Consider the following 115,343-nt stretch of genomic DNA (forward strand, 5'->3'; position numbering starts at 1 on the left):
AAATAAACTGTAAAATCAACTCGTTTTGAACTGTTGAATAAGTAATAAAACAAACATAACAATCTGGTTACATTTCTGATAAAAATGTTCCCTTAAGCTTATTTTGATGAAAATCCTATTATTTGCAGAGCCATATATATGTGAAAACTCTTTAAACACAAAAAACCGCCCGATTTCTCGAGCGGTTTTAATAGAAATTTGCTTTATTTTTTAGATGGCTTTAAAACTCAACTTCATCCTGATTGGTTACGACTAATAAAGTTTTTCCTTTATCCAATTCTTCTTCTAGCTGTTCAGCCTTAGATGCATCAAATCCAATCTCTTTCATCTTGGACCGTAATTTATCACCTTTGCCACGGAACACGTTTTTCATAGCTGTACCCATACCAGTCACCTTAACCCCAATCTTATTGGCATCTGTTTCTTTTCGAGCGCGTCTGTCATGGTCATTATCGTGAGCCAGAATATAAATATCTTCGTCACGAATCCCGTTGTTCCTTAGTTTATCAATGGATTCGCTCAACTGCTCATCGTTATGAAAAACTTTAAATTTCGGTGCAGCCATTCTAATCGCCTCCTTGAAAATGTGGTTACCCTGTTTGAAAATAACTTAAACAGATCAAGTTGGACTGCTACTGTGGATATGAGCATACAAGCTTAATTCAAACAAGGGATTAGACTAGGCTAGCTTAAAGGGAAAGCAAGATAGATTAAAGATTAGGAAAGCACCTATCTCTACTTAACCGTTTTTATTACGCTTGCGTCCCTTATGATTGCATTGATTTCGCCGCCAATTAAGATCATTAAGGAAGATAGATAAAACCAAATCATCAAAATCACAATCGTTCCAAGGTTTCCATATATAATCGAATAATTACTAAATCCTACATAGTATGAAAAACCGAGCGAGGCCAACTGCCAACCAATGGTAGCAAATAAGGCCCGGGAATAATACCCTTCAACTGTAGTCTTTCGTTTGGAGCAATAATATACAAACAAGCGAATACCACGAGTAAAATGATAAAACTAACCGACCAACGTAGAATGTCCCAGGGTAGAAAAGAAGTTGATATTCCTAAATGAGAGAACACAAAAAGGCCTATGGATCTCCCGAATACCGACAATAGCAGGGAAATAATTACTCCAGTAATCATTCCCATCGTCAACACAACCGCTACACATAGAGAATGGATCAGTGCTCTGCTTTCTTCAACACGATAGGCGCTGTTTAGTGTCCGTATGAGCGCACTGGTTCCCATGACTGAGAGCCATATTGTGATCACCATACTAATCGATAACAAGTCGCCCCTTGTCACCTCAAGGACGTGATACAAGTTCTTTTCAATTAATTGCATTGATCCTTGTGGAGCAAAAGGTCTGACAAGGTTCAATACAGATTGTGTCGAGATCGGCAAAAAACTTAACAAACTGAACATTAATATTAGAAATGGAAACAATGCAAGTAACAAATAATAGGCCAGTTGTGCAGCCATATCAAATACTTTATCTTGGAAAGTACGGCCGATTAACCGTTTGAAAAACCAGCGTATTCCTACTGAGCGTTGCCGTATCATGAACTTCCCCTCATTATCCTATTTTTAAAAAAAGCCTCTTTCTACGAAGATATATTCACCTTTCTAGAAATTATTCAGACAGGCGTATGTAAAGAAACGAAAAAATCCGTGAGACACTGGTTGTCTCACGGATTCCTACTTCTATATTTTCCTTTACTGGGATTCCTGCGCTTATCTCCGCGTTTAAAGACCTCAGGGCAGCCAGTTATTTTTCTCTATTTTTGTGATCACCTGATGCGTTTTGAGCGGACCCCTTCAATTTATCTTTCTTACCGTCGTTTTGCATTTTCTGGTTATTCGCCGCGTTTCCTACCTGATCTTTCATTTCACCTTTTGCCTTGCTTACGGCTCCTTTGACTTTATCAGAATACCCTTTTCCTTTACTCATTTTCTATCGCCTCCTTGCAGTATATATACACGGGTTCGATATTCATTAAACTTTTTTGTAACCTGTGCAGCTATGAGGAAAAGGTTACTTTTAAACATCTAGGTACACCACTCCCCCTTGATAAATATCCGTATCTATGGCACAGTTTAAGACAACGTGTGAACTAAAAATGAATAGATTGAAATGTAGGGGACCAGTGCAGCTGGTTGAGATTGTATCCTTTTCAGATACTAACCCTTAGAACCTGATCTGGTTTAAACCAGCGTAGGAAACATATGAAACGAACATTCGTTTATTAAGATATGCACCCTAGGTATGGTACCAGGGTGCTTTTTTGTGTTCCCTGCTCAATGAACCTCTCCCCGCTTAAAAGATCAGACATTTTCGTTAGCACACGAATCATTTTTTGGAGGGAACGAGATGAAGAAGCTTCTACTATTGATCTGTACTCTGTTTGTATTAACAGCCTGTGCAAGTGGTGAGGAAGATCAGACCGGTGCGTCGTCAAGCGAAGATCAAACTCAAGACATTAAACTTGTGCTCGATTGGACACCAAACACCAACCATACGGGACTCTATGTGGCAAAGGCTGAAGGATATTTTGAGGAACAAGGCTTAGATGTTGAGATTATGCTGCCTGGTGAAGCAGGGGCCGACCAACTCGTTGCCTCTGGCCAAGCTGACTTTGGCATCAGTGCCCAGGAAACGTTAACTGAGGCACGTGTCCAAGATATTCCGATTGTCTCCATTGGAGCGATCATCCAACATAATACGTCTGGATTCGCCTCACCAAAGGAGAAAAATATCAAATCACCTGAAGACTTTGAAGGCAAAACTTATGGCGGCTGGGGGGCTCCTGTAGAGAAAGCTGTCCTCTCGTCATTAATGCAAAAAGAAGGTGCTGATGTTGAGAAAGTCGACATTATCAACATGGGGAACACCGACTTTTTTACAGCCGTTAAGCGGGACGTTGACTTCGCCTGGATCTACTACGGCTGGACAGGTGTTGAGGCAGAACTTCGTGGACAAGAATTGAATATGATGTACTTAACCGATTACTCTGACAAACTAGATTACTATACACCCGTCTTAACAACAAATGAAGAAATGATCGCAGACAACCCTGCGACAGTGGAAGCGTTTATGGCAGCTGTCTCAAAAGGCTACCAATACGCGATTGATCAACCAGACAAAGCGGCTGATATTTTGATAGAAGCCGTTCCTAACTTGGATCCCGAACTTGTAAAGGCAAGCCAAGAATGGTTGTCTCCGAAATATCAAGCTGACGCAGAACGTTGGGGCCAGCAGGATTTAAGTGTTTGGAAGAATTACGCTGAATGGATGTATGACCACGATTTGCTAGATAAGAAGTTGAAAGCTGAAGAAGCATTTACGAATAAATTTTTGCCCGAAAAATAATTGAGGCTATTTCGGAAAATTCGCGGACAAACTTGCCTTTTCGCGGCTAATTTTCATTTTGCGCAGCCATTCTGGGAGAAGCGCGGCGAAAGCCCAAAATCGCCCACTAAATAAAGGAGGACAACAAAAATGGCTAATTCACTCGTAAGCATTCAAATCCTGCCGAAAGCGAAAAATGGAGAAGACGTGATCCCTTATGTTGATCAAGCTATCTCCGTCATTCACGCATCTGGATTAAACTATGAGGTCCACCCTCTCGAAACAACGGTTGAAGGCGACCTTTCAGAAATTCTACCCCTGATCGAAAAAGTAAATGAGGAGATGGTGGAGAAAGGCGCAAGCAATGTTATCTCGCAAATCAAAGTACTATACCAGCCAAGCGGGGCTTCCATGGACTCATTAACGGAGAAATACCGTTGATGAAAAAGCTCGTTCATAAAGGGTGGAGACCTGCATTGGTCCTCATCCTTTTGCTTATCATTTGGGAAGGAAGCTGCCGTATGTTCGGTGTACCTGACTGGCTGCTGCCCGCTCCCTCCCTTATTTGGCAGGAAGCCATCAGCGGCTGGAGTCAGTACAGCCATCACCTGTTCTCTACCATTCAACTGACGTTATTAGGGTTCACTATCGGCTCAAGCTTCGGGTTATTCGTGGCCATTGTCCTTCACATGATCCCTAAGCTAAGGGAAGCCATTTCCCCCCTTCTCATCTTGTCGCAAAATATTCCGATCATCGTACTTGCTCCTCTGCTCGTGATCTGGTTCGGCTTTGGCTGGCTGCCGAAAGTGATCGTCATCGTGCTCGTCTGCTTCTTCCCAATTGCCGTGGCGGCAATGGATGGATTAAGACAAACCAACCAGGAACTCATGCACTATATGAAAATGGCGGGAGCTTCAAAAGGGCAGATTTTTCGCAAATTACAATGGCCACATGCGATACCGTCGATTTTTTCTGGGTTGAAGATTTCCGCTACATACAGTGTGATGGGGGCTGTTATATCGGAATGGCTCGGTGCTAATGAAGGGATTGGTGTGTACATGACACTTGCCTCTTCCTCCTTTCGAACAGACCGCGTATTTGTAGCAATCTGTCTAATCATGGTATTAAGCCTATTATTCTTTGGCATCATTTCCTGGATTGAAAAAGCACTCACTAAATGGCAGTCAAAGGAGGCTGATCAGCAGCATGGCTAAGCTTTCGATTGAATACCTAACAAAAACATTTGGTTCTCACTCCATCATTGAGGACCTATCCCTTAAAGTTGAAGACGCTGAGTTCGTATCGATTTTGGGACCATCTGGAAGCGGGAAAAGCACACTCTTTCATTTGATTGGAGGGCTTTATCCTCCTGATAATGGAGATATTTATCTTGACGGGAAACTGATTACCGGTGAAAAAGGAGCCATCAGCTATATGCCGCAAAGCCCCTCCCTTCTTCCCTGGCGAACCATTTTAGATAATGTGCTACTGGGCGGGGAAATTGTCGGGAGACGCGATGCAGACAAGGCAATGGAGATGATTCAAAAAGCCGGACTAAGTGGATATGAATCGGCTTATCCAAGCCAGTTATCTGGTGGCATGCAACAGCGCGCTTCCTTTATCAGGAGCCTGCTTAGTCCTCAATCCCTTATCTGTCTGGATGAACCGTTTTCTGCACTCGATGAATTTACTAGACTTGAAATGCAAAAATGGCTGATATCGATTTGGGAACAATATAAACGCTCGATTTTATTCGTTACCCACAATATTGATGAAGCTCTCTTTTTATCTGATCGCATCATCGTATTATCGGATAAACCGGCTCACGTACAAAAAGAGTACCCCATTCCTTTTGAGCGGCCAAGAGAAGAATCATTGATGCTCAGCCATGAATTCTTGGACTGGAAGAAAACGATTTTCAACGAATTGAGGGGACTTTCATGAAGCAACCTATCATCGATGCTCACATTCACCTGGATATGTACAGCGAGGAATCACGGAGAGAGATAATGCAGGATTTGGAAAGATACCACATAGACGGACTCATTTCTGTTTCTAATCATACGGCATCTGCCCAGATGAATCTGAAGTTGGCGCGTCAAGACAAACGAATTAAACCAGCAGTCGGTTTTCACCCCGAGCAGGAATTGCCTGATGATCATCAGCTTGAGAGGATTTTTAAACTTATTGATGAACATAAAGAAGAAATGGTTGCCATCGGAGAAGTGGGTCTCCCCTACTATTCTCGAAAAAAAGACCCAAGCCTATCACTAACGCCTTATATAGAAATGCTGGAACGATTTATCAGGCTGGCCGTCAAGCTGGACAAACCTATCATTCTTCATGCCATTTATGAAGACGCTAATATTGCTTGTGATTTACTAGAAAAACACTCTGTGAGAAAAGTCCATTTCCACTGGTTTAAGAGCTCTCCCGCAATGATTCGACGATTGATTGAGAATCGATACTCCATTTCTGTTACGCCTGACTGTTTATATGAAGCAGAAATCCAGCAGCTTATCGAGCAATATCCCCTCGAGTTGATGATGGTCGAGACAGACGGACCGTGGCCTTTTGAAGGGGAATTCAAAAATGAACGAACACACCCAAAAATGATTCATGAATCTATTACTAAAATTAGCGAGATTAAATCTCTGCCCTTGGATGAAGTGTATAAGCAGTTATACCAAAATACAGTCGACTTTTTTTAATATTAATAAGGACGGTCCTCCTAAAAGTGAGTGTTCAAAAAGTTGCCAAATTAGAAGGTCGACTAAGATCGCCACGACACGAGAGCAACGTCGACACTAGCACGTCCTGTGCGTCGCAAGAAGGTCGAGGCGGAGTAGCTTTGAGCACAAAGAAATCTTCCCCGAATTGGCATCGCACGAAGGAAAAGTGCCCTTCTTTTCCAAGGAGCGGACTTGCACAGGACGTGCTGACTTCTGCGTTGTGCACAAGGACGTGCACGGTTTTAGTAGAAGTTCCGCTGCTACTTGTTGATACGTGAGTAGCGAGGCCACTTCAGAGAATATCCTTCTTCGCTGCCTTGCCCCGAGGAATTTACCTCTTTGAATAGGCTTGTAGACGCAGGGGGCACACGCTCTTCAAAAGCAAGCCAACGAAGAGATTCGCCTCTTATCATTTGGTGACTTTTTTTGAACATCCTCTAAAAATTTAACCATGTCCATCCTAGTTAGATTTAACATTGATCCATAACGGGTATAACTAGGTATAACCTTAAAAATAGGAGGCTCACACATGGGCGTTTTTAAATTAGGAGAAAAGATACCAAATTTCAATTTACCTGCTGTTTCAGGAGAAGAATATTCATTTGAGGACTATCGAAATGATAATGAAGGAGATTGGCATCTACTCGTTTACTTTAGAGGATCGTGGTGCCCGGCTTGTATGGAAGAATTAAAAGAATTTGAAGAAAGTAAAGCCTATTTTGAAGACAAAAAAGTAAAACTGACAACGATCTCCACAGATAATATGGAAAGCTTGAAGAAAATGGTCGATGAGCATGGGTTCTCATTTCCAGTGCTGGCTGATGAAGACCTCACTGTTCTAGCCCAATATGATGTCCACTATCACGGAGCGGATGATCCGTATGAAGATCATGGCACCCACGGTGAGCCAGCCTACTTTTTAACAGATAATCAAGGAAATCTTCTTTACCAACAGCGCCAAACAAGTCCATTTGGCCGCCCTCATCCCAAGGAAATACGAAAAATCATTAAGTATATTAGTCAAAACTTAAAATAAAAGTGCTAAACCGCCGGCAAAGGATTCTTTACCGGCGGTTTTGTGTCTCTCATTTTCTAGGATAATAAAAGATAGAGACGAAGCGTAACAACCTAATAACGATAGTGGTTTCTCCCCAAAAATTGAATGTTTTTGTCCAAACGAACTGTGATTCTTCCCAGAAATCGATTATTTTACCGAAAATCATTAGGATTCTAGAGTTAGTATAAAAAGTGGACACTAGTATTGAACCATGTTTTAATCATCACAAAGCATTAAAGGACGTGTTCACATTGACCCAAAAGTACAGAAATTATGACCCTGAGTTTAAGCTTTATGTTGTGAAGTTAATGGAATTGGACGGACACAAAATGACGGACCTTAGTCAGAAACTCGATATTCCCTACGGTAACCTTAAAAGATGGAAGACGGAGTATCGTGACCAAAAAAAGAAGGAAGAAAAAGAAGCACAGAATCAACTGTTGACCGCCTCTGAGTACAAGGAAATGTATGAAAAAGAGAAAAAAAGTAACGTAGAGCTCCAGGAGGAAGTCGACATTTTAAAAAAGGCCATGCACATCTTCAATCAGGAAAAGTAGTGAAGTTCAAGTTCATTCATGAACACCGACACGAACACACCATTTCGAGGATGTGCCAAGTTCTTGGTGTGTCTAAATCTGGTTATTATGATTATTTGAATCGTCTGGACAGAGAAGAAACGGAAAGAGAGGCTTGGAACCGTTATATCGATGAACGGATCCTCTTCCATTATCATGATAATTATGGGTGTTACGGCAGCCCTCGCATCCACTTTATGCTTCGAGAAGTGGATCAGGTGGAGGTTTCTCAAAAGAAAGTGACGAATCGAATGAGAGAACTGGACCTTTATGCCACACCACCTAAAAAGTTCATCAATACGACAGACTCTGATCACGATGAAACCATTCACTCAAACCATTTAAACCGTGACTTTCTTCCAGAGGCCCCAGACCAGGTTTGGGCTACTGATATTACTTATATTCACACAGGAGAAGGCTTTTTATATCTGAATCCTGTTATTGATCTTGCTTCCCGACGGATCATAAGTTATCAGTTAGACGATCATATGGATCACACCCTGTGCTTAAAAGCTTTAGAAAAGGCTTTGGCCATTCGTAACCCTAAGTCGGGTTGGATTCACCATTCAGATCGTGGCTCTCAGTACTGTTCTAAGGCTTATTTAGATACACTTAAGGAGGCAGGAGCGACCATAAGTATGAGTCGGAAGGGAAACCCCTACGACAATGCATGTGCAGAGAGTTTCTTTGCCTCTCTGAAAAAAGAATACCTGTACAAACATGTTTATGAGACAAAAGCAGAAGCCAAACTAGCCATTCAGTTTTACATCAATTTTTATAACCAAAAACGAATCCATTCTACATTGGACTATTTAACTCCGTTAGAAAAAGAAAAGAGCTATAAAATGAACCATGATAAAAAGCTCAAAAAGAACCAAATGTCCTCTGCCTAAAGGAATGAATTGGTTTTTGATTCTTTCCTTTAGGCGGAGGCATCCAAGCGTCTCGAAAGAGGACGCGCGGAAGAAAAAGAATGGTTCAAATACCGGTCTATGAATGTCCACTATATTGACAGATCTCCAATTCTGTCCAAAACCAGAACAATTCTTCCCTAATGACAACAGATTCTGCCCAAACCCCTTTTTGGCTAATAAAAAAGCCGCCCCCTGAGTTCCATAATCAGGAGGCGGCTTTTCCAATTACGGCTTCAGAATCACTTTAATGTTTCCATCTTCCTTTTTATCAAAGATATCGTACCCTTTCGGTGCGTCATCGAGTGACATTCTATGGGTAATAATATCTGTAGGGTCAAACTCATTATTCTCAATCATGTCATATAACTTAGGCATCAGATGAATAACGGGTGCTTGCCCCATCTTCAATGAAACATTTCGGCTGAAAAAGTCTCCAATTGGAAAACCGTTTGCTTCCGTACCATATACACCAGTAAGTTGGACGGTTCCAAACTTACGGACAGACTGGGCGGCGGTCTGAATCGGGCTGATCGTTCCGAACTGATTATCGAACTCTGAACCGAACTCTTTATTCGGCGGTACAGTTCCGTCCATCCCTACACAATCAATCACGACATCTGCCCCTCCTTTGGTCTCTTCATGTAGAAGAGAGCCAATTTCCGGAGATGTTCTAAAGTTATAAGCCTCCACACTATTCGTACGCTCGGCGTGTTCAAGGCGGTGATCGACTTGGTCGACAGCGATCACTCTATTCGCTCCCTTTAACTTAGCGAACTTCTGGGCCATCAAGCCAATTGGTCCGCTCCCTAGCACGATTACATTATCCCCCTCGTTCACACCACTATGCTCAACACTCCAGTAAGCTGTTGGAATCACGTCAGACAAAAACATGACACTTTCATCGTCCAAATCGCTTGATTCAGGAACTTTAAATGAAGTGAAGTCTGCATAAGGAACCCGCAGATATTCTGCCTGGCCGCCTGGGTAGTTGCCAAACATCTCTGTAAATCCAAATAGACCGCCAATCTCACCGTGAGGGTTTGATTGATCACACTGACTTTCCATTTGGTTTTTACAGAAATAACATTCTCCGCAGCCAATATTAAATGGGATCACGACACGATCACCTTTTTTTAAACTTTTCACATCAGGCCCTACCTCTTCGACAATTCCCATCGGTTCATGACCTACCACATAATCTTCTTCCGGCTCGATCCCACCCTTATACAGATGGAGATCTGACCCGCATACTCCACTTGCCGTTATTCTTACAATCATATCCCCATTCTCTTTAATAGAAGGGGTTTCGACTTGTTTCGTTACCATTTGCTCTTTTCCTTGATATGTGACAGCTTTCATCTATCTCACATCCTTTTTTAGAGTTTAATTATCTGTATCCGCTCGTCTGATTCTTTAAACGCAGGTCCTCACTTAAAAGTAGATTTTTAAATAAAATTGTTGAATTTTTGTAATATTGATAAAATAATAAAATAGGCAGACAACAGAAACGATCAACTCTTATTGAAAAACTACGGAGGTCCTTATGGAAAAGCTTCTAAAAGTTTCACTGCAGGTCAAGATCTTAGGATTAGTTATCGTTCTACTATTGCTCGTTTTATCTTTAGTTACGTTCATGGTCGTCTATATGGAGTCTAATGAAGATGTTGAAAACGCTGAGAACTTAGCACTTCAAACAGCCAAAACCCTTTCCTATATGCCTGTGATTCAAGATTCCTTTCTATCATCTGACAGACCAACAGATGAAATGGACCACATTGCCGATCAGATTAGAGCTGAAGTGGATGCCTCAGCTATTAAAATTGTCAATCGAACCGGGGATATGTACGGATATTCCGGTCCGAAGTCTACCATAACTTCTGCTAGAGAGGATCATTACCGCGCTTTAGTGTACGGAAGTAACTATGTCCTTCACACACAAGATGATGATCATAAAATCCTCAAAGGAATCTCACCGATTATCATCGACTATGGAGATTATAAACAAGTAGAGGGTAGCGTGTCCGTAGAGTTCGAAATGAAATCGATACATAACGAAATCGCTGCAGATATTAAAAAAATCATTATGGCTTCCGGCGCTGTTTTCCTGATTGGAATCGCCGGCAGTTTCTTCCTGGCCAGAAGTATTCGTAAAGACACTCTTGGCCTTGAACCTTTTGAAATATCTGCCTTATACAGGGAGAGAAATGCTGTATTGCAGTCCGTCAAAGAAGGGATGATTGCCTTTGACCACTCCGGAACCATTACAATGATTAACCTTTCAGCTAGGGAGTTATTAGAGCTGCCCCGGATCGTCGAAGGCCAAAACGTGTACGATGTGATCTCATCACCAAAATTACTTGATTTAGTCAATTCCGAAAAGGGGCTAGTGAATAAGGAACTTCAATATAAGGATAAGACTGTGATTATTAACAGCAGTCCGATTATCGAAGAAGAGAAGCGAACGGGTACTGTCGTTAGTTTTAGAGATAAAACGGAGATTAAAAAAATGATTGATGCCATTTCCGAGGTCAAGCAATATTCTGAAGACCTAAGAGCTCAGGCCCACGAATTTACGAGCAAGCTTTATGTCATTTTAGGGTTGATTCAATTAAGCAAGTATGACGAGGCCATTGAATTGATCCAGGAAGAAACTCACACACAAGAACAGGTAACGGAAATGTTTTTCAAAAATATCCATGATGAAAAGGTCCAGGCTATTCTGCTTGGTAAATTCGCTAAAGCTTCTGAGAAAAAAATCAACTTTAAAATCGAAGAAGGAAGTTCCTTAGCTCCTTTACCTGAGCATATCCGCTTATCACCGCTGATTGTCATTCTAGGAAACTTGATTAACAATGCATTTGAAGCTGTTTCTAATCAGGATGAAAAGAGCGTTTCCTTTTTCGTAACAGATTTAGGCAATGATATTGTTTTTGAAATTGCTGACAATGGAAAGGGAGTAACAAAAGGAACGGAAAATCAAATTTTTCAAAAAGGGTTCTCCCTTAAAGGGAATAATCGGGGGTATGGCCTTGCAAATGTTAAAGAAGAGGTTTACGCGTTAAAAGGGGCCATCGAATTAAGCAGCCCTGAGCATGGGGGAACGATTTTCGCCATTATCCTCCCTAAACAAGTGGGATAAGTCGAACGTTGGAAGAAAAAACTTAGAGAGGATGGTTTAGATGTTTCATGTCATTATTGCAGAAGATGACTTCCGAGTGGCACAAATTCACGAGGAGTTTTTAGCGAAAGTGAAACATATGAAACTAATAGGTAAAGCTGGTAACGCAAAAGAAACATTTCAATTATTGGAAGCACATTCTATCGATCTACTATTGCTTGACGTTTATATGCCAGATCAGCTCGGGACGGAGCTTTTACACAAAATTAGAGAACAATATCCATGTGTAGATATTATTATGATCACCGCTGCTACAGATAAGTCTTTTTTGGAAAAAGCGATCAGTTACGGTGTTCAGGATTATTTAATCAAACCTGTGACCATTGAACAATTCCAGGATTCTTTATCACGCTATCAAAAAAAGAAAGAGATGCTTCAGTCAACGAATGAGGTTAATAAGGATATTTTGGATCAAGTATTTGGATCGGGAACGAAAGAACAGGCTGCCCCCTCCCTCCCCACTGGCATCGACTTTAGGACATTAGAGAAAATAAAATCCCTCCTCAAGGAAGAAGCAGACGGGATCACTTCTGAGAGAGCCGGTGAAAAGATTGGAGCTTCCAGAACTACTGCTCGAAGATACCTCGAGTACTTAGTAGGCATAAACGATGCCACCGTTGAACAGGTTTATGGGATAGTCGGCCGTCCTGAGCGACGATACTATATCGAGTAAATCAATGTATACTAAAACATTTTGTGAACAAAATGCACAAAATGTTTTTTAAATGTTTAAAAAACATTATTTTGAAAACGTTTACACGGAATCACCTATGAGGGTAGGATGAATTTAATTAGTCATTCTCACTATTTTTTAACACAGTACTGTAAAGTGAAACTAGACTAAAAATTTTAAAGGAGTGCATGATATGCGAAAGTTTGGAATGATACCGATCCTCTTATTACTTCTCCTGATGGCAGCCTGTTCAGGGAATGCTTCAGGAAGTCAGGAATACCCCACTAATAATATCGAAATCGTTGCACCCGCTTCCCCCGGCGGAGGCTGGGATTTAACCGCTCGTTCCCTGGAAAATGTTCTGTCTGGTCAAGATCTAGTAGAAAACAATATAAATGTCGTTAATAAACCTGGCGGTGGTGGCGAAGTCGGTTGGCAATACTTAAAATCTAAAGACTCCCATTCTTTAGCTGTTAATTCTAGCCTGGTGTTAACAAATAATCTTCTAGGACAAAGTAAGCTGACTTACGAAGACTTCACCCCTATCGCCACATTGGCAACAGAATGGCAGGCCCTGGCTGTTCCTGCTGACTCTGAATTTAATACAGCTACGGAATTCTTAGAAGCAACAAAAGCGGACCCTGGTTCAATTAAAATTGGTGTCGGACCTGGCTTAGGCAACGATGATCACTTATCGCTGGTCCAGGCGGCTAGTGAGTTCGGTATTAACCCTTCCGAACTGAACTTCCTCGTTTATGAAGGCGGCGGCGATGTAGTAACCGCTTTGCTCGGCGGTCACGTCAATGCCGTTACTACCTCCCTATCCGAAGTTAAAGACCAGCACCTTGCCGGTAAGCTTAAGATTTTAGCTGTTTCTTCTGAGAAACCAGTTAAGGGAATAGAAGACGTGCCTACATGGAAAGAGGCTGGGGTCGACATGGTCTTCCCTCACTGGAGAGGACTCATGGGACCTCCAGACATGACAGATGAAGAAATTGCTTATTGGGATGATAAATTAAGCAAAATGGTTGAAACCGAAGCATGGCAAGAGGTCCTAAACAATAACGATTGGGAAGGATTCTATAAAAATAGCGAGGAAACGGAAGCCTTTCTAAAAGAACAGCATGACTTATATCAAAAACTCGTTAAAGACTCTGGATTAGTTAACTAATTAGTTGATATGGCCTGTTGTCAGAGTAGTGGCAGCAGGCATTTATTTCTAAAAAAGGGGTGAACGTGAATGAAAACAATTAAAATGAGTATCCCTGTGTTGCTCATTCTATTTAGTATTATTTTCTTAATTGCCTCATTTAATTTACCAAAAGCGAATCTAGGCAACCCGAATGCACCTATGTATTTCCCTGCAGGATTAAGCATCATTATGCTGATCTTTAGTGTGATCTATTTCTTTCAAGAACTGAAGAACATTCATAAAGAAAACCAATACATTAGGCAGATCTTATCCGGAAGAACTCCAAAGCTGATTGGATTTACCCTTTTATTTGGGGCCGTTTATGCTTTTATTTTCAACCCGCTCGGTTTTCTATTATCAACCATTATTTATCTGGGTGCCTTGCTCTTTTATATAAACGGGAGCAACAAATGGCTCGTTAATATCATCGTAACGATTAGCTTTTCATTTATTTCATGGTACGCATTCAGCGAATTACTTGGAGTCAGTTTACCTTAGGAGGTGACCTATTATGGATGTAAGCAGCTTTATGGATGGGCTTTCCATTGCCTTAGAACCTGTAAATATTATGTGGATTGTCATTGGAGGATTTCTAGGAACCGTTGTTGGGATGCTTCCCGGTCTTGGACCTGCGACGGCCGTTGCGGTATTGATTCCGATTACGTTTAGTATGAATCCAGTCAGTGCGATTATATTGATGGCCGCGATTTATTATGGTGCCATGTACGGTGGCTCACGCAGCTCGATTCTTTTAAACACACCTGGTGATGGATCAGCGATTGCCGCAACATTTGACGGTTATCCCATGGCTCAAAAAGGGCAAGCTGGCCCGGCGTTAGCCATTTCCGCTGTTGCTTCCTTTATCGGTGGGATTATAGCAGTCATTGGATTTGTCTTTCTCGCTGTGCCATTAGCAAATTTCGCTTTAAAGTTTGGCCCAGCTGAATATTTCCTGCTCATGCTTCTCACTCTTTCAGCCATCGTCGCCCTTTCAATTGGAAAAATGGTCAAAGGCTTTCTTGCGATGATGATCGGACTTGCTCTAGCCACTGTAGGGATTGACACGCAAACGGGGGTGTATCGTTTTACAATGGGTCTCCCTCATTTTAGTGATGGAATTGATTTCCTGATTGTCATTATTGGTGTGTACGCGATCGGTGAAGTCCTTTATAACTTTTTGAACATTGACCAACAAAAAAAGGAAAAGAAAAAAGTCGGGAAGGTTTGGTTCACAAAGGATCAATGGAAACGATCAAAATGGCCGATTCTACGCAGTGGTCCGATTGGTTTCCTTATTGGTGTTCTCCCCGGAGCAGGTGGAACGATCGCGTCAATGATCGGCTATACTACCCAAAAGCAAATTTCAAAGAATCCTGAAGAATATGGAAAAGGGGCTGTAGAAGGATTAGCTGCACCAGAGTCCTCAAACAATGCTGCCTCTGTAGGTGCCATGATCCCCCTTCTTACGATGGGCATACCAGGTTCCGGAACAACAGCTGTCATGTTAGGGGCCCTGATTATGCTTGGACTGCGGCCTGGCCCGCTGTTATTCGAGCAGCAGCCTGACACCGTATGGGCACTGATCAACAGTATGTTTATCGGAAATATTGCATTGGTGATTATTAATATCCTGCTTGTCGGAGTACTCGTCAAAATTCTTGATACACCAGCTAAAGTGCTTTACCCGATCATCGTGCTCCTCGCCTTTATCGGAACCTATACGTTAAGTTATTCAACGATAGACTTTTTCTTACTGCTCGTCTTCGGAATTTTTGGTTTATTTTTAAAAGTACTCGATTTCCCTATCGCTCCTTTGGTCCTTGCTTTAATTGTCGGGGCTGAAATGGAGCAGAATTTCCGGATGGCTGTATTGTCGTCAAACGGAAGTCTCGGCATATTCTTCTCGTCTGGGGTGAGCATCACTTTACTTGTACTAACCATACTGTCCCTGTTTTATCCGCTCATTATCAAGCTTGTGAAGAAGAGAAACGATTTGGAAGAAGACCAAATGAGTAAATCTTCTTAAGGAGGAAGTACGATGTCAAACATTTCTGATTATGATTTAGTTGTCGTTGGAGCAGGAAATGCTGCCCTATGTGCGGCCATTTCAGCCCGTGAAACTGGGGCAAGTGTATTAGTTCTTGAAAAAGGACCAGAACATAAACGTGGCGGCAACTCATATTTCACCGATGGCGCGATTCGTTTTGCCTATAACGACCTCAGCGACATAAGAAAACTTATGCCTGATTTATCGGATCAAGAAGCTGCAACCATTGTCATGCCTGAATATAGTACCAACGATTACTATGATGATTTGTTGAGAGTAACTGGCGGGAAAAGTACACCGGAATTAGCGAACCACTTAGTCAACGATTCCTATCAAACAATCTCTTGGATGAGAGAGCATGGTGTTGAATTCGAATTAAATTATAGCAATCAGTCTTTTGAAAAAGAAGGTCAATACCATTTCTGGGGCGGCCTCCCTGTTAAAACGAAAAACATTGGCATGGGATTGATGAAGACATTATTCGAACGAGCTCAAGAACTGGAAGTTGACATTTGGTACGATTCCCGAGCAATTGAACTTAAAACAGAGAACGAGCAGATCGCATCGATTGTTATCGAACAAAACGAGCAAACCGTTGAAGTATCTACGGCCAGTGTTGTACTTGCGTGTGGAAGCTTTGAAGCCAATAAACAAATGCGCGCAGAGCATATCGGCAAAGAATGGGAAGCAGCGATTGTCCGGGGCACGGAATATAACACTGGTGATGGATTAACCATGGCCCTTGCAATTGGTGCCCAGAGGCATGGCGAATGGTCAGGCTGCCATTCGATTGGAACAGACTACAATGCTCCAAAGGTCGGGGACTTCAAGAAGCCTGGCGACATTTTTAAAAAGCACTCCTATCCATTAAGCATCATGCTCAATAAAGAGGGCGAACGATTCGTTGATGAAGGAGCCGATTTCAGAAATTACACCTACGCTAAATATGGCAGAGAAATACTGAAGCAGCCTGATCACGTCGCTTTTCAAATCTACGACCAGCAAGTCCGTCCGATGCTACGTAAAGAATACAACCTTGAGGAGGCCACCTATTATCAAGCCGACACGCTTGAAGAGTTAGTGGAAAAGTTACCTGTAAATAAGGCACCATTTTTAAAAACGATTGCCGAGTACAACGAAGCAGTAGAAGATGGCTATTACAATCCAACCGTCAAAGATGAAAAAGGGACAACCGGGATTACACCACCGAAAACAAACTGGGCTCTACCAATTGAGCAAGGCCCCTTCTACGCCTTCCCTGTCACATGTGGCATCACCTTCGCATTTGGGGGATTGCACGTCAACACAGAAGGCGAAGTATTAAATGAGGATAGTGAGCCGATTTCAGGGTTGTTCGCTGCCGGGGAAATGGTCGGCGGCATCTTCTACGGGAATTATCCTGGGGGATCTGGACTAATGTCGGGAGCTGTCTTTGGTAGAACAGCCGGTTCTTCCGCTGCTCGTTACGTACTAAACCAAAATACAAACATCACTCAGTAAGCAGATGAAAAGCCACCGGACTCAAGGTGGTTTTTTCTCTTACATAGGAGCATTTTCTATGAACAAAAAAACATTATTACTAATCCTATCACTTATCATCTATTTATTATTCTTCCTGCCGATTTTCGACTCGGACATGAAAATCCAGGCTATCGCGGCTTTAGTCATCATCCAAATCCTCTGGATCGGCCGCGTTTTCCCATTAGCCTATAGCTCTCTATTATTTTTCCTGCTGCTATCGTTCCATTTTTTCACCTACTCGGAAACCTTAGCCTACTTCAGCTCAGAAATTGTTTGGCTGCTATTTGCGACTTTTATCATTTCACATGCCTTTATCGAAACAGGTCTCGCAAGCCGTGTTTCTTTCCAATTGTTAAAAATATCTGGCGGCTCCGGCCGCGCCTTGATTCTGATTTCTTTTTTCCTAATGCTCGTTCTATCAATTTTGATTCCATCAAACGTAGGCAAAGCCAATCTTGTCACGTCAGTACTTGATCGCTTACTTAAAAATTTACAGGAAATTAATGAAGGGAAAAACTTAGCAAAAGCTTTATTTATTGGGATAAGCTATTTAGCTGCTATTTCAGGGGCCTTTGTCGCTACGGGAGCAAGCTCAACGATCTATACATTTGGCCTTTTCTCAAGTATTTCAACGAACCTGAACTACCTCACGTGGATCCTGTACTTCGCTCCCCCATTCTCGTATTTATCACCTTGTTATGGCTTATCTTCCTGCATTACTTTCCACCAGAAAATATTGATAAACAGCATTTGCTGCAATTACTAGAAGAACGATTAGCAGTGTTAGGACCGCTAAGTTTTGCAGAGAAAAAAATAATGACTATTATGGGGGTAACGTTAGCACTATGGGCAACCCAAACACTACATGGCTTCTCCATCCCTCTCGTTGGCTTGTTAGGAGCGGTATTAACCATCTTGCCAGGAATAGGTGTCTGGAAATGGGAACAAGCCAAGAAATCTATCAATTGGGACATGATGCTGTTTTTCGCAAGCACACTCATGGTGTCAGGGATGCTGATTAAAACTGGCACGATTGAATGGGTCGCCGACTTTCTCATCCGTTCGATATCATCGCAATCAGCTATTCTTGTTATAGTGATCTTAGTTTTATGTACCGCACTGCTTCGGATCATTTTTGTGAATGTCCTGGGATTTTTAACGATTATGATCCCGCTGTCGATTAACATAGGAGAAAGTTTATCTGGATTCTCCCCTTTAGTTGTTGCAATGGCTGTCTTTTTGACCGGCATACCAGGGTTCTTTTTAATTACACAGTCGCCCGTACATTTGATCAGCTACTCGTATGGTTATTTCACCGATAAGGATCTACTTAAAATTGGGCTTCCTTCATCGATTTTATGGTTAACTATGATTATCTGTTCTGTACTCTTTTATTGGCAGTTTATTCTATGAACAAAGCGAGATCTCAGAGAATCTTAACTCTATGAGATCTTTTTTATTAGGTTACCTTTCCCTACCCTCTCTTTCATAAAATTTCATAGCTAGTATATTTTTCCTTTCTAATGGCTAGATTGATAAAAATAGGTTTTTAACACCATTGGAAGGAGGCACGAAAAGTGGCAGAAAACAATGATCGTTCTACCATGTCTCGTCGCCGGTTTATCAGAAATTCAAGTTACGCAGCCGGAGGGGCCATCGGTGGCGGATTTATCGGTACTCTTATTGGCAGAAATCTCTTAGGTGATGATCAAGAGGTGAAGAATAAGTCACAATCTGATGCCCCACCAGATTTTGGCCATGCCTTAATGCATTTTACTAACCAACAGGAATTTGCCGTCCTTAGCGCAGCAACAGAAAGAATCTTCCCCGAGGATGATAACGGTCCAGGTGCCGTCAAGCTAGGCGTGCCGTTTTTTATTGATCACCAGTTAGCTGGATCCTATGGCCATAATGATAGGGAGTATATGCAGGGACCATTCTACCCTGGTTCTGACTTCCAAGGCTATCAGACTAGGCTTAAGCGTCATGAAGTGTTCGATGTCGGCATTAAAGCGATACGGAATGAAAGTAAGAAAGATTTTGATGCTGATTTTGTGGATCTAGAAGGGGAGCAACAGGACAAAATCCTGCAAAAGTTTCAGGATGGCGATGTGAAGTTGAAAGGGGTTACAGCAACCACCTTCTTTGAGCTTCTTCGTTCGGCTACGATCGAAGGCGCTTATTCAGACCCGCTTTACGGAGGAAATGGCAATATGGAAGGTTGGATGATGAAGGAATTTCCAGGTAACTATATGAGCTATCTTAATGAAATTGGGAAAGAAGAATTTATTCAAAAAGAACCAAGAGCTTTGAGAGCACATCTGAAATCGTAATAAAGGAGTGAAGGATTAACTATGGCTACAACATTAGATAAGGTAGAAGTTGTTACAGTCGGAGTCGGTTGGACAGGCGGTATCATTGGGGCAGAGCTCGCTAAGAAGGGAGCGCAAGTCGTTGGTCTTGAACGAGGAAAGGCCAGGTCTACGGATGATTTCCAGCATATCCATGATGAATACCGATATGCCATCCGTTACGAATTGATGCAGGATTTATCCCGAGAAACCATTACATTTAGGAATGATAGAGACACACGTGCCCTTCCCATGCGTCAGTTAGGTTCCTTCCTGCTTGGTGAAGGACTTGGCGGGGCAGGTGTCCACTGGAATGGACAAACGTGGCGATTCTTACCCTATGATCTTGAGATTAAATCCATAACTGAGAAGAAGTATGGGAAAAATAAGCTTGGTGACGAGTACTCCATTCAAGACTGGGGCATCACATATGATGAGCTGGAACCCTATTTCTACAAATTTGAACAGACGGCTGGTATAAGTGGGGAAGATAATGAGTTTAGTGCACCAAGAAGTAATCCTTATCCGAATCCACCAATGAAAGAAACACCCATTACCGAGCGTTTCAAAAAGGCAGCAAAGAATTTAGATCTCAGCCCTTTCCATATGCCATCAGGCAATATGTCTCAAACATATGAGAACCCTGACGGTCAGACGATTGCTCAATGTCAGTATTGCGGTTTTTGTGAACGCTTCGGTTGTGAATATGGCGCCAAGTCTTCACCAAACGTGACGGTCATCCCAACGGCTCAAAAAACAGGGAATTTCGAACTAAGAACACATGCCAATGTCACGGAAGTCATGTATGACGGAAATAAGGCAACAGGTGTTAAATATGTTGACTTGCAAACAGGCGAAGAATTTATCCAGCCTGCCGATATCGTCGTCCTGACGAGCTATGTGATGAACAATGTTCGTTTGCTGTTGAACTCTAAAGTTGGTCGTCCTTACGATCCCGAGACTCGCTCAGGTGTCATTGGTAAAAATTATTGCTATCAAATCTTGCCAGGCGCTACGGCTTTCTTTGAGGAAGAAAAATTCAACACCTATATGGGTGCAGGGTCGCTTGGAGCGACGGTCGATAACTATAATGGTGATAATTTTGACCATTCCGATGTAAACTTCATCCACGGTGGGTCCGTATCCATTACCCAGACAGGGCAACGTCCGATTAATAACAACACGGTACCTAATGACACACCAAACTGGGGAAAACAATTTAAATCTGAATCGATAAAATATTATCATCGTAACTTATCGGTTGGGGCGCAAGGTGCATCCATGCCCCATCGCAACAATTATTTGAGCCTTGATCCGGATTATAAGGATATCTTTGGATACCCACTTCTCCGGTTGACGTATGACTTTACAGAACAGGATAAAAATCTGCACGCCTACCTTAGCGAGAAATGTGCAGCTATAGCAAAAGAAATGGGCGCAAGTAAGGTAGAACCAAGAGAAATCAGTGACCACTATAGCATTGTTCCTTATCAAACCACCCATAACACCGGGGGAGTCATCATGGGGGGCGATCCTGAAACATCTGCAGTGAATAATTACTCCCAAATGTGGGATGTGGACAATCTATTTGTAGTTGGAGCTTCTGCATTTGCTCATAACGGCGGCTATAACCCCACTGGTACTGTCGGAGCTTTGGCGTATCGTGCAGCCGAAGGAATTGCTAAGTTTAGAGAACAAAAAGGACAACTGGTGAAGGTGCAAAGCAGCAGCGAACATGTCTAAAGTATGGATTGGCCAATAAAGTAACATGCTAGAAAAGACAAGCTTTTAGGGTCAGCGTATCGTTAGACCACGTGCCCTGGCCCTAATAATACAAAAGGAGCGATCACAATGGGCATAGCGAATATAGGCATTCCAGGGTTAATTATTATCCTTGTTGTAACATTAATTATTTTCGGACCTAAAAAATTACCCGAAATTGGCTCAGCATTTGGGCAGACACTGTCTGAGTTCAAAAAATCAGCCAACAGCCTGATGAATGATGAAGATAATGAACAGAAGAAGATTGTTGACGCAACGAAAGACGAGAAAAAAGATCATCCATCTTAACATTCCTGGGGGGAATCGATGATGAACGAAGCACACTTGGATAAGTCATTGCTGAATGAAGAAGAACAGACACTCGTCGAGCACATTACCGACCTAAGAAAAGCGATTATCAGCTCAGCCATCTTCTTCGTTGTTTGTTTTGTTGCCATTTTGGTTTCGATTAACTACGTGATCCCTTTAGTAACCGATGGAAACAAACTCGTCATGCTCGGACCACTCGACGTCATCAGATTTTATACTGGGATAGCAGGAAGCTTGAGTCTTGGACTTTCGGCTCCATTTATTGGTTTTCAAGCTTGGAAGTTTGTCAGACCTGCGATGACAACGAAAGAAAGCAAGACAACCTTATCGTTCATCCCAGGTATTTTACTTAGTTTTCTGATTGGTGTCTCCTTTGGTTTCTTTATAGTTTTCCCCACTGTCTATGGGTTTCTCATGAATATTGGTTCACAAAACTTTGAGATGATGATCACGGCCAAAGAGTATTTCTCTTTTATGTTGATGACATCCATTCCACTAGGTTTTCTATTTGAAGTACCGCTTTTACTAATGTTTTTGACAGCGATCGGGATCGTGACACCAGATAAATTACGGGAAGTCAGAAAATATGGATATCTCCTAATGGCCATTGTTTCTGCCCTCATCACACCACCTGATCTGCTCTCTCAAATCATTGTTCTCGGGCCTTTGATTGTCTTATATGAGCTTGGAGTTATCCTTTCGAAAATGGTTTATCGTCGGAAGTGGGAAACTGATGATCAGGCGGAATAAACAGAAAGCTGAATAGCAATATTGATTATATGGGCGCGATCCTTTACCAGGATTAGCGTCCATTTCACTTGTTTATTAAGAAAAGATATTGACGACTTTTCAGAATAAAACAACCGCACTCAGCCTTTGTAAAAGCCAAGTGCGGTTGCTACTCACTTACATTCCAGAGTGCTCTTTTCGCCAAAACTTGTGAACTTTGTGACGTATCATGGATTAGAAATGGGTATCTATTTGGATTAGGGTGTACTATTCTGCTACAAAAAAGACACAAAAAATCGTACCTTTTGTGTAAAAAGCAAACCAGTGACTCCCCTCAACACTTTAAAACACTATCGTTAATAAGGTTTATAACTTCTAAGAAAATTGTAACCATGCTCCAAGAGTACATAGAAAAAGCCTAATACCAAGCTTAAAAAGCTAAGAACTTAGGCTTTCTTCTATCTTCAATCATTACGTCCTCTGCGAACCATTATATTCTGTCCTTATATTTCTTCTGCAGTCGAATCTCTTCCTTGAGATCCATTCTTTTTGTTTCAACACTTCTTAGTCTTTTAAAAGTGGCGAAAGACAAAAGAGTTATCATAAGGTAAAATAAACGGGAATTTTCTTGCTCAATAATGCCCATTGGAAGACTCTCCTTTAGCAATCCCCTCTTCTGCTAATTCTATATTTATTTTATCATCTAACCTTGCCCCTTTCACACAATATTAAAAAGGGCCTTGCTTTGACCACCCGAAACAAATTCAGGTCTGCCTCATTAGAGACAGACCTTTCAAATTAGTCTTCCTGCTGCGGTTTAAGGGTAGAATCTATTTCGTTCTTCCCGTCATAATTCACACCGAAGATTCGCTTCATACGTTCATGAGCTTGCTCTTTAATCGAATCAGTGATATGCCCTCTGACTTTGGATAAGGCGTATAAGACCACCATCGTATCATCCGCAAATCCTAGAACAGGGATGAAATCCGGCACAATGTCCAACGGCAGAATCAAGTATCCTAAGGCACCTGCAATCATTGCTTTAACAGACTTAGGAGTGTCCGGACTTTTGAAAGCATAGAATAACAGCAGGCTGTAGTAGGAGATTTTAACTCCCATTTTCTTGGCATACTTAAGCAGCTTTGCCACATATTTATTTTCAGAGAAATGCTTCTCTTTCCCTTTAATGGCTTCGGAAGAATCAAAGTTCTCTAATTTCTTATCATAGTCTTTTTCTGTTGACAATTACATCTCCTCCTTAATCATCCCTGGGTTGTTCTAATCCTCTCAGGGCTGGTGCAATTATACCTGACCTGTTCCAATGAGGCAAAATTAGAAGCAGGATCAACTACTCTCCTCTGAGGGTTGTTCATCTGTCTCCTCCTGTTCAATCGTTACAACGACCTTTTCGATTCGGTAGTCCGTTACCTCCGTCACTTCAAAGAGAATTTGCTTATATTGGATCACAGGCTGTTCTTCTTCAGACGGAACATAACCTATTTGATCGATGAGGTATCCATTAATGGTTTCAGACTTATCGGTTGGCAAGTCAGTTTCCAGAACTTCGTTAAGTTGATACAGTCGCGTGACCCCGGCCACTGAATATTTACCTCGGCCAAGCTTTGTGATTTCCTCATCACTGCTATCGGTTTCTACATTTTCGCTGAAGATTTCACCGACAATTTCCTCAATAACATCTTCAAAGGTAATCATTCCTTCCGTCCCTCCAAATTCATCGAGAACAATAGCAATGTGCCTGTTATTTTTCTGCATATCTCGGAGCACGATATCGACCCGTTGACTTTCCAACACATAATGAGGTTTGCGAATGATCTCTTTTATATCGAAAGAATCATATTCTCTTCGCTCCAGGAATTGAAGCAGATCCTTCGTATGCAAAACACCGACGATTTGATCGATACTGTCTTCATACACGGGGAAGCGAGTGAATTTTTCTTCTTTCACTAATTGTACCGTGTCCTGTAAGGTTGTATGAGTTGGCAGTCCGGACAGATCGGTTCGGTGTGTCATAATGTCAGAAACCGTCTTATCATTAAATTCAAAAATATTTTTGATCATAAACGACTCATCGCTCTGAATATTGCCTTTCCTTGCTCCCTCGTCGACCAGCATTCTTATATCTTCTTCGGTTGCCTCTTCATTATCGGCATTAGGATCGACACCGAACAAGCGAACCGTGTTGTCTGTAGAAAAAGTGAGCAGCTTCACAATCGGCAGACTAACTTTAAATAACAAAGTCAGAGGTGTCGCCATCAGATTAGAAATCAATTCCCCTTTCTGTAAGGCGAGTTGCTTGGGTACGAGCTCGCCAAAGACCAGGGTGAAATAGGAGAGAACTATAGTAATAACTACGACGGAAACCGTGCCGAGCACCGCTTGGGACAATGGCACTCCTAAATTATACAACGCCTCTGCTAAGGGCCCAGCAAAGAAATCAGCCGCAAACGCACTGGCTAAGAATCCGGCCAGCGTAATTCCGACTTGAATCGTGGACAAGAAGCGGCTTGGTTCAGATATAAGATGGTAGAGCTTCTTCGCCTTCTTATCGCCACGATCTGCCATTTGCTTCACTTTTTTATCATTTAGTGAAATCAAGGCGATCTCTGATGCAGCAAAAAAACCATTTAAAATAATTAGTATAATGAGTGTTCCTATAGCAATCACCAATGAATATAACCCTCCACATAAAGTAAAAAATCTTCCCTCGCCAAGAAACCGGTGAGATAAACAAATCCTTCTAACTCGTTTACATGTATTATTTACCCCACTCAGCGGTTCTTAACCCTTCTTACCATTCTTTTCGATGATTTGTGATAGAAAACCGCTATAGTTAAGGAATATTTATGTACAGAACTCTGTGTCCTAAAAATAATTTTCTATGGTCAAAACCTGCTGCTTGATTTCATAAAGGCTCCGGTTCCATTTAAACTGTCACACTGCCTTTTGCAAAGTAGAGCGTGACCCTTGTTAAATAATTCTAAAAAAATCTCAGAAGGATACTCCTCTCTGAGATTTCTGAAATGTATTTGCAGCCCAATAATATGTAACGGAGTTAAAAACCCTCAGTCAAGTTCAATTCTACAAGGAGCTCATGGTCTTCACGAAATCATTCACAAAGTACTTCACATTAAAATCAATAACAATCTTGTTTATAGGGTAGTGTGGAATGATTTCCGGAACAGGGCGAAAATCAGCATAGGTTAAGCCTCTTGATGGACCGTCATCGACAACAAAAATTTGCCGATGAACAAGTTTATAGTGATCTTCATTTGTAAGAAAGGAAAGCAAGGTGACGTCATGTAAAGGGGCCCCGTTAATACCGGGGATAATGGATTGATATTGCATGCTATAGTATTCCATAATGGGTTTAAGAATTGGTGAAAAGGGTGTCGCTGTTTGTTCTGAAAGGTCGTGAATAATGTCAAGGGAGACAATGGCGCGATTACTCACATTAAGCGGTATAAATGTGATTCCCCTCCCTTGGGCAGCCACAATTTTTGCAGCTTGAGGGTCACCATAAACATTGGCCTCTGCTAAAGGACTGCTATTCCCCGGAACTAGAAAGGCCCCTCCCATAACAATGATTTCTCCTGCATCATGAATGTTACTTCCTGCTTGAACAAAGGTAAGAGCTAATGTTGTGAAGCGGGACAGATTAACAATCGTAAGCTCCTTCCCATAGGTTGAAATTAAATCATAGATCTTTTGAAAAGGATAAACCTTAGCAGGCGTAATATGCTCTGTGTTCAGTCCCCCTATGCCATGATAGCCATGAATCTCATAAAAATATTGAGGGGGCAAGCCGGTAAGAGGGGCTTCCGCTCCATTAATCAGTGGGATATCTTCTCTTCCCGCAAGCTTAAGTAAATAGGCGCTATTCCTTAGTGCGTCAGCCTGACTGACATTACCATATCCACATGCAATCCCCATCACTTCGATGTTTGGATTTAGAAGGGCATACATAATGGCAAACGAATCATCAACCCCAGGATCTGCGATTAATAAGATTTTCCCCATTCCAACGCCTCCTCTTTGCATTATTTTATATGGCTTGGAACGTCTTTATGCCCGCCTTTATTCGGTATTATCTTTCTCACTGCAATAAAAAACACCCGCGTCAAGCTTTACAAAAGCTTGAGAGCGGATGTTTGAACAATGATTCATCTCACTTCAAATCTTGTTTCGGCAACGAGAAAAAGTCCTTGCTCTCACTAAAACTCGCAGCTAACCTTCCCAGAGGACGCAACTTCTCAAAATTAACCTTATAATTTTCAAGATAGTAGTCTTCTTGAATATGGTAGAGTACCATTTCTCCAATAATTAAATGGTCGCTGCCAAGCTCAACGATTTGATGCAGCTTACATTCCATTTGAATCGGTGCTTCCTTGATTCTCATCGGCTTTACTTTTTCACTTGGAATCGGTGTAAGGCCTGCTTCCTCGAACTCGTCAACTTCACTGGCAAGGTTTTCTGAACTTTTTTGCACCTCATTGCCAAGTGGTGTCGATGAGATGTTAATGACAAATTCTTTGCCTGTACGGATGTTCTCCAGTGTGTCTTTAACTGTTCCTTTTCTAGCCCCAACCCCTGGTCCAATCGAAATACAGAGCATCGGCGGCTGTCTTGATGCTACCGTAAAGAAGCTGAATGGGGCCAGGTTGCGAATTCCATTTTCAGATGTCGTGGAAACCCAGGCAATCGGCCGTGGAACAACAGACCCTGATAACAATTTATAAACGTTTTTTGTCTCTAGTTTTGAAGGATCAAATCTCATCTCACTTTCTCCTTTTTACAAGTTTGTATCGATGTTAATTGGAAGAAACGTTCTCTTTTTTTACAACATATAAGCTGGCTAGGATCAAAAGCACTCCCACCATGATTCCAGAAATTAACAGCCAACCAAATGTGTAGCTTTGACTTTGGTCAACTAACAAGCCGAATAGGGGCGGAATGAGGATCACGCCGATGGAACCAAGCGTAATACTGAATCCACTTGATAATCCTGCTTGCTCCTTAGGAACGAGTTCTGAGGCTAAGTTCATCCAAATGCCATTAAACCCGGAAACAGAGAAGCCAAATACGAGAAAGATGGGCACGAGCATCCAAAAAGGGGTTCCAGCCGGGATAAAGGCGACAACGACACTTGCAACTAAGGTGATACTAGCAATGAAAACGAGAATGATCAGCCGTTTGCCATCAAACAAACGATCACTGATCACTCCCCACCCTACTCTTCCAAGGGAACCGCCGACTTCTGAAGTAACGAGCAGCATACCCGCTAATACTAGATTGATGCCCAGCTGTTCGTAGGCGAACAAAACGAGATACGTATTTAAACACATCTGTGATCCATTGACTCCCATGGCACTAAAACTGACGAGAAGCAATGCCTTATTTTTAACCATGCTGAGAATCGAAGAATAAATCGATCGAAATGTTGGCTTCTCGTTACTGACGGCCGCTTCTTGAGGAGGATCGCGATACAGTAAAAAAGCAATCAAACCGGTAACAACTAAACCTAGACAGGCAATCAACACGACAGGTCTCCAGCCATAAGAAGCCGCTAGCGGCAATAATAAGATCGCCGAAAGTGCTGAACCAAACGTGATCCCCATCTGTTTAATTCCCATTGCGGTTCCTCGCTGCTTTTGCGAAAACCAATAGATAATTCCTCTGTTCGTAGTAGGATGCATCCCACCATACCCTAGTCCGCCAATCATCACTAAGAAAAGCACAAGCCAAAAGGCGGATTGGAACGTCATAAATAAGAAGCTGGTCCCAAGACATAGGGATAACACTAATAATAAGGGTCTTGAGCCGATTCTATCGGTAATGAAGCCAGCAGGAATAGACGCTATCGCCTGCCCGAGGAACAGCGCCGATGGCAACAAGCCTATTTGTGCCTTTGTCAGAGATAAATCTTCTTCTATTAACACCCCAAGTGGTCCAAGACTCCGTCCAATAAAGGCGACCATAATTTGAGCCATCAGCAGCCATAGTAACATTTTCCACGGATTGGCCAGACTTGTTGGTGTTGTATTCATTGCAACTGTTCTCATTCCAAGACATCTCTTTTCTAAATGGTAGACTATGTTCCGACTTTACTCAGCCTGCGCTAGATTGCACACCATTCATAGACAAACCAGTCAATCAACCGATTGACTGGTTTGGTAGGAAGCTCATCGTTTACATACCAATCACTTGATCTGCTTCTTCCTCTTCAGCAGCCGAGACACTCATAAATAGGCTGCCAATCACACAAATCAAGAGGTTAATAAGTAATCCCCAAAGGCCACTGAATATCCCTAAAGGTGTGATGTTGGCAAACGTCATATACGAAGCGAACACCGTACCCGTGAGCATACCTGCGAACACGGCTTTCGGATGAAGGCGATTCCAATACAATCCGAGGATTAAGGCCGGAGCTACCTGAATTAATAGTTCAAATTTTAACACAAAAATCTGATAAAGTGTGGCTGGTGGGAACCATGCAATAATAACGAGGAGCACAACTGCCGCTACACCAACAAGTTTACCGACGAGAATTTTCTTATTCTGTGATGCTGTCGGGTTGATATACCTTCCATACAAATCATTGGAAACAATCGATGAGAACGTCAATAGGACAGAATCGGCTGTTGACACAATCGCAGCAATGACACCACCAAATAAGAGAACCATGGCCCAATAAAAGAGAGCGTTCTGATTAGCCACAGCACTCGCCATCATCCCAACCAATTGCTCAGACTCTGCCGTATCTAATCCAGGGAATGCGGCAATCCCGATAATTCCAACGATAAATACGACCCCTGCTGTTAGAAAAGGCATCCAAGCCATTTGTGTAAAAGAACGTTTTAACGTTTTTTCACTTTTGGCAGAAAAAATCCTCTGGACAGCATGAGGATAGACGGCTGCGCCAATTCCTACAAGCAGTAGTAAACTAAACCAGTTGGCGACACCAGGCCCGTCGGGAACACCTAATTTCTCAGGCGCATAGGCCTGCATATAGTCCGCGGCTGTTGGCAGCCCGCCAAAGTAGATAATTGAACCAATTAACAGCATGAACACACCGAACAGTAACGCGATCCCCTGCATGGTATCCGTATAAGCGACAGAACGCATACCGCCGAGCCAACCGTAAATAAGCATAATGGTAATAAAGAACACAACCCCTACTTGATAAGGAATTGTCCCCCTGTTAAACCGGAAACACCTTGACCAATGGCAACAAATTGTTCCAACAAATAGTTACCGAGTGCATAAAGCATTAAAAAAGCAGCTAAAATGGAAACAGGTTTCGATCTGAACCGCTTCTCAATCCAGTCAACTGGGGTAAGGAGTTTGTACTTTTTCCCCATCAGATACATTCTTGGCGCAAACATCAAGTACACCATTATAATTAGGATAAAGTAAGGAACAGATACGAGATACTCATATCCCATCCGATAGGCTGTCGGTGGATAACCAACGACTGTATTTCCGCTATACTGCGTCGCAAAGAAAGTAAAGAACAATACCATAACACCGAGCCCACGTCCACCAAGGTAATACTCATCAAGGCTTTCATGAACATTTCTGTTTTTTAAATAAGTGACAATACCTACTCCAAGCATAATCGCACCATACATTAATAAGATTAAGACTCCTGACCAACCTGCAAATGCTAATTCCATGGATTATTTCGCCTCCTTCTTTTCTTGCTCTTCCTCATCCTCTTCCAGATGCCACTGATATTTTAAAACATAGGTTAAAAAGGCTGATAGTAACATTGATGCACCGATGATAATTAATGCCCAATAGGGAATTCCCAAGAACAATGGTTGATAAGAACCGGTCGGGAAGTACCACGGGTTGATCAGGACAAAAAGGATGCCAAACACAATCCATAACTTGCCGTTTTTGATCGGTTCTTTCTTTGGTTTGCTCATACCTGATTCCTCCTCAGATTTCATAATTTTCAGAAACAAAAAGGTGCTAGAAGCTGTTATTTGGCTAAAAGTCTCCGCCAGTGATTTAAATAGTAGTTGGATTCATATAAAAAGGCCGATTTTTCTCAAATTCTTTAATATTGTCTTCCGCTTCCAAAGTAAGGGCAATGTCATCCAGACCGTTCAAGAATTTATGACGAGTGTGCGAATCAAGCGTAAACGGAATCGACCAGCCCTGTTGATCCTTAATAATTCCTTCCTGTAGATCGACTTGTAGGGTATAACCGTCGATGTATTCTTCTTTTTCAAATAAGTCATTCATTAAAGATTGCTCAAGTTCAATTAACAACAAACCATTTTTAGAACAGTTGATTCGGAATATATCGGCAAAAGACGGGGCAATGATCACCTGGAATCCGTAATCCTGAAGGGCCCAAACCGCATTTTCCCTTGAAGACCCGGAGCCGAAATTCTCTCCTGTCAGCAAAATCGAGGCCTCTTGATATTTGTTAAAATTTAAAACAAAGTCCTCCCGCGGCTCGCCATCTTCTTGAAAACGCCAGTCGTGCATGAGGAACTGGCCGAAACCCGTTCTCTCAATCCTTTTAAGAAATTCTTTTGGGATAATGATGTCTGTGTCGATATTGGTCCGGTTCAAGGGCACAACAGACCCCTTATGCTTACGAAACGGTTTCATTCTCCTTCACCCCCTTGTGGAAATCCCATTCTCTAATATCTGTTAGACGACCAGTGATCGCTGCAGCAGCGGCCATCATCGGACTCACCAAATGTGTTCTGCCCCCTTTCCCTTGACGTCCTTCGAAATTACGATTGGACGTTGAGGCGCATCGTTCACCTTCTTGTAAAAAGTCAGGATTCATCCCAAGGCACATACTGCAACCGGGCTCTCTCCATTCAAAACCGGCTTCAGTAAAAATTTGATCCAATCCCTCTTTCTCTGCTCGTCTTTTGACATGGTACGAACCAGGAACGACAAGAGCTGTAATATTGTCGGCAATTTTGTGACCGCTTACAACTTTTGCAGCCAAACGCAAGTCTTCTATTCTTGCATTCGTGCACGAACCGATAAACACTCTATCCAATTTGATCTTTTCCATTTTTGTATGCGGTTCTAAGCCCATATAATGTAAAGCCGCTTCAGATGCCGTCTGATCAGATGCCCCTGTAAATGCTTCTGGTGCCGGAACTGATTGATCAATGGAAGTCACCTGCCCTGGATTGGTTCCCCATGTGACTTGTGGGGCAAGGTCATTGATGTTAATCGTGACGGTACTGTCGTAAATGGCACCTGAATCTGTGTATAGATTGCGCCATTCTTTTACAGCATCTTCCCATTGCTGACCCTTTGGCGCAAAATGACGATCCTTTAAATACTGAAATGTCTTTTCATCCGGGGCGATCATTCCGGAGCGGGCCCCCGCTTCAATCGCCATATTGCAAATCGTCATCCGTTCTTCCATGGACATGTTTCTAACCGTACTTCCTGTAAATTCAATGACATGCCCCGAGCCGCCATTCGTACCCATTTCTCCAATGATCTTCAAAATGATGTCTTTACTGCTGACACCAGGAGGCATCTCGCCTTCGATTTCGACATTCATCGTTTTCGGCTTATCCTGCGGCAGTGTTTGTGTCGCTAGTACGTGTGTGATCTCACTTGAACCGATCCCAAAAGCAAGCGATCCGAAAGCGCCGTGTGTCGAGGTATGGCTGTCCCCACAAACAATCGTCTTACCAGGAGTGGTCAGCCCAAGCTCAGGTCCGATAATGTGCACAATGCCGTTGTCTGGGTGATTGAGGTCATAAACATCGATCCCAAACTCCTTACAATTTTCCGTTAAAAATTGCACTTGTTTTTTAGCCAACACATCACTTAGCCCTTGATTTCGATCCGTTGTCGGCACATTATGATCTGTCGTTGCAAACGTTAAATCAGGACGGCGAACGGTACGCCCCTGCTCCCGCAGCAGTGAAAAAGCCTGCGGAGACGTGACTTCATGGACTAAATGCAAATCTATGAAAAGCAGCGGCTGGTCTAGCGATGGATCAATCGTATGGGTGTCCCATACTTTTTCAAAAAGTGTTTTTGCAGCCAATGGTGAGTCTCCTTTCTAGTGTGTGTTCAAAAAGTTGACGAATGAAAACGTCGGCAAAAATCGCCACGTCCTGTGACAAAGTCGAAACTAGCACGTCCTGTGCATCGCAAGAAGTTCGAGGCGCGAAAGTTTTGAGGACCGCAAGCCGTATGCCTTTCATACGTGAGAACCGGAAAAACCTAGCAACGAAGAAATTCACCGTTTATCATTTGGTGACTTTTTGAACATCCTCTTCTATAAATAAGATACGGAATGCAGATCCGTGATTTTGCCAGCTTTAATGATTTGACCTGGCACTTCGCGTTGAAGGATCGTTTCGAGGTGCTTAGCCGTATCAATTAACTGATCAAGATCTACTTTCATCTCATAGTCCATAAAGGCAAGCATATGAACGAGATCCTCCGTGCAAATATTTCCGGTTGCACCTGGGGCAAATGGACAGCCGCCTAAGCCGCCTAAGGAGGCATCAAATCTTACTACACCCGCGCGAATCCCTTCGATGACATTCGCAAGTCCCATTCCTCTTGTATTATGGAAATGCAGCGTAATCGGCAAGTTCGGCCAGCGGTTCAACACCTTTTCACACAATTGATAGACTTGCTTCGGTGTTGCCATCCCTGTTGTGTCAGCGAGTGTAATCCCGCCAGCTCCAATTTCGAGGTACTCGTTGATTAAGGTCATCACTTTATCTTCTGAGATGCTCCCTTCGAATGGGCAGCCAAACGTTGTCGCGAGTGTACCGTTAATCTGTATCCCTGTTCCGGATAAAAAGCTGGCAATGTTTTTGAAATCGGCAAAAGATTCATCGACCTTCCGACGTACATTTTTCATATTGTGTGTTTCACTGACAGATGCGACCAGATTGACTTCGTCTGCTTCACACTCTGCTGCTCGTTCTGCCCCTTTCACATTGGGAATTAACGTGGTATAAGTGACGTCAGGCTTGCGGTCAATCCCTTCCATGACTTCCTTGGCATCCTTTAAGTTAGGAACGGCCTTTGGAGACACAAAGGATGTCACTTCAATTTTGTCGAGCCCTGAAGAGCTCATCCTATTAATCAAATCAATCTTCTGATCTGTCGGCACAAACTGATCTTCAATTTGAAATCCATCTCTCGTCACCACTTCTTGAATATAAATTCTTTGCAAAATTACTCACCCTCACTTAATGAATCTGTTATATGATCCCTTTATCTTTTAGCTGTTGTATTTTCTCATCATCATAGGTCAACAGGCTTCTCATCACTTCATCGGTATGCTGACCAAGCTCCGGACCAAGCCATTTGGTTTCACCTGGTGTTTCACTCATTTTCGGAACAACTCCAGGGATTTTCAATGACTCTTCCTCATTCATTTGGAAATTCTGGATCATTTCCCTGCTCAAATAATGCGGATCGTTAACAATATCCTCAATGCTGTAAATCGGACCAGCAGGAACTCTCGCCTCATCAAGTGTTGTTAAAGCGGTTTCAAAATCAACCGTTGTTGTCCACTCCTCAATCACTTCATCGAGATAATCCGCGTGTGCAGCTCGCCCGCTATTACTCTGAAAACGTTCATCCGCTGCCAAGTCTGACTGTCCAATCGCGTTCATTAACCGTTTGAAAATGGCATCCCCATTTCCGCCAACAACGATATATTTCCCATCATTGCATTGGTACGTGTTTGAAGGGGCGATCCCCGGCAAGGCAGAGCCTGTTCTTTCGCGGACGGCACCGAGCTTGTCAAACTCAGGAAGTGATCCTTCCATTAAACTAAACACCGCCTCATAAAGGGCCACGTCAATGACTTGTCCTTTTCCGGTACCTTTTACATCCCGATGATAGATCGCCATCATTGCACCAATCACGGAATACATCGCTGCAAGGGAATCTCCAAGGCTGACCCCTACCCTTGATGGTGTGCTGTCAGGATGACCAGTGATATGACGAAGTCCTCCCATGGATTCACCGATACTGCCAAACCCAGCCTTGTCCCGATAAGGTCCTGTTTGGCCGTAGCCGGAGACTCTAACCATAATCAAACCTGGATTAACGGCAGATAGTTCTTCATAGCCTAAGTTCCATTTCTCCAATGTGCCCGGTCGGAAATTTTCAATGAGAATATCACATTCCTTGATGAGTGATTTAATAATGTCCTGGCCCTCTTCACTTTTCAAGTCGACGGTGATGGACTTTTTATTCCTTGATTGAAGCCGCCACCAAAGCGACGTCCCCTCATAAATATGACGCCAATCTCTCAGGGGATCTCCTTTCTTCGGTGGCTCAACTTTTATAACATCTGCTCCGAATTCAGCCATCAATCTCCCGGCAAACGGACCAGCAATTAAACTTCCTAATTCTAAAACTTTAACTCCTTCTAAGCTTTGACCCATGGTTACCTCACCTCTTGTTGTATTTTTTAAAACGGATTAACGATTCTATCATCTGCGGGATGAATCAAAATCCAATTTGACAGCGCCTTCTTTTGTGCGTCTAAAAAATAGGTCACCTTTCACCATTTTATAAAGATGAATCTTCCATAAACCTTTTTCATTAATTGATCATAACTTTCTGAATCTTGTGTTTATCCTAGCAGTTTGTATACAGAAAATCAACCCACTTATTAAAATAGCGATATCCCGGGACGATAAACCCTATAAATACCAAGTTTTGTATACAGTGTTTTATTGAGTGTTGAAGCATTTATTCCATTTGTATACAATAGAGTGGAGGTGTTTTTAAAAATGAATGCATATGAATATATAAAACAAGCGATTTTACATGGTGAATTTCCACCACAAATGCGATTAACCGAGGAATTTCTAGCCAAAAAATTACAGATCAGCCGGACACCGATTCGTGAGGCTCTTAAACAGTTGGAATCAGAAGGACTTACGGTGTCGATGAAAAGAGGCGTTCGTGTCCGTCATTTTACGAAGAAAGACATTCAACAAATTTACGATCTGAGGACACTTTTAGAGGGGTACGCAGCTGCCCAGGCCGCCATCCATCGCACGAATTCAGACATCGAGGAAATGAAAACGGCCAATGAAATGTACGAGCAAGCCATCAACAGCTATCTTGAATCTGGCGAGACAACCATTGAATATATTTTGGAAATCAACCATAGATTCCACGACACTATTATAAAAGCTTCGCAAAATCAGCATATTCATTCTCATATATCTAAAGTTGTCGTCGTACCGTTAATTTTTCGATCCTTCTATTGGTTTGATGAATACCAGTTAAGACACTCCTTAGATGTTCATAAAACCATTCTTAAAGCCATACAAGCGCAAGATACAGAGCGCGCTCGCGTGGCAATGCATGAACATATTTATCATGGAAGGGATCAGGTATTAATTCATATTGATGATATTGATCATCATTATTCGGCGAATGAGGAAGTCCAGTGAGTGAATGAATAGTTTCCTCCCTAAACATAAAATCTTCTCATTGCTAACAAAAGCAATGAGAAGATTTCATGACAGAGAAATTTATTCATTTTTTATTACCTCTCGTTTATTTAGCGACTGAATAGGACGGTTATTATTTGGAAAGATTTGTTTGAACTCTTCAATCTGTTCTTCAGACATTTCAATAGGTTTTTCAAAGACAATCCATTTAACACTCTCAGAACATGGTGGTGTTGTTAAAGACCCACTATAATAGAATGTTGAACTACTTTCCGGTATAAGCTCCATTAACTCAATAGATTCTTTCATCTTTATGTCCTTCTCCATCTTTTTCGTTGGAAGTTCACCCCAAATACTAGAAAGCTCCTTGTTCTCTGTCCCTTCTTTGATCATGAGGGTAATTACAGCCAATTCATCATTAGCATTTTGATGAACCAAATGCATTTCCATCGGCAAATTCTCACCATTAAACTGGTGCTCACTTGGTGTATGGAAATGAAATTGATTCAGCTCATACTTTGTCCCATCCATTGTAATAAAATGACTCTCTTCGGCAGGAAGATTGAATTGAATAGAGTGGCCATTATTGATCACACTTGGTGTGGTTTGCTCATAATGAAATTGGACTTCTGGTAAGTTCTGACCTCCCTCCACCTCAGAGAATTTAATGTTCACCGGCGATTGTTTATCACCTTCTTCGCATGCAGCAAAATTATTTGATAGATCTCCCCAATGCTTGGGACCAGTCTCCCCTTCATATGCCCAATCGACTGGTTTAGGTTCTGATGCTTGTTCCGTTTGCTGATCACTTTGAGCTTTTTCTTCTGTTTCAGCAGGTTCCGTTTCTTCATCTGTCCTTGTCTGGGAAGAACAAGCTGAGATAACCAAAACTAAGACTAAAAAAATAGTGTAGTAATAATACTTATTCACTTTCCACTTCCTCCTTCATACAGAGTTTGAAATCACTTAAGGGATTACTCCTTTAATACTGCGCATCATAGAAATCCCCATCTGATTCCCTAATATTTTCCCATATAAGAAGCACCTCTGAAACCATGTATTTTTAACTAGGTTTCAAGAAGTGCTTCTTTTGTACCTTATTTAAACCCTTCAAAGTCGCTTGTAAATCGTGTCACGCTCAATCACTTCCGATTATGTTGAAGTCATCTTTCACAAGTGATGATTTAATCAAGTTTCCTTACTATTCTTGCTGGATTTCCACCGACTACCACGTTATCTGGAACATCTTTTATTACAACAGCCCCAGATGCAATTACGGCATTGTTTCCAATTATTACCCCTGGATTAATGACAGCTCTTCCCCCAATCCACACATGATCACCAATCGTTACTGATTTTGTGTATTCAATTTCTGTTACCCTTTCTTCTGCACCTACTGGGTGAGTGTTCGTATAAATATGTACACCCGGAGCTATCATACAGTTTTCCCCAATAGTTACCCGTCCTCCGTCCAAAATCGTACAGTCAAAGTTAGCATAAAAATTCTCTCCAACATGAATGTTATATCCGTAATCACAGCGGAATGTTGATTCTACATATATCTGTTCCCCAGTTGAACCAAAGAGCTTTTTTAATAAAGACAGCCGCTTTTCTTCCTCGACTTCACTTGTCTCATTAAAGGAACGCACTAGTGACCTTGCTCTTGCTCGTTCTCCTGCCAATTCTTTGTCACTAGGATTATAAAGTTCTCCGTTTATCATCTTTTCTTTTTCTGTTTTCATTTTTTGTTCTCCTACCTTTCGTTCTATAAACTTATTTACTCTTGGTTCATAAAATAAATCTGTAAATAGCTACATCTTATACTGACATGTAGATAAAGAATAGGATGATAGCTCTTTATTCTAAAGCATGAAAGCTTCCCATCGCTATGTTAGCAGTGGGAAGCTTGTAAGGTCTATTATAAATGAGTCAATTAATAAGAAGCTGAGGTTTTTGTTGTCACATTTAATTAGGGATTCTTCCATACGGAAATTAAGTAAGTTTAATCGTGCAGTCTCCCAGCTTTCCTGCATCCCATAACAAGGACAGCTCATCACCATCAGATACCTTACCCACACCTTGAGGAGTGCCTGTAAAGATCACGTCTCCCTCTCCAAGACCTAAGTGCAGCGCAGTGTAATCGATTAATGTCTGTAAATCAAAGATTAAATGTTGGATCGTACCAAGCTGAACCTGTTCTCCATTTAACATAAGACTGAAATTACTTTTTTTACACTCTTCCACACCGGGAAAATCAATAAATTCACTTAAGACGGCCGAGTTTGGAAAACCCTTTGCCAATAACCAGGGGTGACCTTTTTTCTTCAGCTCACTTTGAACTTCGCGCAAGGTAAAATCAATACCAAGTGCCATCCGATCAACGAGTTCATCGACCTTCATCCCTTTTTTATACGGCTGTCCGATCCGAATCACTAGCTCCGCTTCATAATGGACAGCTCCCCGATCGCTTGGGAGAGTAATCTCTTCTCCGTTTGCCTTTACAAGCGAATGAGTAGGCTTTGAAAAAAGCAGAGGGGATGTAGGTACTTGGTTATTGAGTTCATGAGCGTGTTCGACATAGTTTCGACCAACACAATAAATGTTACGGATCTCATTCATCCTTATCATCCTTTATCCCTTTTTATTACTTCAGTGTTTTTAGTCTTGTAACGATCGCATCAGAAACTTCCGTTGTACTCGATGTTCCGCCAATATCAGGAGTTTTTATCCCATCCTGTAAAACTTCCTCAATCACTTGTAGTAATGTATTTCCTAACTCATGTTCACCAAAATGATCCAACATCATCTTCCCTGTCCAAATTTGCCCGATTGGGTTGGCAATTCCTTTGCCGTAAATATCAGGAGCAGACCCATGCACGGGTTCAAACATTGATGGGTATTTTCCGTTAATGTTAATGTTTGCAGCTGGCGCAATCCCAATGCTCCCCATAATCGCCGCTCCCACATCTGTTAAAATGTCTCCAAACAAATTACTCGCGACAATCACATCAAATTCCTGTGGGCGCGTGACAAAAAAGGACGCTAAGGCATCAATATGATTGGAAGCCGTCTTCACATCAGGATACTTCTCTGCAACACTTTCGAAAACACTGTCCCAGAATGGCATAGAATGAACAATCCCGTTTGACTTTGTAGCACTCGTCACATGGCCTCTACGATTTTGAGCAAGCTGGAACCCGTACTCCACAGCCCGCTCGACTCCTTTTCTCGTAAAAACAGCATTTTGAATAGCCACTTCATCTTCACCACGGTGAATCCGCCCTCCAACTTCACTGTACTCCCCTTCACTATTTTCACGAACCACAATTAAATCAAAATCATTTGGATGCACAAGCGGGGACTGTATCCCTTTCATTTGCTTAGCAGGCCGAATGTTAATCACTTGCTCAAACTCTCGTCTAATCTTAACGAGCAGACCCCACAAGGAGATGTGATCAGGTACCAGATTAGGATCGCCTACAGCACTTAAAAACACTGCGTCACTTTCCTTCAATTGATCCAATCCATCCTCTGGCATCATTTTGTTATGTTCTATGTAATAGTCACAACTCCATGGATAATGTTTAAAGGAAAAGGAAAGCCCACCGTGAACTTCGGCAACGGTTTCCAGTACTTTAAGGGCCTCTGGCATGACTTCTTTTCCAATTCCATCGCCTGGGATAACAGAAATGTCTATCTTTTTCATAGTATTCACTCCTCTGAGAAAATTAAATCCTCCTCTATATTCTCATGTTTTTTCAAATTTTGAAAATATTATCTTACTAATTTCAATCCACACACCCATGTAGGGTGTGACGCTCTCATAGCAGGAATCGTCTTAATCATGCTGTTATTTCAACCCACGTACCCATGGAGGGTGCGACACCACCATCAGCCCCTTCGTTTAAACCACTACATATTTCAATCCGCGCACCCATGTAGGGTGCGACCTAGAATACGGGGTTCTAACATACTTAATCACACCTATTTCAATCCACGCACCCATGTAGGGTGCGACAATACAGATACCACACAAACCGACACAATGAATATTTCAATCCACGCACCCATGTAGGGTGCGACGAGGGGAGAGGATTTGAGTGTATCTCACCCATCAAATTTCAATCCACGCACCCATGTAGGGTGCGACGATTTTTTATGGAACCTTCACGAGCGATAATACGAATTTCAATCCACGCACCCATGTAGGGTGCGACCTTGCTGCAGCTATTCAGCTTACACCACACAGCCGTATTTCAATCCACGCACCCATGTAGGGTGCGACGTACCGAGTGTTCCATTTGACCACCCACCTCTAAGGATTTCAATCCACGCACCCATGTAGGGTGCGACGTCCGTTATATCGTAGCTTGCTTCACCTACATCAGATTTCAATCCACGCACCCATGTAGGGTGCGACATCCATTTCTACGGATTGAGTGATTCCAAGTTTATATTTCAATCCACGCACCCATGTAGGGTGCGACCTACCCGTTAGGTGTTTTTTTAGTGCCCACGCCTAAATTTCAATCCACGCACCCATGTAGGGTGCGACTGTTAGCGAGTGATCCGCATCACCGGGTGCGACTAATTTCAATCCACGCACCCATGTAGGGTGCGACGAGTTTAATGGAGTAAAAAAAGGAGCCCTCAAATATTTCAATCCACGCACCCATGTAGGGTGCGACGCTTCCACCTCCATGCTTGCTCTCCATCTTCCGTTTATTTCAATCCACGCACCCATGTAGGGTGCGACGCTGGTCCTTATGCTCAATACGCTCTGGAGGCAAGATTTCAATCCACGCACCCATGTAGGGTGCGACCAAAGAGGATTTAAATGACATCAAAGAGGATACATTTCAATCCACGCACCCATGTAGGGTGCGACATGTCAGGTTACAATCCCGCTCCTTTGATAACCAGATTTCAATCCACGCACCCATGTAGGGTGCGACGATAATTGGTTTGATCGTCACCAGGAAGAACGAGAAATTTCAATCCACGCACCCATGTAGGGTGCGACATACCACATAAACCGAAAAAAAGTAATTATTATCCATTTCAATCCACGCACCCATGTAGGGTGCGACATAATAGTAATTGCTTTTTCCACTGTGTTGATGTATTTCAATCCACGCACCCATGTAGGGTGCGACTCATAAGATTTCCCGTAAGCTTCTTCAACATAAGGATTTCAATCCACGCACCCATGTAGGGTGCGACACATGCATGGGTTTCATTTGATCCATTTTAGTTTTAATTTCAATCCACGCACCCATGTAGGGTGCGACGCCTCGATAACTGTCTCGTGTGACTGCTTACTCTTATTTCAATCCACGCACCCATGTAGGGTGCGACGGATTCTCTCATTTCCTTATGCGCCGTGCGAAGTTATTTCAATCCACGCACCCATGTAGGGTGCGACGACACTTGAAATCTTTCTTCCGATGGGCGCTTGAAATTTCAATCCACGCACCCATGTAGGGTGCGACCATGCAGAAAAGTGCTGCAGAGCAATTCGGCAAAATTTCAATCCACGCACCCATGTAGGGTGCGACGCAGACACCAGGATGGCTGTACCAGCTACCGTAAGATTTCAATCCACGCACCCATGTAGGGTGCGACTTAATTAAGTTGCCACAAAGAGCCTTGCAGGAGATTTCAATCCACGCACCCATGTAGGGTGCGACGTGTAAGTATCTGTCGTTTGCCAAATAGGAGGGATTTCAATCCACGCACCCATGTAGGGTGCGACTTGATTGATCATCCGTGTCATATCCATTAATTCTTTCATGATTTCAATCCACGCACCCATGTAGGGTGCGACGACCATACGCTTTTCCTTGGCAATCCGATTTAAATTTCAATCCACGCACCCATGTAGGGTGCGACGGATGTATTCAATTTCTTCCATACCCATCACTTCAATTTCAATCCACGCACCCATGTAGGGTGCGACGTGAAGGCCAAACGACCTTGTTCTCCCTGTTCAGGATTTCAATCCACGCACCCATGTAGGGTGCGACGGAACCGATTCGGTTGCAAAGTCAGGATGGTCAGATTTCAATCCACGCACCCATGTAGGGTGCGACGCACACACACCGATTCAAGGGGAACACATTCAAATATTTCAATCCACGCACCCATGTAGGGTGCGACATGTACCTATAATTTTTTCACTGGAAATGTCAACAATTTCAATCCACGCACCCATGTAGGGTGCGACGGATACAATTGGTAATGAGTCAAGTGGATATACTGATTTCAATCCACGCACCCATGTAGGGTGCGACGCAACTTGTCAAAGTCACCTATAAAGTCTCTCCAATTTCAATCCACGCACCCATGTAGGGTGCGACTACACTTAATAGAGATTTACCAATGCAACAAACTATTTCAATCCACGCACCCATGTAGGGTGCGACGGATGCGTTCTTTAATTAAATCCTGCTTCTGATATTTCAATCCACGCACCCATGTAGGGTGCGACGTAGTATGTGCGTCTTGGGATGTCGTGTCCGTAATATTTCAATCCACGCACCCATGTAGGGTGCGACACTTCCCACGCTCTGTAGCTGCTCGACCATTATAATTTCAATCCACGCACCCATGTAGGGTGCGACCTATATGAGCTAGGTGATAGCACCAAGTATTATATTTCAATCCACGCACCCATGTAGGGTGCGACGGCGAATTTTAAAATAAAGGACCCTAAAAAGAGAACATACGTTTCAAAACTCACCATTTCCTTTATCAAACCTAAGGAATAAGATAAAAACTGTAAAAAATTATGGGATAATTCGGTGCGAAACAACCTAGTTATTTATGTTAGCTTCATATCCGCACCTAAAGAATAAGTGGGCCTTCTAAGTCAATTGACTCTTTAACTCCAAAATGTTCGACTTTAGATTTGTAATTATCTCCTAACCTATACACCCGTAGGCTATCTTTATTACTATTCATCGTTTCGAGAAGCTTTAGTTTTAATTGTTTCAATTGTGTTGAGTCAACTACGCATTCAAACACTGAGTTTTGTACTCTAATACCGTAATCTTGACATAATTTCGAGACTTTTCTAAGTCTCTTTCTTCCAGAAGCATCTATTGTGCTTACATCATAGGTAATAACAACTAATATCCTAATCACCTACTTCCATAAAAATGGTGGATATTCATCTAAATCTCCCCGTAAATGTCTTGCTAACAACATAGATTGAACATGGGGGACTAATCCCCATGAAATTTTTTCACCTAGATAGGGATGTTTGATTTTCTCTTGTTTTTTATCCTGCCAAGCTTTAAGGAACTTTTTTCTTGATTGGTCCGTCATAATGACTGCTCCATTTTCCTTGGCTACGAAATCATTATTGTTTACTACTTTCTTGTTGATTAACGAAATGACGAATCGATCCGCATAAACTCCTCTTAATTCCTCCATTACATCAAGGGCGAGAGAGGCGCGTCCCGGTCGGTCCCTATGTAGAAACCCAACGTAAGCGTCTAAACCGACTCCTTCTAGGGCTGTTGCGACATCGTTAGCAAGAAGTGTATAGGCAAAAGATAACATCGCATTTACATTATCTAGAGGTGGTCTTCGATTTCTTCCTTTAAAAAAGAAATCTTCTTTTTGCTGCAAAATCATCTGATCAAATACCTTGTTGTACATAATAGCAGCCTGGCCCTCATAACCTCTTAACAGGTCCAGGTCACGTACACTTCCAACCTCTTGAATAGTTTCTGATAAGCGTTTGGATGTTTCCTTAAATAACGAAACATCAATTCTGAGTGAATAATCCCTTGTCGCCCTTTCCAAGATCCATTTGTTATTATAAATTTTACCAATAATAAAATTCCTGGCAATGGTTGCGCTAAGTTGTTCATCATCAGATATTCGATATTGAGTTTTTCTTAAAACCACATTCCCTTTGCTCTCACCGATGACTCTCGCTAAGAACCGACCGTTTTTAGTTAAAAATACGAGGGATATGTCTTTCTCTGCACAAGCACCCATTAATGACGGACTAGCACCACTATAGCCAAATGTGTATACGGCTTCTAAGTTATGGAGTGGGACTCTTCCGATGCGCTCTTTTTCTTTTTTCACTACTATATTTTCGCCATTCAAAGACAGATAAACGTCAGGGCTAGTTACGAACAGAGAATTTAGTAATTTTTTCATTCATTGATTTTCCTTTCAATGTATTTACTGACTGATTGTTTTTTCATCAGTTCAGGTAAACATACATTTTGTAACGAACAACTTTTACAGTGAGGTCCTGTTTTAACTTTGGGGGTATGCCTGTCATCAAAGTAGCTATGCATTTCTCGAAACATTTGTCTGACCTTCACTTTATTTAAATGGGTAATAGGAATTTCTACACGATGTTTTAATTCATTATAGAAAATGTATCCAACTGAAACCTCACACAGTAGCATTTCTTCTAAACACATAGCTTGGGCTGTCAGTTGTAGAATATCTGAGTTATCTTTTTTAGGTTTCCCCCTTTTATATTCTACAGGCACAGGAACATAGCTTTCCTTTGAGTTTTGAATAGGGACACCATCTTTATCCTCAATGAACTCCACAACATCGCAGATTCCCGTTGCACCTAATTCATCAGATTGCACTGGCAAGGCGCGCACAATTAATTTATTTTTACGTTTTTCTTTTATAAAGGGTTGGTCCGCTTTCTTGTGGATGTGTTGCCCTTCCACTGTTCTGACGTTTTCTTCCCATTGCTGTTCAACATGGATCAAGGCCCACTGTCGTTTACAAAATTGAAAGTGTTGGATACCTGAAAGCAACAAATCTGCTTCTTCATTACTGTCCATCGTAAACTTTAACGGGAAGCCCTTCTAATTCTTCCACTTTTATGTCTATATCTTCAAATGAATGAGGTTCATCAGTTGTTACATTTAATTTCAAAGAGCGATGTACTTTTGCGGAAGAATACTGGCCTAACTTAGAGTTATGCTCCCACCAATAAACTTTGTGTACTTCCATACTGCCGTCTGGCCGTGCAGATGATGAATCATTCTCAAAGAGCGTTATAAGTGATTGTTTGATATTCTCGGCATCATCAGCTGAAAAACCCGTCTTCTCGGCTAACTGGGTATTAATACTTCCGTAAAATGCATACACTCCAAAATCCACACGATGCTTCATCCCCATCGTATCGGATCCCTTTTTGTCTGAAGTAGTGGAATTTACACTCTTTGTGATTTGAACACTTGAGATATCAACAGGGTGCAGGCTGACAGCCGGATGAATAGACACTGGACCTCTTATACCAACAGATAGTACATCTCCTTTGAAGGCAAATACTTGTCCAAAACTTTTTACATCCATCCAAGTGCTGCATGCGATATCCATAAACAATTCACTATTTTTTTCTTTATTGGCCTTTTTTAATTCGGGTATAGCATCTGCTCTTTCTTTTAAACTCTTAAACTCATCATTTTTCCTTTCGTCTGATTGAACGAAAATGGACTCCCCGGCATCTTGGAGTCGATTCCTAATCTTTCTTTTTAAGCACACGTCCGACACTTCTCCATATCCTTCATAGTTCTGACGAGGGCGATTCCCGTTTAAAGGATCTCCATTTGGGTTAGCATTTCTAACAGAAAATAAGACTGCAAAATCAATTTTGTGATCTAAACTTGTCATAATTGTTCACTCCTATTCATTTATTTCGACAGCTTCGTTCTGCTTCTCCTTTTTATTCTTGTAAAGTTCATGTCTTTGACTGTAAAATCCTAATAAATAGACGCCACTTAATGGTTTATTATTAAAATCATCTATTTCTATTTGAGAAGCGACTTCATCAATTAAGCGATTGTAATACAACGTTTTATTTCCCAACTTAGCCTGATAAGGTTGTAAATTAGCCTGAATAATACTCCATGTTCGAGTAGGGTGTTTTGCAAAGGCATTCATGTAACGAATGGCATTCGAGGCACGATTGTCATCCGTTGTCAAAGCTCTTCTTTCCAAGACATCAGCTATCGCTAATAACCGTCCAAATAAATAGTCTCTATTGGTATTCGTAACATCTAATGACACGTGATAGTCCTCCTTCTTTTCGTAATGTTTTTTTAATAAAGCACAGGTAATACTTAACGTCTTTTCCCACTCCCATTTTTCCATAGAAACTGGATTAGAAACTCTATAAAAGGCACTGCGGATAATATCCCGCGGAATTCTTTGACCTTCTACAATGCAAGGTAACATTCTTTCCATGACTCCCTTGACAAGCTTGTCACTGGCTCGCGGTCCATAGGCAGCCTTTGCAATATCTTTCGTTGCAGGTGCCCCATGAAAATCGACATCTTTTCTATATCGGTGTAACCATTGACAAGTCTTGTGCCAGTGCTCAATTCTCTGTAAGTATTCTTCTTTATCAATATTTCGATAATACATAACTGATAGTCGTCCTGGAGTGGCGGCATCTAGTATTAGGATATTTACACTAGAATGATAGGCTAAGTCACTTTTATAACCAGCAAGAGATCTGTTAAATTCCTCCGCAAAAACTTCGTGAGTATCGTCTCCTGCCCCTCCTCCACTACTTTCCCTATTCTCTACTTCACCCATTAAAGACAGTAAATCATCTTGGGGTGAAGGTACACTAACTTCATCACTCCCCCACACAAGAAAAACCTTGCCATCAAGCGATTTCCCCTGTTTAGAAATGAGCCACTTTAGAGCATTATGGGATTTTTGAGAGACATCGTAGCTAATACTGGCAACGTCACCAGCCTTAACGAAACGCCCACGGTAGGTGTATCCCGCTGTATCATTAGCAGAAATCAGTTTGGCATTATCACCGCCGCGACGAATGTTACTAGAGTGTCTCTCTGTTTTAGGTCTGTTCTCCCCTGTAACATAACAAATGTCATCTGCTTGTAATTTATCCTTGTAAAAGCTGATAAATGAATGATAGACATCCTCATCTTTCCATACCTTTGTATTTAGACTTCCTCGTTTATGTGTATCGAACCGGATAAAGATTTTATCTTGTGAATCACTCATAACTTTAAATAACTCGGGCTTTTCCCCATATTCTTCGGCAACCTTTTTCGACCATTTAGGTATTAATTGATGATGCTTATCAATGAATAGATTTGATGAAGCGACTAAATCTTCAATTAAGGTTCCTTTTTTTACATATTGATAGATCTTTTTTACTTTATCATTGGCAAATGACGACTCACTCCACTCCCGGAGCTGGGCAAGATAATCTTCATATGGTGTATTCCCCTCCTTTATCTTGCCACCAAATTTTGTGAAGTCACCAGCCACATACATAAGTTTATCGTGTAACGGATGAGGAACAGGTTTACTAGTCCTACTAAAAGAGCTCTCCGTACATGGAATAACTGTTATAGCATCGTTTTTGTCTATCACCTTAGCAGAATAAAAGTCTCCTCGCTCGTCGATAATGACTTCAACTTGAGCATTTTGTGTTGTATGAGCGGTCGGAAGCAGGGTATATTCCTGACCATTTCTCCTTTTTTCAACCTTACCTATTTTGTCTTTATTATTTTCGTAAGTTTGATATAGATCGAATAGCCACCCCATTTAACCCCTCTTTTCTCTAAATAATTCGTCATGCAAGTCATCGACAGATTGAACATTCTCCTCAGAAAAGGGTTTTGGTGACATTTCAGCAATTGGACGGACAATCTTGCATTCATCCGGTTTTATAAAGCGAATGTGACCGTCTTTCATAACCGGATTCCATAGCCTCGTTTCCATCATGTCTTTTCCAATCTCATCTGGATAATTCAAACCGTGAACCATTGTTCCAAGATGGATTTCTCCACCATAGTTGTCATAAAACCCTTCTCCTTCACCAAACTCACAGGATTCTACATATCCCTGACATTCCCGAGTGCCTAAATAAATATCACGCCTCCCACCAACCTTGACACTGCGCATGGCAATATTATGGTGCTTATGTTCATTGCGATCATACGCTAAATCGGGGCGATGGGGATTAAATATAAAATGGGCCCGCACCTGGTATTTCACGTCTTTTAAATAAGTGTAATTAGCTAACGTATTGCCTCCGCCGTATTCAATGGGACGAATACCTTTTGCCTCCATTTTGATCGGGTTCATCACTCGTACCTCATCAATAATCCATAGAATAGTTGGTTTCCAATAAATGGATTCAACTATTCCTTTCATTGCTTGATATGTGGGGACTTGATAGGATAATTTCTCGCCCCCCATCTTGGTAATAGGATCAGTAAACAAAGCATACGATCCAAACACTTCAAATTCGATTTGATTCCTCAACTTCTCACCTCTCCTACAGTAATGGCTTGTCTATTAGATAAAATGGGGATCCATTTTCCCTTCTTCAGCTATCGTGACTCCAAATTCGCGATCATAAGCATTTTCCTGTAAAGCCAATATTCTGCCTTCCCATAGATGTACAACGCTCTGCTGTTTACTCAATTCATTTAGTTCATGATCGTAAACATTCACCATATACGGCTGAACTTTTTTAAGCAGAGCAGACATTTCCTCGATAGAGGGATCACCGTTTAGTTCGGCGATTATTTCCTTTCCCTCACCTTCATAAGGAACAAGAACAGAAGTCGTTTGTTGATCGATTACGTTGAAGTATTTACCAGCTGTCTTCGTACTTGTATGAAGCTGTAATGGAAGCTTCTCCCCTTTTTTGTGGACATAGGCTTTCATATACTTCTCATTTTGGCTAAGTAAATGAAAGATATAATTGTCTAGGGATGGGACGTAGTAATCTAATTCATTCTCCAATTCGCGATAAAAATTTTCAAAATAAAAACGAATCATTTTTGGCGAAAGAAGCCCCTCCGTATACTGGATATACATTTGATCCCGTAACATTTTACCTGTAATTTCAGCGCCTATTTTGATAGTCTTCAAATGATTTAAATTTTCCTCATTATGATTGATGATATAAGTGTAGCGAAGGTCATGTTTGCCATGACGATTACATCTCCCCATTGCCTGAGCTATCGAATCTAAACCAGCCAAAGACCGAATGACACAGTCAAAGCTAATATCGACACCAGCCTCTATTAATTGAGTACTTAGACAAACAACCTTCTCTCCTTTTTCAAGACAGTGCTTTACTTTTTCTAAAGTATTCTGGCGGTGTGCGGCGCACATCGATGTACTCAAATGATAGATAAGTAAATCTGGATCATCTTCTTTTAGTTGGTTAAATAACTTCCGCACAACCGTTTTCGTATTCAAAATAATCAGGATATTAGGATTCACTTCCATCTGATCCAGAATGAACTGGGATAAGTCCTCAGTACCCCAACCTTTTGAGTTCGTTCTATCAACAGCTTCGACCCTCTTAAATGCTCCACTGATCTCATCCAGGTTCTGTATCACTTCTCCATCTATTGAATCCACTTTCTCCTCTACAAAATCAAGTGCAGGTTGGGTTGCCGTACACAATAGAATACTTGAACGACAGACTTTGTTTAGAAAGTTCAAGGCTTCGTTAAGAAGCGATGTACATTTGATTGGCAATGATTGTACTTCATCAAAGATAATGACGGAATTGGCTAAATTGTGCATTCTTCTGCTGTTTCGAGTACTGTTTGAATAAATCGTATTTAGAAATTGCACCATGGTCGTAAAGATAATGGGAGACTCCCAGTTGTCTTTTGCTAGAGTTAAAGGTTTATCTTTTGCATAACGATAATCCCCAGTCGATTCCTCCTCAGTAACAACGTTTGAATGGTGCTCAAGAATGTTTACATCATCTTCCAGAATACGTCTAACCTCCTGTGCATTCTGTTCGATAATCGTCGTATAAGGCACAACATATATAATTCTCTCCTTGCCGAACGTTAAGGAATGTTTTAAGGCATATCTTAAACTTGCTAACGTTTTTCCACCTCCTGTTGGAATCGATAATGTATAGATCCCAGAAGGGTTTCGGGCAAAGTCTTCGCACTGCTGTGACATATCTGCACGAAGTTGATTGATTTTTGACTGGGAGTGTTTATTCGCAGATAATTTGTTTAAGTATTCCGTTAATTTTGAGTGATACTGTTCGAATAGTTTAGGGTTATCATGAGGAGTATTCATTGCTGTATTTTCTTCGAAGTATCTAGAGTCGGTTCGATCTGCGTCGATTAAACAACTAAATATGTATTTAGTTAGGAACATTAATGTTAATCGCTGGCTTTGGGGATTTCTTTTTATTACATCTATCAATTCATTCTCACTACTTTTCATCTTCTGTTCGAGTGCCTTATAACTAGAGGTTGACGTGTAAAACTCTTCGACCATACCTCGAAAATCATCGATCACTTTTTCTTTTACTCTTCTTAAATAATCCGATGACAGATCTGGCGATAGAAAGTCTTGAAGTCCTGAGTGATGAGAAATAATTACATTTCCAAGAATCTCAGCGATGAGTTGTCGAGAAATTGGCTGATCATCGTTGTGAAACTTCTCATATAGTAATTTCCCACCTGCTGTGGAATGATCGACGCTGCCTCTTTTAGGCGGGTGGTTAGGATTTTGAACAGCTTCTAAAATATAATCACGAAAAGCTGGACTATTCTTTCCTACGTCATGCAAGAGCCCTGCAATGCTCGCCACATTTCCAACACCAATTTTATCTCCAAAGTAACCAGATAATCTCTCAACTCCAAGCAAGTGTTCGCGCACGGTCTGAACTTTCCCATCGGAACTTCGTATATGTGCAATATAACTCAATTATTTCACCTCAGTTTTGTGATGAAAATATTTTACTAGTTCTAATATATCATTTTATAGCAATTTTTGGAATAAAAATCATAATGTTTAAATACTACCGATCTTCACCTTGGTTGTTCCGACAAAATAAAAACCACTCTAAGTTGAGTAAGGATATGGTTATTAAAATAAAAACAAAAATTAGCAACTGTTTACTTCATCTACCCCAAAGAAGTTTGTAAATTTTCACTTTGGCACACCTCTCCATTTTATTCATTTTTTCGTTAAAAAAGCGAGACCTTTGCCACTATTGGGCAAAGGTCTCACTAAACAATCGCTTGTTATAAAGCCGATGGTCGTTAAACCAAGTTATGACGATTTATTTGGAATGGGCTCAAGCTACTCCAACGCTATTCCCTACGACAATACTACTCTCACCTACGTAAAAATAGCCTCATTTTTAATGACTTTCTACAAATTAGGTCCTTGATAAGTGATGGGAGAATCATGCGTTCATATCAGTGATTCGAAACACCCACAGGTTTACCCCAACCCCACTTGAAAGCCCATACTCCAACTATTAAAACAGAGTGGGATTGAGGTCTCCTTTAAGATAAAGAGGATGGCGAGGATGTTTGCCATTTTTCGTTTTTTTAATACAATGAAGCTCATAGCCCTGCAACATTTTCAAAACTTCTGCTTTTCTATTTCTTATCGAAGCGTATTTTTCTCCCCATGCCAAGACAATCGTTTCAGACTTTTCAGCGGCGTCCAGTATGTATTTGTCATTCTCGACACCTACTGGATCTCTATTGGTTAGTAGTTTTTCAGGTTTTGTAGAAAACAGGGCGTACAAATTTACGATATACATACCTCCATAGTTCCAACTTTTCGTATAATTCACGCTTCTATTTAATGTGTTACTACTTATGTCCGAATTCGCCGCGCTTGGGTTGAGCATAACAAACGTTACGTTACGTTACGTTACTTTCACCTCATCAAACGTGCACTCCAATAAGTATCGATAAGTTGATGTCCTGTCAAATACCGCATGTACTTGTTCATCTTATCTCCAGTTACGATAACCCGCGTTTCAAAATTCCTTCGTTACCCAATATATGCAAGGTACCTTTGATTCATTTCCGAATAATTTTTGCAGGCACGAATCCGCTTCTTATAAGAATAGTAAATATTCCCGCTGAACATTTTCATCTCCAAAAATTGAGCTATAATAAATATAGAGAAAAAAAGACTGAACGGTGCTTCCAACACCACTCAGCCTGTAATAGCCTTTCAAGGGGCCGGCTCACATTAGAGTATGAAAATAATCACCCTAAATGCTTGTTAGGCGCTAGGGTGGTTATTTTTTGGTTTGACAGTATAGCAGAAAAAGGCAAGGATCTCATTGCAATTCACTATTACAGCAATTTTTGGAATAAAAGTCAGTACGTTTAAACCTTATAGCCCTAGGTAAATTTCTATATTGAGAACATTAGCGTTGCATAAATACATTTTTAATTGTCAAACGGACCTATAGTTCCACTGTATGGTTAATTTGGAAATCACGATAGCGATTCACAACTTTCCCGAAAACAGAGTAACCTTTCATCACAGTTGTTTGAAAAAGTATTTAAACAACTCGTTTTTGAGGTTCAAGCACACAGATAAAAAACAAACCACTTTTTCGTGACATGGGTAAGCTCCAAGCGATTGACTCAACGGAGATGTCTATGAGCTTTAGGGCCACATTTCGACAAACGAAAGCAGGCGTCCGTCTCCATTTGAGAGTCGTGGTGACGAAGGATGTAACGGTTCCGGATAAAGCCATCCTCTTACCTGCCGAAACTTCTTTCGCCCTTTAGAGTTCTGGTTTGCTTTCTAAAGACCGAACGAACAAATTCACCAAAGTTGTTGAAAAGAAGGTCTTGCTAATGTATATAAATATTTACCTCTTCACAGATTTCCTACTCACAATAATTGATTTTCCGAAATCAATATCCCATCTTCATCTGCATAGAGATGATAACCAGGTTCTATGTTTACTCCTGCGAATTGTACAGGAATATTTTCTTGACCTTTTCCCTCTTTGTTGCTTTTCAATGGGTTTGTACCTATGGCAAAAATCCCTATGTCCATTCCGTTAATTTGGGCACTATCCCTTATGCACCCATAAACAACAATACCGGATAGTTGTCGTGTAACAGCTATGTGTGCCAAGTTGTCTCCGAGAAGGGCACACTTGCGGGAACCGCCTCCGTCAACAACTAAGACGCTTCCTTCTGGTATGTTTTGTAACGCTTTTTTAACAAGTACATTATCTTCGAAAACCTTAACGGTATGAATAGGTCCAGAAAAGGATCTTACTTTCCCGAATTGTTTAAACACCGGATCCGCTATTTGAACCTTTTCACGGTGAATATCACAAAGATCTGCAGTTTGAACGCCCATCGATGTTCATTCCTCCATTCATTCATTTTAGTTGTTGTGTACATAGGAAGTCTGACTTTATTAGTTTTAGTATACCATTAGAATCAGCCCAGCCTATTTGCGATATTGTTGTAATCAACACCTCTTAAGTATCTTTCACGTTGGTTAATGTGTGATTCGCCGATAACCTTCCACAATCTGTGCAATGTTTAGGTCGAAAGCCCTCTACTATTACTTGACATTAGTACTATGAGAACCCCTCCACCATTAACTGTTAACACGATTGTATTTTAACAGTTAATAAAATTCAACTCTATTATATGAAAATACACATTCAAACTCCCTTTTTGTTTGAAGTGTATATAGTAAATGAGAACTGGTGATTTATCGATAAAATGATATGCCTTTTTTCTTTAACATCGTGATATATAACTCAACTGCATTGATACCGCAATTGTGCTAAAACCTGTCATGCAAAAAGCCCCCAAAAAGAGTTAAATGGGGGCTTTGAAGTTATTTATATTACTAGGTGTTATTCCTCATTCAAATCACTATTTTATCCATAAACTTCGCTTGTGATGGCTTTTTTCCCAAGGATTATCAACCAGCTTTGGCCCTCCTGTAGTCTTTATTAATACAGGATACTCGTTTCGTGCATACTCCCTTAACGAAATCGCTCCATTAGGCGTTTCAACCTGAACATCTACCACTATAGGAATATCGCTAAGTCTAGCAACCAAGGTCTCCGCCTTTTCGATAGGCAAACCATCTTCAGCATACACCACGATATCTAAATCACTATTCTCTGTGACTGTATCCCTTCCACTAACGATCTCAAACCCTACGCTCCCCCCAGGTCCCCAAACCATTCCATAAGAGTGAAGTATATCGTTTACTTGCCTCAATGCCTGAAAAGCAGGCATTGGGCTATTTCGTGTGTTCTCCATCCATTTTCCCTCATCTACAATTTGACTTGGGGAAATATGATCTAGCACATCTTCCTGTCTGATATAAGCCCCAAACCGTTGATTACGTTGTTTGCCGCGAACACCGATAGGGATCCTCCCTTCAATCACCGGGACACGACGGACGACAACAAAAGGAGTGGATTGCAAGGAGGTAGTGACCCAACTGGGAATATCGGGGCACATTGTAAGTTCTGTTCCCTCTCTAATTCTTACTAGGTCATGAGGGTTGACTACCATAACTCTGTTAACCTCTCTCTGACTTTTATCGATGCCGATCGGTTTTCCTTGGCTTGTGGGGATTGCAGACGATGACTTAAGTCCAAAGGTCCTGATCTGGCACTGCTTATGGACTCTATGATTCTACTTTCTATTTTTTCGATATCCTCACTTCCTGGATGATCTGCATCGATTCCATCAATTAGTTCATGAAGGGCGCCAAGGGTCGCAAAAGATTGAATATCATACGCCATGGCAGGGGTTTGTTTCGTCGCTTCCTCTAGCTCTTCAATGGAACGACGGGTAATTCGGGCGGCGGATTGTTTTGACATGACATGGACATTCACTCCCTCATCATTCAGAGCAAGGAGATAATTAGACTGGAGGCCATGGGTTAAAAATCCGCCAGAGATGGCATTCCCTACAATAAGTGTGATTACAGGATGGCCCGCTTGCCTTGCTTTCGCATAAGCATCAACGGCTGCTGCCCCTGCTTGATGCAATCCTAATAACTCTTCGTTATAACCATAAGCTTGGCTGGGGACGTCCACGATCGCGACAATGGCACGACGGTTGCCATCTTCATCCTGCTCGATGGCTTCCCGCACATAGTGAGCAATCGCCCATCCTTCTGCTAATCCTACTTCACCATTAAGAGCACGGGGGAAGCGATTAGTCGCATCGGGGGCAATGGCAATATAGCGGACTCGTTCGTTACCAACGGTTTTGTCTGTACACAAGACGGAAGGTACATCCTCACTTTTCGTTTGATCCGTTAATGCTGTAAACCAGGTTCTTCCTCTGCTTGCTTCAGGGTTCCCGTCAGATCCCTCAGCCGCCTCATCAAGCGTCTCTTCTGCTATTGTTTCATTCCATATATTTCGTACATCCAAGGGAGACAAAGGTTGCGAAGGATTAATGTTTTGAAGACGTGATCTGAACAGGTCAACCTGCTCACTTCTAAAAGGTTGAGTGTCTTTAGAGTCTAAATGATCTGTGATAACCTCCTTGAGCGTCTCCACATCATCATCAACGAGGTCATCAACGAAACCCATTGAATAGCGTTGTTCCCCGCCAATTGTATTCCATATCAAGCGCCGGTCCTGGGAATCAAACTCTTCAATTCCCGCTTCCTGCTCAATCACTTCCGGTCCATTTAATGTGAGCCTGCCCTCTTTCGTCATGATTAGTGTACTGCACAAGCCTGCTGTTAAGGACATGCCGCCAAAACAGCCGATCTTTCCAGGAATCACTCCAATGACAGGGACGTATTCTCGTAAGGCTACAATTGCAGCACTAATTTCAGCTATAGCCAACAAGCCGTAATTGGCTTCCTGCAGTCTCACGCCACCAGTGTCATACAATAAGATAGGACGGGTCGGGGTGCCTTCCTTATTGTCACGAAGAGCCAATTCAAGAGCTCCAGCTATTTTTGCTCCAGAGACTTCTCCAATACCCCCTCCTTGAAAATTTCCTTCAATAGAAATGACAACGGCCGGCTCTTGATCTACTTTTCCCTTAGCGACCACCACGCCGTCATCACTCTGTGGAACGATATTCTGCCGCTCTAAGTGAGGGGATTCAAATCCGTCAAAAGGATCAAGCAGTTCACGAAAAGTTCCTTCATCTAATACGGCTTTTACACGCTCACGTGCATTGAGTTCAACAAAGCTTACTTTAAGAACGTTCATATTGTTCACTCACCTCCAAAGCTTGAGCTAATCGTAAGGAGACAACCCCGGGTGTTGCTCCGAAATCGTTCACTTTTATGGTCGCCTGTGCTGCGTGTACATTAAAAAAACGTTCGATCACCCTTTTCCAAGTATCATCGAATCCTGTCATCCCTGTTCGGACTTCGACTCTGGTCCAAGGTTCATCTGAAGGAGTGACCAGGACTTCTAAATCGCCGGACCCAACGACACCTACGTGCGCTTTATGGGCTAACTTTTTCGTGGCTGGGTATTCAAATAGCATGGTTTCCAATGTGATGCCCTCCTTTTAAGTAGTTGAAAATACTTTTTCATCGACATAGCGAACGCTTTGGATTTGATCCAAAAATAAAGTAGCTGCTAGCAAATCAGCACTTCCTCCAGGTGAAGCGTTATGTTCTAGTAACGATTGATTAAGTTCTTCTAGTTTTATCCATCCTTCTGTGGCGGAGACTCCTCCACTTTCTAACACATCGTTCGCCTTTTGCTTAGCCATTTGTAAAGCGGCTAAGCCCCCTCGATGAAGAATACATGTATCGTCTAAGTGAGCAATCAAGGCCACGAGCGTTTCCAATCTGACAAGCGATTCAGAAAGCCCATTTCTCCTCGCTTCCACCAGTTTAGGAAGCGCGACTTTTGTGAGATGAGGAAACCCTGATTCAGCCTCTCCCCTAGCTCCCTTCACGCCAAATCTTGCAAAAACGCTAGAACCATGGGTCGGAAGGTTGGGGGTAAAGCGATCTGGATAGCAGGCAATTTCAGAAGCAGTCTGAATCATCCGCTTCACGTCCTGTCCTGATTGGTTCAACGCTGCACCAGACGTCAGAAGTCCGAGCACCCAAATGGCTCCTTTATGCGTGTTGATCCCACCAGTGACGTGCATCATTTTCTTTTCACCTTGGCGACCGATCGCGGCGATTTCTTCACGTAGCTGTTGGTCAGGCTCTCTAAAGTAAGAAGCTTTAGCGATCTGTCCAAAGGTTTCCCGTAACGAAACAGCCGAAGCAACCAATAAATCAAACGTCATGTCGGCGTGTGATCCAGTATCTTCGGGATCGACAAGTCCTGGCTTAGGGGCGAGCTCCGCTTCAGCGATTAGGGCCTGCACAGCCCAATCGCCGAGAACTTCACCACATTCTTTTGCGTTATTCCAAGTCATCCGACCACCCCTCCTTTACCAGCTCCGAAACTTCTCTGGAGGTTGGTAGAGACCACCTGACCACTCTACCAGCTCCTCCACATTTTTCGCAGCGAGCAAAGAGCGATTGGCTTCGGAACGGCGAATGCCTAGATCTTCAGGCCACGCTACAATTCCTTCTTGTCGAAGACGGTTAATGTTCTCAGGAGAATGTTTAATCCCCACTGCAGTTACTCCTGCAATCGCAGCCAATGCTTCACGCCGTTCCTCCAAGCTTTTCGCTTTATATAAATAAGCGATGCCTTCCTCTGTCACAACATGGGTGACATCATCTCCATAGATCATCACTGGAGCTGTCGCTAGATTGGCTTCTTCTTTTACATCAATTGCATCCAGGGACTCTACGAAAACCGGGGTGTTCCCTGTTTGATGTGTTTCGACTACTTGAACGACTAGTTTCTTGCCCCGAACAAGTGGTTCATCAGAATTGATCATGTTTAACCATGCTGGAGTGGAGTGCCTCCGTCCACCAGGATCATGCCCCATATTCGGGGCTCCACCAAACCCGGCAAGTCGTCCGTTTGTAACGGTCGAAGAATTTCCATAGGCATCGATTTGCAAACTAGACCCAACAAACAAATCAACCGCATATTGACCGGCCAGCTGTGAGAGCGTTCGGTTGGAACGAAGACTCCCATCGCGTCCGGTAAAAAACACATCAGGACGTTGTGAGATGTACTCCTCCATCCCCACTTCTCCTCCGAAACAATGAATGCTTTCCACCCAACCTGATTCGATGGCAGGGATCATCGTAGGGTGAGGATTCAATGCCCAGTGTTTGCAGATTTCACCTTTTAACCCTAATGACTCCCCATAAGTAGGGAGCAACAACTCAATGGCTGCCGTATTGTAGCCAATGCCATGATTGAGTGACTGCACTTGATGTTTTTCGTAGACACCACGGATCGTCATCATCGCTAGTAGAATCTGGATATCTGTGATATGCCTTGGATCTCTCGTAAAAAGTGGTTCCAATTGATAAGGGGCATCTGCTTCAACAACGAAGTCAATCCATGAGCCAGGAATATCCACACGCGGCAGATCGTCGGTGATTTCATTTACCTGGGCTATGACAATCCCGTCTCGAAAAGCTGCGGCTTCAACAAGCGTAGGTGTTTCCTCTGTGTTTGCTCCTGTGTACAGATTGCCCTCACTATCGGCTTTATCAGCAGCAACCAATGCCACAGAAGGGATTAAGTCAATAAATAAACGCCCATATAACTCAATATAGGTGTGGATTTCGCCCATGGTCAGTTGTTTATCCTCAATCATTTGAGCCATTCGAAGGCTTTGAGGTCCGGCATAAGCAAAATCCACCTTTTCAGCGATGCCAGCTTCAAAAATATCCAGGTGCTCAGGTCTCGAAATACTAGATAAGATCATATGCAGATCATGGACCTTACCTGAGTCCACCCGGGAAAGTGCTTCGGAAAGGAAGGAGGCCTGTTTTTGATTATTCCCCTCTAATACGACTCGGTCACCAGGAACAAGAACTTCCTCTAAAACTTCAACGATTTGATCCGTCGGAATGACCCTTCCATCTGTCATCTTCATCACTTGATTGACCCGTTTATTTTTGGCATCTCGTCTTGTTGTCCAGCTTCTTTTGGTTTGTTCTGTTTGCTTAACATCTGTCATCATCCATCGTCTCCCTTCCTTTAGTTCGTTCGTGTACGATCAACAAGAATGGCAGCTGTATTAATCCCATTGTCTGAGATGGACAGTGCTCTTGCTGTCGGAAATGCATTGTTCACAAGTCCCTTCAGCACATTACCAGGCAGCATTTCAACAAATAGTCGAGTTCCGAGCTCATATAACAACGTCATCGATTCGTGCCAGCGAACAGAATGAGATACATTCCACGCTAAGTCTTTTTTAATCGCTTTACCCTTTTTTAAAACTCGTGCTGTCTGATTGCCTGTATAAGGAATAGTGGGGTCCCTAAAGGAAATATCATTCAGCTCAGCTTCTAAGCGTAAAGACACGTCGTGTAGTAACGGACAATGTGACGGGACACTAACGTCCAACAACTCAGCCTTTTGGGCACCGTTTGCAAGAGCTGTCTCCATAAAGTTTCTCAAATCTGGTATCGCTCCAGCTATGGTCATTTGCCGTGGACAATTAATATTGGCAAGGTAAACAGGATTCTCATCAGATACGTGCCCTTTGATCAACTTTGTTAACTTTCTTTCACTAAGCCCTACCACAACTCCCATTCCATATCCCGCTGGAAAGGCTTTTTCCATCCATTCCCCTCGCTTCCTAACTAATCGGACAGCATCTTTGAAATCTAACGAACCAGCGACGACGGCCGCTCCGAAAGCTCCAACCGAATGGCCCGCCACATAATCTGGAACAGCCTTTTCCTCCTTCAACAAGCGCGCTGACGCTACTCCCGAGACAAGCAGACATACTTGAACAGCTATAGTCGACCTAAGCTTTAGTTCGGTATCCCAAAAGATAACGCTTTCATTTAATTGCTCGCTCGCCTCAGCTAAGGTTTCTGTAACGATGGGGTGATCTGGCAAATGACGTAACATATGAGGTTGCTGTGACCCTTGCCCAGGGAAAAGAAATGCAGTAGTCATCTTATCGTCCTCTCTGTAACAACCAGTTCAGTCGTCAGTCGACTAAATATCTATTTAAAAAGAAAGAGGGGCATCTCTCCCCTTCCCTCTCTAATACACATCATATTGACTATCTTTACTTTGATAATCAAAAAGCCGCTTTTGAATACTCGTAATCACATCCTGGTTATGCTGCTGCAAGACGGTTGTCGCTTCTTCTATGTTGCCTTCTTTAAGCAGATCCACCAGTGTTAAATGCTCTCTTACTGATTTTTCGACGTTTCCTTCAGCTGCAAAAGAAATAGTTTGCACCCTCAGTAAAGGTAATTCTAAGCGGGTGTACATTTTATTAATGGTTTCACTCTTACTCATTTCAATCAAACAAAGATGAAATTTATGATTAAGCTGGGTATAACGCTGGATATCTTTCTCTCCACTCATCTCTTGATACAATGTCCCCATTTTTCCCAAAATCTCTTCGTCGATCCCGTTCTCTTTGATCCGTTTCATGGCAAGAGATTCGAGCATGATTCTAATTTCGAGTAAATCATAAATTTCATTTTCAGTGTGCTCTTTTACAACGGCCCCTCTTCTCGGAATTCGCTCAACCAGCCCCTCAATGGTGAGGAGATAGATAGCCTCGCGAACTGGAGCACGGCTCGTTCCATACTCAGTAGCATAGGTATTCTCAACGATTTTTTCACCAGGCTGCAATTCTCCTGTGATAATCTGTTCTGTAATGTGTTCCGCAATATGATTAGATAATGCATTATGATTAAGGTTTGGCGGCTTCATAAAAAGACCTCCTAACGTATCCATTGTCGACTGTCGATTAAATTGTACAACAAATCATTTCATTATTCAATAATTTAGAAAATTTTAAAAAGTGTTTGCATTTCTTGTTTTAATTAACTATGATGGAAATTACGAAATGGTCGACAGTTGATTATCGTCTAAATTGTAAACGCTTTCTGAGAAAAGGAGGGAAAATTTCCTGGTCGTACATCTATTGAACTCCTGAAACAGTACAGTCCAAATTCTGCCATTGTTTCTATGATTCTGTTGTTTGTAAATATTGTCCGTCGAGTGTTATTGAATTTGTAAACACAAAGGGTTAATAAAACAAAAGGAGTGATTCAACTGGTTATCTATGGAGTGGCATTGTTAGCCGTATGCTTATTGGCTGGTACTTTGTTAGGAGAACTGCTTGGGGTGGCTATCGGAATCGATGCAAATGTTGGTGGAGTTGGCATTGCCATGCTGATTCTCGTGTTATTAGTAGATTACTTGAAAAAGAATAACAAGCTGAATGTTAAATCACAGGAAGGAATGGCCTTCTGGGGTGCCATGTATATCCCAATTGTCATTGCCATGGCAGCCCAACAAAATGTTGTAGCCGCCCTCGATGGAGGACCTTTAGCACTACTAGCAGGTGTAGCAGCTGTTGTAGTAAGTTGGGCGATGGTACCCGTCCTAAGTAACATCGGAAAAGGTACATCCACTTTTTCTGATGAAGAGTTAGGAGGAACCGATGATGTTCGAAATATTAAGTGATACGTTTGTAGAAAATGGCCTCATTGTTTCTTTTGCAATTGTTGGAATCACTATCTATCTTTCCTACATCTTATCTGACAAACTTACCAATGGAAAAATTCACGGGTCCGCCATCGCTATCATTATGGGTCTTATATTAGCCTACTTCGGAGGCCTCTTTACTGGCGGCGAGCAGGGTTTAGCAGATATCGGGATTTTTGCTGGAATAGGACTAATGGGTGGCGGCATGCTTCGTGACTTTGCTATCGTAGCAACAGCCTTTGGCGCAAGTCTAGATGAAATTAAAAAAGCCGGCTTGCCAGGGATCATCTCCCTCTTCGCAGGTGTCATCGTCTCGTTTGTCATCGGTGTGCTGATCGCCTTCGCCTTCGGATACACAGATCCAGTCAGTTTATCGACAATAGGTGCAGGTGCAGCGACCTACATCGTCGGCCCCGTGACTGGATCAGCACTTGGAGCAAGTTCTGAAGTGATCGCCTTAAGTGTCGCAGCTGGATTAATCAAATCGATTCTTACGATGATCGGTACCCCCTTCGTTGCCAAATATATCGGTCTGGATAATCCACGATCAGCGATTGTTTACGGAGGATTGATGGGTACCACGAGTGGTGTAGCTGGTGGATTAGCCGCAACTGATCCAAAACTTGTTCCTTATGGAGCGATGACAGCTACTTTTTATACGGGTCTAGGTTGTTTGATGGCACCGTCTATTTTATTTTTAGTAACGAGAACGATTTTTGGATAAAGGTAAAGGCCTTCTATATTATAGAGGGCCTTTATTATGTGGGAGATTCTTGACTTCCCCCTACTATCACTACTTCCCCTCTTCCATATAGATAAAGAGTTTTATATCTAATCAAGAACACGGAGTCTTTGTAATCCTAGATGGAATAATTACGACTAAGCTTTTCCACAATAGTTCCCCTCATTGTAGCTACCCTGTGATAAATTATCTGGTAAGGTGTTCTGTATGTTTGGGCAGATAATACATTGACTTAGACTTGACGACTTCTTAAAAAAAATCCCTACTGCCCTCCATGATTCACTGTCTATTAGATGCCAACAAATAAATCGGAAAATTAATAATTTAGAAAATTTAAAAAAGTATTTGCATTTCATAACGTATTTATCTATCATGATCAATAAGAAATGTTTGAAAATTCATGTAATTTATAGCACCTTTCACCTCGAACCACACATACTAATAACCTCTTCGTCTCTACATTTTCGTTGTTTGTAAGATCGCCCTATCGAGTGTCCAGGTATCTTTCTGAGAGTTGAACATAAGTATTTGAACAAGTTGGTTGTCGACCTCTTGAATTCATTGTGGTCGACAACCGACTCTAAATAGATTAGGAAGGGATTTATATAGAGATATTGGAAGCCTATTCTTTATGTCCTACAAATTCTATTAGTTGGGAGTTGTAAAAGTATGGAGCATTACAATAATTTTTCTACAGCACGCGATCTTGCCAAAGCCATTCAAAAACATGAATTATCTGCTCGCGAAGTTATGGAAGCACACCTGGCACAGATAAAAAGAATCAATCCCGAGGTCAATGCGATCGTTTCACTGGATCAGGATCATGCATTAAAAGAAGCTGATAAAGCTGATGAGATCCTTGCTACTGGAAAGAAAGCGGGCCCCCTTCATGGTCTGCCGATTGCGATTAAAGACACGCATAATGCAAAGGGTTTTCCGATGACAAGCGGTTCTCTTGCATTAAGTGACAATATTTCTACTGAAGACGATCTTATTGTGGAACGATTAAAAAATGCTGGTGCAATCGTTATTGGAAAAACAAATGTGCCGGAATTCGGTGCAGGCGCTCATACCTTCAATGAGGTATTTGGTGTAACTAGAAACCCTTACAACCTTAATCGTACAGCCGGTGGAAGCAGTGGTGGTGCGGCCGTTGCAGTTACAAGCGGTATGCTGCCGTTTGCAGATGGCAGCGATATGGGAGGGTCCTGTCGGTTCCCAGCTGCTTTTAATAATGTTGTAGGGATGAGGACGTCACCCGGACGTGTGCCTACTTACCCTAAACCTGCCCTCTTCTCTCCACTTGCAACTCAAGGACCAATCGCACGAAATGTAGAAGATGCCTCCTTTATGATGTCGGTTCTAGCAGGGCCTGACAACCGATCACCCATCTCAATTGAAGAGTCTGGTGAACAATTCCTTCAACCATTCAACAAGGATTTAAACGGACTTCGTATCGCCTGGTCTGCCGATTTTGGTGGAACACTTCCTGTAGATCCTGTCGTAAGCAGCAATCTAAAGGAACAAATGAAAGTCTTTACTGATCTTGGCTGCCATGTTGAAGAGACGTGTCCAGACTTAACAGAAGCTGATGAGGTATTTCATGTATTTCGTGCTTGGGAATTTGAAATGTCAAATCATGAATTGTTTGAGCGATTTGAGGAAGTCATGAAGCCAAGTTTTAAGTGGAATTTTAATAAAGGCCGTAAACTTCGTGGAATAGATATCGGGAGAGCTGAAAGATTACGTAACCAACTGTATCACAGAATGCGTGTCTTCTTCGATCAGTACGACGCACTTATCTTACCAGTCAGCCAGGTCCCTCCGTTCGATGTGAATTTAGAATACCCTGAACAAATAAACGGTGTTCGTATGGAAACATACATTGATTGGATGCGTTCAAGCTATTACATTTCTGCGCTTGGTAATCCTGCCTTATCGATACCGAGTGGATTTACATCTGACGGACTTCCACTTGGACTGCAAATTGTTGGACCTCATCAAGCAGATTATGAGGTATTGCGAATCGGCCATGCTTTTGAACAGGCTACCAATTACGGGGAAAAACGTCCTAAAATTGCTCAGGCGAAGGATGGCCACATTTCAGGTAGATAATTTTACTGGTAATGATAAACACGGAAGTTAAGTTAGAAACTCCATGCTCACCACAATGGTAAGGTTCAAGCTTCATCATAAATTTTAATAGGAAAGGAATGGTTTCATGAATGAAAAGCTGTTTTCAAGATTAGAAGAAATTTATCCAGAGTTAGTCGCCTTCAGAAGGGACCTTCATATGTACCCTGAGCTCTCACACACGGAAGTCGATACGCCTGAAAAGATTGCAGACTTTCTAACTGATTTAGGGTTAGAAGTGAAGACAGGTGTAGGCGGCCGTGGGGTTGTCGGTATTATAAAAGGTAGCAAACCTGGTAAAACCGTTGCTTTACGTGCGGACTTCGATGCACTTCCTATTCAGGATGAAAAAGATGTTGAGTATAAATCTCGTGTTCCAGGCATTATGCATGCTTGCGGTCACGATCTGCACACAGCTGGGTTACTTGGGGTCGCCAAAGTACTAAGTGAAAACCGAGATGTTTTAGAAGGAAATGTCGTATTTATTCACCAGTTTGCAGAAGAAGTTATTCCTGGTGGCGCTAAATTCATGATCGAGGATGGCTGCCTGGATGGCGTTGACGTTGTATATGGCGCCCATGTCAGCTCCACAGAACTTCTCGGATCAGTTGGATTAAACGAAGGAAATGCCATGGCAAATGGAGATACATTTGAAATAGAGATTTCAGGTAAAGGTGGGCATGCAGCTTCACCGCATTTAGGGATTGACCCTCTCATCGTTGGCAGCCAATTGCTACTAAACTTGCAGCAAATCGTAAGTCGTCAGGTGGATCCTATAAAATCAGCTGTTGTATCCGTTACCTCTTTTAATGGTGGTGAAGGATTTAACGTAATCCCCGATAAAGTACAAATTAAGGGAACCGTACGAACGTTTGATGATGATGTACGTGATTGGATTGAAGAGTCTATTGAAAAAATTGCAGTATCTACCAGCAGTGGCTTCGGGGCCAGCGTTAAGTACAAGTATGTACGCGGTTATCCAGCTGTTGTTAACCACCCAGAAGAGACGGAGCGTATTAAAAACATTGCAGCAGGCTTATTTGGGGAGAAGAAGGTAAAATATATCCCGCCGCAAATGGGTATGGAAGACTTCGCTTATTATTTAAAAGAGGTCCCAGGCACGTTTTTCTGGGTCGGAGGTGCCATGGAGAAGAAAAGTAATGTCTATCCACACCACCATCCAAAGTTTAACGTTCAAGAAAAAGCAATGATGTATATTGGGAAGCTGTTTATTTCTGCCGTTTTAGATTACTTATCAGGTAAGGAAAACCAAGTCTTGAGAGAGAAAGAATCTAGCAAATAAAGTGACGTATTCTAAAGTCACCTAATCTAAGTTTCTAAAGGGAGGGAACTCGTTTGAATGAAGAAGTAGCTAAAGTTGCCAGTAGTACTCCGCTGTGGATTATGGCTTTTATTTTTGTGGGAATCGTTATGTTTCAGGCCTTGGTTTTTCTGAAAATAGCAAAGAAATCTGCACCAGACGTAGGGATGTCTTCAAGGGAAGTAAAAACTGCCATTAGAACGGGCTTTATTAGTTCTTTGGGACCTTCATTTGGAATTGCGATCGTTCTCATTTCGTTAATTGCACTGCTCGGCTCCCCTCTCACCTTAATGAGAATTGGGATCATAGGATCTGCAGCAACTGAATCAGCTGCTGCTGGGATAGGGGCAAACGCTTTTGGTGTTGAGTTAACCTCCGATGATTTTTCAACTCAGGCTTTTACCACCGTTGTCTGGACGATGTGTCTAGGTGGAATGGGATGGCTTCTTTTTGCTGCCTTATTTACAAAATCACTTGGAAATACACAGAAAAAAATTGAGAAGAAAAATCCAAAGGCCATGACGATTATTTCTTCAGCTGCTATGTTAGGGGCCTTTGGCTACCTGGCAAGTGAACAAATGGTAACAAGTGTCAGCCACACTATAGCAGGCATTGTTGCTCTGTTTTCCATGGTTGTCATTATGATCGTTGCTGAAAGGGGAAACTTTTCTTGGTTAAAAGAGTGGGCTTTAGGGATTGCCATGGTTATTGGGATGGCAAGTGCCTATTTCACAACCTTATTCTAAGCTTTAGGTTCATATAGAAATAGCCTTTGAAATGATTGTATAAGGAGGAAAACAGATGAGTTTGAATCCAGAAAAGGTAACCCCTGAAAACGTAGCAACCGAAACGACAAACGGTATGGAACATTTTCATAGAAAGGCCCACTTCTGGGGGCGTTTGACGCTTTTCACGTTAATCCTCATGTGCTTCGTACCACCTTTGTATATGTCTTTTATTTTAGATACTCATCCAGGTTGGGGGCCTATTTTTACGGGACTTGTCGGCTATGCAGGATTTATAGGAATCATGTGGGTGTTAGAACCAATTACCTACTACCCTACCCTCGGAATTGCTGGAACTTATTTAGCGTTTTTGACTGGAAATATTGCAAACATGTGCCTCCCTTGTTCCGTTTCAGCTCAAAAAGCAATTGGAGCGGAAAGCGGTTCACGCAAAGCAGAAATTGCCGGTGTTTTTGGAATCGCCATCGCTTCCTTAGTAAATATCATTGTGATCGTGTTAATCATTTTAGGCGGAACCTACATCCTTTCTATTATCCCACCTGCAGTAGAGAGTTCATTTGGGTTCGTTCTCCCTGCTATATTTGGTGCTGTTTTAGGTCAGTTTGCTTATAAAAAACCAACGTATGGAATCATTGCTGTTGTGGTTGGCATGGCTGTGCTGTTTTCTCCCATCTTTGGTTTAATTAAAATTGCACTATGTGTTGCCCTAACGATCTCTATTATTCTTTTCATGGAAAAACAGAAAGATAAAAAGGCAAATGCCAATTAATTGCAGGAGGTGGAAGGACACTCATGGTTTTAGATCAATTAACGATTAACAAAAAGAGATTAAGTAAGAACATTGAACAACTTGCAACTATCGGAAAACTTGGGGAAACAGGCGTTTGCCGATTAGCATTGTCAGAAGAATACAAGTCTGGGATTGAGCAAGTAAAACAATGGATGGACGAAGCAGGATTACAAACTAGAGTTGATCATTTCGGAAATCTGATTGGGCGGCTTGAAGGAAGAAATCCTGATGCCCCTGTACTAATGCTCGGGTCTCATATCGATTCACAGCCTTATGGCGGAAGATTTGATGGCACAATCGGCGTATTGGGTGGATTAGAAGTTGTCCAAACGATGCAAGAGAACGGCATTCAACCTGAAATGTCTATTGAAGTCATATCTCTATGTGATGAAGAAGGACACCGTTTCGGTAAGGGGTTATTTGGGGTAAGAGGAATTTTAGGAAAATTAGATAGTGATGAATTAGAAAGGTCAGATAAAGACGGTATTACGAGAAAAGAAGCCTTGTATGCGTTCGGTGCTGATCCCAACCGAATTCATGAATCAGAATATGCCAAAGGCGTTATACAGTCGTACTTAGAAATGCACATTGAGCAAGGCCCTATCTTAGAAGCCTCCAATGCGCCAGTAGGGATAGTAACCGGAATATCAGGACCACTCTGGCTAACAGTGGAATTAACAGGATTTGCTGGACATGCTGGTTCGGTACCGATGCAGCTTCGCAATGATTCACTGCTTGGAGCCGCCAAAATAATCACTTCCTTAAATGACATCGTCCAACAAGACCAATCGGCCCCAACAGTTGGCACGGTTGGAAATATTGAAGTTTTCCCAAATGCTAGAAGTATCATCCCAGAAAAAGTAACGTTTACGATTGACCTTCGTGACATTGATAAAGAGCGGCGAGATCGTTATGAACGACAATTACGAGAACGTATTGCAGCAGTTTCAGAGCAAAATGGACTGCACTATAAAACTAAAGAAGATACCAATAATGAACCAAAGTTTTGCAATAAAGAGATCATGCAAATCATGGGTGATGAGAGTCGCGCCATGGGATTAGAGGCCCCTGAATTAATGAGCGGGCCGTTCCACGATGCACTCGTAATGGCTGATGTATGTGATTACGGGATGATCTTTGTTCGTTGCAAGGAAGGGATCAGTCATAACCCAAAGGAATTTGCAGCGGATGAAGATATAGCGATTGGAACGGAGTTATTGTTACGTACCACTCTTAGAATGATAAACCAAAATATATAGTTGCTCAGGTTATAAGTACACTAATTGCTAACTTATTATGGTTATCTCTCCCCCCTTTCCTGATTCGGTAGAAGTAGACAAGCTGTAACTAAGAAAAGGACTCAGAATTGAAAACTGAGTCCTTTTCCCATCTTCTTCAGATTGTAGTGAACTTACTACTTATTGCACTCTACTTTCTCTATCCTCTTCTTCTAGAACTTAATAAAATAGTTCATCGTTTGCAACCGATTATCTTTTATTAGAGTCATATACTTCTCTTTACCGCGATCTGACATAACCTCACTCTTCCTAATTCGCTCCATGATATAATCTGTACTCCGTTTCTTCATTTCCTTTTTCTGATGCCTTGCCTCTTTGTATAGTGCCATACCGACTGCCCCAATAAGCGCATAGAACCCTATTGTAAACATCGAGCTCATATGGCCTGGAACAATAAAGACTAAACTAAATAGATTAATGACGGAAATGGCTATTAACGGGAAAGAACCTAACGTATATTTAGACACTTTTTTCACCATTGGCAAAATGATTTCCTGTATTCGCTCTAACTCTCTATTCACGAATCCAGGCATATCCGTCTTTGAAAAATTCATAGAATCCCTTCCTTTATTTTAATCATGTTTTCTAGATGATTTATAATCGGTTCTTGCCTTCATACCTATTATCCATTCGGAGGAGTTATTACATTGAATTTCTCCTTTTGAAGAACATCAAGGGAGTTTGGCTTTTTGTATAGTTCGACATTCATACCCTGTCTTCGTAAATGAGCAACCATTCGCTTCATCTTTTCTAGAGATATTTTGTACATCTTCAATCTGCCCCTTCCACTTCAGTCATTTTTTCGTTAAAAAAAGCGAGACCTTTGCCGCTAATGGGCAAAGGTCTCGCTAAACAACTGCTTGTTAATAAAGCCGATGGTCGTTAACCATGTAATGACGACTTTATTTTGGAATGGGCTGAAGCCAAACCAACGCTACTCCCCTTATATAAATAAGTTAAGTTCAATTATATTGTAGTTTTATTTTATTACAACCATTCCATTTTCACAAAACTTTTACCACCATAGGCAATCCTTAAAACAACTAAAGTATTCCCACTTTCGCCCACCCCTGCATATACTGGGTCTGTATTATTAGAGGAGGTAGATCTATGTTTAGACATCCATATGAGCAGCAGCCCCCATACACACCAGCATATTACTACGCACCGCCCCATTCCTATGTTCGCCAGCAGCCAAGTGTACAAGAAGTCATGCAGCTTCTCCGTACACAGCACAACAACTTGTATGTGGAGCTCGAGCAAGCGGGCATGAATCGCGGCATTACTGATTATATCTTTTCACTTGCTGTCAGCTTTACGCTTAACCAGGCCAACACCAATCAATCAGCCAGCCAAATCTATAATCAATTCCAATCCCGAATTCCCTGGCTGAATTTATTCTTTAGGCAATTTAATATTCCGCCGAATGTCATCCAGCGAATTTTAACACGCGTCATTCAAATCACCTTGGATACGATTGGAGATGGTGGTCAGCCCCAACCAGGTCCAGGCTGGTCAGAGTGGGAAAGCTTAGGAGGAACGTTAACCTCTGCACCCGCCGCAGCTTCGTGGCAGCCAAATCGACTTGACGTGTTTGCCAGGGGCACTGGAGATCGCCTGTATCACAAATGGTGGAACGGCCGCCAATGGAGCGACTGGGAGAACCTTGGCGGTACCTTAACCTCTGCACCAGCAGCCGCTTCCTGGGGGCCGAACCGCATTGACGTCTTTACCAGAGGAACTGATGACAGTCTCTACCACAAATGGTGGAATGGCAGTCAGTGGAGCGACTGGGAAAGCCTCGGGGGTACACTGACTAGTGCACCTGCCGTATCCTCACGCCGGTCAAACCAACTTGATGTGTTTGTCAGAGGGACCAATAATCGACTTTATAAGAAAACGTGGAATGGATCGCGCTGGGAAGAATGGGAAGACCTTGGCGGATCCCTATCCTCTGCACCGGCAGCGGTTTCCTGGGGATCGAACCGCATTGACGTCTTTGCCAGAGGGCAAAATCAGAATTTAATCCACAAATGGTGGAACGGTTCTAATTGGAGTAACTGGGAGAGCCTTGGTGGAACTTTGACATCAGGACCTGCCGTTTCCTCGACCCGACCGAACCAGCTGCAAGTCTTTGTACGTGGAACTAACCGAAATCTGTATCTAAGAACGTGGCACGGTTCAATGTGGTCGAACTGGCAAAACCTTGGAGGATCACTGAATTCTGAGCCTGCAGCGGTTTCCTGGGGTCCTAACCGAATTGATGTGTTTGCCAGAGGGGATAATCGAAACTTAATTCATATATACCGAAGTCGATAATGGAGAAAAATAAACGTCGGGCAGCTGGTGATTCCATTCCGAATCGAAACCCCTGTCCGACGTATTTGTGTTTATTTTTAGTTTCCTCCCTTTCCTTTGAATCAGATCATAATTCGTGAACCCGTCCCCCTTTATATTAAGCAAGGAGGAACTTGTAAAATAACCCCACCTCAGGTCATCCAGATCCTGGATGACCTGAGGTGGGGTTTAATGGTATCCTCTATTCTCTTTATTCAATAAAAAAATCCGACGCCCTTAGAACGGACGTCAGATTTTCGTATTGAGTAGATGGTGGTTTTGATCGGAACATCGAATTATGACATCCATTTCGGAGGCGTATTCTTTTCCCAATAGACCTCTCCAATCGAGTGATGCTCCACAAAGTCATCAGCATTTAAATGATAGTGAAAGTTGAACCAGTAACCATCACCTGGCCGTTTATCACGCCTCACATGGAATCTGGCTACCTCTTCATTGGTTTGATGATTGTAAAGATTGAAGATTTTCTCCCCATACCCTGGCGACAGCTCCTCAACTATTTTATAATAGGGCACCTCATCTTCATCCACGTCAGCCAAAATCATTTCAACAACTTCTTCAATTTTAGGCAAAATGTCATTCGTCATATCTGTATCTACTTTTTTATTAATTCTCGGTCCCATTTTTGTCAGCGTTTGTTCTTTAGCTTTTTTCGTTAGAACTTGTATATAGTCCTCATCTGAACCCGAACCGTCTTCAAGAAGGCTATCCAGTTCAACAGCCTCGTCTGCTTCAGGTAATCCTTCATCATCAGGTGTTAAATATGTACTCTCCCTATCTTCAGAAGCCACCTCTTTACGATCAGCAGCATCTGTAAGTGCATGTGCAGGTGGAACATACATTCCTAATGTAAGGACGGAAACAAGGACGACGAATATTTTTCTTCCCCATAATCTCATTGTTCTATCTCCCTTACTGATCCTCTATATATATAATTCTATCATGTTAGAGAGAAGAGTTTATATATAAATGCTTCACTATTTCACAATCCTAAGCCTTATTTTCCGCTTATCATAATTTACATATAAATCCCACCTCAGGTCATCCAGAAACTGGATGACCTGAGGTGGGATTTAATGGTTATGACTGATCAATCTTTTTCTTATTTAAAATCACTGACGGATCAATTGATATAGAAGGACGATTAACCTCTAGCCTTTTTTGGCCAAACGAAATTACTAATTGCAATTACGAAATCAATACCTAATACCAGAGTCCATAGCTTTAACATTCCTTCTAATGCAATAGTCCATACCTACACGCTTTACCTGCGGCGAACCTTGTCGGGTTATATAATATTGAAACCGTACGTCTGCCCACTCAATCATACTTTTACCAAATGCTACGGAAACACCGATGTAAATCGCAGCGATGGCATGTGCTTTTGTAGCCGTAGATCTACGAAACAAGTCTATACTTGTAGTGACTAATAAGATCAAATCAATCAGTGGTGTTAAAGCTAAAAAGAACAATCCCAGTTTTCTTAATTTGAACACATACCGCATAACTAGACCTAATACGATAACCACCCAAAACCCAATTTCACTCGCAAGCGATCATCCAACCAATGAAATTCAAATGCCCCACCTCCCACCATTTTATAAAACAACGAAATGTTTTCCACCTATCCTTTATTAATAAAATGTATGGTAATCTCATTATAATGGGCTACGTTGCGTAACCTTCAACTACTTTTTTCATGGGGAGAATTTAAGTTGAAATATTATACATCAGGTGAAGTTTCCCAGGACCTCAACCTCCTTTCTTATTGTTAATCATTTTCTTCTTCTACTGTTACCAGCAAACAGGGTTTTAGTTCTTTCACAAAACTTGATAGAATGAAGCATATGTATAATTAAAAAGAGGGTGTTTAAAATGAAAGAAATCGAAGTAGAATTGTTAAAATTAATTGAGAAAAACGCTAATTTGGAAGTAGAAAAAATTGCGAAGTTAATGGACAAAAGTATTGATGAGATCCGGGAACTGATTGATAAGCTTGAGAAGAAAAAAGTCATTCTTGGCTATTCTACGCTTATTGACTGGGCAAAGGTTTTGGATGAGGAAGAGGTTACGGCTATGGTGGATGTAAAAGTGACCCCCGCTCGTGATGTCGGTTTTGATAAAGTGGCTGAGCGTATTTATCGTTTTCCAGAAGTTAAAGCCGTTTATTTAATGTCCGGCACTTATGATTTGTCCGTTTCAGTAAAAGGAAAAACGATGATGGAAATTGGACATTTCATTTCTGAAAAATTGTCTGCACTGGATTCCGTACTATCTACAACGACCCATTTTGTTTTGAAAAAGTATAAGCATGATGGCATCATATTACAGGATGCAGACGAAGGGGATAAAAGAATTGTGGTATCACCATGAGCCAAGTTTCTTACATATCCAAGCAGGTAGCGGATTTAAAACCTTCGGGCATTCGACGTTTCTTTGATTTAGCGGCTCAGATGGAAGATGTCATTTCCCTCGGCGTAGGCGAGCCTGATTTCGTAACGCCGTGGAATGTTATCGAACAAAGCTTTCATTCCCTTGAACAAGGCTACACATCCTATACTGAAAATGCGGGTATGATGGAGCTACGCAAGGAAATTAGTAAATATCTAATTGGTAATTATCACTTGACGTATGACCCAAGTGACCAGTTAATTGTTTCCGTTGGGGCAAGTCAGGCGATTGATCTTGCTCTGCGGGCGGTTATCGATCCAGGGGATGAAGTTATAATTGTAGAACCGAGCTTTGTTGCTTACGTGCCAACAGTCAGACTGGCTGGAGGAATACCTGTAACGATTCAAACGGAAGCAGAAGATGAGTTCAAACTTAAACCTGAACAAATTGAAGAGGCCATTACACCAAAAACAAAAGCGATCATACTATGTAATCCGAACAATCCAACTGGAACCCTTTTATTGCAAGAAGAATTAGAGCAACTGGCGACAGTGATTAAAAAGCATGACCTACTCGTTTTGTCTGATGAGATCTATGCCGAGCTCACATATGACGATGCTTACACAAGCTTCCCATCTATTCCTAACATGAAAGAGCGAACAATTTTAATTAGTGGGTTCTCAAAAGCATTTGCCATGACGGGCTGGCGACTCGGCTATGCAGCAGGACCAACTGAAATAATTGCCGCCATGGTGAAAATTCATCAGTACACGATGATGTGTGCCCCTACGATGGCACAGCACGCTGCCCTAGAGGCCATGAAAAACGGAAGGCAGAGTGTCCAGTCCATGTTTGAAAGCTATAAACAAAGAAGGAATTTTATAGTGAGTAGCTTGAATGAAATTGGGTTGCAATGTCCAAATCCGGGCGGAGCATTTTATGCATTCCCATCCATTAAAGCAACCGGATTAACCTCAGCTGAATTTGCTGAGCAGTTGTTGCAAGAAGAACAAGTTGCTGTCGTACCCGGCTCTGTTTTCGGAGCAAATGGCGAGGGATACATCCGCTGCTCCTACGCGACATCACTTAAACAACTTGATGAAGCTTTGAATCGCATGAAACGATTTGTGCAAAAACGAATGTAAGAGGTGCCTGACTTCCTTATCTCTACAGTTATAATGAGATTTCATGATTAGATTGAATAGGAACCACAGTCAGCCCCCCAGACTTTACATTAGAAATAAAAATAGGAAATTCCACAATTGAGGAATTTCCTATTTTTTATTTCTATGAAAGTCCGACTACTTAAGAATGTTATAAACTATTGTTATACGATCTATCTAGAACATTTTCACAAGATCATCAAACTTCTCAAGAATATCATCATATTGACTTACTTGTCCAAATCCGTATTTTGCATATACAAATGGAATTCCAGCATATCTAGCTGCTTTTAAATCACCTTCCGTGTCTCCAACATAAACCGGTTTGGATAGGTTATTCCTTTCGATAATTAAGTTAATATTTTCTCCTTTTGAAAGTCCAGTTCTCCCCGGATTTTCAAAATCTAAAAAATATCTTTTAAGGTTATGATACTTATAAAAAGCTTCAATGTAGCCCGGTTGGCAATTGCTAACGATGTATAATTTATATTTCTGTGAAAGCTCCTTCAGAACTTCCTCCACGTTTTTATAAAGAACACCACCTTGTTTTTCCAAGTATTCATTTTCTACATCGCAGCACTCTATTATTAATTGTTTCCGAGTATTATCATCTAAGTATGGAAACAGCTTTCTACTTATATCGTCCATCTGTAACCCCATTGTCCCTTCAAGGTCTTTCCTTGTTAATTCCCTCTTTATTTGATCATTTTCCTTTATTATACTGTTCCACGCATTGAGGACTGTGTCTATAGAGTCCCAAATGGTACCATCTAGGTCAAAAATAATACTATCCATATGGATTTTTCCTCCATCTTAGTTTATTAAAAATTGACGTTCTTCCCTATGAGCAGTTTCAAAATTGTTCCACAATGCTGCCCTTTAGACGTATAAGAACAGTAAAACGGATGGTATTTAGAAGCCCTTTACTCAACTCTTTCGCCCTTATTACGGAAAAACGTTTCAAAGACTCACTTGAAGGAATCCATCCGTTAAATAAAAATCTATCCTTAAGCCCACTCTTTGCCATGTTCACGAATAAATTTAATATCGTTTTGATAATGTTCAAGATGCCCTTCATCTACCATCTTTTGAAAAGCAATGTCACCTTCACTCGCTTTTCTTGTAATTGTTTTACATAACCCTTCTAATCGTAGCAATACCATCTCCAAATAATCTTCTTCTATTCCCCACCGTAAGATTCAAAAAACAATCTAACTCTTTGTTTTATACGGTTAGCCTGCTGTAGTGATTGATAATAAACTTCCTCCCCTGTTTCAGAGAGATAAAATCTACTTAAGGGGACACAAGTATAAAGAGTATAAGCTATATCCCAAAGTCTTGGACCAGGTCCGGCAACATCAAAATCAATAATCCCTAGTGGTCTTCCATGATTAAAAATAATATTGTATCTAGCAAAGTCATTATGGCATAATACCTCCATTTTGTGTGGAGTATTATCTATCGGTTTCCAGTCATCTGATAATGGAAAATCACTCACAGCATCATGATAAAGACGGAGCATCTTCGCTATATCTTTTAAAACATCATCAGACCACATGTATTCTTTTAAAGGATCGTTACCAGCTTCTCCTTCAATAAAGGATAATATTTCTCTTCCTTTATCATCAATACCTAAAAACTTTGGTGCATAATTATAACCTTTGTTTTCCAAATGCTTTAATAGCTTATGAATTTTGGGACTATCTGACTTTAATTCTCGTCGCACAGTATTTCCAGAACGATAAACGTTAGAGACGTTTCCTCCTGTTAACACTTCCTCGTTTTCATGGTTTGACATCTATATCTCCCCCTAATATAACTTTCTATTGTTTGTGGGATTTAATTTATGAATCGAACGAGACTTACCTTGCTCATAGAAGCAATAACTATGAAAATAGCACCTAATATTGTAATAATTGAATCTTTCGCTTTGTCCATTACATTTTCATCATAGAACTTGAGGTTTATGCCTATATCCTAATTAATAAACACCGAACTGCAAAACTGATTCCAGTAAGACTTCCAATTACAGTAGCGATTGAAGCACCGAGTAATAATTTTAAGTAAGAGAATATTGGCCGTATTAAATTCGTATTTCCTTTGTTTCTTTGTTGGGCTTTCTACGGAAATCTTTCTGTAGTGGCATCTATGCTATAGATGTAATAAATTCCTTTGAACTAGCTTGCTCCCATCTATCACGTACCATAATTCTTTATTAAGCAGGGTTAATATTATTATTGACTATTTAGTATGCTTAACTTCCCTTAATCACTTACTGGCACTCCTTTATTACACTTAGTTTGATGCTTAACATCTGTACGTTAGCGCACGGCAGGATAGTCATATCGAGATTGAGTTATAAACTGTACTATTTCAAGAAACTCATCAGGATTGGTATCAAACCATTCGTTTCCAAGCGCTGTTTCAATTTTTTTATTTCTATAAGTAAGTATATTATGGATAGATTGCTCCAAAACATGTGAGTTATTTGTCTTGATAATTACTGCTATTTTTGGTTTTTCCGGTAAAGCTGTAGAAGCCTGTGTAAGCACCCTTTGTAATGGATCTCTGTCAGTTTTTCCAATTTTGCATGCCCACGTATTTTTTTCTAGATTACTAGAATTCATTTCATATGTTGGCAAATAGTATAAATAGACAGTACCACTCCCTTCTCCAAAAACAAAATCAGCATCATACTCTTCCTTAATTGCCTCACTTGTTTCCGTTTTCTGGCTGGTTAAATTATGATCAGATACTTCTACTTCACTAACTTTTAAATCATTATTAGTAATAAGCCAATAACCATAAGAAGGATTCTTAGCTAATCCTTCTTTCTTTAATTTCTCTAAGGCCTTTTTCAACATTCTTGGCTTGTCAGCTACGTTTGCCTCTTTCCCACCTCTAGCTAAATGAGCTGCTGTCACCTCATTAACAATCGTTTGTCTCATCTCCACTCTTTCGTTAAATAATTCTAAAATGAGATGCCTGCATATGTATGGTGTAAGCGGTAAGTTCTTAAATTGATATTCATAAGTTTCCAAGTACTTGACCCCCATCTTTTCTCTATATCAGCGCAATTTATTTTCAAAAATACATTTTGTTATTGAATTAATTTGCAATGCTAGCTAAACTTAAGACTTTGGTGCCCATCCCCTATACGTTTACGTATCAACACAACAGGGGGCAGGCACCTTTATTTGCTTCGTATAAATAGTCCTCTATCCCTGGTCTGTATGCTGCCCCATCTCAGATTGTTGAATTACATTTATTTTGTGGAAATTGCACAATCAATAGATTTAGGATTATGCTAAACCCTTCAATAAAGAGCCTCCAAGCAGCATTTGAAAAAGCTACTTGGAGACTGAAGTCATGATTTCGATAGCCTAAACTCCTTCAAGTACAATCCTCCTAAAATCCCTTGTCTACCATCACACCCAACGAGTCTTCATCACTTTCTTACGAGTATAAAACTCGATCCCATCCTTCCCGTTAACATGCAAGTCACCATCGAATGAATCCTTCCATCCTGAGAACGGGAAGAAAGCCATCGGAGCTGGTACACGAATGTTTACACCCAGCCATTGGAACATCCAAGCAGGAACCATCATTGGAAAATTGAATGGGGTATTTCCTAAGTGATTCTACTTTTGTTTGTGTCAAAGTAATAACCTCTTAAATGTTGAGTTAATCGTTTAAAGCACATCTTTTAAAAAGACATCCTCTTCTTCTTTTGTTACATTAGACGTCGTGACTAAGCTCGTCACGATCATCACAACAAATCCAGCAGCAGCGGCAAGGAACAAGGATATATAAATATTTTCAAAGACATTCAAACTAGTAAAAAGAACATAGAGTCCCGTACCTGAAATGAGCGAGGCTATTGCACCGTAACCATTGGATTTCCCCCATAAATAGCCCAATACAATCGGAGCAAGGAGGCCACTGATAATCGCTGAGAAACTAAACTGAATCAGGATCGCCAGCGAATCAGGTCGATCGAGCGACAGGTAAAAGGTGGCCAAACCAACAAAGATGAGCGAGCCTTTGGCTACTTTTACCGAGCGTACATCCAATTGATGTTTGGATAACTTCCCTTTCGAAAGGATCGGAGCCAGCACCTTGTACAGATCGTTTCCAATGCTTGACGTAATACTCAAATACAAGCTGTCTGTACTTGATAGAATCGCTGAAATAATCCCAACGATGATAATCGCAGCAATGATTGGTGGAAAGGCTTCTAGTACATAGACGGGAATGGCCGAGTCCGCACTACTAAGCGATGGAGCCAGCACTCTAGCTGCCAGACCACCCAACACCATTAACACGGTAATGAAGAACATGCCAAGCCCCGCTGACATCGTAAACGGCCGAAGCTGATCCTCCGTTTCCAGTGATAACACTTTATTAAGCAGGTGCGGCATGACAACAAAACTAATATGTAAAAATTGAACCGACAAAATAGCTAAGACACTGTCATAGGGTCCGTTTAGCGGAGCGATCAATTCTGGATCGATCGCTTCTAGTTTAGTAGAAAGCTCACCAAATACATTCAGTCCCCCACCTATCGTCCAAAATAATGACGCAAAGATCAGGATAGATGTGATTACCATCAAGGTTCCTTGGATACCATCCGTAACAATTTGGGCAAAGGCACCGCCAAGTCCAATATAGAGAATCGTAATGGTCACACCAATCAGAATCCCCCAGAAATAAGGAATGCCGATAACGGATTCAAAGATTGTCGCCAACCCGACATTTTGACCGACAATATAATACACGTTAAACAATACTAAAAAAGTGACGAGGACTTGCAAGGTTTTGCTGTTATATCTTCTCCCAAGCCATTCAGGAAGTGTGGAAACTCCGCCGAACTTCTTTCCATATTTCCAAAACTTCTTAGCAAATAGCAGAAGAGCGATCCAGCCAGCCCCAAAGCCACCGAGCGTATACCATAATACTGAAACTCCATGTTCATAAGCTAGACCAGGAACACCTACAAACAAATTGGCACTAGCGAAACTTGCTGCATAGCTTGCCCCTACAAGCCAAGGGCTGACATTCCCTCTTGCTGTTGCAAAACCGTTCATCGATCTACTATGCTGATTCCCCTTTTTTCCAATCCATACAACAAAGACAAAGTACAAAGCCAGAAGACTGACAAGCGTCCATAACAGTGGTCCCGAAACAATTCCCATTAGTTATTTTCCTCCTTTGACCTTGGATAGACTTTATTCCAAATAAGTAAGCCAAGCCCCCAGAACACGGCTAGGGTAATAAAATAGATTGTAAACATGTACATTTCTCCCCTCATTTTGCTAATTATGTCTAACTTTATCCAACGTTCTTTAGCCTGTTATAAAGTTCTTTTCAATGAAATATAAAAAAGCCCCTTTCAAAGAAAGAGGCTGAATTCATATATGCTCCAACCTCTTATCTTCCAGACAAATAAAGTCTGTTGGAAGTAGCACCGTTCCCCTTGTAGGGTGGTTGCCGGGCGTCGTAGGGCCAAATCCCTCAGCCAACTCTTGATAAGAGTGAAAAACTATAAAATTATTCAAATAATCTGATAAACAGCATCATAGCAAAGTTTATATTTCCATGTCAACTCTCTTTTTTCAAAATTTGGGTTTATTAATCCTAAATACACCCTGACTAATCTGCGAAGGAACAGAATTTTTTAAAAATTAACATTGACACCTTTTGGGATATGCTGTATATTTTGGATCACATAAAAATTTAATTATAATTTCTTATCACGAGAGGTGGAGGGACTGGCCCTTTGAAACCTCGGCAGCAGACTGTAGTAGTACTGTGCCAATTCCAGCAAGCTCTATGGCTTGAAAGATAAGGAGGAGTCCATACATTTGCGTTTTCAACCTCTTCTTTTTCTTTAAAGAAGAGGTTTTTTCATGTGTTTGAGGTTGGAAACACTAAAAAGGAAATCTAGGGAGGAATACAGTTGACGAAACAAATTATTTTAAATGCCTTTGAAATGAATAGCGCGATGCACAATTCTCATGGGTTGTGGAAACATCCAAGAAGTCAGCGCCACCGCCGCTATAAAGACTTAGATTACTGGATGGACTTAGCTAAACTATTAGAAAGAGGCAAATTTGATGCCGTGTTTCTCGCCGATGTACTAGGAATCTATGACGTTTATAAAAAAAGTAAAGACCCCTCGATCCGTGATGGATTGCAGGTTCCTTTAAATGATCCTGCCCTGGTTATTCCAGCGATGGCCAGCGTGACCAAGCATTTATCCTTTGCGATGACGGTCAGCACCACCTATGAAGCTCCATTCGGGAATGCTCGGCGTTTCTCCACCCTCGATCACCTGACTAAAGGACGTATCGCGTGGAACGTGGTTACCTCTTACCTGCCAAATGCCGCGCGCAACTTTGGCCTTGAGAATATGATCAAACACGACGAACGCTACGATATCGCTGATGAATATCTTGATGTGTCTTATAAGCTCTGGGAGACGAGCTGGGAAGATGATGCCGTCGTTGAAGATGTCGAAAATAACACACTGGTTGATCCGGATAAAGTTCATGAAATTAATCACGAAGGAAAATACTTTTCCGTGGAAGGGCCGCACCTGAGTGAACCATCCTTACAACGGACACCTGTCCTCTATCAAGCCGGCACATCCGAACGCGGACGCGAATTCGCCTCCAAGCACGCCGAGTGTATCTTTGTCGGCGGCCCGACACCAGAGCGAATTCACTACTATGCCGATGATATTCGTAAGCGTGCGGAAAACCACGGCCGCAATCCAGATAATATTAAAATCTTCTCCTTCCTTAGCGTGATTGTTGGCGAAACAACAGAGGAAGCGGAACAAAAGTTTGAAGAATACGCACGTCACTGGAGTGCAGATGCCGCTAAAGCACAATACGGAGCAAGCGGCTATGACATCGGCGAGTATGAAGAAATGGATCCAGATCTTCCTTTTGAATACACAAAGTCCACAGAAGGCGGCCACTATAAAGCGGCCACACTAACAAAAGACGCACCTAAGAAGCTAACCGTTGGCGAAGTGCTCAATCGCTTTGAGTCACCAGACCGTAATAGTATTATCGTTGGAAATCCGACTGAGGTTGCCGACGCAATCCAGTTTCAATTTGAAGAGTCGGGTGTGGATGGCTTTAACTTGAACCATTTAGTAACCCCTGGGGATCTGGAAGACTTTGTTGATTTGGTGATACCAGAGCTGCAAGAGCGTGGATTGTATAAGAAGGATTACCAGGAGGGTACGTTGAGAGAGAAGCTGTTTCCGCATGGGGAAAGTGGGCTGCCTGAGGATCATCCTGGGAGTCAATATAGATATTCATTAACGTGATTATCTTGATGGGCTAAAGTTGACATCTCTACTATCCCATCAGTAATACACGCAAGAAACACTAGCTGTCAATAATAAACGAATCGCGATAATACAACACAAATCAATTTTACAATTTTAAAAAATAGGTTATAATGAGATTAGAATAGTTGCACATACTAAAAAAGACCGTTGGTGCTGTCACACCAACGATCAGGTACAATAGCCCTTCAAGGGAGCAGCTCACATAGAGCTTTTGGAAATAACTACCCACATGCTTGCCAGGCCTATGGGTGGTTATTTTTTATGGTTTGACAGTATAGCAACAATTAAAGTTCCGAAAGAAATTATCAGAAACAGTGTTTCGAATACTGTCATATCGGATCACCCCCTTTCATCTTACAGTTAGGGGAATGAACCGCACCCATGAAAGCCCTATCATACTAGTATTAGTATAGCAGAAATAATAGGATTCACCATAATGTTTTAAGACTACATACTACCGCAATCCCTTCTCTTGGCTTGGAACCTTCTTCCCTTTATCCAATTAAGAATATATCCCTTGTTATGAATCTATATCATTAATCAAGGTAACTAGAAAAAAGAAAGCATAAATAGCCAAAACGGCTATTTATGCTTCTTGTAAGACACGAGTTTCCTGTTCCTGCTCAGGATTCGTTTTTTTTTGATCGTCTAAGTTGAGCGCTTGCGCTGTCGACGTATGAATTTCCTGGATAAGCTCTGGGTTTTCCACTAGCTTCTTGCCATAAGAAGGAATCATTTCTTTGATTTTCGGTTCCCATTCTTTGATATGCTGCGGAAAGCATTTTTCCATTAATTCAAGCATAACGGAAACGGCCGTAGAAGCACCTGGGGAAGCACCGAGCAAGGCCGCGATCGAGCCGTCAGCAGAATGAACAAGTTCCGTACCAAATTGAAGGGTTCCTTTGCCGCCGTCCTTCGTATCTTTGATTACTTGCACACGTTGACCGGCTGTGACTAAGTCCCAATCCTCGCTCTTGGCGTTTGGAATAAACTCACGTAACTGTTCCATGCGCTGTTCTTTGGATAAAATGACTTGTTCAATCAAGTATTTCGTCAACGAAGCGTTTTTTACGCCTGCCGAGATCATCGTTGCAAGATTATCCTTGCGTACGGATGTTATCAAATCAAGCAAAGAGCCCGTTTTTAAAAACTTCGGTGAAAAGCCGGCAAACGGTCCAAACAGCAGTGATGTTTTATTGTCGATAAAACGTGTATCCAAATGCGGCACAGACATTGGTGGAGCTCCCACCTTGGCTTTGCCGTACACTTTGGCATGATGCTGTTCGATCACTTCCTGATTATTACACACCATAAACTGTCCGCTTACCGGGAAACCTCCGATATGTTTGGATTCAGGAATACCAGTCTTTTGCAGCAAGTGGAGACTTCCACCGCCCCCGCCGATAAACACAAAATCAGACGTATGGGTTTCAAGTTTATTATTAGCGAGATCCTGGACCGTCACTTCCCATGCGCCATCGTCAGTCCGCTTGATGTCCTCAACACTATGCTTATAATTGACATCAAGGTCTGTACTTTCCAAGGTGTCAAACAACTTACGTGTTAACACTCCAAAGTTAACATCTGTTCCCGCATCGATTTTTGTAGCGGCTATCGCTTCATTCGAAGTCCGGCCACTCATGATCAGCGGAATCCATTCTTTCAATGTTTCCGGATCATCGGAAAATTCCATCGCTTTAAACAAAGGATTCTCCACCATCGTGTTAAAACGCTTTCTTAGAAACTTAACATTCTGCTCCCCTTGTACCAAACTCATATGAGGCAAAGGTTTAATGAACTCATGAGGATTACGAATCAGATTACCGTTTACAAGATAAGACCAAAATTGCTTTGAAACCTGAAATTGTTCATTCACTTTAGTAGCTTTAGACATGTCGATCGAACCGTCCGGCTGTTCTTTCGTATAGTTCAGCTCACACAGGGCAGCATGTCCCGTACCCGCATTATTCCATACGTTTGAACTTTCTTCTCCTCCACTTTCAAGCCTTTCAAACACGCGAATATTCCAGTCCGGCACTAGTTCTTTCAACAATGCTCCAAGCGTTGCACTCATAATTCCTGCACCAATTAAAATAACGTCTGTTTTACTCTGGCTGTTGCTCATTTGTCCCATCCTTATTCACTAAGATTTGTAAAAAGCAAAAGTATATAGGCGCTCCTACTTAGGCTTCACAATAATCCAGGGAGCAACCTAATTACGCATATCTTTTTTGACTCACTATACCCTAGTGTATCACTATTGATTGGAAAATTAAAATTATATATTTACCGTCATATATGGTTATAAGCTATTAAAAAGATGATGAGAAGTTCCACCATACAGCCCTAGGAAAGTCTGCGACTGAGAAATCTTATGTAAATTTGAAGAATACACTGGCTATTGAAGTACAAATTATAGTTCAGCTTCCTCTACCTATTACAAAGTTTCACCTAGCAAGAATCCTCCTTAATGGGATGGTTAAATATCATAATAACCATCGTTTATATCCTTAAGGAAAGGGAATAAGAAAGCTCTTAAACCTTTTTCCTTTATATATGGTATTTCTTCAGTGTAATATGTGAAATTTTTATTTTGTACACTATCTCTTATTTTAATCGCCCTATGACCGTCTTGTTCGAATTCTGAATGCATCAATTCATACCGCATTTAATCACCTCATTTTTCTCTTAATTATATACCAAACCCCTCCAGTTTTTTCACCTTCTATCTGAATTACATCACGCCGCCCATAAATTCGCTAAGATAAATAATGAAAAATAATGTCCAAATCAAATGTGATTATAAGTTAAGAATGGCATGTCTCCCTTATCATGATTAGAAGAGCATAATCAAAAGTGAGAAAAGGTATGCCAATGAGTATGTCATTCATCCCGCCACTTCTTCTGTAATAATTATTATCGGTATCTTGGACAACAAACCTAAAGCCTTAGGTTGTTCTATCTATCAAATGGAGCATAGTAAGCTCGAACCGAACCATCCGAAAACACTATAATATTAATATTTGCGGGGGCATTTGATATTTTTGACTATGTGTTGACTACGGAGTATTGATAGACTGATACAGTACTACTGTTTGAACCATATTGAACTAATCTGATAGAAGTTAGTTGGATAGTACAGTTTAATTTTTAAAAGGTCTATCATCTTCAGATAGCGTAACTACAACATGAGATTTTTCTAATAGCTTTTTATCTTGAACCTTTTCTTTTAGAACAGCTACAATATATTGACACTCTATAGAATTAACGATGTCAATAATTGCGTTTAGTGCTACCTTATCGATAGTCTCTATAACATCATGAACTATAAATTTTGGTACCTTTTTCTCCAAATCCTTCGCTAGTTGTTGATACGCTAAGTCAAATGCAGCAATAATGGATTTCCTTGTACCTGTACTTAATCCTCTTTTGACATGATCAATACCAAAAGGAAATCCATTTTCTGTTTTATAAAGCATAAAAGGCTCACCATTAGTCTTTTCACTATATTGGGAAAAATACTTATTAAAGATAGACAATGAATCCTCTTTAACTTCAGCTTCACCTTCAGTTTCCTCAAGTTCCTCAAATAGTTCAGATATTCGACTCTCTAAATGCTTATAAGTTGATCGAATATTTTTGTTGCTTCCCAGTTCTTCATTATATTCTGCTAATTTATTTTGCAAGGTGGTGTACTCATCTATTTTATTTTCTTCTATTAACATTATTACATTTTTATGATTTTCAAACAGTCTGCTTTTATTTTTTTCAAATGCACCAATTTTCTTATCTACCTTTTGTAGCTGAGAATTGAAATACCTTACTTTATTGTGCATAAGTTCATCATTGAACTTTACTAAGTCATCAAATTCTTTTCGCAAATCACCCATGGCTTTCAACGTTTCATTATATAAGTTCCTCAAGACTTCTTTATCAATGCCATTATTTTTTTCCTGCTCAGCATCAGCAATAATATCTTGAATCCTCTTCCTTTTAAATAAAAGTTCATCGATCCGATCATTATATTCAGCGTACTGAACCTTTATTTCAGATATCTTCTCTTCATTTTCTTTAAATTTTCTTGAATCCACAAGGATGTTCATTTGGGTATTTAATTCTTCAATAGTCGATTCTAAAAGAGTAACCTTTTGGTTAACACTATCTATAGATTTAAAATCATTAATAGACATAAAGTTTTTTATCTCTTTATTTTTTTCTGCAATTTCTTTTCTCAAGTTTAAAATATGGTTACTTAACTCTTGATCCTGTAATTCAAAAAGGTATGAATAAATATTCTCATAAGTTGCATCATTAGTTCTATCTAAGAATTTAAGAAATTTATTATTGTCAGATCGTTGGTCTATCCTAACAAACATATTAATCAGCTGTCGAAACGATGGGCTATTTGCCATATTAGAAAAGAAAATCAAATTAAGTTGTTGCCAGTAATCATTCTGGTTCATTTCTTTCCCATTAATATATCTTTTACCCCGAGGATAAAGATCGACCGAAAGAATATATTCATTTGAATCTTTCTTATCAAAAGAGTCTACTACCAGCAGTTCAACATTAACTCCATTATCAATAATGTAATTTTTCAACTTATCATTTGTTTGCTTAGTTTCATCATCATAATATATATACTTTCTGTGTTTCGCTCCCAAGCATATATCAATTAATTTTAAAACAGTCGTTTTTCCAACACTATTTCCCTTTTCCTGGTCTTTCCCAGCATCGACTATAAAATTCATTCCCTTGTAAAAAGGAATTTCCCTAATGATCTTATGAGCACGTTTGGTTTCTTTAATGGTTAAATGCTTTATAAACACTCTAGAAATCCCTCCTTACTAATGGAAATTTTTTCAATAAGAAAAAGGAAGTCTAATGAGAGCAAATAAATGGTGTATTCAAGCGAGTCATTATATTGCTCTTTTAATTCCTCATATAAACCCTCAACATTGTAATTTTGAACATTACTAATTTCCAATATACAAGCTGAGATGTAATACACGGTATCCTTAGGATTTGAGTCTCTGTCAATTATCATTTTATTTAACTACCTTAGGCACGGGCTTCAAAAGTTTACACTTAGTAAATGCATAGAACATTATCATATAAATGGCTGCATCGACTTCTTCATCTAATAATTCTGATCCACCAATTAATGCACTATAACAGATTTCTTCCTTGAGACGGTCAAATACTTTTTTAATTACGTAATCACCATCAAGTTTTTCTTTTCCTCTTACTTTTTCAACTTCTAGATAAACCGTGCGAATTTTTTTAATCATTATTGTCTTATTTAAATAATGTTGAATGACCTTAGAAACCTCATCATAACCATCTGAATAATTATCAAAAATTTCTATGTAAAGATCAACCTCGTTGTAATCAAACTTTTCCATCCAGTCAGAATTTTTCTGGATAGAATATTCCTCATCATAGTCAATCTCAAGCTCTGCTATTATCTTACAAACTTCAAAAATAGCAGAGCGTTTTAATATTTTGGGAGTATGGTTGTCAAAATAAATACTTGTCAAAGTATTATCATCACCAACAATTGAAGTTCCATTGTCACCACTTCTAGCGCTATGACTAAATGCCATTATTTTCCCCCGTTCGTATTATTTTTATCTCCTATTATACTTGTTCCATTGTCACCCGAAGTTGCTTTTTTACTTGAGAATAGCTCTTTTTTAGACGAATCAAATGTGATATTTAGCTCCTGTTTTAAATATCGTTCAATTTCTTTATTTTTAGAAGATACTTTCTTTGAAAATAGAATTGCACAAATAGACAATATTGAGGCTAAAATCCCTAGTATAGCATTTACAGTTACTATATCCATATGCTCACCTCTCACATTACAAGTTATTACCTATTTTATCACAATACAGATGAAGATTTATATTAATTTCCAGGTGAGTGTTTCAATTAAGAATGAATAAAAGTATCTTACCTAGCCATGTGATAAATACTTGACTCATTGGTTATTTATTTGGAAAAATTTATTCACTGATAAAGGAAAAGGTGTACCAGAAGGCACACGCTATAAGTATGGAGTGGGGACTACCCTTTCTTTCAAAAGAACTGTATTTTCTAAAAACCGCTTGTCTTAAAGTCAGGAGAGATATTCGACTATTTCGCTATTAGGAATAGTGATAAAGATAGTTTTAATATAGGTGATTTGGGCAGCTTAGAAGGCTTTGAAAATGATACAATCAAATATGGAGGATAAAAGACCAATAAAAGCCTCTCCCATCAAATATCCCCAGTACTAAACCCTGTCTATGACTAGTTTGGATTCATTTGCTGGGAAAAGGGATGTATTAGAAAACAAATTTATTTAAATAAGAATACTTTATATAAGAAAAAAGAGGGGTTATTGTATGAAAAGAATTATTAGTGTGGTGGGCGCAGTCATTGAACAAGAGGATAATATTCTATGTGCACTTCGAAGCCCATCTATGTCACTTCCTTTGCATTGGGAATTTCCTGGTGGAAAAATCCAAGAGGGAGAAAAACCTGAAGAGGCACTTGTAAGGGAAATTAATGAGGAGTTAGGATGTACAATTGAAGTGAAACGAAAAATTGTAGAGACAAACGAAGATAATGATAATACAACAATAAACTTGAGTACATTTTTCTCAGAAATTAAAACGGGTACCCCCTTGGCTTTTGAACATGATAAGATCCAATGGATCCATAAACGAGAACTAAATTCATTAAAGTGGGCACCCGCAGATATTCCTACTGTCGAGTTTATTACAAAATACATGTAATTAATTGGTGTTTAGTTGCTTCTCTTTCTCATTAATCTTTTCAATTAGTTCATCGTTATAAGAGTCAGCATCATTTGAATGGTGACAACGCCTATGGCAATTAGCACAAATTGCTGCTACCCATTCCGGATGATCCGGGCCACCATCAGATAATTTTTTTAGATGGTGTACTTCTAAATAAGGGTCTCCATTTCCCATCACAAAGGGAGCATTTATCTTACAAGCCTCACATATTCCGTTTGCCCGTTTTAACGCATATTTCTTTATTGCTTTGCTTCTTTTTATAGCTTTTGTTACTCGTTGGATGGTAGTAGTTTCTTCGTTTGATGATGCTAATGCTTCGTTTCGTAAATCCTCAAGAGTAGATTCCTTAGGTTCAGGTTCCTCTAAGTACTCTCCCGGATTATGTGAGAGTTCTGATGGCATGAGCTCAAATACTATAGATTGGCGCATATAGCCTTCACGATCCCGTACTTGTTTATAATGGTGGCCTATGTAATACAACTCACATACAAACTCTATGTAACCTTGTTTTACATATTTAAATAACATGATACTTTTTCCATTATTAATATGATCCCGAATGGCTTTGTTACCTTTAATAAACTGCATGTCACCTACCTGGCCTTCACCAGTGTAATAAAACACGCCATTACTTTGCCAACCATCATCATATCCAAATTCTTCTCCTGAATCACTCGTGAATATCATAACTAACGGAGAGTTTTTCGGGGTACTAATACCGCCTTGTTGCTGCCCACCAAATTTATTATGAATATCTCTTCTTCGATAAATTTCTTTTGGTTTGAACAAATTTCATCCTCCTGTTCTAATTATTGTACTGGTTGTGAATAAATTAGGCATAATGCCCACCGATCTTCTTACTCCGATCAATGTTAATCCCGCCTGAGGTATAACTACTTGCACGTAAAACTGCCGTGGAACCATATTTCTCCCGAATTGAATCCATTACTTCTGATAAATCCTTTTTCTTAGGTTGATTATCAAATAAGCTTAGTTGAACGTCACTTTCCTCACACAAATTGGTTAGAGCAACAGAGGCCCTTCAAATTTTACTTACTCCATCATAAAATCGATGGAATAATTTTAAACAAATATCATACATATCCATGGTCAAATTTGTAGGGTTTTGAATAGACATAGACCTACTAAAACCTCCTCCCACTTCTCTTGAATATCCTATTCCAAGATGAATGGTCCTACCCTCTTTATCGTCCATTCTTGCTCGACGACAAGCTTCTTCAAATAAATCCAATAAACATGCGTAAATTTCCTCTTTACTATAATCCCTTAGTAAAGTTATGCCATGACCATAAGACTTCTGTTCAGTTTTCACGAAGTTCCCATAGACTGGACTTAAATCAATGCCCCCATGCATGCCAATACAGTTGCTCCCCCATTATTCCAAAGTTCTTTTTTAAATATTTTAGTGGGTGCTTAGCTAAGTGACCTAGTGTAAGGACTCCCATTCGATTAAGGTTGCGAGTCATTCTAGATCCGATCCCCCATATGTCATGAATATCACATGGCCAAAGTTTTTCAGCTACATCTTCATATCTGCATTCCGCAATTCCGTCATCTGTGTAGATGGCATTTTAAAAATGGCTCTCCCTCAGTTTTGGTGAAAAGTCACGACTTATCCTTATGAAAATTACTTTGTTTTTTTAAATAGGTAGCTTACAAAGCTTGATAGAGAACTCTTTTTTTAATCAAATCAAAATTTGCTCTGCCATACATCAATCGTTTAATGGTTTTTAAACGATTGATTTGGCCCTCCAGTACACCATTGTTCCATTCATAACTTAAAGCATTTTGGATGGCCTCATAATCTGTCCGGATTCTTTTTGCGAAGCGTTTCATCTCTATGAAAGGGCTTTGTTCTGCTTTGGATAACCAGACAGGAAGATAATCGGACATCCTATGTTGGATCATCACTTGAAACGTTTGAATTTGCTCGTATAGCTGTTGGAGTTCCGGATGTTTACGACATAAATCATTTAGAAAGAGCCATTTGGTTCGCTTCTTTACTTCCTGATAGGGTTTCCAAAGCCATTGATGCAGTCTCTTTCTAGAGAGATAGAGCTTATTTGAATGACCTTTTCTCTTTTGTTTTCGAATGTCTGCTATATAGTGGGAGACAAGTGAAAAAGAACCTTTGTAACCTTTAGAAACAAGGTCTTCATAGACTTCCTTTGCTGTCACGCCTGGCTGGACAGAAGCTTGAATCCTAGATCGATAAGGATCCAACATACTCTGACGCTTACGTTTTCCTTGCATTGGTGGCTCTATTGTATGCATATATTTTTTGGCTGTTCGCGAGTCAATTCTTAATAATTCCGCGACCGATGTGTAGGAAAATCCCTGGTTACCTAATGCTTTTACTTGATCCATCAACTGTTCTTTTTGCGTTCCTCTCTCCGTTTGGAACGAGTGAGATTGGTGTTCTTGGTTAGGTTGGGAGTCAGCTTTGGGGATCGGGATTCGGGAATCAACGATTTGAGGAAGAATGCGCTCGATTCTTTCGTTAAAATTATGAACTAGATGCCAGCGATCCGTCACTTGTATAATGTTATGATTTGACTCCTGGATAGCTTGTTTGAATTTGAGAGAACCATCTCGACTTACAACTTTGATGTTTTTATGTTCCTCCAACCACTGCCTGACGGCATCAGCACTAAATTCTTCTAACAATGCAATTGGGCGTCGGGTCTGAAGGTCACAGATGAGCACACCATATCGATGACGCTTGAGGTAGGCCCATTCATCTATTCCAACTGCATCAGATGGAGAAGAAGGGTGCAATGGTGTTTTTCGTATCAACCGAAGAAGCGTATCCGCACTGACAGGGACGTCTATCTGTTTAGACAATCGGCTCCCTTGCTCGGCACTTGTAGAAAATGCCATAGACCGTAAGGTCTTGTCCATCCGGGAAGTTCTACGAGCGTAAGGTTCTAAAAGACCTATATCCCGTTCCGTGAAAATATGCTGTTCACAGGAAGCTGTATCACAAAAAAAATTTCCGTACAATGATTTGGAGTTCTACCTTGTAGTTAATAAAAGGTAGGTCTTTAACAGTCCGGCAGTAACGGCTATGTTTACGGGAGGACACTTTGCCGCAATTTGGGCAGTGAGAACTGGTCTTTTTAGACTGTAAAATATAATGTAACTTTCTCTCTTCTTTATCCTGATTTACATCAAGCAAATCCAACGAATCTTCTTCATAGAAATGTTGGAAAGTCAGCATAAAAACTCTCCTTTAACCTTGATGAAATGTTATAAAAGAAATTTCCCGATTATAAATTCACCAAAACTGAGTCAAAACTGAGGGAGAGCCATTTCTTGATTGCCAAATACAGTGACATGGATGAAGAGTTAATGGAGGTATTTTTAGATATGTGTGGTTATGCGGGTGTTCTACAAAGCAGGATTGAACGATTGGAAGCGCAATTATTCGAGAAAAAGAATATAACTCATTAACTTACCAACTACTGCATATAAAATAGTCCTTGCTATTTTCAGCAAGGACCTCGTTTTGAAAAATGACGTTAACTATATCGCTATAGATTTGAGGCAATGTAGAAAATGCCGCCCATTCACTGTATTAACTAATTAATAAAAGATAAGCTGTAAAAACCCCTATATAATCGGTTTTCCAACTTTACGACATTAGTATGAGATTAAATAAGATATCAGTATTAACAAAGCAAATCCAGTCAATATCCAGTCGGAAGTAACACAAATCATTCCCAAAACAACCTACAGCTTAGAAAGCTGTTGGCGTATATGTGGGTAAGCTTTATGAGGATGGTTTTAACACCAATAAATTAGTGTTTTCAGGGATTAAGACTGATTGATACAAATAGAAATAAGTAAAAAATAATCGCGAGAAATCAACGTTCTAAATAAACGGATTTCATGCGATTATATTCTCAAAATTTATAACAGAATCACTCTTATAAACCTAATTTAGTATCGCCAGCATCTTAATCATATCTGGGTCAGCATGTGAGAAGAACTAGCTTTCTCCAATATTTAAGGTCTCGATAGCTGCTTTTCATCCGTTAAGCTAAAGTCAAAGACATCAATACTTTCTGCCATACGTTCTGGATTTGTCGTTTTTGCTAAGACTACAACCTCTTGCCCCACTCGCCACCGTAAAATGACTTGTGCAACTGACTTATTATATTTTTTACCTATTTCACTAAGAATTTCATTCTGAAAGCATTTTTCTGTAATACACTGTGACCATCGATCACATACCTACTTGGGTTGAATAACGGTCGCACATAACATTGTGTAGTTGTGTTTACCTAATTGTTTTATAACTTATCCATCAATCTCAAATTGGAACAAATACTCGTTGTTTGTTATTTTTGGAAGGAACATACAAAATTTTCGCTTCTTTATATGGTAGTTCAACGACTTTATCGATAATTTTATCAATTCCATCGCTCTCCTTGTTTTGTTTCATACCTTTTTTTACTGTTCTTAAGTTATTGTTTTCTAACACAACTTTTTCTTTTACTTTATTAACGTCGCTTTTAGATTTAACAGCAACAATCGTGTTAATTCCAAATTCAGCTAGAATGCCCCAACCATTATGAATATGAACGTCAGTTAACTTCTCTAATGATTTTTCATATTTTTTCTTTTTATCAACCAATTCGTTACTACTCCGCTGCTGTAGCATTGAATAGACCTTCTCAACTTCTAAGTCAATATTATGATAAAAACTTTTAGTATAATTTTGTTTTAATTGCCTTGTTAGTCCAACAATATTTTCTATTTGTCCACCAATCTTCATTCTTGTTCCAATCTCAATTAGTTCTGCAAACAAAGATAGTTTGCTAGCCTCAAATGCAATCGTCATTGTAAAATTAATATCCCTAAGTTTCTCTTCCTCAACTTTTGAATTAATCTCCAAGTTTAATTTACTTTCATCTCTTTTCAATCGATAAGTGTATTCTTCATGAATTTCATCTGCATTTGTTTTATAATTCCTGATAGCAAATAAATCAGTTGTATCAACAAATTCTCTATTTGCAATTTCAGATAAACCTTTTCTAGCTGCAATCAAACGCCCAATGTTTGTATCATGATGAAAATTTAGAAGTTTTTCTAACTTCGCATCCATACCTTTAATTTGAGCATTAATTTCATGCAAATAATATGTCCCTGAAACAGCTGACATTACTTGCATTCCTGCTGAAAGTATAATCGCTGGATTCACTGAAGCACTTAAACCAACATCAGCAAAACCAGCGTGCTCGACTAAACTTCCCGACGCATCTCGCACCATAGTTGATGTGGTTCCATTTGCAAATTTTGACATATTGGCAGGGTTTGAAGTTGCAGTAAACAAGCCATTAGGTGCTTGCTTTGCAATTTGAGCTAAAGTCATTCCTTGATTCGCAACTTGCAAAGCCGTCTGTGAAACGTTACCCATCATCAATGACAAGTCAGATACAAAAATCTCTTTGTATTTTTTATCAGCTTCCAATTTATCATCAGTTACTTTTTCCAAAGAAAGCTCACCGCCAATAAGGTTAGAGACAACAATTTCATTGATTTCATTTGAGTTATTTAACATTTCATCCTCAGACATTTAAAATATCTCCTTTGTCTTTTCTTTAGCTAAATTATACACGGAAAAAAACGGATATTTTATAAAAAATGCTAATAAGCGATACTTTTGCGGTTAAACACCACTAAATTCTTAAGTATGGAGGTGGTCCGGGTGATTCTATATAGAGTAAGAAGTAAAACTTCTTTTAAATGGAAGCAACAGAACAGCCCTCCTGCTTTAAATACCGCGCACATTAAAAAGGAATTAGTTACCTTTTCTTCTAATGAATTGCAAGAAACACTCGATGTGGATATGTGACCAAACAAAAACGGGGGACTGTGCTACCACCTACTGATACAGAAGCACTGCTCTTCTAGTTACGCTTGCTGTTCCCTTGAATAAATCATCCCTTTAAACCAGCAAATTAATTTATTTTCCATTAATCCAAGAAGTAATTTTGTTTTCTATTTCTAATGCATCTAGGCTACCATCAAGTCCATCTTTAGTAATTATCAAATTACCCTCTTTTTCGGAAATACCTACCTTCTCATAGTTGTTTCGTTTTTCTTCCCAATCCCTTTTATAAGAAGCAACACTCAACATACCAAGATGTTCTATATAAGCAATACGTCCTTGATGACGTATTGTGAAGTCCGGCATATAAGTTTTCCCCTTAACCCTTAGAGATTCTTCATAGGTATATTCGATACCTAATTGATTTAAAATGTTAGCTACAATCACTTCCGATTTAGATCTAACCAGTTCCCCACCAACTGTTTTATGAATTAGATTATTTTCGAAAAAACGTTTTTGATTATTAATTTCGATTTCTTTGATATTGGGAACCTCAAATAGATCTGTATAACGTTGCTTTGTATCTGAGTACCAATCACTGGAATACTGAACCAACTCTTGAACACTTAAATCACTTAATATAATGAGTTGTTCTTTTTGACGTGAAAAAGCTGTATACAATAATTCTTTTGTTAAAAAAGAAATACGCCCATTGATAACAACAATCGTTTTACCAAAGCTAGATCCTTGGGCTTTATGAACAGTCAAAGCATATGCAAGTTCTAACTTTGTATCATTGTTTTCTCCGCCAAAATCTGACTTCGTATATGAAAAAACTTTACCTTCAAAAGAACCAAAGTGGAACTTGTAATATTTTTTATTTTTATCGTTTTTTCCATACTGTTCAGGAAAACTAGACATTAATCCAATTTCTCCATTTGCGATATACTCACTGCCCTCAGAACCATCCCAATATTTACGTTCTCCATTTGTATTTGATATAACCTTATCACCGTAGACAATATTTTGAACTGATTGTGGATTCTTCTTAGACCATTGATTTTTATTCCAGTTTTCCACAATAGCTTGGCGATACTTCTGATGAATTTGGTTATTTAAATAATAACTTCCTGATCCTACGAATTTTGTAGGCGATAGTATTTGCCAATCTTCAATAAACCTACTCGTTTTATAATTAGTATATTTCCCGTTCTTCTCTGCGCCTAAGCTTTTATTAAATCCATCAACATCATCGTCATCATTCATCTCTAGTGTTTCAACTAACTGAGAAAGTAATGATTCTTCAAGCTCATCAGTACAATCGTATTGTATGTACTTGAGTCTATCATTCATTTGCTTATTTTGTATTTTATAGACTATATCCTTATTCATTTGATCTGCATTGGAAAATAGTTGAGCAAATGATAAATCATAGCCTCCTGTACCTTGTCTCATTTCCGTTTGTAATTCCGCCACATTGTTTGGATAATTATGTTCAAGATAATTTATCAAATCTACAAAAGGACGTCCCGCTCCAATTGGAGGTAACTGATTAGGATCTCCAATAAATATAATCCTGTGTGCATGAGACTCAACTAATTTTAAGATGCCAGCGAACATATCTTCCGTTAACATTGAACTTTCATCAATGATTACAGTTTGTGCCACACTAGTACTTGGCTTTTCTGGCATTCTATAAGACATTCTATCCCAGCTGAATCCACCAGAACGAGTTAAGAACTGTGCAACAGTTATAAACTCTGCATGTACTTCGCTTTTCTTAAATGAATTTTCAAGTTGGACCCTTGCTTTCCCAGTAGGAGTCAATGCTAAGACCCCACCTGATCTTATCTCTTCAGATGAGGCAAGAATGCCTAAAGCTGATGTTTTACCAGTTCCTGCCCTTCCAATTAGAACAGACAATTTTGAAGATTCTAATGCTACCAAAGCATTTGCTTTTTCCTCACGAGCTTTTTGGTCATTTTCTTCATTTCCTTTTTGAAGTAGACCAAACTGCTCATCAATAACTTCTCTCCAATTTTGAGAGTTAGGTAACTTAATGCTAAGGCGGCTCTTTATAGTCTCTAGAACCAGTTCTTTATACTCCTGATATTCTAATAATTTTATATAATTATTTGTTTCATCGACATATAAGTCGCCTTCTTGTAAATATTCTACAACTCCATGAATTTTTTCCACAGAGAAGTCAGTTTCGTAGTCTAGCGGCAATTTATTAATCAAATCGACAACTTTATCATAACTTAAAAATGTATGTCCCCTGTCCGCAGCTTGCGAAAGAACAAAAATCACCATCGCCCGGAAACGCCTTTTATCTCCCTTAGTACGCATCTTTGACGGTCTCTTTAAAGGATGATTATTTATAACCAATTTATTTGTAAACAACGCATTGTCAATTTGAGATATATTAATCTTCCCTTCCTCTTTCTCTTTGCGAGATAGTTCATATAATCGGTAAGGGTTCTCAATAACTTCATTAGGTTGATTCTTGTACTTTTCCCAAGCAAATAACGCTTGATCCACTGATAAATTGATGCGTGCTAACAAGTCAAAATATCTTATTTTATTTGCATCTTTTAGAAGACCGTTAAACTCATCTTCCTTTTCAGCGAGACTATCATCAAGTTTTTCATCACCTATTTCTTTATCTCCTGAAAAATAGTCCCCTAATTCAGTAATCAAATCTCTATTATCAGTATCAATATACGTTGAAATATCAAATCCATATTTAACACCAAAAGCTGATAACATTGCTCCAAGCCCGGGATAGATTCCACGTTGATTCCAAACATTCTCTAGCTGTTTTTCTACATAATTAAGTTGAGTATTCACCCAACTACGGTTAGCAGTTTTCAAATGTAAATCAGCGATGTTTTTCAAAGCAATTTTTGTTTGATTTAACACATCAATTGTTGCGTCGAAACTAACCCACTCGGCTGCATAAGAGAACTCGTCACGAAATCCCGTGGGTTCAAATATAGTAACTGTACTTACATCAAAATCCGGATTTAATTTTGCATATTGTTCAATTTCAAGGTAAGGCATTAAGAAACCTTGGTCCCCACCTTCACGAATAGAATGCGCTGCATTTGTTTCCCAAATATAATTTTTTTCATCGCGTGTACCATCAGTGTCATATTCTTGTATATTGATCGGAGAAATGATATTTCCAATTCCTGCAATCACCCTGCGGTTAGCTTCAATGAAAGGAACTTGCTTGTAATAAGGAAATATAATAGACTCATATGATTTAACATCCGAGAAAAAATAATCAAAAATCCCTTTTTGAGAATCCCCGTGCGAAACCCATGCACTATTCCAAGTAAGCATTTGCTCAGTTTTATCCAAATCAAAATGAAAATTATAATACTTAGCCTTCTTCTTGGCATTATCTTTCAACGTCCATGAAAATGGACGCAATAAAAAAGAATAAGGCTGAAGTTCAAATACTGTTTCTTCAAAATGATTAAATTTTTCATTACCTTTTTTATACGGGTGGTTTAACTTTAAAGGAATCTTCGTTTCACTCATAAAAGCCGCATTTTCAGTAATCCAATGTTGCATTTCTAAGGGACCTGCTACAAGATAATCCATACCCTTATAGTTATCCTCAAATTCCAAATCCCTTAATGAAGCAATATTAGGAATCACCTGACTAGCAACATTGTTTTTGGGGTTATCATCAACTTTTCCCGTAAAACCATTATCCTTCCAAGGTATTCTCGTTGAGAAATGTTGTACGTATTTTGCTCTTTTGGGTTTTTGATTAGTCATTTGAGCCAGTCCCTTCATACAACATCGCTTTTGTTTTAAGACTCACAAACACATTTGAAATGATTCTCTGTTTTGCATCTGACACCTTAGGCAGGTCTTCTCTCCAGGATTTTTTGTTACGCATTAAATCAACTTCCTTTTAGAAATAGTTAATTGCTCAATAAATCTACACTTACTTAAGATAAATTATTCTTATCTACGATAACCGTTTTTTAAATTATCTATAAATGGTGTATAAAATTCCTTAGCATGCCGATCGTAACCATCACTACTTCTGTTTTTGAAATACACTTTTATGTCCCAGTTAAGTGGTATAGAACCAATCTGCCCTTTCTCATTCACCTCTATGAAATTACATAAGTGAGCATTGATGTCATTTACTAGGTTTTCTTCCTGATTAGTTAATTCAAATGGATTAGCATTAGCAATATGTTGGTCAGCTATAAAGTCTACGAATACCGTATATTCAGTATGCTTATCATTATAGAAGATACCTCTTATTTGGAGGTCCACTTCATTTACATCCAATCTAAGTTGATTATAAACGTCCTGTACGTAGTCATAAATCCTACCTATATATGAGACAGTAGGAAAGTGCAACGATAACCTCGAAGACAAATAAAGAAAATCTTTTTTATAGTGAGCAGCCCAAAAAGATGGGGTATTAGTGTTATAAACTTTCCAACTAACTCGATCAGAACTTTCAGGGAAAAACTGATTTATTAAAGCAAAGTTACCGGGTTTTAATAATCTATCTTCTAAACGAACTTCATCCCAATAATCTATAACTATATTCTCGCTGGATTCTAACTCTTTATAAGCGTTAATTAATCCAGACGTAAGAGCAGTAGTACAAACCATTAGATAACCGGTTGCTCCAATCCTTCTACAATCCGTAGTTAAAGAATTAGCCTCGTCTTTGCCTAAAGGTTTCCCGGAATGTGATTTATGTTTGCATTGAACCAACCATTTCCTCTCAAATTTACTTAATGGCCCTTGCACTTTCTCATGAACTATCAGGTCACGTCCTCCATCTGGCCCTTTACCAGTCCAATGAGTTTCATAACCCTCACGAACAAAAACTTCTCTTATTAATCTTTCTAAATCTGTACCATCTATTGATAGTTCTTTGAAATTTATTATATTGTTTTCCCCCTCTATATTCGAAACTATCTACTAAATTGAACTATTCACCCAACAATATTTACTAAATTATAACATTAAAAAGGTACCTGGACCCACTTCGCTATAGTGATAACAGATTAAGATTAGACTTTTTTGAACACAAAAAAGATGGCGAGCATTTGCTCGCCATCTCTTTTAGAATTAGGGAATGTATCACATCATGCCGCCCATTGCCTGAGTAGAATAAATACTTAAAGATTAGAGTTCAAAACGCCTTTATAATCGGCATTTGAACTTCAACGTAATATCTTGAGGCAAAATAATAAAGTGTAAAACAATTATTTTAGCTTAACCGTTCTTTATTATTTCCATTACACCTATATATTTTCTTCCTTTTTCATATATTCTTCACGTATTTGAGATAAAGATTTTCCACTTTCTTTATGAATAGCAAAAACATACGTTTGAACACTTGACCAATCAAATATTCCTTTCAACCATTTTTGCATTGATAGTTCTTCCTCGTTAACTTCTACATTCCCATTTCCCTTTAAAATAGCTTCTTCGTTTCGTCCTTTAGGTAGGATAACATCCCCCGGCTTTACAACACCCCACTCGAGCATGTCATCAATTTTAGGTAGTTTCCGGCGAATAACCCTCTTCTTCTTTGTAAAACTATAGGTTAAATCATCTAAAAAATTTACATAGTAATCCTCATAATTAGTCAGAGGAAGCAATTTTTCGATTCCTAAATATAGTTCCTCGTCTATATTGTACGGAATTAGCTTAAAACAACATATATCAACATTATTACTATTTAACCAAGCGATTGCTGATAACGTTTGTTCATCATAATCGGAAGCTGCTAATATAATACGTTGGCCGTTATTGAAAGTATGCTCTGCATTATTGCTACTTAAGAAATCATTCAGCTTTCTTGAAGCTAATTCTGTACTTGTCAATGAAGTGTTTTGAAATTCGCTGGAGTACTTATCGATGTATGGAGCATAAATTTTATTGACTAAGTCTTCTTGATCCTTAATAGTAGCATAACTAGCAGCATATCTTATCGCCTGAAATTCAAAGGGTTCTTTCCTCGACGATATGTCTTTCCGATCTCTTTTAATCTCGATCAAAACAATATTCCCTTTATTGTCAACCGCAGTTAAGTCACTAATCCCTTGACTCACGTTTCGGACTTGTTTACCAACAATAAGCATTGATTCTTCTTCATCACAGATCATATCTATATTTTGTCTAAGCAACTCTTCAATATCGCTTTCTTGTAACCCGATGGCAGCAAAAGTAGCAGCTTCAAGCTTATCAGCTCTGTTGTTAGTAATTTTGTACATAATTTCCCCCCCTGCTATTTATGAAAATGATATTGGTATAATTGAGGTAATCAAAGCCATACGGAACACCTGATTGCTCTCAAGGAATCGGAAGAGCTGGATAATCTCAAACAAAAAGTTTATACATATGAAGCTTTTCTTAATGAAATTGGCAAGGAGAAGTTCATAATCGAAGCTAATGATTTAGTTAAAAATTAATAATGAGTATAACCCCCTCCTAACCCTGTAGGCCACTGAAAAACTATACTATTAATAAAAATCGCTTAGTTATGTCTATATGGAGGCGCCTTCCCAACTGTTATCATCTAAATGTAGTGGCTGGCCTTCTGGAATTTTCATTAGTAAGCACTTTTTCAGTGGCCTCTAACCCTGAAGGGGGGTACACTTATATCAATTGTCATTACGTCGGGGCAATCTATAAATACAGTTTGCCTAATCTAATAACCTTTTAATAGCATAGTGTAAAAATGTTTAAGGGCAAACATACTTATTGCCATCCATTTATTTAGGTCATACTTGCACTAACTTTTATAAAACAGCTCCTTGTAATATCTGTCAATTTCCAGCCGCAAATAAATAATCTCTGTTTGTGAATACCACGAAATTTAAAGCTTACACATTAACCTTTTTTTAGATTATGTCGTCCTTCAAACCTTTTTAGTCTTCTATCATTCCCATATGAGTTTAACTATCATCAACCACCTCAAACTTAGGTAACTGCTCCACCAATTCAATCGTCTTCATACTTACCGTAATCACAGACAACAACAAATTCAAAATATACTTAGGATCATTACTAAATTCGTTAGGATCATCAGTAATACCTGACTTCTTATCGGTCTTAACTTGATACTGGTCAATAATCCATTCAATCGCAGGACGACCGTTGACGACATAATTATAAGCTTCATTAGGAATATTTTTAATCGTGATATTTCCATTAAAAATAATCGTATCCAAAACACCTTTTTTGGATGTTTCATTTTCTTCACACGATAATTTGGTTCGGGACCTGTGATTTGAACGTCAACGCCGTCCCAACTTGGTTGGTTTTCATAGTTCAAATGCAAATTGGCAAGTTTGCGTCCGATTTCGACATATTTTTCTTTGTTTTTGAGTAAAGGGATACGTGGTAATGCCTTTTGTAAATCATGAGCGTACTTTTCACGATATTCTGTTGAGTGGAGAACACCGTAAATATAGTAAAAAGTATCTTCTGAGTCCAATTCGAATTTCTGTCTAACGTTGTATTCATCCGAAATCAAACCAGCTGGATCATTATTCTTTAGATAAAAACCTTTGCCTGTAGAAATATAGTGAAAATTTGGGATTTCCTTAGTAATTAAAGCAGAAAAGTTTGATTTTTCTCCTGCACCTTGAATAATAATTCCTATATTTTCTTTATTGAAGATATTATCCATATTGCCAGAACTTTCAATAATTTCTCTCTTAAAGTACAAGCATTTCTTTGTAAAGGGACGATACATACTTACAACTACTTTACCATCAGCTACAATTTTCTCTGACCTATCAAAACGTTGGAACAGTGCACGCGTCCACTTAATATAAGAGTCAACTCTGTTTGTTTTCTTTTGACGTTCGGCAATGTTAGCAATATTTGATAAACGATCAATTTCAGAATTATACCTTGCAATCATCTTTTCAGAGTTAGACTTAACCGCTTTGTCTGAAAAATTGTATGTCCAACTATCACGGTTTGTCTTTAGACCAGCTGCTCGCTTTTTGAAAAATTCTTCAATAGACAAATACTTATCATAATTCTCATCACGTTGGTTAATCCAGTCATTATTCTTATCAGGGACAATTGTCTGCCAATCAATACCTACAATAGATTGGCTATTACGCAAGATAGCAAGCTTCTCTTCACGGCTAAGATAGTCCCCAATATCATGATAATGTACTACATGGTCATCACTACCATCTTTAACAAGGATACTTATCGCAATCGGTGTACGACTACCAGAACCAAAAATTTTACCTCCCTCACGGCGTGAGGTTTCACCTTGTGTACGTTGGTCACCGCGCAAATTAAAAATATACAGATGATTGAATTCTTCGTAGAGTGATTTACGGAGGCCATCAGCTGCACGACTGTCAATATATTGTCCATTGGAAACGAAGCCAATAACACCCTTTTGATTCAATCGATCAGATGACCAACGAATTGCTCTAATATAAGAATCATATAGTGATGTCTTATTTACTGCCGTTGAGTTTTTTGCATAAGTACGTTCAACGGCTGCATCTAATTTAGGGTATTTCAAATTTTTAGCATCGTCATTTCCAGAATTCTGACCAGTTGAATATGGAGGATTCCCAATAATCGCTGTAATTGGCACATCCTGCTGACGCTTCAAACGTTCGTCATTAGTCCCAAAGTAAGTATCATCAAGCTTACCTTCGTTTTCGGTGCTCTCAAAAGTATCAGTCAGTACGATACCTTCAAAAGGCACATAACCTTGTGCATCACCATTAATTTCATCGAATGTTGCTTCTATATTAATAGCCGCAATGTAATAACTCAAAAGCACAATTTCATTGGCATGTAATTCTTGTGTGAATTTTCGTGTTATATCTGCAAGGGGAATCTCACCAACATCCACTTTTTCTTTGAGGTAGGTCAAAATACGAACAATAAAGGTTCCAGTTCCTGTGAATGGATCAAGAATATTCACCCCTTCACTGGCTAATGACTTACCAAAATGTTGGTTCAGCACATCATCTACTGACTTCACAATGAAATCGCAAATTTCAATCGGTGTAAAGACGATTCCTAACCGTTCAGTAGTTGATTTGAACCCAGTTGAGAAGAATTTATCGTATAGAGTAATAATGATTTTTTGTTTACCCTCTGCATTATCGACACCACTCGCTCGTAATTTAACAGACTCATAAAATGGTGCAAGTTTTTCTTGTTCTTTCTCAAAACCAGCTTTTTGCAATTCATTGACAATGGTTTCCATTGCTTGCGAAACGGGATTATTATTGACAAAGCTATATTCGTCAAATAGAGCTTCAAATATTGGCTTTGTAATTAAATGTTGGGCAAGCATCTCAACGGCAGAGTCTCGTGTAATAGTTACGTTGATATTATGCTGCAAGCCATGAACAAACTTAGTGAATTCATTCTTGATAGGATTGTCTTTATCATCAAGTCTTTCATTTATCCATCTAATATAACGTTGAGCAATTTCATTAACGTCCTTTGACCAGTCTTCAAGATAGCGTCTATCACCAACTTTTTGCACGATTTTACCATAAATAGCATCTTGAATCTCATCCCAAAGTTGCAATTCTGTTTGAACAGGTTGTTCTACGTCAACACCCTGTCCATCTGCACCCTCTACATAAGGTTTTCTAGGTCGTCCTTTACCAGGATTAATGATATTGAGGTTATCGGGTTTTTTCTTGTTGAGTTGGAGTTGATTAACAATAGCGTTAAAACGTTCATCAGTAGAGCGTAAAGCATTTAATACCTGCCAAACTGCTGCATAAGTCTTATTGTCATCGAGAACATTTTCAGGCGTCACACCTGCAGGGATGACTATCGGCAGAATGATATATCCGTATTCTTTTCCATCAAACTTTCGCATAATACGTCCAACTGCTTGGACAATATCTACTTGCGATTTCTTAGGAGAAAAGAAGATAACTCCATCAAGGTTTGGAACATCGATTCCTTCAGTTAAAAATTTCACATTGGATAAGACACGGGCTTCATTATTATCAATCTCACCCGCAAGCCAATCAAGCGCTTCTTTCTTTTGTAAAGCATTCAAAGTACCATCTACGTGGCGAACATCAATTTGGAAACTTTCTTCAGCGCTATTGCCAAGATATTCATTCACTACATTATTAAATCTTTCGGAGATTTTTTTCGAATTAGCTATGTTGTCAATAAAGGAAATGGCCCGTTTCATTGGTTGCCCACTGACTTTACCTGTTGCGCCCTCACGTTTAATCATTCCATTCCAAACACCTACAATACGTCCAACATCATCTAAATTTAATCCGTTCTCAGAATCAGCAAGAGTCTTTTGGAGATTCTTAGTCATCGCTTCTTCTTCAACTGTCAGGACCATTACTTTGTAATCAGTCAGGTAGCCACGTCCAACTGCTTCACCAAAACCTAAACGAAAAATTTCTGTACCAAAAATAGATTCGTCATCCATAGAGGACATAACAACAGACTTTTCAACGCCTTTTGATTTGGCATCATCTGAATAAATTTTTGGTGTTGCTGTTTGGTAGAGTCTAAGTTTTCCTTTTACGTTATCGTTGCTATGAACTTTCGTAAATGTACTATCTTCTTGACCTTGCTCCTTAAATCCTGTTGTTCTATGCGCTTCATCTGACACAATAAAGTCAAATTCAGGATATCCCAGATCTTGTGCTTGCTGGATAACGTCGATTGATTGATAAGTGCTAAAAATAACGTTCACCGTCACCTTGTCACTCTCATATTTTAATGATTGATAATTTTTTACAACCTCATTTGCATTTGTCGTAGCTGGAAAACCAATATCAGTTGCTAAGATGTCAACATCATCATCATTTGTTTTTTTCTTAGTTGCTTTTCTATCAGATGTAACAGCAAATGAATTAAAATGTAAATCGTCAGAACTATCAGCATTCCAGCTAAACAATGTTTGTGTTAAAAGTTGAATACTCGGTACAAAATACAATACATTATAAACTTTTTGACCACTGTCTCTGGCAAACTGTTCTACCATTTTTAGTGAGGTGAATGTCTTACCTGTTCCAGGTGCCATAACAAGCATTCCACGGTCATGCGTCTTAAAATATTCTTTTGCAAGTTCAATCGCTTTAGATTGATAATCACGTGTGTTCTTGTAAGACTTTACAATAATCTCTTTAGGCTTTTCAAAGTCTACAGTAGACCAATTAACTCTTGAGTGACGCAAATCAGATAAACCAATCTTTTGAACTTGCTTGGTTTGTGAATCAACTGTGTCAAGTGCATTTTGATTCCATTCATCAGTAGTAGAGACAATCATACCCGCACTATAATAGCTTTTACCAAGCTCTGCAATAAATGAATTGATTTCAGCCTTGCCAACTTTTCCTTGATAAAACTTGGCTTGGATTGCAGTTAGTTCACCCGTATTGCGGTTTTTGGCAACCAAGTCCACGCCAGTATCCTTCTTGGGAATACCATATTCTTCTGGTACATCTTTTAGTTGCCAAACATCAGAATATAGGTTCTTGTAGATTGGTTCATTTTGTAAATATATTTGTACTAACTGTTCAAAGTAAGTACCACGATCACGTTGGATAGTACCTGCAGATTCATTGATGATTTTAATGAGATGATCAAATGATTGTATAGAAGTATTCATAAATTATTGCTCCTTATATTTCAAAAACTCTATCTAGAGGCAGAAATTTTCTTTTTTGATAGCAAAAATATTTGCTATTTTTATTATATCGTTTTATCGAGATTATTACATTTGATTTTGTATTGTTCTTCCCAATCATTTTGAATGGCATTAGATATACTCTCTTAGCTTCGAAATTTAAATCTGAAGAATATGGGAATCTTCCAGGTAAACTGGAACATGTTTTAATTTCACAATATGGATTTGTAATATCTTGGCAAATATCAATAACATTCATGAAATTCACTAGTCCGTACAGCTAAGCTAGAAGAGAATTCATTTTTTGAGTCTGAATATACACTAATTGTGCTTTGTCAGTATGGATAATGCTGCTTGTACTCTAAAGTCTAGAAAATATCTTTAAAGCCCTGAATTTCCAGATTAACTTGTTTATCTTCGCCAATATTACTTCTTAAAAGAGGAACAAACCATCTTTCAACAAACTTATCAATGACTTCAGGTAGTGTTTTGAAATTGCATGAATCGATAATGAAGGAATCAAGATATATTTTTTATACAGGAATGCTAAAAGGATTTAATGAACACTTAAACTTATGTTTAAAATACATTAGTTCCCTCCATACCTAAGGATATCAGTACATGATTTGCTTCTCTTTCTTAGAAAACAATAATTTTCTCTGTGAACTTAATTCTTAAAAATTAGGAACAATAAGGGATGGATAACTGTTTATTCAAGAAACAGTAGTACCGGAGGGCATGGTCGAACCGGCACTCACGAAGTAACACGATTTTCGGTTGCTCACTCTACCTCTCTATTACTAAATCATTTTCTTTCTTAATTTCTCTATTCCAGTCTTTATTTGTAGGTAAATCAATTTTAGTTACTTCTTTATTAATTAGCCGTTGATACTTATTAGCAAACTCACGCCCAGCCTTATCATTATCCGTACAAAAAGTTATGTGATTCATCTTATGACCTTCCTTGCCCATCCGTTTGATTTCATCAATCATGGTCTGACGCTTAAGCCCAGACATGGAAACTAATCGAGTATCTTGTAACTTCCCTTTTTTAATACTCCAGTAAGACAACGCATCAATCTGGCTCTCAAAAAGATAAATAGAATTAGGCTTACCAATATCCACAGAAAAACCAGCTGATCCATGGCTGTTCCTATCAATGCCTTTAAACATCCGCCCGTCTTTCATTGGAGAGGTTCCTTGTCGATCCGCTCCAACTATCTCTCCTTTCTGTTTCCACTTAAACACCACATTCCCGAGCTTATCCTGTGCGATTAAATCTTTATTATCAAGCCAATGAACAATCTTTGGGTGAATCTTCCGTTCATTCGTAAGATAATCTTTAGCTCTCTTCCTATCGTTCACTTCATAATGAAAAGGGTATTGATAAGGCTCTTTAGGCTTTTGCTCTTGGACATTGTCTTTCACTTTATAACCTTGCTCATTTAAATCTAATACCGCCTCTGGAAAGCTCATGCCGTAAAACATTTTGGCAAAGTTAATGACTCCAGCTCCTTTTTCGTCTCTGGAATTCCAGGCATACATTTGGTCTTTAATCACTAGGCTGTCATGCACTTGATGCCGGTAATACCTTCCTTCTCTATTCAATGGCTCCCCTTTACGCTCCAGATAGTCTATAAGATCCACATTAAGAGCAACCTCCACTTGGTCCGCGCTTACATGTTTGGCCATGCAGCACTTCCTCCTCTCTAAAAGTAGATATAAAAAAAGACAGGGAGAAAACTCCCTGTCTACCGTTCAACCTCTACTTTTTCTTTTTGTTTTTCCTTCTGATGAAAATCCCCCTTATTCCCCTTCCCATGCTTCATTTCTGAAGTGGTGCTTTCTTTCTCTTCATGGAACTCTCGATCTAGCTTACTTTCAATTTGGGATAGTCGTTGTTCTCCACGATCCGATAAAGGCAACTCTTTTAATTCTTGAAGAGATTCCTTTTTGAATTGATAAACCTCTTCTTTACTGTGAGTTTCTTGAAAAGCACGCATCTGATTTAAGCGTTCTTGCCGATCGTTGTTTTCTTCTTTATCCAACTCTTTTCCAACTGTTGGTTCAATAAAGTTCATAAGCTCCTTCTTATAAGCATCTTTGAAATCTTGATGGGAATAATCCTCTCCGACCTTTTCTTCCTTACCAAATGGCCCGCTATCTTTTTCAACCTTGCTCACCTGGCTTCGGTACATTTCCCGAAGCTTTTCTGAAGGCAAAGTCTCTCTTTCTTGTTTCTCTTCTTCTATTTCATGTTTTGGTTCTTTAACACTCATTGTTTTCTCCCCTTCCTTTTCTTGACCCATGGATTCTTCAATGGTCGTAATAAATTCTTTAGCTGTTGACTGAACTTCTTGTAATAAGCTCTCATGGTCTTTAAATTCATGATCCTTGGTCCAGTGATGCAGATAGTCTAATGAGTAGTCACTGGTATCAATATTGAAATAAGAAGCAACCGTATAAGCTGTCATTTCCGCCTGAAATTCTTTCTCCGGTTTGGTGTATTCATTTATGTTTTCCTTTGTGTGAAGCTTGGCATGAGTCAGTTCATGTAACAGAGTTTTTGTGTTTTGTCGCTCAGAGTTACGGGGATTAAGAGCGACTTCATCTCGCCCGGTGTAACTTACACCTTTAGCTGCTCCTAACTCTTCATAAGGCTCTACAATTTGTATGTTGTTTTTATCGGCTATAGCCTCCATCCCTTGTCGAAGCTGGGTGTAGTTTTCAACCTCCCCATCGATCCATTTGTTAGGAAAGATTTGAGGCAGATCTTTTTGAGTTGCTGTTGTCTGGGGAACATCAAACACACTCCCTGTAGAATAAACAAGACGGCCATCTCGTTTGTCGAGTTGACCGCCTTTGACTTGTTGCTTTTCTGTTTTCGCCGCATATTTAAAAGGTTCCCATTCCCCTTTTGTAATTTTTATTCAAGCCTTCTTTTCAAAATAATGATGCAATCGATACTCCTGTAGAAGTCGTCCTGTATGGAGTTTTATTTCGTTACTCAATCCTGAACCTCAACGAGATAAATTTGTTCTTTAAAGGCTCCTCTTTTTTCGGCTTTATCCTTACGAATCCTCTCCACCTTATCCATAGATGCCCCATGAACATTTGCCAGGGCATGCATTAATTCAAGTAAATCAGCCATTTCCTTTAATGCTTCCTCGTCATTTTCCGCTGTGAGGTATTCGTTTAGCTCTTCCTGAAGTTTAGCCTTCAGTGAATTTATGTATTATTTATCATCTAGAATCTTCGTTTCAAATTCCTTCCCTGTTTTTTCGATGATATCTGGAATTCTATCGCGTACAAGTTTGTTATAAACCGGCATATTATTCTCTCCCTGCATATATAATGGTTCTGCTTAACTTTATTATAAATCATATATACAATTTCGACATTAGACCTATATAAAAAAACCAAGCCATCGTTTACCCAGAACGACGCTTGGCTTTCAAAATATGATTTCTCTAAAATTAGTGGCTTCCTATTTTTTAACCCACGTATACCCGTAATCTGAAAGAACAACAGAACCTTCTATTTTTCTATTATCAAATAAGTTGGTTCCCTTGAATGGCAGCGGTACTTCAACCTCTTCCCTTGACATGTTCACAACAAAGAAAACTTCCTCTCCTGACTTAGGATCCATTCTCTTCAAGACAAAAAGACGAGGATCTAAATCGAGTACTTGTTGGTCCGCATATGGTGAGAAGGCTGCCTCTTTTTTTCGAATCTCTATCATTTCTTGAAGTCCTGAAAAAATACCAGACCGACGTGGATCTGCTTGGAGTTCTTCACGAATCGTATCAACTTGGAGCTTTTCTCTATTGATTCGGCGTGGAATCCCTGACTTCACCATCCCTTCCTCATCATTTTTTGACCCTAGTAAGGAATGATAGTAAATAGCGGGTACACCGATGACGGATAGTAGAACGGAATGGGCCGCTAGCATCTTTTGAACTTCATCTTCTACGGTAAGGTCTTCTTCCTTATTCTTTAAGGCTTCCGAATAATTGATGTTAAGTTCATAGACAGACTGACTTCCGTCTGGATTACTTTTATATGAGACATCTCCGCCGTTAGCTTTTACTTGATCGACGAGCTCCTGCTTTTCGTCTTCATTTAACAACCCCTCTGTCGGGCGCATGCCTATGCCATCGTGACTGGCAAGGAAATTGAAATAAGTAGCTTCTTCCGATACGGGTTCAATGGTTTGAGCCCATTGGGTTAGCTTTGATGCATCATGCTTCATGAAACTATAAAGAACGAGTGGGGGCAGTGTAAACTGGTACACCATGTTCGCTTCATTCGTTCCGCTCCCAAAGTAACTAATATTTTCTTGGTGGGGAACGTTCGTCTCTGTAATGATCTGGGTATTCGGCTGAAAGGCATTCATGATTGTATTCCATAACTGGATAATGGCATGAGCCTGTGGCAAGTGAATGCAGGACGTACCTGATTCCTTCCATATAAAGCCGATTGCATCTAACCGGATACTGGTTGCGCCTTGATGGGCATAGGATAGCAGGATATCTGTCATTTCCATTAATACATCAGGATTCGCAAAGTTAACGTCTACTTGATCCTTACTAAAGGTTGTCCAAGCTGTTTTCCCTTCCGTGCCGTACTCATGATAGAGTGGCGAGGTTCTAGGTCTGACTACTTGCTCACTATTAAACTCTGGATCTTTGGGGATAAAGAAGTCTTTATACGTCGGATCATTTTCAAGATATTTTTGAAACCATTCACTGGATTGCGACATATGGTTGGCTACAAAATCAAACATCAGCCGATAATCCTCGGAAAAGTTTTGAATGTCACTCCAGTCCCCTAACTCTGGATGAATCGTTCTATAGTCGCTTACGGAAAAGCCGTCATCCGAAGTGTAAGGGAACATCGGTAATAGATGAACATCCGTAATAGTGTCGCCGACTTCTTCCTTCAAAAATTTGTGCAATGTCGGGAGAGTTGGTTTCCCCTCTTTGTATATGCTGTCACCATATGTAATGAGGTAAATATTCTGTTCTGTCGGAGCAGCTGGGGTTGTCCACTCTTTTTCGGACCACTGTTCCATCAGCTCTTGAAATTTATTGATCACCTCGCCATCCCTTTTGCCATAAATGTCTTCAAGATGATGGGCAATCTGATCGATGAGTTCGTCTTTCATAGAAGTTCCCTCCCCTTTACTGTTTGTGTAAGAAAGCTTGCTTTATTTGAGTCCAGGAAAGCTCTGTTGTCTCGTTGACCATCAAATCCGCTTGTTCTAGATAGGATCCCACACCTACCGCATACATACCGCTCCCTTGGATCGACTGAACACCAACCTTTGCATCTTCGACCCCAATCGATTGCGCAGGATCCGCTTCCAGCGCTTCACATACGGTTAGGAAAATTTCCGGATCTGGTTTCGATTGCTTAATTTTAGCTACATCCGCACAGTAATCAAATAAGTGCTCGATTTCCAAGGCATGCAGGACGGTTTGGGCATTTTTCGATACTGAAGCTAACCCAACCGGAATGGATTCACTTCTAATCTCTTCAATAAGTTCCTTCATGCCAGGTAAAATGTCCTCTGGGGTGAGTTGTTGAATCAACTGTTTATAATACTCATTTTTCTGACTAGCTAAATCTTCTATTTCTGAATCCGTATAAGCATCTGACTGATTTCCATTGGCTAGAATCAGTGTGAGAGACTCGACTCGGCTTACACCTTTAAGGTTTTCATTGAAGTCTTCGTCAAAAGGAATTCCTAATTCATCGGCCAGCTGCTTCCAAGCTAAATAATGATAATGGGCGGTATCGGTTATCACCCCATCCAGATCAAAAACGACGGCTTCTATATGTTTTGATGTCATCGATTAAGTCCTTTCTTTGTGCAATTCATTATCCTTATGCAGGGGAATTTCAAGATGGTCGATTAACTGATAATGTTGCTTCCCGATTTCCATATCAATCGGGTCTCCCCCAACTTTTTCAATACATAACGTATTCTGATTCATCTCCACCGTAATTTCTCTGCCTTTATAATGGAGGGGTAGTTTAAAGGAAGACCATGCTTCAGGAAGTGTAGGATTCAGTTTAATCCCTTCCTGTTCAAACGATAAATTCAAGAAACTAAAGACGGCCAACCAGATGGAACCTAATGAGGCCGCATGAATCCCTTCATCTGAAGAGTGAGGGTTCGGTCCGAGATCAATTAAGCACGCTTCTTGAAACAGTTGGTAAGCCAGTTCCTCTTGATCACATCTCATCGCCAAAATGGAATGAATCGCTTTACTTAAGGAAGAATCATGGATCGTTTTATCTTCATAATAGCTAAAGTTCTTCTCCACGACCTCTTTAGAGAATAGATCTGGGAAGAGATACAACAGCATGACGACATCCGCTTGCTTTAAGATTTGCATCTCGTTTACTTCGCCTCTGGAGTAATCAAGCAGGATCGATTGGCTGCCTTGATTCTTTTTATACTTGGATAAGTCAATCGCAGGTTTTCCTAAAAACGTATCATCTTGGGGAATAAGCTGGTCAGCATTCTCTTTCGGTAAATACAAACGGTTCAGAAAATCTTTCGCTGACTTTCTAAATTCTTCATCCAGCTTATTGAACTTATCTAATACTTGCAGCGTTTGTTTTACAACATAATGGGCCATGTAATTTGTATAAGCATTATTATCAATAAACTCCGTATATTCATCTGGACCGATGACGTTTAAAAGGTGCAATTGTCCGTCGCGTTCTGAGGTGCGGCTCAGCCAAAACTTGCTCGTTTCTTCAAGCATCGTTAACCCTCTCGCTGCCATGAACTCCTCGTCACCCGTTACGTGATAATGATGAAGAACAGCATAGGCGATATCAGCGACAATATGATGCTCCGCTAAGGCTGAGGCCACTTTTTGCCGTTCGCCAGTTTTTATATTGATTGCAGCATAAGCTGGGGTCTCTTCCTTGCCCGTCCGTGCGCTCTCCCAAGGAAACTGGGCCCCTTCATGTCCATTTGCCTTCGCTCGCTCTCTGGCTTCTGGCAGCCTGTTATACCGGTATTCCAGCAATTGTTTAGCTGCCTTTGGATCATTATAAAGATGATAAGGTAAAATAAAGATTTCCGCATCCCAGAAAACGTGTCCTTTATAGCCTTCACCCGTTAATCCTTTGGCTGCCACACTGAGATTAGGGTTATGCTTTGGAGCCATAATCTCCAAGTGATATTGAGCAAAATCAATCGCCTGCTGATCCATTGGGTTGCTGGAATGGATCTCAATTCGCCGCTCCTGCCAGAAATCCTCCCAGGCGTTTTCTGACTGTTGTAGAATCCGTTCATAGCCTTCTTCGGATAATTGTTTCACCTTTGCTAAGCCGATCTCAGTTAATCGATCGACCTTTTGATCAATACTCGTGTACACTGCATTGAGTTTTTCCATATGAAACGGTTCGTTTTTCTTTAATGCAGCTGTAGATTCACTTAAGAGCTGGCGGTTTTTTGCAAAAAAATGGACATCACAGCTCTTTGAATAGGTGCATGTTGAGAACAAGCCAATAGTTTGATGCGATCGTGTTGTTGTATACGTACCTTGCATATATGTTTCGTCATGGACTTGAACATGATCTTCCAGCACATGCTGACGGCCAAAGTTCGTTTGTTGCGCATCAATGCCTGTCCGCAATGTAATCGAGACGTCCCTATTCAAACTTTCAATACTCACTTTTGAAGCTAATACATGGACATCGTGTTTAGCTGCTAGTCTGCGAAACGTAAATTGCAGACGTAATCCATCTTCCCTTTCCCACACAACATCCTTCGTTAGTTCTCCTCTATCCATATGGAGTGTTCGGTCATAGGAAATTGTTTTTCCCTTCAATGAAGAAAAGACTTCTCCATCAATTTCTAGATCCATCCCCATGACATCTGGAAGGTTCACTAATTCCTCGGGGTCTTCTAAGCTTGAATTGTTATAAATGCCTGCGACAAATAATCCACGTTTTTGAATCGGGTAGTCTTCCTCATGCGTGCCCCGAATTCCCATGTATCCATTTCCGAGCGTCATGAGCGTCGCATATTTGTTTATTTTTTTGAGATCAAAATGGTCTTCGGAAAGCTTCAAATTCCTCATAAATAAATACTCTCTCCTATTTCAGCAGATCTGTATAACGATTCAACAAGTTTCTGAATTTCATATCCTTCTGCACCGTTTGCAATCCATTCTTCCTGCGATCCTAAGCATTTATGAATAAAAGAATGAATCGAAAGTCGTTCACGGTCATCTGTATCGGCAGGGCCTTTTTCAAACAGAGTTACGAGTTCACCATTCTCATCTGTATAAATTTCTAAAGGGTACAAGCTGGCCCCCGCTTGATCTCCCGCAAACTCAATATTCAGCTTTTTCGCTTGCTTCATATGAAGCGCAAAGGACGTGTCGATATGGATCAATCCACCGTTCTTAAGTTCAATCGAGCCGAACAGCGAATCTTCTACCTCATATTGATCAGGATTCCATGTGCCAAAAGAACCTTCTGATTTATACGGTCCAATCTTCTGAAACATGTTCGCCGTTACCTTTTTCACCTCTGGAAATCCCATGATAAAAAATGCGCTATCCAGCATATGTATACCTATATCGATTAAGGGGCCGCCCCCTTGAAGGTCTTTGCTAATAAAATTCCCCCAGCCCGGTACACCGGACCTTCTTAAGGCAGAGAGCTTGGTGTAATAGATGTCACCAAGCATCCCCTCTTGAACTTTGTTACGCAGAATAGCCGTTTCCTCTGAAAAACGATGTTGAAAGTTATAAGCTAGCACCAAGCCTTTCTCTTTCGCTAGGTCATTCATTTCTTTAGCCTCAGAAGCAGCTATACTCGGAGGTTTTTCACAAAGCACATGACAGTTCGCTTTCAGGGCTTCCATAACATGATGGTAATGATGTTTATTCGGTGTGCAAACACTGACGATATCCGGCTTTTCCGTACTCAGCATTTCTTCCAGATCCGTGTAGGCATGGGCAATTTGATTGCGCTCAGCGAATGAACAAGCCTTCTCTCCCCTTCTGTTCAGTACAGCAACGACTTCAACACCTTCATAACTCCGATAATTCGGAAGGTGTTTCGTCTCGGCTACATCCCCGCCACCAATGATCGCGACCCTCATTGTATTCAATGGATTCCCTCCTTCAACTATTCAGTAATGACTTTAGATAAGCGATCGATTGCTTATACGCGTCTTCCTGATGCTCGCCTCTGATCCGTCCCTCGATCGTTACATAGCCTGCATAGTTATCTTGACGAAGCTGAGCAAAGCATTCCTCGAAATCAATCGATCCAGTACCTGGCTGGTAGCGGTGGTTATCCGCGATATGAACATGTTCAATTAAGTCCCGATTGGTATGCAATGATCCGACGAGACTGTCCTCTTCAATGTTCATATGATAAAAGTCACCAATGATCTTTGTGTGCTG

The 115,343-nt window shown here is 40.3% G+C and carries 97 protein-coding genes, 9 pseudogenes, 1 CRISPR repeat array and 3 riboswitches (1 of these 110 running past the window's edge); of the genes and pseudogenes, 34 read left to right on the forward strand and 72 right to left on the reverse strand.

What is annotated here, in order from left to right; genetic code table 11:
- Positions 1-220: 220 nt before the first annotated feature.
- From MUO15_RS08795 to MUO15_RS08805, 3 genes and pseudogenes are all read right to left on the reverse strand, one after another.
- Complete coding sequence (locus tag MUO15_RS08795) at positions 221-565, reverse strand: YflT domain-containing protein (RefSeq protein WP_245035175.1); 345 nt, start codon at positions 563-565, stop codon at positions 221-223.
- A gap of 170 nt (positions 566-735) precedes the next feature.
- A pseudogene (locus tag MUO15_RS08800) lies at positions 736-1,574 on the reverse strand (YihY/virulence factor BrkB family protein).
- A 205-nt stretch (positions 1,575-1,779) separates the two neighbouring features.
- Positions 1,780-1,962 (reverse strand): CsbD family protein, encoded by a 183-nt coding sequence (locus tag MUO15_RS08805; RefSeq protein ID WP_245035176.1) that lies wholly within the window; start codon positions 1,960-1,962, stop codon positions 1,780-1,782.
- A 177-nt stretch (positions 1,963-2,139) separates the two neighbouring features.
- Positions 2,140-2,250: riboswitch (TPP riboswitch) on the forward strand.
- A gap of 132 nt (positions 2,251-2,382) precedes the next feature.
- On the opposite strand from MUO15_RS08805, the gene MUO15_RS08810 reads away from it, so the two are divergent.
- The 8 genes from MUO15_RS08810 (at position 2,383) to MUO15_RS08845 (ending at position 8,617) form a co-directional block, all read left to right on the forward strand.
- Positions 2,383-3,381, forward strand: coding sequence for an ABC transporter substrate-binding protein (locus MUO15_RS08810; RefSeq protein WP_245035177.1), 999 nt, complete (start codon positions 2,383-2,385; stop codon positions 3,379-3,381).
- A gap of 129 nt (positions 3,382-3,510) precedes the next feature.
- A complete protein-coding gene (locus MUO15_RS08815; RefSeq protein WP_245035178.1) occupies positions 3,511-3,801 on the forward strand; it encodes a thiamine-binding protein in 291 nt (96 codons plus the stop codon).
- Positions 3,801-4,574 carry an ABC transporter permease gene (locus tag MUO15_RS08820; protein WP_245035927.1) on the forward strand — a complete coding sequence of 258 codons (774 nt, stop codon included), beginning with the start codon at positions 3,801-3,803 and terminating at the stop codon, positions 4,572-4,574. Before MUO15_RS08815 ends, MUO15_RS08820 begins: the two co-directional genes overlap by 1 nt.
- The gene (locus MUO15_RS08825; protein ID WP_245035179.1) at positions 4,567-5,304 is read left to right on the forward strand and encodes an ABC transporter ATP-binding protein; all 738 of its coding nucleotides are present in this window, start codon (positions 4,567-4,569) and stop codon (positions 5,302-5,304) included. Before MUO15_RS08820 ends, MUO15_RS08825 begins: the two co-directional genes overlap by 8 nt.
- Positions 5,301-6,071: a TatD family hydrolase gene (locus MUO15_RS08830; protein ID WP_245035180.1), complete on the forward strand. Its 771-nt coding sequence runs from the start codon at positions 5,301-5,303 to the stop codon at positions 6,069-6,071. The genes MUO15_RS08825 and MUO15_RS08830 overlap by 4 nt, the downstream gene beginning before the upstream one ends.
- 550 nt (positions 6,072-6,621) lie before the next feature.
- The gene (locus tag MUO15_RS08835) at positions 6,622-7,128 is read left to right on the forward strand and encodes a peroxiredoxin family protein (RefSeq protein WP_245035181.1); all 507 of its coding nucleotides are present in this window, start codon (positions 6,622-6,624) and stop codon (positions 7,126-7,128) included.
- A gap of 272 nt (positions 7,129-7,400) precedes the next feature.
- The gene (locus MUO15_RS08840; protein WP_245029473.1) at positions 7,401-7,706 is read left to right on the forward strand and encodes a transposase; all 306 of its coding nucleotides are present in this window, start codon (positions 7,401-7,403) and stop codon (positions 7,704-7,706) included.
- Entirely contained in the window at positions 7,706-8,617 is a 912-nt protein-coding gene (locus MUO15_RS08845) for an IS3 family transposase (protein WP_245030908.1), read from the forward strand. The genes MUO15_RS08840 and MUO15_RS08845 overlap by 1 nt, the downstream gene beginning before the upstream one ends.
- A gap of 246 nt (positions 8,618-8,863) precedes the next feature.
- Here MUO15_RS08845 and MUO15_RS08850 read toward each other — a convergent pair whose 3' ends face one another.
- Positions 8,864-9,997, reverse strand: a complete 1,134-nt coding sequence (locus MUO15_RS08850; protein ID WP_245035182.1) for an alcohol dehydrogenase catalytic domain-containing protein — start codon at positions 9,995-9,997, stop codon at positions 8,864-8,866.
- 184 nt (positions 9,998-10,181) lie between these two features.
- Here MUO15_RS08850 and MUO15_RS08855 point away from each other — a divergent pair, with 184 nt between their 5' ends.
- The 11 genes and pseudogenes from MUO15_RS08855 (at position 10,182) to tatC (ending at position 22,441) form a co-directional block, all read left to right on the forward strand.
- The gene (locus MUO15_RS08855) at positions 10,182-11,777 is read left to right on the forward strand and encodes a sensor histidine kinase (protein WP_245035183.1); all 1,596 of its coding nucleotides are present in this window, start codon (positions 10,182-10,184) and stop codon (positions 11,775-11,777) included.
- A 40-nt stretch (positions 11,778-11,817) separates the two neighbouring features.
- Positions 11,818-12,489, forward strand: coding sequence for a response regulator (locus MUO15_RS08860; protein WP_245035184.1), 672 nt, complete (start codon positions 11,818-11,820; stop codon positions 12,487-12,489).
- Positions 12,490-12,682: 193 nt separating this feature from the next.
- Positions 12,683-13,660 (forward strand): tripartite tricarboxylate transporter substrate binding protein, encoded by a 978-nt coding sequence (locus tag MUO15_RS08865; RefSeq protein ID WP_245035185.1) that lies wholly within the window; start codon positions 12,683-12,685, stop codon positions 13,658-13,660.
- Between the two features lie 69 nt (positions 13,661-13,729).
- Positions 13,730-14,179, forward strand: coding sequence for a tripartite tricarboxylate transporter TctB family protein (locus MUO15_RS08870; protein WP_245035186.1), 450 nt, complete (start codon positions 13,730-13,732; stop codon positions 14,177-14,179).
- A gap of 13 nt (positions 14,180-14,192) precedes the next feature.
- Entirely contained in the window at positions 14,193-15,707 is a 1,515-nt protein-coding gene (locus tag MUO15_RS08875) for a tripartite tricarboxylate transporter permease (protein WP_245035187.1), read from the forward strand.
- 12 nt (positions 15,708-15,719) lie between these two features.
- Positions 15,720-17,228, forward strand: a complete 1,509-nt coding sequence (gene tcuA / locus MUO15_RS08880) for an FAD-dependent tricarballylate dehydrogenase TcuA (protein ID WP_245035188.1) — start codon at positions 15,720-15,722, stop codon at positions 17,226-17,228.
- Between the two features lie 58 nt (positions 17,229-17,286).
- Positions 17,287-18,662 (forward strand): annotated as a pseudogene (locus MUO15_RS08885) (SLC13 family permease).
- 164 nt (positions 18,663-18,826) lie between these two features.
- A complete protein-coding gene (locus tag MUO15_RS08890; protein ID WP_245035189.1) occupies positions 18,827-19,582 on the forward strand; it encodes a gluconate 2-dehydrogenase subunit 3 family protein in 756 nt (251 codons plus the stop codon).
- A gap of 21 nt (positions 19,583-19,603) precedes the next feature.
- Positions 19,604-21,343: a GMC family oxidoreductase gene (locus tag MUO15_RS08895; protein ID WP_245035190.1), complete on the forward strand. Its 1,740-nt coding sequence runs from the start codon at positions 19,604-19,606 to the stop codon at positions 21,341-21,343.
- Positions 21,344-21,451: 108 nt separating this feature from the next.
- A complete protein-coding gene (tatA, locus tag MUO15_RS08900; protein WP_245035191.1) occupies positions 21,452-21,670 on the forward strand; it encodes a twin-arginine translocase TatA/TatE family subunit in 219 nt (72 codons plus the stop codon).
- An 18-nt stretch (positions 21,671-21,688) separates the two neighbouring features.
- A complete protein-coding gene (tatC, locus tag MUO15_RS08905; protein WP_245035192.1) occupies positions 21,689-22,441 on the forward strand; it encodes a twin-arginine translocase subunit TatC in 753 nt (250 codons plus the stop codon).
- Positions 22,442-23,218: 777 nt separating this feature from the next.
- Here the strand turns inward: tatC and MUO15_RS08910 are convergent.
- The 12 genes from MUO15_RS08910 to MUO15_RS08960 all read right to left on the reverse strand — a co-directional run bounded on the left by MUO15_RS08910 (position 23,219) and on the right by MUO15_RS08960 (position 34,860).
- Positions 23,219-23,665: a YkvA family protein gene (locus MUO15_RS08910; RefSeq protein WP_245035193.1), complete on the reverse strand. Its 447-nt coding sequence runs from the start codon at positions 23,663-23,665 to the stop codon at positions 23,219-23,221.
- A 99-nt stretch (positions 23,666-23,764) separates the two neighbouring features.
- Entirely contained in the window at positions 23,765-25,105 is a 1,341-nt protein-coding gene (locus MUO15_RS08915; RefSeq protein WP_318036224.1) for a hemolysin family protein, read from the reverse strand.
- A gap of 414 nt (positions 25,106-25,519) precedes the next feature.
- Positions 25,520-26,458 carry a nucleoside hydrolase gene (locus MUO15_RS08920; RefSeq protein ID WP_245035195.1) on the reverse strand — a complete coding sequence of 313 codons (939 nt, stop codon included), beginning with the start codon at positions 26,456-26,458 and terminating at the stop codon, positions 25,520-25,522.
- A 148-nt stretch (positions 26,459-26,606) separates the two neighbouring features.
- Entirely contained in the window at positions 26,607-27,215 is a 609-nt protein-coding gene (locus MUO15_RS08925; RefSeq protein ID WP_245035196.1) for a flavin reductase family protein, read from the reverse strand.
- Between the two features lie 34 nt (positions 27,216-27,249).
- The gene (locus MUO15_RS08930; RefSeq protein ID WP_245035197.1) at positions 27,250-28,500 is read right to left on the reverse strand and encodes an MFS transporter; all 1,251 of its coding nucleotides are present in this window, start codon (positions 28,498-28,500) and stop codon (positions 27,250-27,252) included.
- 127 nt (positions 28,501-28,627) lie between these two features.
- Complete coding sequence (locus MUO15_RS08935) at positions 28,628-29,608, reverse strand: sodium:solute symporter family protein (RefSeq protein WP_256464171.1); 981 nt, start codon at positions 29,606-29,608, stop codon at positions 28,628-28,630.
- 5 nt (positions 29,609-29,613) lie between these two features.
- Positions 29,614-30,114, reverse strand: a complete 501-nt coding sequence (locus tag MUO15_RS21615; RefSeq protein ID WP_256464172.1) for a sodium:solute symporter family transporter — start codon at positions 30,112-30,114, stop codon at positions 29,614-29,616.
- A 3-nt stretch (positions 30,115-30,117) separates the two neighbouring features.
- Positions 30,118-30,369 (reverse strand): hypothetical protein, encoded by a 252-nt coding sequence (locus tag MUO15_RS08940; protein ID WP_245035198.1) that lies wholly within the window; start codon positions 30,367-30,369, stop codon positions 30,118-30,120.
- 85 nt (positions 30,370-30,454) lie between these two features.
- Entirely contained in the window at positions 30,455-31,066 is a 612-nt protein-coding gene (gene leuD, locus MUO15_RS08945) for a 3-isopropylmalate dehydratase small subunit (RefSeq protein ID WP_245035199.1), read from the reverse strand.
- Positions 31,050-32,486 (reverse strand): 3-isopropylmalate dehydratase large subunit, encoded by a 1,437-nt coding sequence (gene leuC, locus MUO15_RS08950; protein ID WP_245035200.1) that lies wholly within the window; start codon positions 32,484-32,486, stop codon positions 31,050-31,052. The genes leuD and leuC overlap by 17 nt, the downstream gene beginning before the upstream one ends.
- Positions 32,487-32,720: 234 nt before the next feature.
- The gene (locus MUO15_RS08955) at positions 32,721-33,635 is read right to left on the reverse strand and encodes a hydroxymethylglutaryl-CoA lyase (protein ID WP_245035201.1); all 915 of its coding nucleotides are present in this window, start codon (positions 33,633-33,635) and stop codon (positions 32,721-32,723) included.
- 28 nt (positions 33,636-33,663) lie between these two features.
- A complete protein-coding gene (locus MUO15_RS08960; protein WP_245035202.1) occupies positions 33,664-34,860 on the reverse strand; it encodes a CaiB/BaiF CoA transferase family protein in 1,197 nt (398 codons plus the stop codon).
- Between the two features lie 351 nt (positions 34,861-35,211).
- On the opposite strand from MUO15_RS08960, the gene MUO15_RS08965 reads away from it, so the two are divergent.
- Positions 35,212-35,883, forward strand: coding sequence for a GntR family transcriptional regulator (locus MUO15_RS08965; RefSeq protein WP_245035203.1), 672 nt, complete (start codon positions 35,212-35,214; stop codon positions 35,881-35,883).
- Positions 35,884-35,964: 81 nt separating this feature from the next.
- Here the strand turns inward: MUO15_RS08965 and MUO15_RS08970 are convergent, their stop codons facing one another.
- The 20 genes and pseudogenes from MUO15_RS08970 to MUO15_RS09065 all read right to left on the reverse strand — a co-directional run bounded on the left by MUO15_RS08970 (position 35,965) and on the right by MUO15_RS09065 (position 60,478).
- A complete protein-coding gene (locus MUO15_RS08970) occupies positions 35,965-36,813 on the reverse strand; it encodes a carbonic anhydrase (RefSeq protein ID WP_245035204.1) in 849 nt (282 codons plus the stop codon).
- A 254-nt stretch (positions 36,814-37,067) separates the two neighbouring features.
- A complete protein-coding gene (locus MUO15_RS08975; protein ID WP_245035205.1) occupies positions 37,068-37,625 on the reverse strand; it encodes a sugar O-acetyltransferase in 558 nt (185 codons plus the stop codon).
- A gap of 250 nt (positions 37,626-37,875) precedes the next feature.
- Positions 37,876-38,502, reverse strand: coding sequence for a fumarylacetoacetate hydrolase family protein (locus MUO15_RS08980; protein ID WP_245035206.1), 627 nt, complete (start codon positions 38,500-38,502; stop codon positions 37,876-37,878).
- A gap of 25 nt (positions 38,503-38,527) precedes the next feature.
- Positions 38,528-39,589, reverse strand: coding sequence for a tartrate dehydrogenase (locus MUO15_RS08985; protein WP_245035207.1), 1,062 nt, complete (start codon positions 39,587-39,589; stop codon positions 38,528-38,530).
- A 79-nt stretch (positions 39,590-39,668) separates the two neighbouring features.
- A CRISPR array of direct repeats spans positions 39,669-42,571; the repeat unit is 32 nt; unit sequence ATTTCAATCCACGCACCCATGTAGGGTGCGAC.
- Positions 42,572-42,729: 158 nt separating this feature from the next.
- Positions 42,730-43,020, reverse strand: a complete 291-nt coding sequence (gene cas2 / locus MUO15_RS08990) for a CRISPR-associated endonuclease Cas2 (protein ID WP_245035929.1) — start codon at positions 43,018-43,020, stop codon at positions 42,730-42,732.
- A 9-nt stretch (positions 43,021-43,029) separates the two neighbouring features.
- Positions 43,030-44,061: a type I-C CRISPR-associated endonuclease Cas1c gene (cas1c, locus tag MUO15_RS08995; RefSeq protein ID WP_245035208.1), complete on the reverse strand. Its 1,032-nt coding sequence runs from the start codon at positions 44,059-44,061 to the stop codon at positions 43,030-43,032.
- On the reverse strand, positions 44,058-44,714 hold the full coding sequence (cas4, locus tag MUO15_RS09000) for a CRISPR-associated protein Cas4 (protein WP_245035209.1): 657 nt from the start codon (positions 44,712-44,714) through the stop codon (positions 44,058-44,060). Before cas4 ends, cas1c begins: the two co-directional genes overlap by 4 nt.
- A complete protein-coding gene (gene cas7c, locus MUO15_RS09005; RefSeq protein ID WP_245035210.1) occupies positions 44,704-45,549 on the reverse strand; it encodes a type I-C CRISPR-associated protein Cas7/Csd2 in 846 nt (281 codons plus the stop codon). Before cas7c ends, cas4 begins: the two co-directional genes overlap by 11 nt.
- 12 nt (positions 45,550-45,561) lie before the next feature.
- Positions 45,562-47,463: a type I-C CRISPR-associated protein Cas8c/Csd1 gene (gene cas8c / locus MUO15_RS09010; protein ID WP_245035211.1), complete on the reverse strand. Its 1,902-nt coding sequence runs from the start codon at positions 47,461-47,463 to the stop codon at positions 45,562-45,564.
- Positions 47,464-48,186 carry a type I-C CRISPR-associated protein Cas5c gene (gene cas5c, locus MUO15_RS09015; RefSeq protein WP_245035212.1) on the reverse strand — a complete coding sequence of 241 codons (723 nt, stop codon included), beginning with the start codon at positions 48,184-48,186 and terminating at the stop codon, positions 47,464-47,466.
- 33 nt (positions 48,187-48,219) lie between these two features.
- Positions 48,220-50,619 carry a CRISPR-associated helicase Cas3' gene (gene cas3 / locus MUO15_RS09020; RefSeq protein ID WP_245035213.1) on the reverse strand — a complete coding sequence of 800 codons (2,400 nt, stop codon included), beginning with the start codon at positions 50,617-50,619 and terminating at the stop codon, positions 48,220-48,222.
- A gap of 559 nt (positions 50,620-51,178) precedes the next feature.
- Positions 51,179-51,562: pseudogene (locus tag MUO15_RS09025) on the reverse strand (DUF1643 domain-containing protein); the annotation flags it as partial.
- 1,004 nt (positions 51,563-52,566) lie between these two features.
- Positions 52,567-53,046, reverse strand: a complete 480-nt coding sequence (gene rraA, locus MUO15_RS09030; protein ID WP_245035215.1) for a ribonuclease E activity regulator RraA — start codon at positions 53,044-53,046, stop codon at positions 52,567-52,569.
- Positions 53,047-53,576: 530 nt separating this feature from the next.
- Entirely contained in the window at positions 53,577-54,230 is a 654-nt protein-coding gene (locus MUO15_RS09035) for a malonate decarboxylase holo-ACP synthase (RefSeq protein WP_245035216.1), read from the reverse strand.
- Complete coding sequence (locus MUO15_RS09040) at positions 54,224-55,900, reverse strand: biotin-independent malonate decarboxylase subunit beta (protein WP_245035217.1); 1,677 nt, start codon at positions 55,898-55,900, stop codon at positions 54,224-54,226. The genes MUO15_RS09035 and MUO15_RS09040 overlap by 7 nt, the downstream gene beginning before the upstream one ends.
- Positions 55,887-56,192, reverse strand: coding sequence for a malonate decarboxylase subunit delta (locus tag MUO15_RS09045; protein ID WP_245035218.1), 306 nt, complete (start codon positions 56,190-56,192; stop codon positions 55,887-55,889). The genes MUO15_RS09040 and MUO15_RS09045 overlap by 14 nt, the downstream gene beginning before the upstream one ends.
- 15 nt (positions 56,193-56,207) lie before the next feature.
- On the reverse strand, positions 56,208-57,077 hold the full coding sequence (locus MUO15_RS09050; RefSeq protein WP_245035219.1) for a triphosphoribosyl-dephospho-CoA synthase: 870 nt from the start codon (positions 57,075-57,077) through the stop codon (positions 56,208-56,210).
- Positions 57,078-57,092: 15 nt separating this feature from the next.
- Positions 57,093-58,754, reverse strand: a complete 1,662-nt coding sequence (gene mdcA / locus MUO15_RS09055; protein WP_245035931.1) for a malonate decarboxylase subunit alpha — start codon at positions 58,752-58,754, stop codon at positions 57,093-57,095.
- 20 nt (positions 58,755-58,774) lie between these two features.
- Positions 58,775-59,704 (reverse strand): malonate decarboxylase subunit epsilon, encoded by a 930-nt coding sequence (gene mdcH, locus MUO15_RS09060; RefSeq protein WP_245035220.1) that lies wholly within the window; start codon positions 59,702-59,704, stop codon positions 58,775-58,777.
- 90 nt (positions 59,705-59,794) lie between these two features.
- Positions 59,795-60,478: a GntR family transcriptional regulator gene (locus tag MUO15_RS09065; protein WP_245035221.1), complete on the reverse strand. Its 684-nt coding sequence runs from the start codon at positions 60,476-60,478 to the stop codon at positions 59,795-59,797.
- A gap of 345 nt (positions 60,479-60,823) precedes the next feature.
- Between MUO15_RS09065 and madL the strand changes: the two genes are divergently transcribed.
- From madL to MUO15_RS09100, 7 genes are all read left to right on the forward strand, one after another.
- Positions 60,824-61,237, forward strand: a complete 414-nt coding sequence (madL, locus tag MUO15_RS09070; RefSeq protein ID WP_245035933.1) for a malonate transporter subunit MadL — start codon at positions 60,824-60,826, stop codon at positions 61,235-61,237.
- Entirely contained in the window at positions 61,218-61,982 is a 765-nt protein-coding gene (gene madM / locus MUO15_RS09075; RefSeq protein WP_245035222.1) for a malonate transporter subunit MadM, read from the forward strand. The genes madL and madM overlap by 20 nt, the downstream gene beginning before the upstream one ends.
- A 687-nt stretch (positions 61,983-62,669) precedes the next feature.
- Complete coding sequence (locus MUO15_RS09080; protein WP_245035223.1) at positions 62,670-64,115, forward strand: amidase; 1,446 nt, start codon at positions 62,670-62,672, stop codon at positions 64,113-64,115.
- A 106-nt stretch (positions 64,116-64,221) separates the two neighbouring features.
- Positions 64,222-65,436, forward strand: coding sequence for a M20 metallopeptidase family protein (locus tag MUO15_RS09085; RefSeq protein ID WP_245035225.1), 1,215 nt, complete (start codon positions 64,222-64,224; stop codon positions 65,434-65,436).
- Between the two features lie 53 nt (positions 65,437-65,489).
- Positions 65,490-66,200: a DUF5058 family protein gene (locus MUO15_RS09090; RefSeq protein ID WP_245035227.1), complete on the forward strand. Its 711-nt coding sequence runs from the start codon at positions 65,490-65,492 to the stop codon at positions 66,198-66,200.
- A gap of 55 nt (positions 66,201-66,255) precedes the next feature.
- Positions 66,256-66,969, forward strand: a complete 714-nt coding sequence (locus tag MUO15_RS09095) for a small-conductance mechanosensitive channel (RefSeq protein WP_245035229.1) — start codon at positions 66,256-66,258, stop codon at positions 66,967-66,969.
- 23 nt (positions 66,970-66,992) lie between these two features.
- Positions 66,993-68,249 (forward strand): M20 family metallo-hydrolase, encoded by a 1,257-nt coding sequence (locus tag MUO15_RS09100; protein ID WP_245035231.1) that lies wholly within the window; start codon positions 66,993-66,995, stop codon positions 68,247-68,249.
- A gap of 191 nt (positions 68,250-68,440) precedes the next feature.
- On the opposite strand, the gene MUO15_RS09105 is transcribed toward MUO15_RS09100, so the two are convergent.
- A complete protein-coding gene (locus MUO15_RS09105; protein WP_245035233.1) occupies positions 68,441-68,842 on the reverse strand; it encodes a DUF5392 family protein in 402 nt (133 codons plus the stop codon).
- Between the two features lie 68 nt (positions 68,843-68,910).
- Positions 68,911-69,057, reverse strand: a complete 147-nt coding sequence (locus tag MUO15_RS09110; protein WP_245035235.1) for a hypothetical protein — start codon at positions 69,055-69,057, stop codon at positions 68,911-68,913.
- A 341-nt stretch (positions 69,058-69,398) separates the two neighbouring features.
- Between MUO15_RS09110 and MUO15_RS09115 the strand changes: the two genes are divergently transcribed.
- Positions 69,399-70,607 carry a PLL family lectin gene (locus MUO15_RS09115; RefSeq protein WP_245035237.1) on the forward strand — a complete coding sequence of 403 codons (1,209 nt, stop codon included), beginning with the start codon at positions 69,399-69,401 and terminating at the stop codon, positions 70,605-70,607.
- Positions 70,608-70,921: 314 nt separating this feature from the next.
- Here MUO15_RS09115 and MUO15_RS09120 read toward each other — a convergent pair whose 3' ends face one another.
- Both MUO15_RS09120 and MUO15_RS09125 read right to left on the reverse strand, forming a co-directional pair.
- Complete coding sequence (locus tag MUO15_RS09120) at positions 70,922-71,545, reverse strand: YpjP family protein (RefSeq protein WP_245035238.1); 624 nt, start codon at positions 71,543-71,545, stop codon at positions 70,922-70,924.
- A 245-nt stretch (positions 71,546-71,790) separates the two neighbouring features.
- Positions 71,791-72,224: pseudogene (locus tag MUO15_RS09125) on the reverse strand (hypothetical protein).
- Positions 72,225-72,521: 297 nt separating this feature from the next.
- Between MUO15_RS09125 and MUO15_RS09130 the strand changes: the two are divergent.
- Both MUO15_RS09130 and MUO15_RS09135 read left to right on the forward strand, forming a co-directional pair.
- Positions 72,522-73,019, forward strand: coding sequence for an Lrp/AsnC family transcriptional regulator (locus MUO15_RS09130; RefSeq protein ID WP_245035240.1), 498 nt, complete (start codon positions 72,522-72,524; stop codon positions 73,017-73,019).
- Positions 73,016-74,182, forward strand: a complete 1,167-nt coding sequence (locus MUO15_RS09135) for an aminotransferase (RefSeq protein WP_245035242.1) — start codon at positions 73,016-73,018, stop codon at positions 74,180-74,182. The genes MUO15_RS09130 and MUO15_RS09135 overlap by 4 nt, the downstream gene beginning before the upstream one ends.
- A gap of 195 nt (positions 74,183-74,377) precedes the next feature.
- Here MUO15_RS09135 and MUO15_RS09140 read toward each other — a convergent pair whose 3' ends face one another.
- The 5 genes and pseudogenes from MUO15_RS09140 to MUO15_RS09160 form a co-directional block, all read right to left on the reverse strand.
- Positions 74,378-74,995 carry an HAD family hydrolase gene (locus tag MUO15_RS09140; RefSeq protein WP_245035244.1) on the reverse strand — a complete coding sequence of 206 codons (618 nt, stop codon included), beginning with the start codon at positions 74,993-74,995 and terminating at the stop codon, positions 74,378-74,380.
- A gap of 212 nt (positions 74,996-75,207) precedes the next feature.
- Positions 75,208-75,998 (reverse strand): annotated as a pseudogene (locus MUO15_RS09145) (phosphotransferase).
- A 523-nt stretch (positions 75,999-76,521) separates the two neighbouring features.
- Positions 76,522-77,241 carry a GIY-YIG nuclease family protein gene (locus MUO15_RS09150; protein ID WP_245035246.1) on the reverse strand — a complete coding sequence of 240 codons (720 nt, stop codon included), beginning with the start codon at positions 77,239-77,241 and terminating at the stop codon, positions 76,522-76,524.
- A gap of 387 nt (positions 77,242-77,628) precedes the next feature.
- Positions 77,629-77,778 (reverse strand): annotated as a pseudogene (locus MUO15_RS09155) (malonate-semialdehyde dehydrogenase); the annotation flags it as partial.
- 114 nt (positions 77,779-77,892) lie between these two features.
- Entirely contained in the window at positions 77,893-79,395 is a 1,503-nt protein-coding gene (locus MUO15_RS09160) for a sodium:solute symporter family protein (protein ID WP_245035248.1), read from the reverse strand.
- A 232-nt stretch (positions 79,396-79,627) separates the two neighbouring features.
- A riboswitch (SAM riboswitch) is annotated at positions 79,628-79,735 on the reverse strand.
- Positions 79,736-79,947: 212 nt separating this feature from the next.
- A riboswitch (SAM riboswitch) is annotated at positions 79,948-80,051 on the forward strand.
- Between the two features lie 108 nt (positions 80,052-80,159).
- On the opposite strand from MUO15_RS09160, the gene MUO15_RS09165 reads away from it, so the two are divergent.
- Positions 80,160-81,542: an LLM class flavin-dependent oxidoreductase gene (locus tag MUO15_RS09165; protein WP_245035250.1), complete on the forward strand. Its 1,383-nt coding sequence runs from the start codon at positions 80,160-80,162 to the stop codon at positions 81,540-81,542.
- A gap of 276 nt (positions 81,543-81,818) precedes the next feature.
- Here MUO15_RS09165 and MUO15_RS22135 read toward each other — a convergent pair whose 3' ends face one another.
- The 7 genes from MUO15_RS22135 to MUO15_RS09190 form a co-directional block, all read right to left on the reverse strand.
- Positions 81,819-81,899: a putative holin-like toxin gene (locus tag MUO15_RS22135; RefSeq protein ID WP_396266348.1), complete on the reverse strand. Its 81-nt coding sequence runs from the start codon at positions 81,897-81,899 to the stop codon at positions 81,819-81,821.
- A 253-nt stretch (positions 81,900-82,152) separates the two neighbouring features.
- Complete coding sequence (locus tag MUO15_RS09170; RefSeq protein ID WP_245035252.1) at positions 82,153-83,691, reverse strand: malate:quinone oxidoreductase; 1,539 nt, start codon at positions 83,689-83,691, stop codon at positions 82,153-82,155.
- Positions 83,692-84,045: 354 nt separating this feature from the next.
- Entirely contained in the window at positions 84,046-84,234 is a 189-nt protein-coding gene (locus tag MUO15_RS09175; RefSeq protein WP_245035254.1) for a hypothetical protein, read from the reverse strand.
- Positions 84,235-84,709: 475 nt separating this feature from the next.
- A complete protein-coding gene (locus MUO15_RS09180) occupies positions 84,710-86,395 on the reverse strand; it encodes a hypothetical protein (RefSeq protein ID WP_245035256.1) in 1,686 nt (561 codons plus the stop codon).
- Positions 86,386-86,613 carry an ABC-three component system middle component 6 gene (locus MUO15_RS22140; RefSeq protein WP_396266330.1) on the reverse strand — a complete coding sequence of 76 codons (228 nt, stop codon included), beginning with the start codon at positions 86,611-86,613 and terminating at the stop codon, positions 86,386-86,388. The genes MUO15_RS09180 and MUO15_RS22140 overlap by 10 nt, the downstream gene beginning before the upstream one ends.
- Position 86,614: 1 nt before the next feature.
- Positions 86,615-87,172, reverse strand: a complete 558-nt coding sequence (locus tag MUO15_RS09185) for a hypothetical protein (RefSeq protein WP_245035258.1) — start codon at positions 87,170-87,172, stop codon at positions 86,615-86,617.
- Positions 87,172-87,414, reverse strand: coding sequence for a hypothetical protein (locus MUO15_RS09190; protein ID WP_245035260.1), 243 nt, complete (start codon positions 87,412-87,414; stop codon positions 87,172-87,174). The genes MUO15_RS09185 and MUO15_RS09190 overlap by 1 nt, the downstream gene beginning before the upstream one ends.
- A 541-nt stretch (positions 87,415-87,955) precedes the next feature.
- On the opposite strand from MUO15_RS09190, the gene MUO15_RS09195 reads away from it, so the two are divergent.
- Positions 87,956-88,348, forward strand: a complete 393-nt coding sequence (locus tag MUO15_RS09195; RefSeq protein ID WP_245035262.1) for a (deoxy)nucleoside triphosphate pyrophosphohydrolase — start codon at positions 87,956-87,958, stop codon at positions 88,346-88,348.
- Here MUO15_RS09195 and MUO15_RS09200 read toward each other — a convergent pair whose 3' ends face one another.
- The 5 genes from MUO15_RS09200 to MUO15_RS22145 form a co-directional block, all read right to left on the reverse strand.
- The gene (locus MUO15_RS09200; protein WP_245035264.1) at positions 88,349-89,161 is read right to left on the reverse strand and encodes an HNH endonuclease; all 813 of its coding nucleotides are present in this window, start codon (positions 89,159-89,161) and stop codon (positions 88,349-88,351) included.
- 253 nt (positions 89,162-89,414) lie between these two features.
- A complete protein-coding gene (locus MUO15_RS21920) occupies positions 89,415-89,705 on the reverse strand; it encodes a DinB/UmuC family translesion DNA polymerase (RefSeq protein WP_318036212.1) in 291 nt (96 codons plus the stop codon).
- Between the two features lie 25 nt (positions 89,706-89,730).
- Positions 89,731-89,958 (reverse strand): DNA polymerase thumb domain-containing protein, encoded by a 228-nt coding sequence (locus MUO15_RS21925; RefSeq protein WP_318036225.1) that lies wholly within the window; start codon positions 89,956-89,958, stop codon positions 89,731-89,733.
- 88 nt (positions 89,959-90,046) lie between these two features.
- Complete coding sequence (locus MUO15_RS09210) at positions 90,047-91,396, reverse strand: ISL3 family transposase (protein ID WP_245035267.1); 1,350 nt, start codon at positions 91,394-91,396, stop codon at positions 90,047-90,049.
- Positions 91,374-91,613: a transposase family protein gene (locus MUO15_RS22145; RefSeq protein ID WP_396266331.1), complete on the reverse strand. Its 240-nt coding sequence runs from the start codon at positions 91,611-91,613 to the stop codon at positions 91,374-91,376. The genes MUO15_RS09210 and MUO15_RS22145 overlap by 23 nt, the downstream gene beginning before the upstream one ends.
- Positions 91,614-91,708: 95 nt before the next feature.
- On the opposite strand from MUO15_RS22145, the gene MUO15_RS09215 reads away from it, so the two are divergent.
- Positions 91,709-91,846 carry a hypothetical protein gene (locus MUO15_RS09215; RefSeq protein WP_245035269.1) on the forward strand — a complete coding sequence of 46 codons (138 nt, stop codon included), beginning with the start codon at positions 91,709-91,711 and terminating at the stop codon, positions 91,844-91,846.
- A 541-nt stretch (positions 91,847-92,387) separates the two neighbouring features.
- On the opposite strand, the pseudogene MUO15_RS09220 reads toward MUO15_RS09215, so the two are convergent.
- A pseudogene (locus MUO15_RS09220) lies at positions 92,388-92,590 on the reverse strand (aldo/keto reductase); the annotation flags it as partial.
- A 118-nt stretch (positions 92,591-92,708) separates the two neighbouring features.
- Positions 92,709-93,974, reverse strand: a complete 1,266-nt coding sequence (locus tag MUO15_RS09225; RefSeq protein WP_245035271.1) for a hypothetical protein — start codon at positions 93,972-93,974, stop codon at positions 92,709-92,711.
- Positions 93,975-94,106: 132 nt separating this feature from the next.
- On the opposite strand from MUO15_RS09225, the gene MUO15_RS09230 reads away from it, so the two are divergent.
- Positions 94,107-94,253 (forward strand): hypothetical protein, encoded by a 147-nt coding sequence (locus tag MUO15_RS09230; protein ID WP_245035273.1) that lies wholly within the window; start codon positions 94,107-94,109, stop codon positions 94,251-94,253.
- A 111-nt stretch (positions 94,254-94,364) separates the two neighbouring features.
- Here the strand turns inward: MUO15_RS09230 and MUO15_RS09235 are convergent, their stop codons facing one another.
- From MUO15_RS09235 to MUO15_RS09295, 13 genes and pseudogenes are all read right to left on the reverse strand, one after another.
- The gene (locus MUO15_RS09235; protein ID WP_245035276.1) at positions 94,365-98,021 is read right to left on the reverse strand and encodes an AAA family ATPase; all 3,657 of its coding nucleotides are present in this window, start codon (positions 98,019-98,021) and stop codon (positions 94,365-94,367) included.
- Positions 98,014-98,145 carry a hypothetical protein gene (locus MUO15_RS21620; RefSeq protein ID WP_256464173.1) on the reverse strand — a complete coding sequence of 44 codons (132 nt, stop codon included), beginning with the start codon at positions 98,143-98,145 and terminating at the stop codon, positions 98,014-98,016. The genes MUO15_RS09235 and MUO15_RS21620 overlap by 8 nt, the downstream gene beginning before the upstream one ends.
- A gap of 68 nt (positions 98,146-98,213) precedes the next feature.
- The gene (locus MUO15_RS09240; protein ID WP_318036226.1) at positions 98,214-99,194 is read right to left on the reverse strand and encodes a restriction endonuclease; all 981 of its coding nucleotides are present in this window, start codon (positions 99,192-99,194) and stop codon (positions 98,214-98,216) included.
- A 329-nt stretch (positions 99,195-99,523) separates the two neighbouring features.
- Complete coding sequence (locus MUO15_RS09245; RefSeq protein ID WP_245035278.1) at positions 99,524-100,498, reverse strand: hypothetical protein; 975 nt, start codon at positions 100,496-100,498, stop codon at positions 99,524-99,526.
- A 684-nt stretch (positions 100,499-101,182) separates the two neighbouring features.
- Positions 101,183-105,879: pseudogene (locus MUO15_RS09255) on the reverse strand (DEAD/DEAH box helicase).
- Positions 105,880-106,683: 804 nt separating this feature from the next.
- The gene (locus MUO15_RS09260) at positions 106,684-107,589 is read right to left on the reverse strand and encodes a toprim domain-containing protein (RefSeq protein ID WP_245035282.1); all 906 of its coding nucleotides are present in this window, start codon (positions 107,587-107,589) and stop codon (positions 106,684-106,686) included.
- A gap of 59 nt (positions 107,590-107,648) precedes the next feature.
- Positions 107,649-108,707, reverse strand: a complete 1,059-nt coding sequence (locus MUO15_RS09265) for an ImmA/IrrE family metallo-endopeptidase (RefSeq protein ID WP_245035284.1) — start codon at positions 108,705-108,707, stop codon at positions 107,649-107,651.
- Positions 108,708-108,904: 197 nt separating this feature from the next.
- Positions 108,905-109,228, reverse strand: a pseudogene (locus MUO15_RS09270) (pyrophosphohydrolase domain-containing protein).
- 156 nt (positions 109,229-109,384) lie between these two features.
- Positions 109,385-111,064, reverse strand: a complete 1,680-nt coding sequence (locus tag MUO15_RS09275) for an alpha-amylase family glycosyl hydrolase (RefSeq protein WP_245035286.1) — start codon at positions 111,062-111,064, stop codon at positions 109,385-109,387.
- Positions 111,065-111,080: 16 nt separating this feature from the next.
- A complete protein-coding gene (pgmB, locus tag MUO15_RS09280; RefSeq protein ID WP_245035288.1) occupies positions 111,081-111,752 on the reverse strand; it encodes a beta-phosphoglucomutase in 672 nt (223 codons plus the stop codon).
- A 3-nt stretch (positions 111,753-111,755) separates the two neighbouring features.
- Complete coding sequence (locus tag MUO15_RS09285; RefSeq protein WP_245035290.1) at positions 111,756-114,005, reverse strand: glycoside hydrolase family 65 protein; 2,250 nt, start codon at positions 114,003-114,005, stop codon at positions 111,756-111,758.
- Positions 114,002-115,036, reverse strand: coding sequence for a Gfo/Idh/MocA family protein (locus MUO15_RS09290; protein ID WP_245035937.1), 1,035 nt, complete (start codon positions 115,034-115,036; stop codon positions 114,002-114,004). The genes MUO15_RS09285 and MUO15_RS09290 overlap by 4 nt, the downstream gene beginning before the upstream one ends.
- Before the next feature lie 22 nt (positions 115,037-115,058).
- Positions 115,059-115,343, reverse strand: the 3' end of a protein-coding gene (locus MUO15_RS09295; protein ID WP_245035292.1) for a sugar phosphate isomerase/epimerase family protein. 513 nt of this gene lie beyond the right edge of the window; the window shows 285 of its 798 coding nt (coding positions 514-798); its start codon lies beyond the right edge, outside the window; it ends in the stop codon at positions 115,059-115,061.

This window comes from Halobacillus amylolyticus, from assembly GCF_022921115.1.
Classification (GTDB): Bacteria; Bacillota; Bacilli; order Bacillales; family Halobacillaceae; genus Halobacillus_A; species Halobacillus_A amylolyticus.

Excerpts from the sequence above, each read along its gene's own strand:
- MUO15_RS08795 (WP_245035175.1), bottom strand. The coding sequence starts at position 565 with ATGGCTGCACCGAAATTTAAAGTTTTTCATAACGATGAGCAGTTGAGC.
- MUO15_RS08805 (WP_245035176.1), bottom strand. The coding sequence starts at position 1,962 with ATGAGTAAAGGAAAAGGGTATTCTGATAAAGTCAAAGGAGCCGTAAGC.
- MUO15_RS08810 (WP_245035177.1), top strand. The coding sequence starts at position 2,383 with ATGAAGAAGCTTCTACTATTGATCTGTACTCTGTTTGTATTAACAGCC.
- MUO15_RS08815 (WP_245035178.1), top strand. The coding sequence starts at position 3,511 with ATGGCTAATTCACTCGTAAGCATTCAAATCCTGCCGAAAGCGAAAAAT.
- MUO15_RS08820 (WP_245035927.1), top strand. The coding sequence starts at position 3,801 with ATGAAAAAGCTCGTTCATAAAGGGTGGAGACCTGCATTGGTCCTCATC.
- MUO15_RS08825 (WP_245035179.1), top strand. The coding sequence starts at position 4,567 with ATGGCTAAGCTTTCGATTGAATACCTAACAAAAACATTTGGTTCTCAC.
- MUO15_RS08830 (WP_245035180.1), top strand. The coding sequence starts at position 5,301 with ATGAAGCAACCTATCATCGATGCTCACATTCACCTGGATATGTACAGC.
- MUO15_RS08835 (WP_245035181.1), top strand. The coding sequence starts at position 6,622 with ATGGGCGTTTTTAAATTAGGAGAAAAGATACCAAATTTCAATTTACCT.
- MUO15_RS08850 (WP_245035182.1), bottom strand. The coding sequence starts at position 9,997 with ATGAAAGCTGTCACATATCAAGGAAAAGAGCAAATGGTAACGAAACAA.
- MUO15_RS08855 (WP_245035183.1), top strand. The coding sequence starts at position 10,182 with ATGGAAAAGCTTCTAAAAGTTTCACTGCAGGTCAAGATCTTAGGATTA.
- MUO15_RS08860 (WP_245035184.1), top strand. The coding sequence starts at position 11,818 with ATGTTTCATGTCATTATTGCAGAAGATGACTTCCGAGTGGCACAAATT.
- MUO15_RS08865 (WP_245035185.1), top strand. The coding sequence starts at position 12,683 with ATGCGAAAGTTTGGAATGATACCGATCCTCTTATTACTTCTCCTGATG.
- MUO15_RS08870 (WP_245035186.1), top strand. The coding sequence starts at position 13,730 with ATGAAAACAATTAAAATGAGTATCCCTGTGTTGCTCATTCTATTTAGT.
- MUO15_RS08875 (WP_245035187.1), top strand. The coding sequence starts at position 14,193 with ATGGATGTAAGCAGCTTTATGGATGGGCTTTCCATTGCCTTAGAACCT.
- tcuA (WP_245035188.1), top strand. The coding sequence starts at position 15,720 with ATGTCAAACATTTCTGATTATGATTTAGTTGTCGTTGGAGCAGGAAAT.
- MUO15_RS08895 (WP_245035190.1), top strand. The coding sequence starts at position 19,604 with ATGGCTACAACATTAGATAAGGTAGAAGTTGTTACAGTCGGAGTCGGT.
- tatA (WP_245035191.1), top strand. The coding sequence starts at position 21,452 with ATGGGCATAGCGAATATAGGCATTCCAGGGTTAATTATTATCCTTGTT.
- tatC (WP_245035192.1), top strand. The coding sequence starts at position 21,689 with ATGATGAACGAAGCACACTTGGATAAGTCATTGCTGAATGAAGAAGAA.
- MUO15_RS08920 (WP_245035195.1), bottom strand. The coding sequence starts at position 26,458 with ATGGGGAAAATCTTATTAATCGCAGATCCTGGGGTTGATGATTCGTTT.
- MUO15_RS08925 (WP_245035196.1), bottom strand. The coding sequence starts at position 27,215 with ATGAGATTTGATCCTTCAAAACTAGAGACAAAAAACGTTTATAAATTG.
- MUO15_RS08930 (WP_245035197.1), bottom strand. The coding sequence starts at position 28,500 with ATGAGAACAGTTGCAATGAATACAACACCAACAAGTCTGGCCAATCCG.
- MUO15_RS21615 (WP_256464172.1), bottom strand. The coding sequence starts at position 30,114 with ATGGAATTAGCATTTGCAGGTTGGTCAGGAGTCTTAATCTTATTAATG.
- MUO15_RS08940 (WP_245035198.1), bottom strand. The coding sequence starts at position 30,369 with ATGAGCAAACCAAAGAAAGAACCGATCAAAAACGGCAAGTTATGGATT.
- leuD (WP_245035199.1), bottom strand. The coding sequence starts at position 31,066 with ATGAAACCGTTTCGTAAGCATAAGGGGTCTGTTGTGCCCTTGAACCGG.
- MUO15_RS08960 (WP_245035202.1), bottom strand. The coding sequence starts at position 34,860 with ATGGGTCAAAGCTTAGAAGGAGTTAAAGTTTTAGAATTAGGAAGTTTA.
- MUO15_RS08965 (WP_245035203.1), top strand. The coding sequence starts at position 35,212 with ATGAATGCATATGAATATATAAAACAAGCGATTTTACATGGTGAATTT.
- MUO15_RS08975 (WP_245035205.1), bottom strand. The coding sequence starts at position 37,625 with ATGAAAACAGAAAAAGAAAAGATGATAAACGGAGAACTTTATAATCCT.
- MUO15_RS08980 (WP_245035206.1), bottom strand. The coding sequence starts at position 38,502 with ATGAATGAGATCCGTAACATTTATTGTGTTGGTCGAAACTATGTCGAA.
- MUO15_RS08985 (WP_245035207.1), bottom strand. The coding sequence starts at position 39,589 with ATGAAAAAGATAGACATTTCTGTTATCCCAGGCGATGGAATTGGAAAA.
- cas1c (WP_245035208.1), bottom strand. The coding sequence starts at position 44,061 with ATGAAAAAATTACTAAATTCTCTGTTCGTAACTAGCCCTGACGTTTAT.
- cas4 (WP_245035209.1), bottom strand. The coding sequence starts at position 44,714 with ATGGACAGTAATGAAGAAGCAGATTTGTTGCTTTCAGGTATCCAACAC.
- cas7c (WP_245035210.1), bottom strand. The coding sequence starts at position 45,549 with ATGACAAGTTTAGATCACAAAATTGATTTTGCAGTCTTATTTTCTGTT.
- cas8c (WP_245035211.1), bottom strand. The coding sequence starts at position 47,463 with ATGGGGTGGCTATTCGATCTATATCAAACTTACGAAAATAATAAAGAC.
- rraA (WP_245035215.1), bottom strand. The coding sequence starts at position 53,046 with ATGGGCGTTCAAACTGCAGATCTTTGTGATATTCACCGTGAAAAGGTT.
- MUO15_RS09035 (WP_245035216.1), bottom strand. The coding sequence starts at position 54,230 with ATGGTAGTCAACCCTCATGACCTAGTAAGAATTAGAGAGGGAACAGAA.
- MUO15_RS09040 (WP_245035217.1), bottom strand. The coding sequence starts at position 55,900 with ATGAACGTTCTTAAAGTAAGCTTTGTTGAACTCAATGCACGTGAGCGT.
- MUO15_RS09050 (WP_245035219.1), bottom strand. The coding sequence starts at position 57,077 with ATGACTTGGAATAACGCAAAAGAATGTGGTGAAGTTCTCGGCGATTGG.
- mdcA (WP_245035931.1), bottom strand. The coding sequence starts at position 58,754 with ATGACAGATGTTAAGCAAACAGAACAAACCAAAAGAAGCTGGACAACA.
- mdcH (WP_245035220.1), bottom strand. The coding sequence starts at position 59,704 with ATGACTACTGCATTTCTTTTCCCTGGGCAAGGGTCACAGCAACCTCAT.
- MUO15_RS09065 (WP_245035221.1), bottom strand. The coding sequence starts at position 60,478 with ATGAAGCCGCCAAACCTTAATCATAATGCATTATCTAATCATATTGCG.
- madM (WP_245035222.1), top strand. The coding sequence starts at position 61,218 with ATGTTCGAAATATTAAGTGATACGTTTGTAGAAAATGGCCTCATTGTT.
- MUO15_RS09080 (WP_245035223.1), top strand. The coding sequence starts at position 62,670 with ATGGAGCATTACAATAATTTTTCTACAGCACGCGATCTTGCCAAAGCC.
- MUO15_RS09085 (WP_245035225.1), top strand. The coding sequence starts at position 64,222 with ATGAATGAAAAGCTGTTTTCAAGATTAGAAGAAATTTATCCAGAGTTA.
- MUO15_RS09095 (WP_245035229.1), top strand. The coding sequence starts at position 66,256 with ATGAGTTTGAATCCAGAAAAGGTAACCCCTGAAAACGTAGCAACCGAA.
- MUO15_RS09100 (WP_245035231.1), top strand. The coding sequence starts at position 66,993 with ATGGTTTTAGATCAATTAACGATTAACAAAAAGAGATTAAGTAAGAAC.
- MUO15_RS09105 (WP_245035233.1), bottom strand. The coding sequence starts at position 68,842 with ATGAATTTTTCAAAGACGGATATGCCTGGATTCGTGAATAGAGAGTTA.
- MUO15_RS09110 (WP_245035235.1), bottom strand. The coding sequence starts at position 69,057 with ATGTACAAAATATCTCTAGAAAAGATGAAGCGAATGGTTGCTCATTTA.
- MUO15_RS09115 (WP_245035237.1), top strand. The coding sequence starts at position 69,399 with ATGTTTAGACATCCATATGAGCAGCAGCCCCCATACACACCAGCATAT.
- MUO15_RS09120 (WP_245035238.1), bottom strand. The coding sequence starts at position 71,545 with ATGAGATTATGGGGAAGAAAAATATTCGTCGTCCTTGTTTCCGTCCTT.
- MUO15_RS09130 (WP_245035240.1), top strand. The coding sequence starts at position 72,522 with ATGAAAGAAATCGAAGTAGAATTGTTAAAATTAATTGAGAAAAACGCT.
- MUO15_RS09135 (WP_245035242.1), top strand. The coding sequence starts at position 73,016 with ATGAGCCAAGTTTCTTACATATCCAAGCAGGTAGCGGATTTAAAACCT.
- MUO15_RS09140 (WP_245035244.1), bottom strand. The coding sequence starts at position 74,995 with ATGGATAGTATTATTTTTGACCTAGATGGTACCATTTGGGACTCTATA.
- MUO15_RS09160 (WP_245035248.1), bottom strand. The coding sequence starts at position 79,395 with ATGGGAATTGTTTCGGGACCACTGTTATGGACGCTTGTCAGTCTTCTG.
- MUO15_RS22135 (WP_396266348.1), bottom strand. The coding sequence starts at position 81,899 with ATGACAGTATTCGAAACACTGTTTCTGATAATTTCTTTCGGAACTTTA.
- MUO15_RS09170 (WP_245035252.1), bottom strand. The coding sequence starts at position 83,691 with ATGAGCAACAGCCAGAGTAAAACAGACGTTATTTTAATTGGTGCAGGA.
- MUO15_RS09175 (WP_245035254.1), bottom strand. The coding sequence starts at position 84,234 with ATGCGGTATGAATTGATGCATTCAGAATTCGAACAAGACGGTCATAGG.
- MUO15_RS22140 (WP_396266330.1), bottom strand. The coding sequence starts at position 86,613 with ATGATAATTGACAGAGACTCAAATCCTAAGGATACCGTGTATTACATC.
- MUO15_RS09185 (WP_245035258.1), bottom strand. The coding sequence starts at position 87,172 with ATGGCATTTAGTCATAGCGCTAGAAGTGGTGACAATGGAACTTCAATT.
- MUO15_RS09190 (WP_245035260.1), bottom strand. The coding sequence starts at position 87,414 with ATGGATATAGTAACTGTAAATGCTATACTAGGGATTTTAGCCTCAATA.
- MUO15_RS09195 (WP_245035262.1), top strand. The coding sequence starts at position 87,956 with ATGAAAAGAATTATTAGTGTGGTGGGCGCAGTCATTGAACAAGAGGAT.
- MUO15_RS22145 (WP_396266331.1), bottom strand. The coding sequence starts at position 91,613 with ATGCTGACTTTCCAACATTTCTATGAAGAAGATTCGTTGGATTTGCTT.
- MUO15_RS09225 (WP_245035271.1), bottom strand. The coding sequence starts at position 93,974 with ATGTCTGAGGATGAAATGTTAAATAACTCAAATGAAATCAATGAAATT.
- MUO15_RS09235 (WP_245035276.1), bottom strand. The coding sequence starts at position 98,021 with ATGACTAATCAAAAACCCAAAAGAGCAAAATACGTACAACATTTCTCA.
- MUO15_RS21620 (WP_256464173.1), bottom strand. The coding sequence starts at position 98,145 with ATGCGTAACAAAAAATCCTGGAGAGAAGACCTGCCTAAGGTGTCAGAT.
- MUO15_RS09245 (WP_245035278.1), bottom strand. The coding sequence starts at position 100,498 with ATGTACAAAATTACTAACAACAGAGCTGATAAGCTTGAAGCTGCTACT.
- MUO15_RS09260 (WP_245035282.1), bottom strand. The coding sequence starts at position 107,589 with ATGGCCAAACATGTAAGCGCGGACCAAGTGGAGGTTGCTCTTAATGTG.
- MUO15_RS09275 (WP_245035286.1), bottom strand. The coding sequence starts at position 111,064 with ATGAAAGACGAACTCATCGATCAGATTGCCCATCATCTTGAAGACATT.
- pgmB (WP_245035288.1), bottom strand. The coding sequence starts at position 111,752 with ATGACATCAAAACATATAGAAGCCGTCGTTTTTGATCTGGATGGGGTG.
- MUO15_RS09285 (WP_245035290.1), bottom strand. The coding sequence starts at position 114,005 with ATGAGGAATTTGAAGCTTTCCGAAGACCATTTTGATCTCAAAAAAATA.
- MUO15_RS09290 (WP_245035937.1), bottom strand. The coding sequence starts at position 115,036 with ATGAGGGTCGCGATCATTGGTGGCGGGGATGTAGCCGAGACGAAACAC.